97 protein-coding genes, 5 tRNA genes and 1 pseudogene are annotated in these 115,343 nt (G+C 39.8%); 42 read left to right on the forward strand and 61 right to left on the reverse strand.

Translation table 11 applies throughout. The features are described 5' to 3' along the window. Positions 1–127: 127 nt before the first annotated feature. The 5 genes from QQK02_RS03985 to QQK02_RS04005 all read right to left on the reverse strand — a co-directional run bounded on the left by QQK02_RS03985 (position 128) and on the right by QQK02_RS04005 (position 9,342). Positions 128–2,785 carry a TonB-dependent receptor domain-containing protein gene (locus tag QQK02_RS03985; RefSeq protein WP_284206661.1) on the reverse strand — a complete coding sequence of 886 codons (2,658 nt, stop codon included), beginning with the start codon at positions 2,783–2,785 and terminating at the stop codon, positions 128–130. Positions 2,786–2,968: 183 nt separating this feature from the next. Further along, a complete protein-coding gene (locus tag QQK02_RS03990; protein WP_284206662.1) occupies positions 2,969–5,800 on the reverse strand; it encodes a hypothetical protein in 2,832 nt (943 codons plus the stop codon). Positions 5,801–6,083: 283 nt separating this feature from the next. Then, entirely contained in the window at positions 6,084–6,533 is a 450-nt protein-coding gene (locus QQK02_RS03995; protein WP_284206663.1) for a hypothetical protein, read from the reverse strand. A 174-nt stretch (positions 6,534–6,707) separates the two neighbouring features. Beyond that, entirely contained in the window at positions 6,708–8,078 is a 1,371-nt protein-coding gene (locus QQK02_RS04000) for a sigma-54-dependent transcriptional regulator (protein ID WP_284206664.1), read from the reverse strand. Then, positions 8,065–9,342, reverse strand: coding sequence for an HD domain-containing phosphohydrolase (locus tag QQK02_RS04005; protein WP_284206665.1), 1,278 nt, complete (start codon positions 9,340–9,342; stop codon positions 8,065–8,067). The genes QQK02_RS04000 and QQK02_RS04005 overlap by 14 nt, the downstream gene beginning before the upstream one ends. A 109-nt stretch (positions 9,343–9,451) precedes the next feature. Between QQK02_RS04005 and QQK02_RS04010 the strand changes: the two genes are divergently transcribed. From QQK02_RS04010 to QQK02_RS04020, 3 genes and pseudogenes are all read left to right on the forward strand, one after another. After that, entirely contained in the window at positions 9,452–9,994 is a 543-nt protein-coding gene (locus QQK02_RS04010; protein ID WP_284206666.1) for a heme NO-binding domain-containing protein, read from the forward strand. Then, complete coding sequence (locus tag QQK02_RS04015) at positions 9,967–11,439, forward strand: sensor histidine kinase (RefSeq protein ID WP_284206667.1); 1,473 nt, start codon at positions 9,967–9,969, stop codon at positions 11,437–11,439. The genes QQK02_RS04010 and QQK02_RS04015 overlap by 28 nt, the downstream gene beginning before the upstream one ends. Before the next feature lie 76 nt (positions 11,440–11,515). After that, positions 11,516–12,049 (forward strand): annotated as a pseudogene (locus QQK02_RS04020) (chromophore lyase CpcT/CpeT). 398 nt (positions 12,050–12,447) lie between these two features. On the opposite strand, the gene QQK02_RS04025 reads toward QQK02_RS04020, so the two are convergent. Next, positions 12,448–13,272, reverse strand: coding sequence for a hypothetical protein (locus QQK02_RS04025; protein WP_284206668.1), 825 nt, complete (start codon positions 13,270–13,272; stop codon positions 12,448–12,450). A 289-nt stretch (positions 13,273–13,561) separates the two neighbouring features. On the opposite strand from QQK02_RS04025, the gene QQK02_RS04030 reads away from it, so the two are divergent. Both QQK02_RS04030 and QQK02_RS04035 read left to right on the forward strand, forming a co-directional pair. Then, complete coding sequence (locus tag QQK02_RS04030) at positions 13,562–14,398, forward strand: DUF1194 domain-containing protein (RefSeq protein WP_284206669.1); 837 nt, start codon at positions 13,562–13,564, stop codon at positions 14,396–14,398. Next, positions 14,385–14,831, forward strand: coding sequence for a hypothetical protein (locus QQK02_RS04035; protein WP_284206670.1), 447 nt, complete (start codon positions 14,385–14,387; stop codon positions 14,829–14,831). The genes QQK02_RS04030 and QQK02_RS04035 overlap by 14 nt, the downstream gene beginning before the upstream one ends. An 84-nt stretch (positions 14,832–14,915) precedes the next feature. On the opposite strand, the gene secF is transcribed toward QQK02_RS04035, so the two are convergent. The 5 genes from secF to queA are packed head-to-tail and all read right to left on the reverse strand — an operon-like array spanning position 14,916 to position 20,391. Beyond that, positions 14,916–15,863 carry a protein translocase subunit SecF gene (gene secF, locus QQK02_RS04040; RefSeq protein WP_284206671.1) on the reverse strand — a complete coding sequence of 316 codons (948 nt, stop codon included), beginning with the start codon at positions 15,861–15,863 and terminating at the stop codon, positions 14,916–14,918. 17 nt (positions 15,864–15,880) lie between these two features. Further along, positions 15,881–17,731, reverse strand: a complete 1,851-nt coding sequence (gene secD, locus QQK02_RS04045) for a protein translocase subunit SecD (protein ID WP_284206672.1) — start codon at positions 17,729–17,731, stop codon at positions 15,881–15,883. Positions 17,732–17,791: 60 nt separating this feature from the next. Beyond that, the gene (yajC, locus tag QQK02_RS04050; RefSeq protein WP_284206673.1) at positions 17,792–18,124 is read right to left on the reverse strand and encodes a preprotein translocase subunit YajC; all 333 of its coding nucleotides are present in this window, start codon (positions 18,122–18,124) and stop codon (positions 17,792–17,794) included. Between the two features lie 35 nt (positions 18,125–18,159). After that, on the reverse strand, positions 18,160–19,290 hold the full coding sequence (tgt, locus tag QQK02_RS04055; RefSeq protein WP_284206674.1) for a tRNA guanosine(34) transglycosylase Tgt: 1,131 nt from the start codon (positions 19,288–19,290) through the stop codon (positions 18,160–18,162). 45 nt (positions 19,291–19,335) lie between these two features. Further along, the gene (gene queA, locus QQK02_RS04060) at positions 19,336–20,391 is read right to left on the reverse strand and encodes a tRNA preQ1(34) S-adenosylmethionine ribosyltransferase-isomerase QueA (protein ID WP_284206675.1); all 1,056 of its coding nucleotides are present in this window, start codon (positions 20,389–20,391) and stop codon (positions 19,336–19,338) included. 259 nt (positions 20,392–20,650) lie between these two features. Here queA and aceK point away from each other — a divergent pair, with 259 nt between their 5' ends. From aceK to QQK02_RS04090, 6 genes are all read left to right on the forward strand, one after another. Continuing rightward, the gene (gene aceK, locus QQK02_RS04065; protein ID WP_284206676.1) at positions 20,651–22,381 is read left to right on the forward strand and encodes a bifunctional isocitrate dehydrogenase kinase/phosphatase; all 1,731 of its coding nucleotides are present in this window, start codon (positions 20,651–20,653) and stop codon (positions 22,379–22,381) included. 153 nt (positions 22,382–22,534) lie between these two features. Then, positions 22,535–22,611: transfer RNA gene (locus QQK02_RS04070), tRNA-Trp, on the forward strand. 70 nt (positions 22,612–22,681) lie between these two features. Further along, positions 22,682–23,041, forward strand: coding sequence for a DNA polymerase III subunit psi (locus QQK02_RS04075; RefSeq protein ID WP_284206677.1), 360 nt, complete (start codon positions 22,682–22,684; stop codon positions 23,039–23,041). Continuing rightward, a complete protein-coding gene (gene rimI / locus QQK02_RS04080; protein ID WP_284206678.1) occupies positions 23,038–23,484 on the forward strand; it encodes a ribosomal protein S18-alanine N-acetyltransferase in 447 nt (148 codons plus the stop codon). The genes QQK02_RS04075 and rimI overlap by 4 nt, the downstream gene beginning before the upstream one ends. Positions 23,485–23,665: 181 nt before the next feature. Then, positions 23,666–25,579, forward strand: coding sequence for a methyl-accepting chemotaxis protein (locus tag QQK02_RS04085; RefSeq protein ID WP_284206679.1), 1,914 nt, complete (start codon positions 23,666–23,668; stop codon positions 25,577–25,579). Between the two features lie 554 nt (positions 25,580–26,133). After that, positions 26,134–26,379 carry a hypothetical protein gene (locus QQK02_RS04090; protein WP_284206680.1) on the forward strand — a complete coding sequence of 82 codons (246 nt, stop codon included), beginning with the start codon at positions 26,134–26,136 and terminating at the stop codon, positions 26,377–26,379. 58 nt (positions 26,380–26,437) lie between these two features. Here the strand turns inward: QQK02_RS04090 and QQK02_RS04095 are convergent, their stop codons facing one another. The 3 genes from QQK02_RS04095 to QQK02_RS04105 form a co-directional block, all read right to left on the reverse strand. Further along, a complete protein-coding gene (locus QQK02_RS04095; protein ID WP_284206681.1) occupies positions 26,438–27,664 on the reverse strand; it encodes a M56 family metallopeptidase in 1,227 nt (408 codons plus the stop codon). Further along, the gene (locus QQK02_RS04100) at positions 27,657–28,031 is read right to left on the reverse strand and encodes a BlaI/MecI/CopY family transcriptional regulator (protein WP_284206682.1); all 375 of its coding nucleotides are present in this window, start codon (positions 28,029–28,031) and stop codon (positions 27,657–27,659) included. The genes QQK02_RS04095 and QQK02_RS04100 overlap by 8 nt, the downstream gene beginning before the upstream one ends. A gap of 83 nt (positions 28,032–28,114) precedes the next feature. After that, the gene (locus QQK02_RS04105; RefSeq protein ID WP_284206683.1) at positions 28,115–29,080 is read right to left on the reverse strand and encodes a sensor domain-containing diguanylate cyclase; all 966 of its coding nucleotides are present in this window, start codon (positions 29,078–29,080) and stop codon (positions 28,115–28,117) included. A 236-nt stretch (positions 29,081–29,316) separates the two neighbouring features. On the opposite strand from QQK02_RS04105, the gene prfC reads away from it, so the two are divergent. From prfC to QQK02_RS04125, 4 genes are all read left to right on the forward strand, one after another. Next, a complete protein-coding gene (prfC, locus tag QQK02_RS04110; RefSeq protein WP_284206684.1) occupies positions 29,317–30,897 on the forward strand; it encodes a peptide chain release factor 3 in 1,581 nt (526 codons plus the stop codon). A 204-nt stretch (positions 30,898–31,101) separates the two neighbouring features. Beyond that, positions 31,102–32,853: an arginine--tRNA ligase gene (gene argS, locus QQK02_RS04115; protein ID WP_284206685.1), complete on the forward strand. Its 1,752-nt coding sequence runs from the start codon at positions 31,102–31,104 to the stop codon at positions 32,851–32,853. 60 nt (positions 32,854–32,913) lie between these two features. After that, a complete protein-coding gene (locus QQK02_RS04120) occupies positions 32,914–33,693 on the forward strand; it encodes a TatD family hydrolase (RefSeq protein WP_284206686.1) in 780 nt (259 codons plus the stop codon). A gap of 134 nt (positions 33,694–33,827) precedes the next feature. Next, positions 33,828–33,974, forward strand: coding sequence for a hypothetical protein (locus QQK02_RS04125; RefSeq protein WP_284206687.1), 147 nt, complete (start codon positions 33,828–33,830; stop codon positions 33,972–33,974). Positions 33,975–34,130: 156 nt separating this feature from the next. On the opposite strand, the gene QQK02_RS04130 is transcribed toward QQK02_RS04125, so the two are convergent. Continuing rightward, positions 34,131–34,742 carry a hypothetical protein gene (locus QQK02_RS04130; RefSeq protein WP_284206688.1) on the reverse strand — a complete coding sequence of 204 codons (612 nt, stop codon included), beginning with the start codon at positions 34,740–34,742 and terminating at the stop codon, positions 34,131–34,133. A gap of 123 nt (positions 34,743–34,865) precedes the next feature. On the opposite strand from QQK02_RS04130, the gene serB reads away from it, so the two are divergent. Further along, a complete protein-coding gene (gene serB / locus QQK02_RS04135) occupies positions 34,866–35,924 on the forward strand; it encodes a phosphoserine phosphatase SerB (RefSeq protein ID WP_284206690.1) in 1,059 nt (352 codons plus the stop codon). On the opposite strand, the gene QQK02_RS04140 is transcribed toward serB, so the two are convergent. Next, on the reverse strand, positions 35,916–38,396 hold the full coding sequence (locus QQK02_RS04140) for a PilZ domain-containing protein (protein WP_284206691.1): 2,481 nt from the start codon (positions 38,394–38,396) through the stop codon (positions 35,916–35,918). The genes serB and QQK02_RS04140 overlap by 9 nt on opposite strands. A gap of 264 nt (positions 38,397–38,660) precedes the next feature. On the opposite strand from QQK02_RS04140, the gene radA reads away from it, so the two are divergent. The 4 genes from radA (at position 38,661) to arfB (ending at position 45,211) form a co-directional block, all read left to right on the forward strand. Next, positions 38,661–40,046, forward strand: a complete 1,386-nt coding sequence (gene radA, locus QQK02_RS04145; RefSeq protein WP_284206692.1) for a DNA repair protein RadA — start codon at positions 38,661–38,663, stop codon at positions 40,044–40,046. A 158-nt stretch (positions 40,047–40,204) separates the two neighbouring features. Then, a complete protein-coding gene (locus QQK02_RS04150; protein ID WP_284206693.1) occupies positions 40,205–42,463 on the forward strand; it encodes a S9 family peptidase in 2,259 nt (752 codons plus the stop codon). Between the two features lie 262 nt (positions 42,464–42,725). After that, complete coding sequence (locus tag QQK02_RS04155) at positions 42,726–44,732, forward strand: methyl-accepting chemotaxis protein (RefSeq protein WP_284206694.1); 2,007 nt, start codon at positions 42,726–42,728, stop codon at positions 44,730–44,732. A 71-nt stretch (positions 44,733–44,803) separates the two neighbouring features. Continuing rightward, positions 44,804–45,211, forward strand: a complete 408-nt coding sequence (arfB, locus tag QQK02_RS04160; RefSeq protein ID WP_284206695.1) for an alternative ribosome rescue aminoacyl-tRNA hydrolase ArfB — start codon at positions 44,804–44,806, stop codon at positions 45,209–45,211. A 7-nt stretch (positions 45,212–45,218) separates the two neighbouring features. Here the strand turns inward: arfB and QQK02_RS04165 are convergent, their stop codons facing one another. Next, on the reverse strand, positions 45,219–46,235 hold the full coding sequence (locus tag QQK02_RS04165) for a LacI family DNA-binding transcriptional regulator (protein ID WP_284206696.1): 1,017 nt from the start codon (positions 46,233–46,235) through the stop codon (positions 45,219–45,221). A 169-nt stretch (positions 46,236–46,404) separates the two neighbouring features. On the opposite strand from QQK02_RS04165, the gene pgi reads away from it, so the two are divergent. The 8 genes from pgi to nagP all read left to right on the forward strand — a co-directional run bounded on the left by pgi (position 46,405) and on the right by nagP (position 59,311). Continuing rightward, complete coding sequence (pgi, locus tag QQK02_RS04170) at positions 46,405–48,057, forward strand: glucose-6-phosphate isomerase (RefSeq protein ID WP_284206697.1); 1,653 nt, start codon at positions 46,405–46,407, stop codon at positions 48,055–48,057. Positions 48,058–48,339: 282 nt separating this feature from the next. Then, positions 48,340–50,997, forward strand: a complete 2,658-nt coding sequence (locus QQK02_RS04175; RefSeq protein ID WP_284206698.1) for a TonB-dependent receptor — start codon at positions 48,340–48,342, stop codon at positions 50,995–50,997. 71 nt (positions 50,998–51,068) lie between these two features. Further along, complete coding sequence (locus QQK02_RS04180; protein ID WP_284206700.1) at positions 51,069–52,103, forward strand: cupin-like domain-containing protein; 1,035 nt, start codon at positions 51,069–51,071, stop codon at positions 52,101–52,103. A gap of 9 nt (positions 52,104–52,112) precedes the next feature. Next, the gene (locus tag QQK02_RS04185) at positions 52,113–54,767 is read left to right on the forward strand and encodes a family 20 glycosylhydrolase (RefSeq protein WP_284206702.1); all 2,655 of its coding nucleotides are present in this window, start codon (positions 52,113–52,115) and stop codon (positions 54,765–54,767) included. Between the two features lie 183 nt (positions 54,768–54,950). Then, entirely contained in the window at positions 54,951–55,844 is an 894-nt protein-coding gene (gene nagK / locus QQK02_RS04190) for an N-acetylglucosamine kinase (RefSeq protein WP_284206703.1), read from the forward strand. 11 nt (positions 55,845–55,855) lie between these two features. After that, positions 55,856–56,854, forward strand: coding sequence for a glucosamine-6-phosphate deaminase NagB-II (gene nagB-II, locus QQK02_RS04195; protein ID WP_284206704.1), 999 nt, complete (start codon positions 55,856–55,858; stop codon positions 56,852–56,854). Continuing rightward, entirely contained in the window at positions 56,854–57,990 is a 1,137-nt protein-coding gene (nagA, locus tag QQK02_RS04200) for an N-acetylglucosamine-6-phosphate deacetylase (RefSeq protein WP_284206705.1), read from the forward strand. The genes nagB-II and nagA overlap by 1 nt, the downstream gene beginning before the upstream one ends. A 37-nt stretch (positions 57,991–58,027) precedes the next feature. Next, positions 58,028–59,311, forward strand: a complete 1,284-nt coding sequence (nagP, locus tag QQK02_RS04205) for an N-acetylglucosamine MFS transporter NagP (protein WP_284206706.1) — start codon at positions 58,028–58,030, stop codon at positions 59,309–59,311. A gap of 95 nt (positions 59,312–59,406) precedes the next feature. On the opposite strand, the gene QQK02_RS04210 is transcribed toward nagP, so the two are convergent. The 4 genes from QQK02_RS04210 to QQK02_RS04225 all read right to left on the reverse strand — a co-directional run bounded on the left by QQK02_RS04210 (position 59,407) and on the right by QQK02_RS04225 (position 66,614). After that, positions 59,407–60,786 (reverse strand): hypothetical protein, encoded by a 1,380-nt coding sequence (locus QQK02_RS04210; RefSeq protein ID WP_284206707.1) that lies wholly within the window; start codon positions 60,784–60,786, stop codon positions 59,407–59,409. Between the two features lie 170 nt (positions 60,787–60,956). Beyond that, positions 60,957–64,649 carry a methionine synthase gene (metH, locus tag QQK02_RS04215; RefSeq protein WP_284206708.1) on the reverse strand — a complete coding sequence of 1,231 codons (3,693 nt, stop codon included), beginning with the start codon at positions 64,647–64,649 and terminating at the stop codon, positions 60,957–60,959. A gap of 1 nt (position 64,650) precedes the next feature. Continuing rightward, the gene (gene metA, locus QQK02_RS04220) at positions 64,651–65,592 is read right to left on the reverse strand and encodes a homoserine O-acetyltransferase MetA (protein ID WP_284206709.1); all 942 of its coding nucleotides are present in this window, start codon (positions 65,590–65,592) and stop codon (positions 64,651–64,653) included. A 179-nt stretch (positions 65,593–65,771) separates the two neighbouring features. Beyond that, on the reverse strand, positions 65,772–66,614 hold the full coding sequence (locus tag QQK02_RS04225) for an HDOD domain-containing protein (protein ID WP_284206710.1): 843 nt from the start codon (positions 66,612–66,614) through the stop codon (positions 65,772–65,774). A gap of 222 nt (positions 66,615–66,836) precedes the next feature. Here QQK02_RS04225 and trhP point away from each other — a divergent pair, with 222 nt between their 5' ends. Both trhP and QQK02_RS04235 read left to right on the forward strand, forming a co-directional pair. Further along, complete coding sequence (gene trhP, locus QQK02_RS04230; RefSeq protein ID WP_284206711.1) at positions 66,837–68,189, forward strand: prephenate-dependent tRNA uridine(34) hydroxylase TrhP; 1,353 nt, start codon at positions 66,837–66,839, stop codon at positions 68,187–68,189. Between the two features lie 6 nt (positions 68,190–68,195). Beyond that, a complete protein-coding gene (locus QQK02_RS04235; protein ID WP_284206712.1) occupies positions 68,196–68,441 on the forward strand; it encodes a YfhL family 4Fe-4S dicluster ferredoxin in 246 nt (81 codons plus the stop codon). 68 nt (positions 68,442–68,509) lie between these two features. Here QQK02_RS04235 and QQK02_RS04240 read toward each other — a convergent pair whose 3' ends face one another. From QQK02_RS04240 to QQK02_RS04250, 3 genes are all read right to left on the reverse strand, one after another. Further along, positions 68,510–69,685: a mandelate racemase/muconate lactonizing enzyme family protein gene (locus tag QQK02_RS04240; RefSeq protein WP_284206713.1), complete on the reverse strand. Its 1,176-nt coding sequence runs from the start codon at positions 69,683–69,685 to the stop codon at positions 68,510–68,512. A 26-nt stretch (positions 69,686–69,711) separates the two neighbouring features. Further along, the gene (locus tag QQK02_RS04245) at positions 69,712–70,482 is read right to left on the reverse strand and encodes a class II aldolase/adducin family protein (RefSeq protein WP_284206714.1); all 771 of its coding nucleotides are present in this window, start codon (positions 70,480–70,482) and stop codon (positions 69,712–69,714) included. Between the two features lie 86 nt (positions 70,483–70,568). Next, positions 70,569–70,742: a hypothetical protein gene (locus QQK02_RS04250; RefSeq protein ID WP_284206715.1), complete on the reverse strand. Its 174-nt coding sequence runs from the start codon at positions 70,740–70,742 to the stop codon at positions 70,569–70,571. A 121-nt stretch (positions 70,743–70,863) separates the two neighbouring features. On the opposite strand from QQK02_RS04250, the gene QQK02_RS04255 reads away from it, so the two are divergent. The 5 genes from QQK02_RS04255 (at position 70,864) to QQK02_RS04275 (ending at position 74,471) form a co-directional block, all read left to right on the forward strand. Next, positions 70,864–72,087, forward strand: coding sequence for a threonine/serine exporter family protein (locus QQK02_RS04255; protein WP_284206716.1), 1,224 nt, complete (start codon positions 70,864–70,866; stop codon positions 72,085–72,087). An 11-nt stretch (positions 72,088–72,098) separates the two neighbouring features. After that, positions 72,099–72,722 (forward strand): TetR/AcrR family transcriptional regulator, encoded by a 624-nt coding sequence (locus QQK02_RS04260; protein WP_284206717.1) that lies wholly within the window; start codon positions 72,099–72,101, stop codon positions 72,720–72,722. A 160-nt stretch (positions 72,723–72,882) separates the two neighbouring features. Beyond that, positions 72,883–73,374, forward strand: a complete 492-nt coding sequence (locus QQK02_RS04265) for a DUF2878 domain-containing protein (RefSeq protein ID WP_284206718.1) — start codon at positions 72,883–72,885, stop codon at positions 73,372–73,374. Next, a complete protein-coding gene (locus tag QQK02_RS04270) occupies positions 73,346–73,915 on the forward strand; it encodes a chalcone isomerase family protein (RefSeq protein ID WP_284206719.1) in 570 nt (189 codons plus the stop codon). Before QQK02_RS04265 ends, QQK02_RS04270 begins: the two co-directional genes overlap by 29 nt. After that, positions 73,908–74,471 carry a DUF3833 domain-containing protein gene (locus tag QQK02_RS04275; RefSeq protein WP_284206720.1) on the forward strand — a complete coding sequence of 188 codons (564 nt, stop codon included), beginning with the start codon at positions 73,908–73,910 and terminating at the stop codon, positions 74,469–74,471. The genes QQK02_RS04270 and QQK02_RS04275 overlap by 8 nt, the downstream gene beginning before the upstream one ends. A gap of 44 nt (positions 74,472–74,515) precedes the next feature. Here QQK02_RS04275 and QQK02_RS04280 read toward each other — a convergent pair whose 3' ends face one another. The 5 genes from QQK02_RS04280 to rppH all read right to left on the reverse strand — a co-directional run bounded on the left by QQK02_RS04280 (position 74,516) and on the right by rppH (position 79,885). Then, positions 74,516–75,367, reverse strand: a complete 852-nt coding sequence (locus QQK02_RS04280) for a thymidylate synthase (RefSeq protein WP_284206721.1) — start codon at positions 75,365–75,367, stop codon at positions 74,516–74,518. A gap of 12 nt (positions 75,368–75,379) precedes the next feature. Further along, positions 75,380–76,186 carry a prolipoprotein diacylglyceryl transferase gene (gene lgt, locus QQK02_RS04285; protein WP_284206722.1) on the reverse strand — a complete coding sequence of 269 codons (807 nt, stop codon included), beginning with the start codon at positions 76,184–76,186 and terminating at the stop codon, positions 75,380–75,382. Between the two features lie 48 nt (positions 76,187–76,234). Next, the gene (locus QQK02_RS04290) at positions 76,235–77,035 is read right to left on the reverse strand and encodes a sulfite exporter TauE/SafE family protein (protein WP_284206723.1); all 801 of its coding nucleotides are present in this window, start codon (positions 77,033–77,035) and stop codon (positions 76,235–76,237) included. Between the two features lie 9 nt (positions 77,036–77,044). Then, positions 77,045–79,309 (reverse strand): phosphoenolpyruvate--protein phosphotransferase, encoded by a 2,265-nt coding sequence (gene ptsP / locus QQK02_RS04295; protein ID WP_284206724.1) that lies wholly within the window; start codon positions 79,307–79,309, stop codon positions 77,045–77,047. 69 nt (positions 79,310–79,378) lie between these two features. Next, positions 79,379–79,885 carry an RNA pyrophosphohydrolase gene (gene rppH / locus QQK02_RS04300; RefSeq protein ID WP_284206909.1) on the reverse strand — a complete coding sequence of 169 codons (507 nt, stop codon included), beginning with the start codon at positions 79,883–79,885 and terminating at the stop codon, positions 79,379–79,381. A gap of 135 nt (positions 79,886–80,020) precedes the next feature. On the opposite strand from rppH, the gene mutH reads away from it, so the two are divergent. Both mutH and QQK02_RS04310 read left to right on the forward strand, forming a co-directional pair. Next, positions 80,021–80,701: a DNA mismatch repair endonuclease MutH gene (gene mutH / locus QQK02_RS04305; RefSeq protein WP_284206725.1), complete on the forward strand. Its 681-nt coding sequence runs from the start codon at positions 80,021–80,023 to the stop codon at positions 80,699–80,701. 102 nt (positions 80,702–80,803) lie between these two features. Continuing rightward, positions 80,804–82,252, forward strand: coding sequence for a sensor domain-containing diguanylate cyclase (locus QQK02_RS04310; RefSeq protein ID WP_284206727.1), 1,449 nt, complete (start codon positions 80,804–80,806; stop codon positions 82,250–82,252). Between the two features lie 20 nt (positions 82,253–82,272). Here QQK02_RS04310 and QQK02_RS04315 read toward each other — a convergent pair whose 3' ends face one another. The 7 genes from QQK02_RS04315 to QQK02_RS04345 all read right to left on the reverse strand — a co-directional run bounded on the left by QQK02_RS04315 (position 82,273) and on the right by QQK02_RS04345 (position 88,762). Next, a complete protein-coding gene (locus QQK02_RS04315) occupies positions 82,273–83,163 on the reverse strand; it encodes a D-hexose-6-phosphate mutarotase (RefSeq protein WP_284206729.1) in 891 nt (296 codons plus the stop codon). Between the two features lie 139 nt (positions 83,164–83,302). Continuing rightward, entirely contained in the window at positions 83,303–84,538 is a 1,236-nt protein-coding gene (locus tag QQK02_RS04320) for an amidohydrolase family protein (protein ID WP_284206730.1), read from the reverse strand. A gap of 11 nt (positions 84,539–84,549) precedes the next feature. After that, positions 84,550–85,932, reverse strand: a complete 1,383-nt coding sequence (locus QQK02_RS04325) for an amidohydrolase (protein WP_284206731.1) — start codon at positions 85,930–85,932, stop codon at positions 84,550–84,552. Positions 85,933–86,115: 183 nt separating this feature from the next. Beyond that, positions 86,116–86,706: a protein-methionine-sulfoxide reductase heme-binding subunit MsrQ gene (gene msrQ, locus QQK02_RS04330; RefSeq protein WP_284206732.1), complete on the reverse strand. Its 591-nt coding sequence runs from the start codon at positions 86,704–86,706 to the stop codon at positions 86,116–86,118. Positions 86,707–86,725: 19 nt separating this feature from the next. Next, entirely contained in the window at positions 86,726–87,727 is a 1,002-nt protein-coding gene (gene msrP, locus QQK02_RS04335; RefSeq protein WP_284206733.1) for a protein-methionine-sulfoxide reductase catalytic subunit MsrP, read from the reverse strand. Between the two features lie 74 nt (positions 87,728–87,801). After that, positions 87,802–88,161: a glutaredoxin family protein gene (locus tag QQK02_RS04340; protein WP_284206734.1), complete on the reverse strand. Its 360-nt coding sequence runs from the start codon at positions 88,159–88,161 to the stop codon at positions 87,802–87,804. Positions 88,162–88,210: 49 nt separating this feature from the next. Beyond that, complete coding sequence (locus QQK02_RS04345; protein WP_284206735.1) at positions 88,211–88,762, reverse strand: DUF2058 domain-containing protein; 552 nt, start codon at positions 88,760–88,762, stop codon at positions 88,211–88,213. A 107-nt stretch (positions 88,763–88,869) separates the two neighbouring features. Here QQK02_RS04345 and QQK02_RS04350 point away from each other — a divergent pair, with 107 nt between their 5' ends. Further along, positions 88,870–89,118: a DUF2164 domain-containing protein gene (locus QQK02_RS04350; protein ID WP_284206736.1), complete on the forward strand. Its 249-nt coding sequence runs from the start codon at positions 88,870–88,872 to the stop codon at positions 89,116–89,118. Positions 89,119–89,157: 39 nt separating this feature from the next. Here QQK02_RS04350 and QQK02_RS04355 read toward each other — a convergent pair whose 3' ends face one another. From QQK02_RS04355 to rlmD, 4 genes are read right to left on the reverse strand one after another with little or no spacing between them, the layout of a single operon-like run. Beyond that, the gene (locus QQK02_RS04355; protein WP_284206737.1) at positions 89,158–89,586 is read right to left on the reverse strand and encodes a YbaN family protein; all 429 of its coding nucleotides are present in this window, start codon (positions 89,584–89,586) and stop codon (positions 89,158–89,160) included. 20 nt (positions 89,587–89,606) lie between these two features. Then, on the reverse strand, positions 89,607–90,434 hold the full coding sequence (gene mazG / locus QQK02_RS04360; protein ID WP_407705007.1) for a nucleoside triphosphate pyrophosphohydrolase: 828 nt from the start codon (positions 90,432–90,434) through the stop codon (positions 89,607–89,609). After that, entirely contained in the window at positions 90,431–92,617 is a 2,187-nt protein-coding gene (gene relA / locus QQK02_RS04365) for a GTP diphosphokinase (RefSeq protein WP_284206739.1), read from the reverse strand. The genes mazG and relA overlap by 4 nt, the downstream gene beginning before the upstream one ends. A gap of 33 nt (positions 92,618–92,650) precedes the next feature. After that, complete coding sequence (gene rlmD / locus QQK02_RS04370; protein WP_284206740.1) at positions 92,651–94,003, reverse strand: 23S rRNA (uracil(1939)-C(5))-methyltransferase RlmD; 1,353 nt, start codon at positions 94,001–94,003, stop codon at positions 92,651–92,653. 106 nt (positions 94,004–94,109) lie between these two features. Between rlmD and barA the strand changes: the two genes are divergently transcribed. Further along, positions 94,110–96,899 (forward strand): two-component sensor histidine kinase BarA, encoded by a 2,790-nt coding sequence (gene barA / locus QQK02_RS04375; RefSeq protein WP_284206741.1) that lies wholly within the window; start codon positions 94,110–94,112, stop codon positions 96,897–96,899. Here barA and QQK02_RS04380 read toward each other — a convergent pair. The 12 genes from QQK02_RS04380 to rpoE all read right to left on the reverse strand — a co-directional run bounded on the left by QQK02_RS04380 (position 96,896) and on the right by rpoE (position 106,286). Next, positions 96,896–97,153 (reverse strand): hypothetical protein, encoded by a 258-nt coding sequence (locus QQK02_RS04380; RefSeq protein WP_284206742.1) that lies wholly within the window; start codon positions 97,151–97,153, stop codon positions 96,896–96,898. The genes barA and QQK02_RS04380 overlap by 4 nt on opposite strands. Positions 97,154–97,272: 119 nt before the next feature. After that, the gene (gene acpS, locus QQK02_RS04385; protein ID WP_284206743.1) at positions 97,273–97,653 is read right to left on the reverse strand and encodes a holo-ACP synthase; all 381 of its coding nucleotides are present in this window, start codon (positions 97,651–97,653) and stop codon (positions 97,273–97,275) included. Between the two features lies 1 nt (position 97,654). Further along, positions 97,655–98,386, reverse strand: a complete 732-nt coding sequence (gene pdxJ, locus QQK02_RS04390; protein ID WP_284206744.1) for a pyridoxine 5'-phosphate synthase — start codon at positions 98,384–98,386, stop codon at positions 97,655–97,657. Next, positions 98,383–99,075, reverse strand: a complete 693-nt coding sequence (gene recO, locus QQK02_RS04395) for a DNA repair protein RecO (RefSeq protein ID WP_284206745.1) — start codon at positions 99,073–99,075, stop codon at positions 98,383–98,385. The genes pdxJ and recO overlap by 4 nt, the downstream gene beginning before the upstream one ends. A 6-nt stretch (positions 99,076–99,081) precedes the next feature. Beyond that, positions 99,082–99,993, reverse strand: a complete 912-nt coding sequence (era, locus tag QQK02_RS04400) for a GTPase Era (RefSeq protein ID WP_284206746.1) — start codon at positions 99,991–99,993, stop codon at positions 99,082–99,084. Next, a complete protein-coding gene (gene rnc, locus QQK02_RS04405) occupies positions 99,980–100,675 on the reverse strand; it encodes a ribonuclease III (protein WP_284206747.1) in 696 nt (231 codons plus the stop codon). The genes era and rnc overlap by 14 nt, the downstream gene beginning before the upstream one ends. Continuing rightward, positions 100,672–101,592: a signal peptidase I gene (gene lepB, locus QQK02_RS04410; RefSeq protein ID WP_284206748.1), complete on the reverse strand. Its 921-nt coding sequence runs from the start codon at positions 101,590–101,592 to the stop codon at positions 100,672–100,674. Before lepB ends, rnc begins: the two co-directional genes overlap by 4 nt. 9 nt (positions 101,593–101,601) lie before the next feature. Further along, positions 101,602–103,392 carry a translation elongation factor 4 gene (lepA, locus tag QQK02_RS04415; protein ID WP_284206749.1) on the reverse strand — a complete coding sequence of 597 codons (1,791 nt, stop codon included), beginning with the start codon at positions 103,390–103,392 and terminating at the stop codon, positions 101,602–101,604. 249 nt (positions 103,393–103,641) lie between these two features. Next, entirely contained in the window at positions 103,642–104,118 is a 477-nt protein-coding gene (locus tag QQK02_RS04420; RefSeq protein ID WP_284206750.1) for a SoxR reducing system RseC family protein, read from the reverse strand. Beyond that, the gene (locus tag QQK02_RS04425) at positions 104,115–105,074 is read right to left on the reverse strand and encodes a MucB/RseB C-terminal domain-containing protein (protein ID WP_284206751.1); all 960 of its coding nucleotides are present in this window, start codon (positions 105,072–105,074) and stop codon (positions 104,115–104,117) included. The genes QQK02_RS04420 and QQK02_RS04425 overlap by 4 nt, the downstream gene beginning before the upstream one ends. Next, positions 105,074–105,682: a sigma-E factor negative regulatory protein gene (locus QQK02_RS04430; RefSeq protein ID WP_284206752.1), complete on the reverse strand. Its 609-nt coding sequence runs from the start codon at positions 105,680–105,682 to the stop codon at positions 105,074–105,076. Before QQK02_RS04430 ends, QQK02_RS04425 begins: the two co-directional genes overlap by 1 nt. A gap of 22 nt (positions 105,683–105,704) precedes the next feature. After that, positions 105,705–106,286, reverse strand: a complete 582-nt coding sequence (rpoE, locus tag QQK02_RS04435) for an RNA polymerase sigma factor RpoE (protein ID WP_284206753.1) — start codon at positions 106,284–106,286, stop codon at positions 105,705–105,707. Positions 106,287–106,490: 204 nt separating this feature from the next. On the opposite strand from rpoE, the gene nadB reads away from it, so the two are divergent. After that, positions 106,491–108,086 (forward strand): L-aspartate oxidase, encoded by a 1,596-nt coding sequence (nadB, locus tag QQK02_RS04440; protein ID WP_284206754.1) that lies wholly within the window; start codon positions 106,491–106,493, stop codon positions 108,084–108,086. Here nadB and QQK02_RS04445 read toward each other — a convergent pair. Together QQK02_RS04445 and QQK02_RS04450 are read right to left on the reverse strand one after the other, a co-directional pair. Beyond that, a complete protein-coding gene (locus QQK02_RS04445; RefSeq protein WP_284206755.1) occupies positions 108,073–108,597 on the reverse strand; it encodes a protein YgfX in 525 nt (174 codons plus the stop codon). The genes nadB and QQK02_RS04445 overlap by 14 nt on opposite strands. Then, positions 108,554–108,808, reverse strand: a complete 255-nt coding sequence (locus tag QQK02_RS04450) for an FAD assembly factor SdhE (protein WP_284206756.1) — start codon at positions 108,806–108,808, stop codon at positions 108,554–108,556. Before QQK02_RS04450 ends, QQK02_RS04445 begins: the two co-directional genes overlap by 44 nt. A 138-nt stretch (positions 108,809–108,946) precedes the next feature. On the opposite strand from QQK02_RS04450, the gene ygfZ reads away from it, so the two are divergent. Together ygfZ and QQK02_RS04460 are read left to right on the forward strand one after the other, a co-directional pair. Next, entirely contained in the window at positions 108,947–109,900 is a 954-nt protein-coding gene (gene ygfZ / locus QQK02_RS04455; protein ID WP_284206757.1) for a tRNA-modifying protein YgfZ, read from the forward strand. A gap of 11 nt (positions 109,901–109,911) precedes the next feature. Further along, positions 109,912–110,400 carry an FKBP-type peptidyl-prolyl cis-trans isomerase gene (locus QQK02_RS04460; protein WP_284206758.1) on the forward strand — a complete coding sequence of 163 codons (489 nt, stop codon included), beginning with the start codon at positions 109,912–109,914 and terminating at the stop codon, positions 110,398–110,400. Positions 110,401–110,484: 84 nt separating this feature from the next. Here QQK02_RS04460 and QQK02_RS04465 read toward each other — a convergent pair whose 3' ends face one another. The 7 genes from QQK02_RS04465 to QQK02_RS04495 form a co-directional block, all read right to left on the reverse strand. Next, the gene (locus QQK02_RS04465) at positions 110,485–111,615 is read right to left on the reverse strand and encodes a sodium ion-translocating decarboxylase subunit beta (protein WP_284206759.1); all 1,131 of its coding nucleotides are present in this window, start codon (positions 111,613–111,615) and stop codon (positions 110,485–110,487) included. Positions 111,616–111,625: 10 nt separating this feature from the next. Further along, positions 111,626–113,407 (reverse strand): sodium-extruding oxaloacetate decarboxylase subunit alpha, encoded by a 1,782-nt coding sequence (gene oadA, locus QQK02_RS04470; RefSeq protein ID WP_284206760.1) that lies wholly within the window; start codon positions 113,405–113,407, stop codon positions 111,626–111,628. A 9-nt stretch (positions 113,408–113,416) separates the two neighbouring features. Continuing rightward, positions 113,417–113,680, reverse strand: coding sequence for an OadG family transporter subunit (locus tag QQK02_RS04475; RefSeq protein WP_284206762.1), 264 nt, complete (start codon positions 113,678–113,680; stop codon positions 113,417–113,419). Positions 113,681–114,356: 676 nt separating this feature from the next. After that, positions 114,357–114,433 (reverse strand) — tRNA-Arg (locus QQK02_RS04480). A gap of 329 nt (positions 114,434–114,762) precedes the next feature. After that, a tRNA-Arg gene (locus tag QQK02_RS04485) sits at positions 114,763–114,839 on the reverse strand. Positions 114,840–114,954: 115 nt separating this feature from the next. Further along, positions 114,955–115,031, reverse strand: a tRNA-Arg gene (locus tag QQK02_RS04490). A gap of 41 nt (positions 115,032–115,072) precedes the next feature. Beyond that, positions 115,073–115,164, reverse strand: a tRNA-Ser gene (locus QQK02_RS04495). Positions 115,165–115,343: the final 179 nt, after the last annotated feature.

Below are 115,343 nucleotides of genomic sequence, written 5' to 3' on the forward strand. Positions count from 1 at the left end.
CGGTATCTCATTCACAAGTGTTAAGGTTGCGGCCTGCGCCACTATGACTATTTAGCTGTGTTACAAGGACAAAAAAGCCACTGCTGTGAGTGGCTTTTTATTTTTGTCGCAGGTGAGCTAAGAAAAACTATTCAAAGTCCCACTTAAACTGAACATCGAAACCAATACCTTTGGTTTCTGATCTGAATAACGTATCAGAGAATTCAATTTCTTTTTTCTCATTAAGAATGTTTTGTACTTTAAACTTCAAGGTACTCGAGTACGTTGGGTAGTATGTATAAACTAAATCTAATGAATGAAATGGTTGTTCGTATTTGTCATCTTGGCCTTCAATACCAGGAATAATAATACGATCACCAAACACGTTATACGCTAAGGTTGCTGAGTGGTTACCATTTGGTGCATCAAAACCTAAATTAAGGTTTACCACATACTCAGAATGACCAGTCATGCGACGCGTTGTATTAGTAATCGCAGCTGAAACACCCGTTTGATCAACAACGCTTTGGGTATCAATGTTAATCTCAGAATCACTTAACGTTACGTTACCTGATAAGAAGAAGCTCTCAGCCCATTCACCAATACTGTCGCTTAAGAAATTGAAATCTTTCATGAAGTCAACTTCAACACCGTAAACTAAGCCGTCTTCAGCATTCGCCATAACGATTAATGGTGGACCATCTTGCGCAGGTGATTGAACAGACTCAATAGGGTTAATCATATCTTTGTAGAATAAGCCTACAGATAAGTTTTCACCTGTTTCCATGTACCACTCCCAGCGAAGGTCGTAGTTTTTCATGTCAGTAGTGTTCAAGCCAGGCGTACCACGAACTGGGTAACCGGTTAAAGGATCTAAGTAAGTTGTTGGTGCAACTTCACGTAAATCTGGACGAACCGTTGTTTGGCCATAAGAAAAACGGTACTGCATTTCAGCATTTGGAATAAAGGTTAATGCCAATGCTGGATACCAAGCGTCTTCCTGGAAAGCTAAATCGTCAAGGTTATCTGGTAAATCAAACTCACCCGTTGACGGTTTTAAACCGGCAACAACTTGTCTAAAGTCTTCATAACGAGCACCACCACTAATACGCCATTTGTTGTCAATAAACACATCAGCTTCTAAGTAGTATGCATCAATCATTTGAGCTGCGAAGTAATCGTCACCGTCAACCGACGTATCACGAATTACCGTTTCATTACCATTTAAGTCGGCGTTAAGAATGATGTCATCGGTTAAAATGTCATTCATTTTGTGACCCGTAAAGTCAACACCGTTAAATGCTAAGGTATTTACATCTATACGGCGCGCAAATGCTTGACGATTTTTTTCTACAAAATCACCACCGGCTTTAAGTTCAACTTCAGTGCGGTCGAACGTTAACGGTAAAGAAAAGTTATAACCGTAGTTTTCAACTTCATCGTCTAATGTTTGGAACGTATAACGAGAGGCAGTTGTTGCACGGCGCAATGAACTTTCATTTTCTATATCGAAAATACCATCTTCATTAGCATCAGCAACAATATAACGTGTTGAGATATTGCCTGGTGCTAAACGCTCTGAACGTGAGTCAGAGTATTTCCAATCAAGACCTAAGAAACCAAGTTCAGGGAAGTTATGGGTACCACGAATTTGGTTTGCGATCATTTCACGCTCTTCGTAAATCACTTCAGTATCACGAACACGCAAACCATCACTAATTAGCACGTTGTTGGTGTTACCTAGTTTGTCACGAATTTCATCAACAGTATCGTGTAAAATTAGGCTTGATAAATCTAAACGGTGGTTGTTTTGATATTCAAAACCCACGTTAAACATACCTGACCATCTTACGTTATGCTCAGTTGATTTTACTTCATCAAAACCGCGCACTAATGACCATGTATCGTCTTGGTTTAGACGAAAATCTTGACCTTCATATAGCTCGCTATATTGGTACTCGTTGTCATAAGATACTGCTGCTAAAAAACCAATGCGATGATCATCAAAATCAAAACGGTTTCCTAATGTGAAATCTAAACCGTAATCTAGGTCCACTTCATCGGCAACTGGATCGAAATCACGATTCATATCGGCTGCAATTTGACGGTTTTCATCTTGGCTGATGCTATCTAGGCCAGCATAGCTTGACCATAAATTTTGCAACGCCTGAGGCGCGGCACGTGTACCGTCGTCTAGACCTTTCCAATCATCATCACCACCAGCGTAGCTAAAGCCTTCGCCAAAGTTGTCAGTATTTCCACCTACGTTACCTTGTACATTAAAAACAAAGTCACTTGGGATGGTTTTAATACGAATATCAACGTTACCGCCACCAAAGTGTGCAGGCATTGACGGAGAATACGATTTTTGAACGGATAATGATTCAATAATCGATGATGGGAATAAATCTAATGGAATAACTGTACGTGTCGGATCTGGGCTTGGTACATAAGCACCATTTAACTGCGTACTTGAATAACGCTCACCTAAACCACGAACATAAATAAACTTGCCATCAACTAGCGTTAAGCCAGTAACACGACGTAGGGCCGCAGCTGCATCACTGTCACCAGTGCGAGAAATTTGTTCTGCACCTAAGATGTCTGCAACGAATGCTTGGTTTTTTCTTTCTTCAATTACGGCACTTGCAGTACCTTTTAATCGACTCGCTTTAACAACGACTTCTTCCATCGCAAGCTCTTCGTCTTGTTCTGCAGCGTTAACACTTGCAACAGAAACAGTAAGACCAGCTAGTATTGAGAGCGTTAAGCTAGACAAGCTAAAACGATTAATTACTTTTTTCATCTCTAACCTCGTTACTATGCATGATGATGTTGTTATCAAGAACGTTCATGTTCGCGTTCAATCTATGCATGGTAGTTGTGGACTGAATTACTTTTTAGGTTTTATTGAGTTGGTTCGCTTTAATTAACATTTGTTTTAAAGCATTAAGCCGCTACCGAGGTAGCGGCTTAATTAAGGTAGGTTTTATTCTAGACCTACTGTCCAACCTGCAGTCCAATCGTTGTCGGCTGTTACCGCACCGATGTGAGATGCATTATCGAAGAATGTGCTAGCACCGAAGTCGTATGCTTCAGTTGCATCAGTTGTATAAATACCACTTAACACATCTGCAATGTTTTCTTGCGTTGAGTTGTTCATCATCGCATTTAGTACCCAGTTACCTAGGTTGAAGTCTGCATCGCTAGAGTCAGCAGTGTTCTTGAAGTTCTCGTCACAAGCAAATACTGAGTTAGTAATTACAGTGTCTGTAGATACCGCTTGGTCAACTGTTAAGCCAGCTTCTAGTTCGAAACATTCGCCCATACCAGCGGCACCAGTTACTACAAAGTTGTGTAATTGTGCACGAGTACCTTCACGTAAGTAGATACCTTCTGAATCTTTATCAGCTGTATCAAAACCGTTACCGATAATTGTCATGTTAGCAATAGTAGGGTTTGATTGAGGATCTTTATCTGGTGTAGAACCATCGTTATCAGCTTCAATCGCACGGTTAGCTTCACCATCGTTATCAGCGTGCTTAACTAGTACGTATTGCATGTTACCGCGGTAACCGTTATCCCAATCAACTGAATCATCTTTGTTTGCAGTTAGAACAACGTACTTAGCGTTTACAGCACCACCGAAGAACTCAACACCGTCATCAGCATTTTCGTGTACTTGGATGTACTCAACAGTTGTTGCAGCGCCAACGCCACCAAATGTAATACCGTTTAACTCGTTATCTGGTGCGATTTCAAAACCTGCGTGCTTAACAACTACGTAACGTAAAGTACCAGAGTTATCGTTCCAGTCAGTACCACCAAATACAGCACCTTCTTCTACACCTTCAACTTGAAGTGCACAGTCACTGCCGTCTGTAGGACATTTGTTAGATGGAGCATTACCAAGTAGCACCATGCCACCCCATTGGCCAGAACCTGTTTCTTCGCCAGTTACATCTTGGTTAGACGTAAATGTAATTGGGTTAGCCGAAGTACCGTTTGCTTCAATTTTTGAATCACGACTTACTACTAGGTAGTCACCGCCTGAGCGACCAAAGATAGTTACGCCAGCGTCAATAGTTAATGTTGCTGAGTTTGCTTTGTCTTCACCAACAAATACTGGACCATTTAATGCGTAAATATTGTTTGCTGTTAATGTTACATCTGCAGTTAATGTACCTGAGATTTCACATGCTGATTGGCCAGCTACAGCTGTAATTGCTGTTGTACCAGTAGGACAACCTTCAATAGGTGCTTCAGCAGTTACTACACCACCACCGAAACCAAATGCCCAACCGTCACGCCAGTCGTCGCTACCATCGAATGCACCAACGTAATCAGCTGTGTCAAACCAACCGTCGATTGCTGCTGGATCTTGACCTGCACCAATTAGTGGAGAGTTTGCATCTGGTACACCGTTATTATCAATTTGAACTGATGTGCTAATTGAATTTGATTCTTCTGCTAGGAACCATGCTTCTAAATCAAGAAGTACTGAATCGTCAGCTGCTTTAGAATCTTTAAAGTTTTCGCCGTTTGAACAAGCTAATACAGAGTTTTCAAAAACGATTTTACCTGAAGTAGCGTTATCTACAGTAACAGAAGACGTTTCGCCACCTTCAAATTCTAAACACTCACCCATTTCTTCTGGGCCAGTAATTACAACGTTGTAGAACTTACCAGCAGTACCTTCACGTAAGTAGATACCTTCTGAATCTTTATCAGCAGTATCGAAGTTGTTACCCATAATTGTCATGTTAGCAATTGTCGGGTTTGATTGAGGTTCTTTGTCTGGCGTTGAACCATCGTTATCAGCTTCGATAGCGCGGTTAGCTTCACCAGCATTTACGTCATGTTGAATGAAAACATGTTGCAAGCGACCACGGTAACCATTGTCCCAGTCAACTGAGTCGTCTTTGTTACCCGTTAGTACTAAATGTTTAACATCTACCGCACCACCGAAGAATTCTACACCATCATCAGCATTAGCATGTACTTGAATGTACTCTACTTGTGTGCCAGAACCAACACCACCAAATGTTACACCATTTAATTCGTTGTCTGGTGCAATTTCATAACCTGCATACTTAACAACGACGTACTTTAAAATACCTGAGTCATCTTCCCAGTCAGTACCACCAAATACAGCACCTTCTTCTACACCTTCAACTTGAAGTGCGCATTCACTGCCATCTGTAGGACATTTGTTTGAAGGAGCGTTACCTAAAATAACTAAACCACCCCATTGACCAGCAGTCGTTTCTTCACCTTTCACATCTTGTAATGACGTAAAGATGATTGGATCTTGCGCTGTACCTTCAGCCATAATTTTTGCGCCACGGTGAACAACAACGTAGTCGCTACCAGAGTTACCAAAAACTACAGCACCTGGTTCAATTGTTAGGGTAATTGGGCTACCGTCTGCATTTGCATTTTGTTGCTGAGCAGGAGCACCTTGGCGAGATTCACTTGTTGTTGAACCTTCACCTACTTCTAAAGCACCGTCGATTGCATAAAAAACCGGCGTGCCTTCAGTGCTTGCTACTAACGTTGTGTTTTCAGTAATAGCACTTGAGATCGTTTGAACATAAACTTCTGTACCTAATACCGCGCTTACTTCAGCACTTAACGTAGTATTTGGCGTACCAGCTAAATCATCAGTAGGATTTGTTGGGTTAGTTGGCTCAGGGTTATTGATAATTGTATCACCAACTGAGTTATCTACTTCTGATGACAAATTGATGTCACCACCACAACCAGCAAGTATTAATGCACTAGAAACAGCACTTACTTTAAAAAGATCCATCATTTTCATGTTTATTATGCTCCGCAGCATGTCTAAGTTATTAAAAGTTACTAAACGTAATTTTTTGTTATTAAAAATTTTGACGTCATGCTACTGCGCAAAAATGACAGAAATGTTTTGGAAATGTTTATTTTTTATTTCAGCAAGTTTACAGAAAGATGACAGGGGTAGTTGAACGCAGGTGATGTAAAGGCTTGGTGGTATTACACTTTTATGACAGAAAAAAAATGCCGCTATTGAAGCGACATTTATTACGAATAAATTTTAAGCAAGCAAGTTAGCTTGGGGGTAATTACTTAGGTGCGTTGTAACGAGCGAATTTAGTTACGATAACACCATTACAATATAAGTCAGTTAGCGCACGACGGTTTACTTGTGCTACCGCTTCGATACCTTCGTTTAATGCAGTAATACATAAGTTAGATGCTTCATTGTTTTGCGCTGCAACAAACTTAACGACCTTTTGTGACGGTGATGTGTCAATAGCCTGTTGCTTTTGTGCTTTTATAGCAAAGACCTTAAGGCTCATTCCGTTACAAGTCATTGTTGCAAGTTCACGTTCGGCATTATCAAATACACCCATCGCTACTTTTTTAGCTTGACCGTAACCTTGTGTTGCAGCAACAACACATAAATTAGTTGCTTGTGAATCATCTAACGCAACAACTTTAACGTTTGATGACAATGCAAATGATTGACTACTAACAATTGACGCAACAACTAATGCAAATAACTTTTTCATAATGACCTCTAAAACAATTCAAATAACAGGGCTAACCACAAGATTTAGAGTAATTATACTAACCAAAAACCAATTGTAAAGATATTCCGTAATAAAATTACAAAACATTCTTAAAGAGGAATAAAATAGCGTTAAAAGCTACCACAGGAAATTAAATTACGTAATTAAATAACATCACCATTTTTGCATCTTACGGTAGATTGTTGAAGGGTTCACCTTCAGCAAGGCTGCGGCTTGCGAGATATTTCCATTGCATTTATCTATCGCTGATTCAATAGCTTTTCTTTCTACGTCAGCGAGCGGTACAACATTTTCATCATCATTTTCTATGAAAGTGCTTGAAGTTGACTCATTTTGATTGAAGCCGACATGTTGTTGCAAGATATTTTCAATCATCTCTCTTGTCATCTCAGTACCATCGTGCATGATACACGCACCATGAATTGTGTTTTCTAGCTGCCTCACATTACCGGGCCAGTGGTATTGCTTCATGAATGAGGTGGTTGATGAAGCAAAGTCTGTAAACTGCTTACCTTGTTCTTTACTAAATTTACTTAGAAAATAATTAGCCAAAATCGCGATGTCTTCACCACGCTCGCGTAATGGTGCGATTGATAAAGGAATAACATTAAGCCTGTAGAATAGATCTTCTCTAAATTCCCCAGCATTTACAGCGTCAGAAAGTTTTACCGAAGAAGCACTTACGATTTGCGTATCAAAGCTCACGCATACTGTTGAGCCTAAAGGCGTATACTCGCGCTCCTGCAATACTCTTAATAACTTCGCTTGAATTCCCAAAGGCAATGTAGTGATCTCATCCAAAAATACTGTGCCACCATCGGCTTGAGCAAAAATCCCCTGTGAATCTTTGACTGCTCCAGTATAAGCCCCCTTAACGGCACCAAATAGTTGAGCATCTATTAGTTGTTCAGAAAAGTTCGCACAATTAACAGCAATAAACGGGTGTTTAACTCTAGAGCTTGCTTTATGGCAAGCGTTAGCGACTAACTCTTTACCTGTTCCAGTTTCACCATGAACGAAAATTGGTACGTTGGCCCCCGCAGCCATTTTAATCTGCTGTTTTAACGTATGCATCACAGTGCTTTCACCGATGATATCACCCGCTACAGGTTTAGACGACGTTACCTTACTTTCGATACTGTGCTCTGCGTTGATCGCGTTTTCAACAGCAAAAACTAAATCAACATTCTTCCATGGTTTAGAAATAAACTTGTCAATAATACCTTCATTGAAGCTTTTAGAGACATCATCGAAGTCTTGATAAGCGCTAAGCATAATGCGAGTTGATTGCGGCGCTAGGTTTCTTACTTGTTTTAGTAAATCATGGCCATCAATATCTGGCATACGCTGATCAGAGATAATAAGCGCAATCTCATGTTCTTTTATAAAGTTTAATGCTTGTCTTGGTGACGTAAAGCTATGAACTTGGGCATTTACACGCATCAAACAACGGTTGATTGACGTACAAATTTCAGGTTCATCATCAACAATTACGACAATCGGTAACTCTTTAGCTTGACTCATTTACTTCCCTTACGTTTTGTTGACCTTCAACATAAATTATTAATTGTTGCTCAGAGGCATCCTGATACGCTTTTAGTTGTTCAATTTGCTTTAAAGCCAATTCCGTTTCTGCAGGTAATAGCTTTCGTTGATTAAGATCATAAACATCCTGTGTTAAACGCATGCCCTTGACTAGATCAGATACCAAAACAATGCGTTCAAAATTTTCGTCCCTCTGCGGTGATAATATCAGCTGATATAAGGCATTGATTACACGTCTATCAAACACAATGCCTGACATTTTGTTTATCACTATTTCAGCTTCAACATGATTAACCGGGCTATTTAAAATATCACCGCGTACCAATAGGTCATAATACAAAACAGTTGACAGAATTTTGCTACCTAGTGGAATATCCTCGTCAATTAACCCGTCAGGAAACCCTTGGCCGTCTACATGCTCAAATAGATGATGTAAAAGTTTTCCACTTGATTCCAGTAGTCGGGAACTAGATAAAATCTCACCACTGGTAACAGCAAAGGCCGCCCATTGTTTTTGCTGGAGCTGGGTCATTTGATACCAAGCCTTGTTGGCCAACTCTTCAGGAATGACGTGATACCCGATTTTATGATACAAGCCGGCCAAGTATATGTGTTGGCATTCTGCTGGAGTCAATCCTAAACGTTTACCAAGCAGTTTTGCTTGCTGTGCTACCCGTTCACTTTGTCTATCACCATCTTGGCAGAAAAAACTCACTAAATTAGCACCTAAATGCAAAAGCTCAACATTCATTTCTTTTAGTTCAGAAACCTGTTGATCTGACTTTTCATTCAGTAGCGAAATGGTTTGCTCTAACGTATTCAGCTTTTTGTGATCAATACTCAAGCGTTTTATTGTGTTGCGTGTTCTTGCATCTTTTTTAATGTCATCAACTAACAGATTAAGTTGTTCAATGAGTTTTTTGTTGTCCCAAGGCTTGGCGATATAACAAGATATTTTACCTTGGTTGATAGCTTCTTCCGCCAACGAAAGATCGGCATAGCCAGTTAATACAACACGTTTAGTCGGTTCGTGAAGCTGAGCAACTTTAGTCAAAAATTCTGCCCCCGTCATCTCAGGCATTCGCATATCACTTATCACTATATGGCTAGGGCACGCTTCAAAGTGCTTTATCGCTTCTCTTGGATCAGTAAAACCTTGTATATCAAACTTACCATGTAAAACTCTTTTAAGCGCATTAATGATTTCACTTTCATCATCAACTATCAAAACAGAAGGTAGCATCTAAACTCCATTTTATTACGTAAAAAATTAAAGACTTGCTTTAAACAACGTCAGCATTATAGTTAAAGATATAATGGATACACGTTATTAATCAATTAGAAGTATCAATATGAAAGGTGCAATCTTTACTGGTTTAGCAGAATTTGTTGAACAAGAACACTCATTAACTCTATGGCTAGAGGTCGTTGATAGTTGTACTTTGGCTTCTAAAGGCGAATATCTAACAACAGAAATTTATGACGATGAAGAGTTTTTTATGTTAGCTCACGCATTATCTGAAAAACTTGCTACACCAGCGCCCGACCTTTATCGGGGTTTTGGTGTGTACTTTTTTCCAACGTTAATGGGCATAGCAACTAAATACGCCTCGCATGTAGAAGATGTGTTTGATTTTATCATCATCGTAGATTCTGTAATTCATACCGAAGTTCAAAAAGCTGATCCATTAGCATATACACCTACATTGCTATACGATCGCCCTGACGATAACACCCTAGTCGTGCGTTACTTATCTAAAAGAAAGATGTGTCACTTTGCCGAAGGGCTTATTTTGGGTGCAGCTAAACATTTTAACCAAAAGGTCGAATTGTCACAAAGTCAATGCTTGTTAAAGGGAGACGATCATTGTCTGATCAGAATTCAAAAACGATAGATGACTATAAAAATGCGGTTCAATTACTGGAAAATGCATTACAAAGAGAACGAAATAGTAAAAAACTGCTAGAACAAAAACTTGATGAAAAAGCCCAACAACGGTTAGATGAAAATAAAGAATTTTTGAAAGCCTATCAAGAGGCTACATCAAGACAAATTCAACTTCAATTTTTGTCGATGTTAAACCAGGGCATGATTTCCGATAGGAGTCTCAAAGAAATGTTCGACTCTTATTGCCATAACTTGCAGCAACTACTTGAGCAATGCCCTGTTTTTCTTGCTTCTTTAACTAAACAAACAAGCTGGCAACTACAGCAGCTGCCGACCCCTTCATCAAGTTGGCAAAGGATAGATTTAACCACTCGATTAGAAGACGAGTTAACTCACCTTATTTCACATGATCAACAGCATTGGCACCGACAAGAGCTCAATGGAGAAGATCCATTCTCAACGTTATTTCATAATAGTACGATGTTGTTTTATGTGATTTCTATTTCTAAAAGCCAACAGCGCATTATCTTGCTTGATATTAATCACTATTGTTATAGCGATGACTTTAAGAATACCTTGAGAGTGTCTGGTCAAAGCTTCACTACAGCAATCAATAAAAGAATGACCGAAATAGAGCTCTCTTATAATAACCAGAAACTCAAGCATACATTATCGACGCTGAAGAAAACGCAGCAACAACTCGCACATAACGATAAAATGGCATCGCTCGGGCAACTTTCTGCTGGAATTGCCCATGAAATCAATAACCCAATCGGTTACGTCGCGAGTAATTTAGGTGTACTCACTGACTATTTTGAAATTTATAAAAATACCTTGAATGTGCTAAGCAACTCTTTAACCGACAAGGAGCAGGAAATAGATCCTCTTTTATCCTATGCGCTAGAAGATACCCCTCCACTTATTGAAGCATGTAAAACTGGCGTTGATCGTGTTGCCGCAATAGTAAACAGTTTGAAAACGTTTTCGAGAAAAGAACAAGATGAATTTGGTGAGGTTAACATTAATGATGCCATTAACTCAGCCATTGAAATTGTTTGGAATCAACTCAAGTATGAGCATCAACTTAATATGCAACTAACGCCAAAGCTACCAGTAATCCACGGTAACTTTGGTCAACTCCAACAAGTTTTTGTTAATCTTTTCGTCAACGCGTCGCACGCGATGTCTGAAAAAGGTGAGTTAACGGTTATGAGCCAAGTTATTGCTGATGAAATTGAAATTACCGTGAGTGATACCGGCTGTGGTATTGAACAAAAAAACATAAAAAGATTATTTGAACCGTTTTATACCACGAAAAAAGAAAATGAAGGGACAGGGTTAGGGTTAAGTGTTTCATATGCAATCATTGAGAAGCACGATGCAAATATTTCCGTTAACTCAGCACTTGATAAAGGAACAACCTTTACTTTAAGGTTTCCAATCCCAGACTAACAAGCCGAAAATAATAAGGACAATAATAAGGACAATAATAAAGCTTAAAGCCATTTTACTTGCCACCAACCTAGCAATGCCTTCAGCCTTTGTAACTAATCTAAATGAGTTAGCTGATTGGATGACAGGTTCTTTTAACAGCAATGCCCAATCGATTACGAATGAAAGCTATTATGATATTAACCTAGAAATGGTACAAATATGGCCAACTCGTGATGACGCTATGTGGCTTTACGTTGAACAGGCCGTATCAGCCAATTTAGACAAACCTTATCGTCAACGTGTATACAAGTTGGAGCAAATGCCACAAGGAACTTTTACCAGCACCGTTTACGAAATCCCCAATGCTAAAGAATATATTGGTGTTTGACGCTCTCCACAGCAACTTGACGGGCTAACCCCACAAGATTTAATTTTACGCCAAGGCTGTCACATTAATATCGACAAAAAGCAAATTGATAACGCGATTAAGTACTTAGGTTCAACTGATGAAAAACGCTGTTTGAGCAAACTACGTGGTGCAAATTATGCGACATCTCATGTTGATATCCAAAAAGGTGTTTTAACCAGTTGGGATCAAGGTTTTGATGTAAATGATAAGCAAGTTTGAGGGGCTATTGAGGGGCCTTACATCTTTGATAAAGTTAAAAATTACCCAGTAAAAAAATCTTAACGCCATTTAGGGGCTGTTGATCTTTCATTTTAGCCCCTGCTTTAGGCTAATCTTGGAGATAACAAGGCGAAAAGAGAGTAATGTAGTTGTTCTACCTTAACGATTTTCAACGATGTTAGGTTTAAAATTATCCAAAGCCCTTTGGATTGACTTGAAAAAGCGATATTCTTTGTTGCTTAAAGTGTATTTGGAACAACCAAACATTACTTTAAGCGCCGCGAATCTCATCTTTTTCAAGGCAACAGAGTTACAAACTGAAATATCAACAGACCCTAATACAAAACACTGGTGTATGAAAAAACCTGACTATTTGCCAGCTCGTTTTGCGTTGCTCGCTATAGTTTTGCCGTGATGCTATCAGGCTTGTAGATATGAAATATTGAGTGTCGACTCGTCGTTAAAGATTGCTGTCTTGGCGTTCTAAACGAAATAGCTACTTCAACATCATCGCCAGAAAAATCACTATTACGATCACAATAAAACACGGCACTAATTGGGTATAAACCTTTACCTAAATCGACATTGCCCGTTAAAATCTGCTCCTGTTCAAATTTAGTGACGATGTGCAACTTATGATCGATCACACGCTTCCTATTAATATCAATTCGCGCATAACAAGAGCCAATTTGACTCATTGAATCCCGAGCGTCCGAACCATTCCCCTTCAAATAAAATGCTGCCGCAACTTGCAACCGCCCAGCACTATGGCTTGGATACAAGCCATTTAATCGATACATGCTTTTATCAGACTGAGTGATGCCATAACGCTTGTGGCTAGCTAAAGAAAATTTAGTTTCGTTCATAACAAACGAGCCGATATCTGTCGCATGAAAAATTTGTTCTTTTTTATCTGGCACAGGGTATACACGGGTAATCCAACCAGGGTAAAGATCAGCATTTTCAACGGCCTTTGATAACACGTCATTACTATCTACATAATATGGATTCAGCGTCCTTAATATATCGAGCTCTTTACTTTGAGCACTGATTAACGCTTTATTTTTACTAATATCATCTTTAAGCAATGTTGTTTTATGCCACAAATGAATACAAGCAGCTGTAGAACTTGCGATCATTACTAATACAACACCCACCTTAATTAAGCTTTCTTTCATTGAAGACGTTTTTCTGTAGCGGTCTTTCCTATAATGTGTACTCATACTAAGCCCCTCGCATTGTCTACTTCATTATTGTTGCTAGTACTATTGCAATTGCAATTCGCTAGCCATTAACAATAAACCATAAAATTCAACAAGTTATAAAAAACACCTACTATAGATTTGAAACTTGCATTGCATTTTGCAAACCCTCCTAATGCAAATTGCAAATCTCATTCACTAAAAAACACCTGGAAATAACTTAAATTATTGTATTTAAATGAGTTTTTTAATATGGCGCATTGTTAGCATTGTCCAATTCACACAGCTGTGGAGAGTGAAGGAGTCAGTTATGACAAAGTTAGCAATTCCAATGGGGTTACTCGCACTAAGCATGGCTTTATCGCCAAGTGCAGACGCGATAACACCCGTCGATATAGAGTTATCTTTGCTAGTCGATATTTCAGGTAGCATCAATAACAACGAATACGATATGCAATTACAAGGTTATCAATCGGCTTTTGAAAGCGATAATTTGCAAAATGCCATTATCAACGGAACAGAAGGGAAAATTGCCGTCCAATTGATAATGTGGTCAGGGAGCTCTCAGCAACAAGTAATGATTGATTGGAGCTTGGTCGATTCGCAAGAGAGTGCTAACGCGCTTGCTCAAAGTATTGGCGATTTAGCGAGACCGTTTTCTGGGATGACAGCTATTGGTAGCGCGATAGATTTTGCCTCACCACTATTTGACCAGAATGATTATCAGGGCTATCAGCAAATCATCGATATATCAGGCGATGGCACCAATAACTCAGGTCTTAATGTCGCAACGGCTTCGGATAATGCAATAGAGAATGGGGTAGATACCATTAACGGGATTGTTATCACTAATAGCCAAAGTAACGGGATTGGGATTGGTATCACTAATAGCCAAAGTGTCGTTGATCAGTATACGAACGATGTGATTAATGGTGAAAGTCCGTTCCTACTCGTCGCTAACAATTTTAACGCATTTCAATCGGCAATTGAAAACAAAATAGTCGCTGAAATTGAAGGGAGCATACCTCCTGGCGCAATTGTCGTTGAAGTACCTGTCCCGAATAGTCACTTACTTTTTATTACGGCTTTTATCTGCCTATTTGCATCAAGAACGTTAAGCAAGGAGAAATACCATGAAACAGTTTAATAAAGCATTGACACGTCTAGTCATGGTTGGGCTAGGTAGTTTTGGCACTGTTCACGCTGCGGATTACAACTTAGAGTTTGGCCTAGTGCTTCACAACAATTACGGTGAGCCAGTAGGGTTTGAAAAAACAAACATGATTCCAAAAACTTACAATGGTGAACCTGCGCTGTATGGCCTTGTTGTGACCAACGAAGACAACAAAGTGTTTACCCTTAGCTCTGTCCACATTTTACCTCAATTGGAGCATGACAAGCCTAACAAGCTGATGGGGAAGATGATGCAAATTCAAAAACGCGGAGCGCTTTTCATGCGCACCGACAAAGAAGATAGTGCGGGTATTTACCATATGGAAGTTTACTTAAACAATGTTTTATATAAAACAATTACTTACCAAATAACTGAGCCTAGCGAGCAATTAGCAAGTTATCGATAACCTCACCGTGAGACAAGGATGTCGCCCATAAAAAAAGGGCAGAGTTATTTACACTCTGCCCTTTTTAATACGTTTAAGCCAAACCTAAGGCATCATTTCCTCTTGATCCGCACCTTCTTTTTCAATCACTTCAGGAATTAAGTCTTCTTTTGAAACACCTAATGTCAATGCAAGTGAGCTAGCGATGTAGATTGATGAATAAGTACCAATGAACACACCAAATAGTAACGCAGTTGCGAAACCATGGATTAACGCACCACCTTTAAAGAACAGAGCAAGAAGTACAATAATCGTCGTTAATGAGGTAATAAACGTACGACCTAGTGTTTGCGTCAATGAGATATTAATAATTTGGCCAGTTTCTTCATCGCGAACCTTTCTGAAGTTTTCACGAATACGGTCAGACACAACAATGGTATCGTTTAACGAGTAACCGATAACCGCAAGTAATGCAGCAAGTACCGTTAAATCAAACTCCAAACCTAACACTGAAAATAGACCAAGTGTTAACAATACATCATGGAATAAAGCGACCACAGCACCCACAGCAAAACGCCATTCAAAGCGGAATGATACATATACTAAGATACAGATAAGTACCGTTAGCATAGCTAAACCGCCCTGCTCTGCTAAGTTATCACCAACACTTGCGCCAACAAATTCAATTCGGCGCATATCAATATTTTGGCCAGTGCCTTCGCGTAAAACGCTTAATACTTGATCACCTAACGTTTCAGCTTTTACATCTTCACGAACACCTAAACGAATAACCACATCACGTGAGCTACCGTATAGTTGAACAACTGCGTCATCATAACCGTTGCTATCTAATACGCTTCGTAATTTCGTTAAATCAGCCGGCTGTTCAAAACCAACCTCAATTAATGTTCCGCCAGTAAAGTCTAAGCCAAAGTTAAGCTTATTGGTCGCTAAAGAAACTACACACATTAACATCACAAACACACTTAACATCAGTGCAGGTTTGCGAAAACGCATAAAGTCGATAGGCTTTTCAAAATTCATAATTTGCATAATAAAGTCCTTCGTCTTTAAATTGGTAGTTTCTCAAGGCGTCTACCGCCCCAAACACCATTTACAATGGTACGAGTTAATAAAATAGCGGTAAACATCGATGTGATAATACCGATAGATAACGTAACTGCGAAGCCTTTGATTGGGCCAGTACCAACAGCAAACAAAACAAACGCTGCAATCAAAGTCGTAATATTGGCATCAAGAATGGTTGAATAAGCGGCATCGTAACCTTGATGAATCGCTTGTTGGACTGATTTACCATTACGCAATTCTTCGCGAATACGCTCAAAAATAAGTACGTTTGCGTCGACGGCCATACCAACGGTTAATACAATACCCGCCATACCTGGTAACGTTAATGTTGCACCTGGGATCATCGACATAACACCAATAATCATAATAAGGTTAACGGTCAGTGCAACGTCAGCGACAATGCCGAATGCACGGTAGTAAATAACCATAAAGATACAAACCGCGATAAAGCCTATAACAATCGCTTGAAGACCTAACTGTACGTTTTCAGCACCTAGAGATGGTCCAACAGTACGTTCTTCAACAATTTGAATAGGTGCAATTAAGGCACCAGCACGAAGTAATAACGCTAAGTCATGTGCTTCAGCTTGGCTACCTGCACCCGTAATACGGAAGCTTTTGCCTAATCGAGCTTGAATAGTTGGTGCAGAAATAACTTCTTCAACTTTTTCAAAGATGGTATTGCCTTCTGCATCAACTCTACCTGTTGGCTTGTATTCAATAAATACAACCGCCATTGGCTTACCAATGTTGTTTTTGGTTGCGTTAGAGAATTTGCTACCACCTGGCGAATCAAGGGTAATGTTTACTTGCGGGCGTGAATATTCATCGAAGCCAGATTTAGCATCAACAATATGATCACCCGTTAACATAACGCGTTTCTTTAACAGAATTGGGCGATTAGTATCACGTTGATTTAATAGTTGAGAGCTTGCCGGTACACGACCACTTAAGGCTGCGTTCAAATCACCGTCAGTATCAACCATTCTAAATTCAATAGTCGCAGTTGCATTCAAAATTTTCTTAGCTTTTGCCGTATCTTGAATACCCGGTAATTCGATAACAATATGCTTTTGACCTTGACGTTGTACAAGCGGTTCTGCAACACCTAATTCATTTACACGGTTACGAATAATCGTAATGTTTTGCTGAAGCGCATATTCACGTGTTTCTTTTAATTTTTGCTCTGTCATGATCGCAGTAAGCGTTAAATCATCAGAGTTTTCGTCAAAAATAAAATCGCGGTAACGGCGAGATAGAAAGGTTTCTGCCGCGTCTAAATCTTCAGCATTTCTTAAGCGAATCTCAATGCCATTATCAGTGCGTTTAACACCTTTATAGCGAATTTTTTCGCCACGAAGGTCGGTACGAAAATCACCTACCATACCGTTTTCAGCTTTTAAGATGGCTTCGTTCATATTAACTTCCATTAAGAAGCTAACACCACCACTTAAATCTAAACCTAGTTTCATAGGCGCTCCGCCTACTGCAGCTAACCAATCAGGTGTTGCTGGCGTAAGGTTTAACGCAACTGAATATTCTTCACCAATTTTTTCATCAAGTAAGTCACGCGCTCTTAACTGATCTTCAGTATTCTTGAAACGAACCAATACTTGGTCTTTTTCAAATTCAGCGTTCATGTACTCAATTTGGTTTTCTTTAAGGGTACTTTCAACGTTTGCCTTCGTTGTCTCACTCGCTACAAAGCCACGTAAGCCTGAAATTTGTACCGCTGGGTCTTCACCATAAAGGTTTGGTGCAGCATATAGGGCACTGATGGCAACAATGAACAGCACCATCAAGGTTTTCCATAATGGATACTTGTTTAACACAATTTCATCCTAAAGTTATCTTTAATAAAGCAAAAAGCCGCAACAAGTGCGGCTATTTGACTACAAGCTTTTCATTGTGCCTTTTGGCAGTACTGCTGAAATAGCAGCTTTTTGTACTGTTACTTCAGTACCTTCAGCAATTGCAATCACAACAAAGTCTTTTTCATCAGAAACTTTTGCAATTTTACCTACTAAACCACCTTGTGTAAGCACTTCATCGCCTTTGCCTAATGCAGACATTAAGCTTTTATGCTCTTTAACACGTTTAGCTTGTGGGCGGTAAATCATAAAATAAAACACTAAACCAAACACAAGTAACATGATGATCATGTCCATACCGGCACCTGGAGCTGGCGCTGCTGCGGCGTGTGCTTTACTAATAAAAAAGTCCATAGTTTCCTCTTCTTATACTTCTATTAAACGTTAAATTATGTTTTCTCTTGACCTGCTAATGGCGGCACAGGCAAACCACGCAAGGCATAGAATTCTTCGACAAATCCGTCCAATTTACCTTGCTCTATCGCATCACGCAAACCTTTCATAACACGTTGATAAAAGCGTAGGTTATGAATGGTATTCAATTGTGATCCTAAAATTTCGTTACACTTATCTAAATGATGTAAATATGCACGAGAATAGTTCTTACAAGTGTAGCAATCACACTGCGGATCTAATGGGCCATTATCTGTTTTATGACGAGCATTGCGAATTTTCACCACACCGTCTGTCACAAATAAATGACCATTTCGTGCGTTTCTCGTTGGCATCACACAATCAAACATGTCGATACCACGACGCACGCCTTCCACTAGGTCTTCAGGCTTACCAACTCCCATTAGATATCGGGGTTTATTTTCCGGAATCAAGGGGGTTGTATGATCTAAAATGCGAATCATATCTTCTTTTGGTTCACCCACCGACAAACCACCAATGGCATAGCCATCAAATTCAATACTTTTTAGGCCTTTGGCAGAAATTTCACGCAAGTCTTCATACATACCACCTTGCACGATGCCAAATAACGCATTTTTATTGCCTTTATGAGCATCTTTAGAACGTTGAGCCCAACGCAGCGAAAGCTCCATTGAGTCTTTTGCTTCTTGGTGAGTTGCTGGATAAGGCGTACATTCATCAAATATCATCACAATATCTGAACCTAGTTTGCGCTGAACTTCCATTGATCGCTCGGGTGTCAGCATAATTTTTTCACCGTTGACAGGCGAGCTAAACTTTACGCCTTCTTCAGTGATTTTACGCATTTTCCCTAAACTAAATACTTGGAAACCACCTGAGTCAGTTAAGATAGGTTTATCCCAATTAATAAAGTCATGCAAATCGCCATGTTGTTCAATAATATCGGTACCTGGACGAAGCATTAAATGGAAGGTATTACCCAGAATAATTTCTGCGCCTATTTCTTCCACTTCTTCAGTTTTCATACCTTTAACTGTACCGTAAGTACCTACAGGCATAAACGCAGGGGTTTCTACCGTGCCGCGGTCAAATGTTAAACGACCACGACGTGCTTTACCGTCGGTAGTGATCAATTCATATTTCATGTTTCTTTCCTTAACCTACCAGCGAAACAGGCTGATGGTAATTGGCTACACTAATGATAGTGTTTTACGTGTTAAAAACATGGCATCGCCATAACTAAAGAAACGATATTCATTTGCTACCGCTTCCTTATAGGCCGCCATAATATGCTCGTAGCCTGAAAAGGCACTTACCAGCATTAATAAAGTTGATTCAGACAGGTGGAAGTTCGTGATTAAACCATCAACCAACTGCCAATTGTATCCTGGCGTAATAAAGATACTGGTGTCTTGGTAATAAGGTGCTAGCTCAGTACCTGCATCTAATGCGCTTTTTGCTGCACTTTCTAACGAACGAACTGACGTAGTGCCAACAGCAATAATGCGTCCACCTCGCGCTTTGGTTTGTTTGATTTGCTCAACAACTTGTTCGCTTACTTCCACATATTCAGCATGCATAACATGGTCTTTTACGTCGTCGACCTTTACAGTTTGAAACGTACCAGCGCCCACATGCAAAGTAACAAAGGCAAGCTCAACACCTTTAGCCTTAATTTTTTCTAGTAACTCATCATCAAAATGCAATCCTGCCGTTGGCGCAGCAACCGCGCCTGGTTTTTCATTGTAAACCGTTTGATAGCGTTCTTTGTCACTGTCTTCGTCAGGACGGTCAATGTATGGCGGCAACGGCATATGACCAATGCGCTCTAGAATGTTTAGTACATTTTCATCATGATTAAATTTCAGTTCAAAAAGCGCATCGTGACGTGCAACCATGGTGACATTCACTTCACCTTCTAAAATGATCTCTGAGCCAGGTTTGGGAGACTTACTGCAACGGACGTGCGCTAATACACTATGCTCATCTAAAATGCGTTCAACCAATACTTCAAGCTTTCCACCGCTCGCTTTTTGACCGAACATACGTGCAGGAATAACGCGCGTATTATTGAAAACCAATAAATCGCCAGGTGCTAAATGTGACAACACATCAGGGAATGTTTGATGTGAAATATCGCCGGTATTGCCATCTAACGCCATTAACCGGCTAGCCGTTCGTTGAGCTTTTGGATAACGAGCAATTAAATGTTCAGGTAAATCAAATGAAAAATCAGCTACACGCATTGGTTTTTTACTAGTTTTTTGACAAGTTAAAATCGTGCGCTAGTCTAGTGTTAGCAGTAGATAATAGCAAGATAAAAGTGTTACTTTTACGCAATAAACTGTCATGTAAAAAGCACCTATTTATTCACAAAAATCTAATCGACTAAATAACGTTTAATAAGTAACTGTTATACTTGCTATTCATTAAATAACTTTTCGCCTTGCTAAGCAGTTTAATAGGCTTTAGGTTGAATCTATAAACGGTTGATATCGAGTTGTTATGAATAATCTAGCCTACGCCATTGCCAAAACCATCCTTAATGGCTTTGAACGCCATATTTTTCTATTTACTGAAATAACCCGCAGCGCAAAGCAGCGATTTGAACAATGCCAATGGCAAGACGTGCATTTAGCCGCAAAACAGCGAACCGACTTTTACGATAAACGTGTTACCGAAACCCTCTTTACGCTAAAGCAGGACTTTGAAATAGAGCAGTTAGATTGCCAACTTTGGCAAAATGTAAAACTTGCTTATGTTGAAATGCTAGAAAAACACCCACAGCCTGATTTAGCTGAGAGTTTTTATAATTCAATTTTTTGTCATTTATTTGAGCGTAAATATTACAACAACGACTATATTTTTGTACAAACGACAGCCAGTAAAAGCCAACCAGTCGCAGCTGCACAGTTATACACGCGCTACTATCCTGACGAAAAAGGTTTAAAACAAACCATTTACGATATTTTAGCAAAGCCACAATTTGATATCGCATACGAAAACCTAACCAGAGACGTTGATATTTTAATTGAGCAATTTTATCAACAATCAAAGAAAACTCATTACACACCAAAACAAATGTCTTTCGATATTCTCGACTTTGTCTTTTATCGGAACAAAGGCGCTTACATTATCGGAAAAGTAAATTCGCCAGGTGGAGAAACGCCTTTTATTCTTGCCTTAGTTAATAATGAACATGGCGGCATTGTGTTAGATGCCATGTTAAGTGCCAGCGAGGAAATGGCAGTGATATTTGGTTTTGCTCGTGCGTACTTTTTTGTCGATTGCCAACACCCGTATGCACTTGTGGCATTTTTGAAAAAGCTGATCCCACATAAAACAAAAGCTGAACTCTATTCGGCTATTGGTTATCACAAACAGGGTAAAACACAGTTCTATCGCGATTTCCTTAATCATTTATCAAGTAGCGATGATCAGCTTATTTTGGCACCAGGTATTAAAGGCATGGTGATGTCTGTATTCACATTACCGTCCTACCCTTATGTATTTAAAATAATTAAAGATAAATTTTCGCCTTCAAAAAGCGTAACAAAAGCCGAAGTAAAAGAAAAATACCGTCTGGTAAAACTCCATGATCGTGTCGGCCGCATGGCAGACACCATGGAATATTCAGAAGTCGCTTTTCCAAAGTCTCGTTTTAGCCAAGAATTACTTGATGAACTATTAACGGTTGCACCTTCTATTGTTCGATTTGAAGATGATCTTGTCGTTATACAGCATATGTACATTGAACGCAGAATGACACCACTAAATCTTTTCTTAGCTGATGCAAATGAAAAAGAACAAGAAGACGCACTGTTTGGCTACGGGCAAGCAATAAAGCAACTGATTGCAGCTGACATCTTTCCAGGCGACATGCTATTAAAAAACTTTGGCGTAACACGCCATGGTCGCGTTATCTTTTACGATTATGATGAAATAACCTATATGGATGAAGTCTGCTTTAGAACAAAGCCAGAGCCAAAAACAGAAGAACAAATATATGCCTCAGAACCTTGGTATACGGTTAATCCTGGCGATGTTTTTCCAGAAGAATTAGCGATTTTTGCATTAGCCAACCCAACCTATAAAACATTATTTAAAAAACACCATGAAGATTTACTTTCCGCGCCTTATTGGCAACAAGCACAAAGTAACGTGGCAAACGGAGTTATTGAAGACGTATTCCCGTACCCGACAGAAATGCGTTTTTGCCACCATTACCTTAAGTAGTTAGAGGTAATACCGTATAAAAGCTTACTGGTGAAAAACAACGCAAAAAGACAGAAAAAACGATGGGAGTGGATATAAAATAAGCGAACGGTAAAAATTCGTAAATTTACTCTTTACCTTTTTAAAAGCATACGTATAATGCTCGCTTGTTGCAGGGGTATAGTTCCAATTGGTAGAACAGCGGTCTCCAAAACCGACGGTTGGGAGTTCGAATCTCTCTACCCCTGCCATTCTTCCTTCTTTGCATCCCTTATATATTTCGTTACTATAGAATTCCTTTTGTTTGATGCAGTAGCCTTAATGACAATTTCACAAAGACAATACGATATTTTAAACGAAATTGGCATAGACCTATGGCAAGCTAAAACGTCAACTAAGCAAAAACACGTTAGTTACGCTGAAATTTCAAAAATCGACTATGAACAACTTGTTCAAACGCAATTATTTCAAGATATCTTAATGGCAATGAATATTGATACAGACCAACACCAGCTGGTCTCTGGCCATATTGATTTAGGCTTAATTAACTGGCAATTTAGCCAAGAAAACACGTGTTATTATCAAGACCAATTGCTGGTAACACCCTCGCTAGATGATATTAAACAATCTAGTCAGTTGAAACGCCAGCTCTGGCAAACCATTAACGAACTTCGCACATGACACTAGCATTTACAGACCTTAATCAAGCTTCGGTAGAGGCTATTATGCCTATCGAACAAGCGTGTCACTCTCATCCATGGAATGAAAAGTTAATGCGCAGTTGTATTGGCGGACGCTACTTTGGCGCTGTCGCAAAACTAAACAATAAGATAATAGGCTTTTATATTGCTGATAATGTTGTCGGTGACTCTACCTTAATGGATATTTGTGTTGCACCTGAACAGCAAGGTAATGGATACGGAAAAGCGTTATTAAACCAATACCTTAGCCATGCAAAAAAACTCGACTGTTTAACACTATTTTTAGAAGTACGTTCAAGCAATATCAGTGCACAAATGCTCTATATCAATCACGGTTATGTAGAAACAGGGCGACGAACTGGCTATTACCCGAAAGCAATAGGTTACGAAGACGCAATCATAATGCGTAAAAATCTAGGTTAACTGCGGCAAGTAGTTAGATTTATTAACTATTGCCTAGCGTTAAAATTCACTTGAAAAATTACTATATCCTCCTAATATGCGCAGCCTACGCACATTTTGCTATCAATGATTATAATTTGTAGCAAGCGTTACGTTAAGTATTTGTTAAAATTATTGAACAACATTATGGCTCCCAGGTTTAATGATGAAAATCCTCTCTATCCGAAATAAAATTTTTATCTCTCTGATTAGTCTGGTATTGCTAACAGCCATACTTATCGGTACGTTTGGTCAACTTAGTGCTCGTTCCGTGGTTGAAGAACGTATGCTAGGCTCCGAAATTCCATCTACGGTGCAAAACGTTAGTGCTCAAATTAACAATGAAATATCTGAAATGTTGGTCATTTCAACTCAACTAGCCACTGATAGCTTTATTTTAGACTGGAACGAAAATGGCCGTTCTAAAGCCGGTGAAGCGCAATTAGTGCAAAAACTTAAAGACATTACACAAACCTTTGACTTAAGTGCAGCCTCATTTGCCGACAGACAATCAGCGATGTATTGGAACCAAGATGGTTTCTTACGCCAATTAAAAAATGACAATATTGATGGCTGGTTTTACGCATACCGTGACAGCGCTAAGCAGACGAGTGCTAGTTTATATCACTACCCTAATTCAAATAAAATTGATGTATTTATTAATTATCAACAGCTACAAGGTGCTGGCTTATCCGGTATCGCCAAGTCATTTGAAGCGATGGCAGAGCTCCTCAACTCGTTCAAAATAGAGGAAACAGGTTTTGTATATTTAGTTGACGGCAATGGCGTTATCCAACTTCATCGCAACAAATCACTCATCGGTAAGTCTATCAATGAGATATACAAAACTAATGTTGATAGCTTACTCAATCAAACTGACTTCAACTTAGCAGAAAGCCTATTTGAGCAGGATCTACTGGTAGCCTCAAGCCATATCGATAGTGCAAACTGGTTTGTTGTTGCCCAAGTACCACGTTCTGAAATATTCCACGCGATAGATGAAGCTCGCCAGCAAATCATGCTCACGATGCTTGTCATTATACTTATCGCTTTTGTACTGGCTTATTTCATTACAAACAGCATTACACAACCTATTGCACAACTTGCGACAATGTTCCAAGAATTAGGTCGAGGACAAGCAAACATTTCCCACAGACTGCCTGAAAAAGGCCAACAAGAAATGATTGCGGTAGCAAAAGGTTACAATCAATTTATTAGTAAATTAGCAGCTGTATTTGTTCAGGTAGAGGAAAATAGCCAAAAGCTGCACGATATTGCTGTAAAACTAAATAATGATGCAAATACAAGTATCAGCGGTTCAATTACTAGTGATGAAAATACTCAACATATCTCAACCGCGCTCAGCCAAATTGGTGAAACGGTATCTGAGATCGCGAAAAACGCGTTGGAAGCTTCAGATATCGCAACTAACATTCAAACAAATGAATCTCATGTCCAACAAGTTATTGAGCAAACAGATAATGACATTAGCAACCTTGCGGAAAAAATTAATGATATCGCTACAGTAATTAATTCGCTCACCGTAAATACTGAAACCATTGCCAATGCACTGTCAGCTATTGAGACTATTTCTGCTCAAACTAACTTACTGGCACTAAATGCAGCTATTGAAGCCGCTCGCGCTGGTGAACATGGCAGAGGTTTTTCTGTCGTTGCCGATGAAGTGCGAAACTTGGCGGCGCAAACAGCGACGTCAACAACACAAATACAGGGGATTATGGAAACCTTACGAGCTTCTTCGGCATCTGCCTCTTCTGAAATTGAGGGGGTTATCGAGCAATCTAAACACACCTCAGCATCAATTGAAAAAGCACGTCAAGATCTGTTAAAAAGTGTCGAGTTAACACATAAGATTACCAATACGTCTCACATTGTTGCGACGGCAACAGAAGAGCAATCTATTACCTTAACGGATATCAACGCCAATATGGATGAGTTTACGTCTACAGCAGTAGATAATCGTGAAATGGTACAGAAATATGCTGATGAAACTCAAACCTTACAAGGTCTTTCGCAAGATCTCGAAAAGTTGATGGCACAATTTAAGAAGCATTAACGTTCAATAGAGCACAAAGGGAAGCCTCCCTTTGTTCTTAATCAGCTTTTATTTGGTGCTACCACTATTTTATCATTATCACGCAAATAAATTACGGTGCCCTTTTCAATAGTCACAGAAGCCGCATCTATGACTGATGAATCAAAATAGCAGCCTTGGCTAAGTGATTTAACGTCATCTTACTATTTCTTGTAGTTAACTGTTCCTGCAATAACAACCGCTCTAAATTCCTGCGTTCCTGTTATCTACTAACCATTAAAACTGTCGGAAACCGTAATAATGAACACCTAATTTCCCTTTTCGCTACTGCCCCACAAAAGCGTTTCTTCCACATGAGGCTTGCTAGCGCTCATTGTTCGCCAAACCAAGCCTAATATTTTTAGAAATCATCGAATGGAAATTGATAGACAGGGAAGACGTTAATGTAAGTAAAAATGCTATTCATTCAAAATTAGTGATGAATTTACAAGGTTTAACAAACCATTACTATTTTACTAAAGATAATATAACGCCCCACTAATATGATTAAGCTACAATCAACATTGGAGTTAACCATGGGTTCTCACAAAACATACAGTAAAAATGCTTTTCAACAAAGCCATGTTGCAAGCGCTCGTTGGGTAGCAGAACAAGCGATTTTTAAACTAGCGGAGATTACCCCTCATAGTCAGGCAACTTGTGCTGCGATACTTTCAGAGCAACTTAATCAAGTAGCACCTAACGATAAAAAAACGCAGGAAAGCACCATAAGCCATGATGAACTCGCTGATATTTCCCGGCGTTTTAACAAATTTAGCTAAGCAAACAAGCATTTTGCAAAACACAGCCTTTCGCTCAACCAATAGGCTCCTACAACAACTAGTCGCGCGTCACCTTAATTTGCTCGACTTGTTTAAAGGCTAATTCAGACGATTTTGACAAGGCAAAATCTAATTGAACTAGCGCATTCTTCATACCCGCATTAGATGCTTGGTACTGCCACTGCTTCAATGCCACTTTAGCACTCTTATCAAAGACGCCCGCAGGGGTTGCTTTAATAACTGAAACATTATCAACATCACCTGATGACGTAATGTCAAACTTCAACACTACAGAGCCTTCTAACTTTTGCTCTACAGCAGCTTTTGGGTATTTAGGCTCAATACGCTTTATCGGCATAATGTGCTCAGCCTTTTTCCCTTGAACGGCCTGATTAGGGCCAGCAAAACTCATTGCTGACAAACTCATTAAAAAAGCGCCTATGACAACCAGTGATATTAACACTGAGCCTTTTGGGTTATCTTTTATAAACTGTATACGTTCAAACATCACGTTTTTATCTCCATATTCTTTAAAGGACAATTGAGCAAAACCAATAGGTACAGTTAATTGTGCTGCTGTGACTAAGGCTTTACTGTAGTTGATCCTGCAGTTTGTGTGTTTGCGCGCCAACACAGTTTCATCACAGGAAAGTTCTTGGTCACGGCGATAATAGCGAAAAGCTAACCATGCCAAGGGGTGAAACCACATTATTGCTAATAATATTAGCGCAAATGCATTCCAGACTAGGTCATTACGTTGATAATGACAGAGTTCGTGTTCAAGGATCAGGGTTTGCTGCTCCTTTGAAAAATGCTGATTAAATTCTTCAGGAATCACTAACATCGGTTTAATAAGGCCAATGAGCATAGGACTAAACACATCATCACTTTGCCTAATATGTAAGCCTTCAACCTTAAAACCTTCAATAGCAATGGGTTGCCATCGTTTTGCACGTTGAATTAGTACCAAGTGATTAATCAACAAATAGCCGACAAAAAGACAAAAACCAGTGAGCCACAAGTAAAAAGCCAAATCATAAATTGAATACCTATGTAACTGCTCATTAGCGACCACTAACACCTTTTGTACTTGTAATGAAGAATCCGGCGTTAATAGCCAGTTGGGAATATTGATGAGTGGTAAAATTAGAGATAGTGGCAAAAATAAATACAAGCGGTAGTACGTTTGGCTACCAACCAATGGTAATAGTAGTACCCTAGCAAGTACCAAAACGCTAGCAAGTACACTAAAGGGAATTATTGCTTCGATTAGCCAATCAATCATTCTCTTTCTCCCAAGAGCTGATCAATGCCTTTAATGACTCAACATCTTCCTTTTCTAGTTGATTATGCTTAGCAAAGCCCGCCACCAACGGCGACAACTTACCACTGAATAGTCGCTGAACTAGCGATGAGCTTTCTTGCTCTTGATAGCTCTCTCGTTCGATTAATGGGTAGTAAAGATATCGACGTTGTTCTTTTTCAAAGCCCAGGGCTTCTTTCTTCACGAGTCGATTAAGTAGTGTTTTAACGGTTTTTTCATGCCACTGACGTTCTTCATTTAAACGCTCAACAATTTCTGCAGCGCTAAGAGGGTGTTGTTGCCAAATAACGTTTAAAACTTCAAATTCTGCTTTACTGATTTCAATCATGCCTTCAACTATTACAAATGTAATCTTAAATTAAAGATTACACCTGTAATCAATAAAGTCAAGGAGATTATTCATCGGTAGAGTTACGTTTTGTCCTGTTGATGTTTATGCTCATACATATGCTGGTCTGCATCTTCAATCAAGGCTTCAATGCAATGGTGAACTTTTGAATTTAAACTAACAATGCCGTATGAAAACTCTATTTGATAAGGGGCTTGTGACCGCTTATTAAAGTCATCTAGTTTTTCTTGAAAGCGTTCTAAAATGAATTCAGCATCTTTTCGGCTAGTATTGGTAAAGAGCACGGCAAATTCATCGCCGCCCATGCGAGCAAAAATATCAGACTCTCGTAGTTCACGAGACAAAATACGGCTAAAAGTAATAAGAACGTTATCACCGACCAAATGACCATGGGTATCATTAATGACCTTAAACCGGTCTAAATCGAAATAAACGAGCGATAGTTCCAAATGATGGCGTTTGCACATTTGAAAACTAAAGTTTGACAAGGTATTGAAGCCACGTCGATTCGTGATACCAGTAAGTTCATCTAAAGTTGATGTTTGCACCGCTTCTAATTCACGCTCAGCTAACACAGCAAGATCTTCGAAAGCCTTGAGATCTTCGTCACTCAGCTTGCGTGGCTTATCGTCAATAATACAAAAGGTTCCCAAACGAGAACCATTAATACCTTTTAACGGGTATCCAGCATAAAACCGAATATTTGGATCTGCCGTCACAATAGGATTATTGGCAAAACGTTCGTCTTTGGTGGCGTCTTCGACAATTAAACAAGCGTCATACAAAATAGCGTGTCCACAAAAAGAAATGTCACGTCTAGTTTCACGAACAGGCAAGCCAAAACAAGATTTAAACCATTGGCGATTGTCATCAACTAAACTAACCAAAGCGATCGGCACGTTAAACAGACGCTTGGCCATGCGCGTCAGTCGGTCAAAACGTTCTTCGGGTTCAGTATCAAGAATTTTCAATGCGTGCAAAGTTTGCAATCGCTCTAATTCATTGTCTGGAAATTTTGGTGTAATCAATTTTCCCCCTGTCCGCTTTTTCTATGGTCACGAGCCCAGTATTAAGTATAGATGGAACTGACAAAAACGATGAAAGATTCGTCGTTTTTCTTGTGCAGTTTTTACGTTGACCATCACTAGGCCAATTGAAATAAAATAAATATAAAAAAGTTAGAGAATAATTACTGAATGACGCCAAGGTTTTAGGTATAATGTCGCGCTTTATTTTTTCGTATTCGCATTAACAGGTAACTAGCATGTCTGTACAACAGCAAGAAGTCGATCTCCGTCGTACCTTTGCCATTATCTCGCATCCAGATGCGGGTAAAACAACCATCACAGAAAAAGTTCTTTTATTTGGTCAAGCGCTTCAAAAAGCCGGTACTGTAAAAGGCAAAAAGTCAGGACAGCACGCAAAATCTGACTGGATGGAAATGGAAAAAGATCGTGGTATTTCTATCACCACCTCTGTCATGCAGTTTCCATATAACGATTGTTTAGTTAACTTGCTTGATACGCCAGGCCACGAAGACTTCTCAGAAGATACTTATCGTACATTAACTGCAGTAGATTCATGTTTAATGGTTATTGATACCGCCAAAGGTGTTGAGGATCGTACCATTAAACTTATGGAAGTAACGCGTTTGCGTGATACGCCAATCATTACCTTCATGAACAAAATGGACCGTGATACACGTGACCCAATGGAAGTCATGGATGAAGTAGAAGACGTACTTAAAATAAAGTGTGCACCGATTACTTGGCCAATAGGCATGGGTAAAGAATTTAAAGGTGTATATAACATTTTGACTGATGAAACCGTGTTATACCAAACAGGTCAAGGTCACACAATTCAAGAAAAACGCATTATTAAAGGGTTAGATAACCCTGAACTCGACACAGAAATCGGTCATTACGCTGACGACTTACGTGAGGAATTAGAGCTTGTTATTGGTGCTTCTCACGAATTTGACTTAGATGAGTTCTTAGCTGGTGATTTAACACCGGTGTTCTTCGGTACAGCATTAGGTAACTTTGGTGTAGACCATATGCTAGATGGTTTAACTAAATGGGCACCTACCCCATTACCTCGTCAAACGAATGGTCGCGATGTAAAAGCTACTGAAGAAAAATTCTCAGGGTTTGTTTTCAAAATTCAAGCAAACATGGATCCTAAACACCGTGATCGTATCGCTTTCATGCGTATTGTGTCTGGTAAGTATTCGAAAGGCATGAAAATGCGCCAGGTTCGTATTGGTAAAGATGTTAAAATTGCCGATGCGGTAACCTTTATGGCGGGTGATCGTGCAAACGTAGAAGAAGCTTTTGCTGGGGATATTATTGGTTTACATAACCACGGCAGTATTCAAATTGGTGACACCTTTACTCAAGGTGAAGAAATGAAATTTACCGGCATACCAAATTTCGCACCTGAAATGTTCCGCCGCATTCGTTTAAAAGACCCATTAAAAGCCAAACAATTACAAAAAGGCCTTATTCAGTTATCTGAAGAAGGTGCTGTACAAGTATTTAGGCCGTTTAACTCAAACGATATGATTGTTGGCGCCGTTGGTGTACTTCAATTTGAAGTTGTTGTTCAACGGTTAAAAACCGAATACAACGTAGATGCTATTTATGAAACGATTAGCGTGGCTACGGCGCGCTGGTGTACTTGTGATGACGAGCGTACTTTGGAACAATTCCAGAAGAAAGCCTATGATAATCTAGCTTTAGATGGCGGCGATAATTTAACGTATATTGCTCCAACGATGGTGAACTTAAGCTTAGCGCAAGAGCGCCATCCTGATATTAAGTTCCACCAAACTCGCGAACACTAAATTTCGTCGTAAAAATAATTTATGCTGCATTGTCGGCGTTATTTTTAAAAGTCACATAGGCAAGCTATGCTCCTATTAAAAATAACTTGGCGGCTTTGCCTAAATCCCTTTTACTTAGAAATTAAATTTTACTGTACAGAATTAAACGTCATTCCCGCGACGGCGGGAATCTCATGCGAAATAGCAAAGAGAATGTGATTAAAGATGAATATTAAACAACTATTATCAGACATCGTTTCAAAGGCCATGATCGATGCAGGCTTACCTGAAGGAACCAACCCAGCTGTAAGTCAATCAACTAAACCTCAGTTTGGCGATTATCAAGCAAACGGTGTAATGGGTGCTGCAAAAAAATTAAAAACAAATCCTAGAGAGTTAGCAACAAAAGTTGTTGATGCATTATCTCTTGAGCTTGTTGACAGTGGCATTGCTGAAAAAATTGAATTAGCAGGCCCAGGTTTTATTAACATTCATTTATCGAAACAATGGCTATCTCAGCAACTAGGCCAAGCAAGTAGTGACGAAAAGCTTGGTGTTAGTCAGCGTGAACAGCCTCTCAATGTTGTCGTTGACTATTCAGCGCCAAACCTTGCAAAAGAAATGCATGTTGGTCACTTGCGTTCAACGATTATCGGTGATGCAGTTGTTCGAGCGCTTGAGTTTAGAGGCGACAAAGTTATTCGTCAGAATCACATGGGTGATTGGGGTACGCAATTTGGCATGTTGCTAGCGCACCTAAGCGATAAACTAGAAGCTAATGAAGTTGCTGAAACTGCACTTGCAGATTTAGAAAACTTCTACCGTGAAGCCAAAATTCGCTTTGATGAAGAAGAAGGTTTTGCTGATCGTGCTCGTGAATATGTAGTAAGACTACAAGGTGGTGATGCCGATTGCTTGAAGCTATGGCAACAATTTATTGATATCTCTATTCATCACAGTGAAGAGATTTACAACAAGCTTAATGTGACGTTAACACGTGAAGATATCATGGGTGAAAGTGCCTACAACCCAGATTTACCCGTCGTTATTGATGAATTAATGGCGAAGAATATCGCCGTTGAAGATCAAGGCGCAAAAGTTGTTTTCATCGAAGAAATGGCAAACAAAGAAGGTGAACCTTCAGTATTCATCGTTCAGAAATCAGGTGGTGGATACTTATATGCAACCACCGACTTATCTGCGTGTCGCTATCGTAGTAATGATTTAAAAGCCGATCGCATTATTATTTTTACAGATGCTCGCCAAGCACTGCATTTCAAACAAGTAGAAATTGTAGCTCGCAAGGCTGGTTTCTTACCTGACAGTGTTATTTATGACCATTGCCCATTTGGTATGATGATGGGGGATGACGGCAAGCCATTTAAAACACGTACTGGTGGTACAATTAAGTTAGCCGACTTACTCGATGAAGCTGTTACTCGGGCTACTGATCTTATTAAAGATAAGAACCCAGAAATGCCTGCACAGCAGTTAGACGAAGTAGCTCGTAAAGTAGGTATTGGCGCAGTTAAATTTGCCGACCTATCTAAAAACCGTACCAGTGATTACATTTTTAACTGGAAAACAATGTTGAGCTTTGAGGGCGCTACCGCGCCATACTTGCAATACGCGTACTCACGTATTCAAAGTATCTTTACCAAAGCTGGCATTAATCAAAACCAGTTACCTACACAGGCAAGCATCGAAGCACCGCAAGAAAAAGCGCTTGCGCTTAAGCTATTGCAATTAGAAGAAGTATTAGATGCCGTTATTAGCGAAGGTACACCTAACTTACTTTGTAATTACCTATATGAGCTTGCAAGTTCATATATGAGTTTTTATGAAGCTTGCCCAATCTTAAAAGACGGCATTGACGAGCAAACCAAGCTTTCTCGCTTGGCACTATGTCAATCAATTGCTAACACGTTAAACAAAGGCTTAGATATCTTAGGTATTGAAGTCATGGAACGTATGTAATTTTGCGTTAATGCGTTCGAATTATTACACTAAGGCTATCAATCATTGATAGCCTTTTTTATGCGCTTTACAGACAGTCATTGCCACCTCGATTTTGATCCACTCAGTCATCAGCTACCCAACTTACTCTTAGCTTGCAGTGAAAGAAGCGTTAAACGAATTGTTGTGCCAGGAGTATCGCCTGATAATTGGCAACAGGTTTTGGCATTAAAAAGCACTAACCAGGTGACTATTTTTAAGGCCCTAGGCATTCATCCTTGGTATTTGAAAGGTTTAGATGAAAGCGTATTAGCTTGTCTGGAAAACTTAATAGTTAACAACCAAGATAAATTAGTGGCGGTAGGAGAAATAGGCATAGATGGCAAAATTGCAGAACAACAACATAACCTACCCCAACAAATTCAATTTTTTGATCGCCAATTAGCGATTGCTAGCAAACGTAAGTTACCGGCTATTATTCATCATAGAAAGTCCCACCCAATCATTGTTGAACGACTAAAGAGTCTTCGTTTTGAACAAGGAGGGATTATTCACGCATTTTCAGGTAGTTATCAACAAGCTAAGCACTACATTGATAGAGGTTTTAAGTTGGGAATTGGCGGAACGATTACCTATGAGCGCGCAGAGAAAACGCGTAAAACCGTCTCAAAATTACCGTTAAATAGCATGGTATTGGAAACAGATGCGCCCTCAATGCCTATTTTTTCACAAAAAGAGCCACACAATAGCCCTTTAAACATTCCACTAATTTTTAATTGTTTAACAAAGCTTCGCGCTGAATCCGCAGAACAACTCGCTTTTCAGTTAGAAAACAACATAACTTCAGCTTTCAATTTATGAAAACTTTAAGCATAAAAATCAACACGTTAAATTAAAAACACGTAATTACCGGTATATTTTGCAAACAAAACGGTTCATTTTTGAAAGTAAAGATGAAATAATACACACTCAATTACACGTAGTAGGGTTGGATTATGGCAACTTCAGAAGCAAATCAAACACAGTTTAATGAAAGCAACAACGAACAGAACACTTCATTAGAGCAGCAATTAGCTGACGCTAACAAGCAAATTGAAGAGCTAAGACTGCAAATCTCTTGGCTTGAGCGTTCATACGAATAATTGAGAACAGACCTATTCATTTGTTATTCTGCGAGTTCATATGAACTCGCTTTTTTTTTACGCGAAATAAAAAACAGAATCAAAAAGAAATATTACACAAGAAGCAACAAGCAAGTAACAACCGCTTATTTTACGATGCTATAACGGTATAGAAGCTCATTGATCTTTGTTTGTTTGGACACGAGCTACTCTTTTTTTCGACAAGCTACGCGCCAATAAAACACCGATAATTCCCGCCAAAATAAAGAGCAAACGTGATTGCTCAAAAAGATGATTAATCGAATTCGTCAATGGCATTTTTATATGTTCATCATGCAAACTGATGCCTACATAGCCTAACAATTGAGTTGTTCTTATTTCGCCGATGAAATGTGTCGCTTTTAGCTGTGCTTCATCAACGTTTTCAGTTAATTGCGTGTTCAATTCGTCACGAGTATTTGCTAGTGATGACTTAGCGATAACTTGCCCAGTAGGATCATAAAAGGTGACTTTCCTTATGAAGGCTTGTTGACTTACTTGCTCAGCCAGCCGAGATAACGCTTTACGATCCCCTTGCTCAAGTGTAATAGCGGCGCTATTAGACAATTGTTGCAACTGAAGTTGCCCTACTTGCTGGTAGTATTCGTGAATATTTTCAGCGCTTTTTTGACTACTAATAAAGTGGATATTCAAAACAACCAACATAAGCACAATGACTATAGTTAATTGCAGAATTTTATTATAAATCGTCGATAATTTAAGGTATAAAGGCAATTCGATTCGTTTCATAACATGAAAATTTTACACAGCTTAGCTTAACTATACTGGCTTAGCAGTAGTTTTAAAATGTAAACGTAATAAATAGTTTAATAAAAACAATACAGATTTATCACCTCAAGGTTGTATTTAATTATGTCGATGTCTCAATTTACGTTCGCTTCAATAGCCAATATGTCACTTGCTAACTTGATTAATATCGATGGATTAGCAGAGCTTCCAGCAACTTTTTGTTTTACAGAAACGTCAGTTATCGTGGCGCAGTCTGCATTGTCTGCGCAAGGACAAGGACAAGGTTGCGAATTATCGAACGATAGTACGAGCAATCAACAAGATTTACAGCTTGTTGTATTTTCAGATATCAACATTTCAACACTTCATCAATTATGCCAAGCGTGTGATCTGCAGGTTCTTTCCATTGCGACAGTAAATCACCGAGTCAATACCGTTAGTGTTCGTTTCGATGTCACTTCAGACGATATCGAGGTAAGCCGACAAAAATTGGCTAGTTTTAATATGGAAAAGAATATTGAAGCAGCGCTTGTTAAAGATGCACCAGTGCTAAATGAACCTGGCTTACTTGTCATGGATATGGACTCAACAGCAATTAAAATTGAATGCATTGACGAGATAGCAAAACTTGCAGGCGTAGGGGAGCAAGTTGCAAAAGTTACTGAGCAGGCAATGCAAGGCAAATTAGACTTTAAACAAAGTTTGTATCAACGTGTCGCAACACTTAATGGTGCTGATGAAGCCATACTTCAATCAGTATTAAATAAATTGCCTTTAATGGAAGGCCTTACTGAATTAGTAGCGGTTTTACGTCGTCATAACTGGCGACTGGCTATTGCGTCTGGTGGTTTTACTTATTTTGCCGATTACTTAAAGGAAACACTACCATTAGATGCTGCGTTTTCAAACACCTTAGAAATTATCGACGGTAAACTAACGGGTAACGTATTAGGTGACATTGTAGATGCAAATAAAAAGGCACAAGTACTCGTCTCACTTGCCAAAAAATATCAAATTGATGAAAGCCAAACCGTTGCCATCGGTGATGGCGCAAATGATTTAGTTATGATGGCACAGGCACAACTTGGTGTTGCTTGTCATGCCAAAAATATTGTAAAACAAAAAGCCCAAACAAGCATAAACAAAGCGCCATTACATACCCTCATTCATTGGCTAGCTTAATTTTTTTTTACTCGCTTGCTCAGCCACATACATTTGGTGTCTGAGCATGGCTTCTTTCGTTACATCAAACAGCTCAACAATGCCAGCAACACTCCATATTTCTTGTTCTAACTGCTTTCCGCGGTGAATAGCATAAGAACCAATATAACTTAATTCAGGATTTAGAAAATCCATATTCGGGCTATCTACACGTGATAACTTGGTTTGAATACAAAACAATTGACCACGTTTTAACGCTGTCGCGATAAACATATGACGTAATTTATCGGTACTTAGTTCAAGATCAAACTTGGTGATAACAGCCTTTTCTACAGATTTAACACTGGTATCTATCGATATGTATAACATGCCATGCTCAGGTAGATCTGACGATTGCAAACGCTTCAATGCTGTAGTCAACGCTTCAATCGCGCTCGTATGATTTAACAACGGGAATAGATTCACTTTCCTTGCTTGATCACTTAACCCACGACAAACAGAAATAAAGTTATCGTTCTCATTATTAGAAACCATCAATTCGGTTTTATAACGGCTACCACTTGTTTGGACCAATAAATTGGGTATAACTAGCGCACGAGAATAAATGTTAAGTAACGCTTTACTTAAACCAGGAATGGTTAACGTATGTTCATCAACTTCTAACTTATCTTTATTTTTGTTGATTAATAACTTAAAGAACGTTCGTCCGATATGCTGATGTTGCTCAACATACACTTTCAAGTTGATAATGTTTTTCTTTTTATTGATACGTACCACTTCGTACGGTAATGCACTTAAATCAAAGGCTTTAGTGACTTTTTGCAGGTTTGGGAATGTTAATTTGACAACATCACCACGCTTTAAGAACGCCTCTCTATCTAGTAGAAGCTTCAACCCAGACATTGAAAAATCTTCAGAATTACCTTGCCATGTTACACCATCGACTTCGACAACCGCTGGTGTTTTATATCTAAAACGAGGCTCTGCACGTTGGTTTAAAAAACTAATACCAACAGTGTCTACACGGTTGTTTTCAACATTTCGTTTATGGCCAAATGACCTTAATTTCTTCTTATCAATATCGCTGTAATGATAGTTTTTATACTCTTCTTTGACGCTTTTACAAGTTAAGTCTTGAGCAACAATGCAATAAGGAATGGTGTCAATTTCTTCATAAACATCGCCCGAAGGTTCATCCATCAAATACTTATCTTTAACTGCTAACGAATTTGACAAGGTTAAGGTTGCGTGTGCACCTTTTTTGTCGACATCAAACAATTTAATTTCAGTCACTGCAAATGACTCTTTAGACGCCGCAAAGCCGATAAACTTGCGCATAAAATCTTTGTCTTGCTCAAGTTGCTTGTTATCTGCCGTATAGAAAAACTGTTGACCGTTGTTTTCATGAATAAAACTGTAAACTAATAGACTTTGGCCTATTTTGGTCGCCATACGCAAGCGAGCAATTCGCTCTTGGGTTAGTAAGCAGTTAATCGTCGAAAACTGACGTTCATCTTGCCAATACTGATAAAGTGCTTGGTTATTATGGCCAGTTAACGCATAAGTAGGTTGATATTTGCCATCAACCGTTTGGATAAATATTGGCAACTCATTAATCTTAGGTAAGACATATTGCTGATAGCTGCGCGCCTTAATTGCTGCGATGGTGTTATCAAGGTTGATCTTATAACGACGTTTATTACCTTGAATAAAGCCTTTCAAAAACTGCCTAAAGCCGTCTTTTTCTTGGCCGTTTTGATAAACGCGATCAAGTCCTACGAGTTGCACTTTATCAATAACTTGTAGGTTTCTAATGGTGTAATCGAAGCTATTGTTTTTACCAAATTGAAATTCTTGTTCTAAGCCAACAAACTGTAAACTAATGATCTGGCCTATTTTCAAGTTTTGTTTTTCAGTAAGTCGTATTTTACAGCCATCAATGCTGATATCAGAGGTCGTTGATAACAACGTATTAGTAGAATCCACTTCAACTTTAACAGCTATCGCAAAGTTCATACGTTCTTCTTTACGATTATAATAAGGGCCTAAACCGACAACATCTGCAGGGTATTGTGTTTTATCAAAAACGCGATCAGCACTACCCATTTTACTGGTATCTGCTACTTGAGATTTTTCACGTTGGTAGATAACACGAAAATTATTATCAGTGTTTTTTACCGCTTCGTACACACCAAAGGTATATGCACCGTAGCTTGCAATACTTTCCTTAAACGTTTGAATGGCGACGTCATCAAGAAAATGTACCTTGCCGTCGTACTCAAACATTTTGCATTCGCCATCAACTAACCCTCGTAAATCAACTAAACGAGTACATGGTTGCGCTAAACGCTTGATTTCCATTTTCAATAAGAATCGATCACTCGTCGGCAGTTTTTTGGTCGCCGTATTATATTTGGCTTCAAAATCACCTTTAAACACTTGCCCACGGAATTGGTCAATGATGCGATTATATTTTGATAAGTCTTTTGACATTGCACCCTAAATTTCTAAACAAATGAAAACACTTTCATTAATAAATATCCTACAAACCTAAGAATAACAATAAGCAAATTACGTACCTAGTATATTTTAATAGCCCATAAACCATGTTTTTACATAGTTAATTCAAGTTTTACTGCGTTAAAAACAGCTAAACGCTCCGTTTCGGCAATTCTTTGACACCTCATTTGCATATTGAAAGTGAAAAAGCGACACTAGCGCCATAAATACTCTCACAATAATTTAGGTAATAGCCGAATGGCAAAAGCGGCAAAAATAGAGTTTGTATGTACCGATTGCGGTAAAAATTATACCCGTTGGCGTGGTCAGTGTGAATGTGGCGCGTGGAATACATTGGCTGAAATGAAAATCCCCGCCAATAGTAAGGCTTCAGGTAAAAAATCAGCAGCTGTAGCTGGTTACGCTGGTTTTTCAGGCGGTGGTTCTAAAAAGATTGACGAAATAGAGTCTTTAGAAGCCGAAAAACGTCCAACGACGATTGGCGAGCTTGATCGTGTGCTAAGTGGTGGTGTAACAACAGGCTCAGTGAATATTATTTCAGGTGATCCCGGCGCAGGTAAAACCACCTTACTCTCAGCGCTTGTAGCTCACATGTCTCAAGATACTGCCTCATTATATTGTACCGCTGAAGAGTCATTATCGCAGTTTAAGAATCGCGTACAGCGACTTAAGTTGGAATATAATTCAGACAACCTTTACCTGTTATCTGAAACCAGTGTAGAAGCTATTATTGAAGAGCTTGAAACCAATCAAATTAAATTTGCTGTTATTGACTCGATACAAGCTGTTGTTACAGAGAATGCCAATGGCACTCCAGGCTCTCCTTCACAAGTTAAGAGCGCCGCACAAGCTTTAACTCAGTATTGTAAACAAAATAACGTCACCATGTTTCTTATTGCCCACGTCAATAAAAACAATGAAATTGCAGGACCACAAACCTTAGTTCACATTGTAGATGCTTTGCTTCATATTGATACCAATGACGGTCAAGTGCGAACATTACGAGCAAATAAGAACCGTTTTGGCGATATCGATACTGTTGGTATTTTCAAAATGACAGAGCGTGGCATGATAAGTGTTGATAACCCTAGTGAGATTTTTCTTTCGGGTTCAACGACAAGTTCCCCTGGTTCAGCAATTACCTGTATTCGTAAAGGTAACCGTAACCTTTTACTTGAGATACAGTGCCTTACAACTGAAATAGAATCTGAGTTTCCACAACGTGTTTGTGTTGGTTTAAATATGAATCGTGTAAAAATGCTAACAGGTATTTTGCGCAAGCATACTAAAACGAAAATATTCCACGATACCTTCTTCAATATTGTTGGCGGATTGAAAATTGATGAATCTGAAACCTGTATCGATTTAGCGTTGGTTACCGCTTTGCTAAGCTCGTTAAATGATTTTGTCGTACCTCGTACAACGTGCATCATGGGTGAGCTGAGTTTAAATGGCGATGTGCGCCCAATTGATAGTGGTGTACCACGTGTAAAAGAAGCAGCTCAGCATGGCTTTGAACAAATTATTATTCCTCATCGAAATTATCATAAGTCGATGGAAACCGCTGGTGCCAAGATCATACCAGTGAAAACTATCCACCAATTACTTGAAATCATTCAGTAAAAAGAAAACCTAACTGCTCTAGTTAGCGCGATAAAAAGCGACGTTTCGTTAAGCAACAATTAAACCTAACGAAACGTCGCTTTGTTTGCTATTATTCGTCGAATTAGTAAAAACTAACAATCTTGATGTTGTTTAATCAATAAAGTTGGATACTCTCCATGAATCATGTATTAAAAAAATTGGCTATGGGTGTTGGCGCAGTAACACTTAGCCTTTCAGCAGTTGCTCAAACAGATGCAACCACTTCAGTAGAACAAGCCAAAGAGCTTACAATAGAGCGAATCTATTCTTCTCCGTCACTTAATGGCACGACGCCTAAGTCGTTACGTTTTTCACCTGATGGTGCACGTGTAACTTACTTGCAAGGTAAAAAAGAAGATTTATATCGCTACGATTTATGGGAATATAATATAGCGACTAGTGAGAATCGCTTGCTAGTGGATTCTAAAGATATTTTTGACGGTGTTGAAAACTTATCGGATGAAGAAAAAGCGCGTCGTGAACGCCAGCGAATTTATGGCTCTGGCATCATGGAATATAAATTTTCGAATGACGGCAAAGCATTATTATTCCCGCTAAACGGTGATCTTTACTATTACAACTTATCAGATAAAAAAGCGAAACGTTTAACAGAAACAGCTGCTTTTGAAACCGATGCTAAGTTTTCACCACAGGCAAATTATGTTTCATTTATTCGAGAGCAAAATATTTTTGCCATAGACATTGCTACCGGTAAAGAGCGCCAGCTAACGAAAACGGGTGGCGGTACGATTAAAAATGGCATGTCAGAATTTGTTGCGCAAGAAGAAATGGGCAGAATGACAGGCTATTGGTGGGCACCAGATGAACAGCATATTGCCTTTTTACATGTTGATGAGTCGCCAGTAAATATTGCAATTAGAAATGAAATATATGCAGAAGACATAAAACTTGTTGAGCAACGTTACCCTTACACAGGAACGCCAAATGTTAAAATTAAGCTTGCTACCGTCAATTTAAAAAGCGAAAGAATTCGTTTTATCGATATCGGTGAAGAAGAAGACATTTATATCCCGCGTGTAAATTGGTTACCTAATGGCCAAGCATTAACGTACCAATGGCAATCACGAGATCAGAAAACGCTTAAACTCAATATGTACACGTTGAAAAAGCGTCGACAAACAACCTTATTAACAGAGACTTCTAACCACTGGATCAACCTACACGACGATCTACAGTTCTTAAGTGACAGCAGACGTTTTATATGGGCATCTGAGCGCAATGGTTACAAACACCTATATTTGTACAACACGAAAGGTGAACAGCTTGCACAGCTTACTGATGGTAAGTGGGTAGTCGATAACCTAAACGCCGTTGATGAAAAAGATGGCTGGGTGTACTTTTCTGGTCGAGCAGATACGCCACTTGAACGTCATTTATATAAGGCGCCACTAGATGGTAAATCGCCAGAGCATGTCGTTCGTGTAACTAAACGAAACGGCTTTCACAGCATCGTGTTTTCAGGCAACCTAAAAACATATATTGATAAATTTTCGAATATCAATACGCCATCTCAAGTTAGCCTACACAAAATTAACGGCGAACATGTTACTTGGTTAGAAGAAAATAAAGTTGATACTAACCACCCTGTTGCACCTTACTACGATCAATTAGTGATGCCAGAATTTGGCACATTAAAATCGGACGATGAACAAGCGACCTTGTATTACAAACTTTATAAGCCTAAGCAATTAGTGCCTGGTAAGAAATACCCTGTTATTGTCAAAGTATATGGTGGTCCACATGCCCAACGTGTAACCAACAAATGGCAAGGTGCCGATATGATTCAATACATGGTGAATCAAGGCTACATTGTATTTCAACTTGATAACCGTGGCTCAAACTACCGTGGTACAGGCTTTGAATTCCCTATTTATGAAAACCTAGGTGATGTTGAAGTCACTGACCAAATTACCGGTGTAAAATTTTTACGCAGCCTTAATTATGTTGACCCACAACGTATAGGTATTTACGGACACTCATACGGTGGCTACATGGCATTGATGAGCATGTTTAAAGCAGGTGAATACTTTCAAGCCGGCGTTTCAGGAGCACCGGTAACAGACTGGCGTTTGTATGACACTCACTACACCGAGCGTTACTTAAATCACCCTGAGGCTAACCCAGATGGTTATGAATCAAGCAGTGTTTTCCCATACGCCGCAGGTTTAAATGGCCCACTTATGGTTTACCATGGCATGGCTGACGACAACGTACTGTTTACCAACACCACCAAGTTGATTAAAACGTTGCAAGATGAAAACAAAGTATTTGAGTTAATGACCTACCCGGGATCGAAGCACTCAATGCGAGGAAAGAAAGTCAAAGTTCATTTAAATAACACGATTATCGATTTCTTCAATCGTCATTTTAAATAAACGAATGAATAAAAAAGGCGGTCAGTTGACCGCCTTTTTTTTTTATTTAGACAAACGATAAATGAATTTATTTCGGTTATAAATTATTACTTTTTTATGACGATTATGTGTATGATGAATTGTCATATTTATGTGGCTGAATAATAAAAATAAACATCAGGCTACGTAAGCTGTTTTGAGTGTTTCCATTCAATTAATTGCTTCATTTTTTTTGCATTATTGCAAGGTATCCTGCTTGTTACTAAAACTTGGGATTTAATAGATGAAAAATAGACCGTCTGTGGTACGTAAAGTACTAGTTTCTATTTCTGGCATAATTGCCGTAATCGCGATTGCTGTTGCCTATTTTGTAACATCAGAGCGCGCTACAAGTGTTGAGCAAACTGTTACACAAGAAATTCGCCGTGCTACACAACAAGCTGGCTACGGAATCCATGAATTTTTTAGAGAGCGTTCACGCGTTGTAACATCGTTGCAAGGCAACCCATTCATTAACGATTGGTTTGCTAATTATTCTCAGCGAGGTTCTGCCATTGACAACGATTTACGCTACCAACAAATTGTTGCTCTCTTCAAATATGAATCTAAATTTGATCCGCAAATAAAATCAGTGTTTTATGCGCCTGCCGCAACGCATGAATACTTTGACATAAATGGTCGCTACAATGATCCTAACTACTTTACGAGTAAACGCCCTTGGTGGTTTGAAGCGCTAGATAAAGATCGTTTATTTATCACAAATCCAGAGATTGATGCAAACGATGGTTCTATCGTGACGTCAATTAAAACGACCGTCTATACGCCTTCTCGTCGCTTATTAGGTGTCTTAGGTATTGATATATTAGCCTCAGAAATCAAGAGTGGTTTAATCGATAAAATGCACTACCAAAATGAAGGTTTTGGCTTTTTATTTACCGCAGATGGTCGCATTATTTCCTTCCCTGATGACGCTAATGACATAGATATGAGTAAACTGCCGACCTTAGATCAAGTTGATAACTTACTCTCACATGCCGACGGTTTTAAAGCGTTACTAAATCAAAGTAAGCCACAAAAAGAATTACTCACTACAGTAAGTTTTAAAGGTGAAGAATACTTAGCCTTAATATCACCTATTATTGACGAGACTATGGCTCTGGATTGGCGTGTTGGCTTTATGGTGCCAATGCACGCAATCAATGATCCCGTAACGCAAACCACATATACTTCAATTGTGTCCGTTATTTTAGTTTTAGCATTAACGTCAGGCGTAATATTCATTACCGTACAGCGCTTGTTAACAAAGCCATTAAAACGCATTACAGTGGCAATGGATGACATAGCAACTGGTGATGGCGATTTAACCAAACGTATGGATATCAATACCAACGATGAGCTGGGTCAATTGAGTGAATCATTTAATACCTTTGTTGAAAACATTCAAAATATCATTACAACCTGTAATAGCACGACACAAAAAGTACTATCAGAGTCAGACGATGTAAGTCACTTAGTCGATGACTTTTCATCAACTGTTGGCGCACAGAAAGGCTATATTGAGCAAATTGCTACTGCCGCCACACAAATGACACAAACAATTCACGGCATTTCTGATAACGCACAAACCTCGTTAGATTACGCAACCCAAGCAGCGCAAGAGTCTCAGGAAGGTAAACAACTTGCCAACAACGCCAATATTTTAATGAATGACTTAGCTGAAGAAGTGAGCCGTTCTACCGATGTTGTTAATGATCTTCATAAAAACTCAGAATCTATTTCTGCAGTATTAGAAGTCATTAAAAACATCGCTGAGCAAACCAACTTGTTAGCACTTAACGCTGCGATTGAAGCTGCTCGTGCTGGTGAACAAGGCCGAGGCTTTGCCGTTGTTGCGGATGAGGTGAGAACATTGGCAAGCCGCACTCAAGACTCCACCGGCGATATTGAAAAAATCATTGTAAAATTACAAGAGTCTGCTGCTGGGGCAGTGGCTGCGATGAATATTGGCACAGAGAAAACGCATCAAGGTGTTACGGTTATTTCAAAAGTATCTGAAAAACTAACACAGATTAATGAAGCTGTTGCACTGATTGAAGAGCAATCTAACGAAGCTGCATCAACAATCAAAGAACAAGCATCGGCTTCAGATGAAATTACCCAACAAACCATCGCGGTTAACGAACTTGCCGATCAAGCAGTAACACAAACAACTGATATGGCGAGCAAAAGCCAATCACAAAAAGCAGTTACCCTAGAATTAACCGAGACAATCTCTCAGTTTAAGGTGTAATTAGTCCTATAAAGTTGTTAGGTGATAACGCTATAATACGTGTTTGTCACCTAGCCCTTTAACCTCACTCTATGAAGATATCTACTACTGTTGAACTAAACCTAGACGACGTTGAAACCTCAGCGATAAGAGCTCAAGGCGCAGGTGGCCAAAACGTCAATAAGGTTAGTTCAGCGATTCACCTTAGATTTGATATCAACAGCAGCTCTCTGCCAGATTTCTATAAAGAAAGGCTACTGACGCTAAAAGATAAACGCTTAACTAAAGACGGCATCATCGTAATAAAGGCACAGCAATTTCGCACCCAAGAAAAAAATAGGGACGATGCAATTAATCGCTTAATTGAATTAATTAAAAGCGTTAACTTTGTTCAAAAAGCACGAAAGCAAACAAAGCCTACTCGCTCATCTGTGCGAAAACGATTAGATAGCAAAAAGCAGCGCTCTCAAGTGAAAGCGATGCGTGGAAAAGTTAAATAACGTTAGATTAAGCTGATTGAGCAGTAGAATCTCTCACGACGAGCTCTGGTGTAAACTGCTCTACCATGACCTGTTGATTTTGCTTCTTAGTTTCAGCAATAAGCAAGTTTGCAGCATTTTCAGCGATCTGTGCCGTTGGTTGGTTAGCCGTTGTTAACTTAGGCCAAGTTTGACGTGAGAATGGGCTATTCTCAAAACCAGCAATAGAAAGTTGTTGTGGAATATCAATATTCATTAATCGCGCTGCAAATAGCGCCCCTGCTGCTATTTCATCGTTACATGAAAATATCGCTGTCGGTTTATTGGTTAGCGACATGAGCTGCTTAGCACCTTCTACACCTGATTCGAAAGAGTACTCGCCGTCGACTACTAAACTCTCTTCAACTTCCAGTCCATTAGCCTGCATTGCTTCTTGATAACCATTAAATCGCTCTGCACTTGAATTATGAGCCTTACCACCGGCAAGAAATGCGACACGTTTATGACCTAAACCAATAAGGTGCTCAGTTATATCAAAAGCGGCTTTATGGTCATTCACCATGACACAGGGTGACAGCTCATCCGGCGCTATTTCGCCTGACATAATGCGGACAACTTTGACATCAAGGTGTGCTAAATGCGCAACAAACTCAGGATTTTCTGAAAATGGTGGAGTTAACACTATGCCTGCGATACGCGACATTTTAACCATCAGTGTTATTTCATCGAGAATGTTTTTAGATTGCGCATTACAGGGATGAATAACCAACTCATAGCCTTTCGATTTACATGCCTTTAAAATACCGTTTTGCATGTCAATCACATAATAAGCGTTAGGGTTGTCATAGATAAAGGCAATAGAATATGACTTTGTACCCGCTAAATTTCGAGCAGCTAAATTAGGTTGATAGTCTAACGCAACAACAGATGCCATCACTTTTTCTTTCGTCGCCTCTCTAACAGACGGCTCATTATTCATCACACGCGAAACCGTTTTTATCGAAACGCCTGCATGCTTGGCAACATCATTGATTGTCGCTTTCATTAAAAATTTAAACCTTTTTCTATTTTTTGTTTTTCTAACGCTAGCGCTAGGTTATTGGCATTTATCAATAATCGCAACTGCCAAATACGATAATTATCTAACACCATCATTTGACAGCGCTGTCATTTTAACTTAATTTGCTTGTATCATTTACTTTTTGGCAACACATATGACATCAAGAACACAACTCACTAGTTGGCAACGCTTAACATCATTGGCCGACAAATATCAAAACCTTAATATCATGTCAGAGTTTCAAGATGACCCGAAGCGCTTTGATAAACATCATGTCGCCCTCGATAACCTTATGTTCGATTACTCTAAAAATCAATTCAACGACGAGATATTCAATGCTTTAGTCAACTATGCCAAAGAGTGCGACATTGAAAAAGCGCGTGATGATATGTTTTCAGGCGCAAAAATAAATCAAACAGAAAAGCGTGCGGTTTTGCACACTGCGCTTCGTAGCACAAGCACTGAACCTTTCTTAGTAGATGAAATTGATATTCGAGAGCAAATCAATGCCGAATTAGACAAAATCAAAAGTTTTGTCAAAGATATTCACCAAGGTGCGCACACAGGTTATTGCGGTAAAACAATTACTGACATCGTAAGTATTGGTGTAGGTGGCTCAAATCTGGGTCCAGAGATGGTTTGTAATGCACTAGAAAACTATGCACATGATACGTTGACTGTTCATTTTGTTTCTAATGTCGATGGTGAACAAATTTCTCAAATTCTAAAACGAGTAGATCCAACCTCCACACTTTTTATTGTTGCATCGAAAACCTTTACAACCTCTGAAACGATGACCAATGCAGCAACGGCTAAGCAGTGGTTACTCAACCATTATCAAAATGAACAAGCGATTGCTAAGCATTTTATCGCAGTGAGCAGCAATCTAGATAAAGTGGCTAGTTTTGGTATCGATCCGAACAACACCTTCGCAATGTGGGATTGGGTTGGCGGTCGATTTTCACTGTGGTCTGCTATCGCCTTGCCAATAGCCCTTTATTTAGGATTTGAAAATTTCCAGCGGATTTTGGCAGGGGGCGAAAATATAGATCAACATTTTGTGAGTGCACCACTCACGCAAAACATTCCAGTGATCATGGCGCTATTAAGCTTTTGGCACGCGACCTTCCTCAACCACCAAAGCCAAGTGATTTTGCCTTATGATCAAGCCCTAACCAAATTCCCTGCCTATTTGCAGCAAGCTGAAATGGAAAGTAACGGTAAGTCTGTATCAACAGACGGTACACCACTGCCCTACCCTACTGTTGCGGCATTATGGGGCGAAATCGGCATTAACGGTCAACACGCTTTCTACCAATATTTGCATCAAAGCGCTAATGTTGTGCCTGCTGACTTTATTGGCTCTATCCATAGCCATACTGCGCTTGATAATCATCACCAAATATTAATGGCGAATTTTTTCGCTCAAAGCCAAGGGCTAATGACTGGGGTAGATGAATCCCAAGTAAAAGCCCAACTCAAAGAAAAAGGGCTTAAGAATGAAGAAATCATTACTTTAACGCCACATAAAGTGCACGTCGGGAACAAACCAACAAATACTCTATTAGTGGATAAACTCACCCCGTTTGCTTTAGGGCAACTTGTCGCAATTTACGAGCATAAAATATTCACGCAAGGTGTATTACTCGATATTTACTCTTTCGATCAATGGGGTGTTGAGTTAGGAAAAGTACTTGCCAAAGACGTAGAAAAACAACTTGCTGAGCAAGAAATTGACAATAACCAAGACAGTTCCACGCAAGGTTTACTTAATTATTTCTTAAATAAACAGCGTCAAAACTGTTGATTAAAAAGACAAAACGAATAAAAACAGGACAAAAAACCTTTAAAAAACAAACAAAACAAAACCTAGGCACAAGTTAAAACCAAATATTTTTATTGATTTAAAACAGACAGTTAAACAAAAATATAACTTTTTTTTAATAATTCTGTAGCCAAAATATAATTTTATGTGTAAGGTTTATAGAAATTCGATGACAGCGTTGTCATAAAAAGACAGCGCTGTCATTGAGAATAAAGCGATAAACTAAAATAACATTCACAACAAAATGTGTGTAAGGGAAAGTCAATGTCATCTAAACACTTTAAAAAAGGCATCTTAGCAAGTTCAATTGCAATGGTGTTAACCGGTGCAACTGCACCAATGGCGATTGCTGATGAAGCAAAAGCAGAAACTGAAGTCATAGAAGTTCGTGGTATTCGTGGCTCACTTAAAGAAAACATCAACGCAAAACGTTACTCAGACTCTATCGTTGACGTTATTACCTCTGAAGACATTGGTAAGTTCCCTGATAAAAACGTTGCAGAAACACTTTCTCGCATCACAGGTGTTGCCGTTAGCCGTGAATTCGGTGAAGGTGAAAAAATTAGTATTCGTGGTGCCGGTCCAAAATACAACCGTACATTACTAAACGGTCAATCAGTAGGTACTGCTGACTGGTTTATCCTAGATGAAGCTAACCGTAGCTTTAACTACACCATGTTACCTTCTGTGATTGTTAAAAATTTAGAAGTATACAAATCACCAGAAGCTTCAACAGATGAAGGTTCTTTGGGTGGTACCGTAGTATTACGCACTCGCCGCCCTCTTGAATTAGATGCAAACACAGTGAGTTTATCGCTAGAAGGTCAATATTCAGAAACGTCAGGTGAAACAGACCCTCAACTTGCTGGTATGTACTCTTGGAAAAACGAAGAAGAAAACTTCGGCGTGATGATTTCCGCAGTAAGCCAACAACGTACTGTTGAACGTCAAGGTTTTGAAGTATTAGGTTGGATTGAAGACGAAGCCGATGATTACATTGTTCCACGTAACATTGGTGCTCCTCGCTTTTTACAAGACCGTGAGCGCGACACATTATTTGCTACCGTTCAATACGCACCAAGCGACCAGTTATTATTTACCTTCAACGCCCTTTCTTCAAAAATGGACGTTAACAACCAAAACGCTAACTTAATCAACTTTGCATTTGCAGATCGCGCTGAGATTATCGCCAACGCAACTAAAGTAGAGAACGGTGCTATTTTAGCGTCTAGCGCAGGTGGTAACTACGCATATAACTTTATTAATCGTGTATCTAGCACTGAAACAGAGCAGTTTCATTTAGACGTAGATTACGAAGGTGACAACTACACCTTAAACTTTGAAATTGGTACGACTGCTGCTGAAGGTGGTACGTACCGTGAAACATCATGGGAATACGTTGCTGTAGGTGCAGGTTACTCATATGACTTAACAGGTACACCAGATGTTGAAATTGGTGTTGACCCTTCAGACGGTAACAATTTTGCTGCTGGTTGGATTTGGGGTGGTGCTAAACCAACAACTGACGAAGAGACTTTCGCACAGTTAGATTTAGAATTCCCAATTGAAGTTGGCCCGTTTAGCGCATTAAAAACAGGTGTTAAATACCGTCAAGCTGAACGTACTCAAGGTCGTCACGCATACAGCTGGCACGCACCATTTACAGACGGCGGCGGCGCTGATTGGGATGTTTACTTAGGTCACATCTTTGAAACATGCCCAACATTAGCTGATTGTGGTTTAGATGCATTAGGCGCAGTAAATGTAGATGTTGCTGCAACAGGTAACATTACTGACCAAGTATCACATAACCGTGATCTAATGGAAGATATTGCATTTGGTAGCTTAAACGGTATTAATGCAGGCTATGCTATTCACGATAACTTACCAGAAATTTGGGAAGTTGAAGAAGACATCTTATCATTCTACGTACAAGGTGATTTCAGTGGTGAAGGTTACCGCGGTAACTTAGGTTTACGTTATGTAAGCACAGACCAAACATCTTACGGTTATGAGTATTCAGGTGAAACTTGGGGCTTAAATACAATCAATGGTGATTGGTTAACGCCTGAAACATTAAACTGGGTTAGTGAGTCAAACGACTACTCAGAAATGTTACCAAGCTTTAACATTGCTTTTGACTTAAACGATGAACAAATCTTACGTGTTGGTGCAGCACGCGTTATGGCTCGCCAAAACTGGGCTGACATTTCTTCATCAGAAACTTACGGCTCGTTAAACGGTGGTCAAGGTTCAGGTACTCGTGGTAACCCACAACTATCGCCTACTATCGCAAACCAGTTTGACGTATCTTGGGAATGGTACTACGCAGATGCTTCAGTACTATCTGTTGCCTACTTTGCCAAAGATATTAAATCACTTCGTACATCAACAGTTGTAACTGAAGACAGATATGACGAAGAAAATGAAGTTTGGGTTCCTGTAGACTTCACGCAACCAGGTAACGGCCTTGCAGGTACTATTGAAGGTATCGAATTTGGTTTACAACACGACTTCGGTGGTTACGGTGTTCAAGCGAACTACACATACACAGATTCTTCAGCTGAAGAAGAACGTGACCCAATGAAGCCTGGCTCAGGTTTAGTTGAAGGTACGTCTGACGATATGCTTAACTTAACAGCATATTACGAGAACGATACATTCGGTGCACGTGTTATGTATAACTACCGCAGTGAGTGGTACAAAGGCTTGCACTTCAACGGTGACGAACTATTCAATGATGCGTTTGGTCAATGGGATGCAAGTGCTTCTTGGAACTTCAACGAGTACTTAACCTTTACGCTAGAAGCAGTTAACTTCACAAACGAAGAAATTGTTGAGTACAATGGTAGTAAAGAACGTGTGATGTCTATTTATGAAAATGGTCGTCGCTACGTAGCAGGTGTACGTGTTAACTTCTAATACGTAACACTAAAAAAAGCCGAGCTTAGCTCGGCTTTTTATTCTTATCACCTATTGTTTGTCAGGTAATTATGAATCATCGCCCATTAAAACAAGTAGCTGTTTGGCATAATGTTGACCAAACCGTTTTTGAAACTCACATTCAACCACTTGCAGAGCCTGCAATATTGAAGGGTTTTGTAAAACAATGGCCACTTATTAAAAACAATGCGAACCAAGACAAACAGCAATTAATTAAAGATTTAGACGCCCTCTATATTGGCGGTGACGTGCAATACGCACAATTAGACAAATCAACTGCTAACGGACGCTACTTCTACAACAGTCAATTTAATGGTTTTAACTTTGAACGAAAGATAGCGAGCTTTGCTCACTTTTCCCAACAGTTATTATCAACACCAGTCTCAGCTAACAAGGCATTCGCGATTCAAAGTGCACCTGTACGTGACTATTTTCCAAACTTTGAGCAAGCACACAAACTCGGATTGTTTGATGATCTTGTTGCACCACGTTTTTGGTTAGGCAACCAATCGACGGTCGTGCCACATTATGATGACGCAGATAACATCGCATGTTCTGTGATTGGCAAAAGACGATTTACATTATTTCCACCAGATCAAATCAATAACTTATATGTTGGCCCGCTCAATTTCACTCCTGCTGGGGCACCAGTGAGTTTAGTTGATGTCAACCAGCCAGACTTTAACGCTTTTCCAAAGTTTAGCACTGCGTTAAATCATGCATTGGTTGCAGAGCTAGCGCCTGGTGACGCACTCTACATCCCTACCCTTTGGTGGCATAACGTAGAGGCATTAGACGACGTTAACATGTTGGTTAACTATTGGCAGGGTGGCTCAATTTCAAGTACGGAGAAGCCTGTAGCGATGGACACATTGTTAATGAGTCTGTTAACGCTAAAACACTTACCTGCACATAAACGCAAAGCTTGGCAGGCATTTTTTAACTACTATATTTTCGAATCTACGGCTGATAGCTTTGAGCATATCCCTTCTCATATTAAAGGGGTATTGGGCGATCTTAATGACACCCAAAAACAACAAATTTCACAATGGCTAACGAGCCAATTAAGCAATAAAAACTCATAGGTTTCCCTGATGAAAGCATTACTTCTCACCATGTCACTAACAAGTTCGCTGATACTTGGCGGTTGTTTTTCCCAGCAGAGCGAATCGCCAAGCTCGCTAACGAAAGCAACACAACAAGACATCGACAGCATCGCCAATCATTTAGATGTATCATTTGAGCTCATCACCAACCAGCCATCAGAGCATTGTGATCCTGAGCAAACTGATGGCAATTGTTTTACAGCAAGCTTATCGCTAACAGCAGGTGAACGAATCACGGCAAATAATTGGCAAATTTACTTTTCTCAAATCACACCTATACAGTCATCAGATAGCGATGAATTTATTATTGAGCACATTAATGGTGATATTCACCGTATAAGCCTAAAACCTAGTTATAAAGGTTTCGGTAAAGACGAAACAAAGAACATCACATTTTATGGTAGTTATTGGTCATTGTCGGAAACCGATGCAATGCCAAACTACATCATTAGTGCTCCTGAATTAAATGGCCAAGTGATAAGTAGCACAGTGGCGAAAATTGATAGCGAAACAGGTTTAGAAATACTGCCGCATGTTAAAACCTATACCGATAACCAACATCAATTTAAACGCACAACCGCTGATCAAACGACGTGGTTAACAAGTGAAAGTTTATTTGAAAGAAATCAATCTACTTTTGAGCAAGCCATTGACGAGCAGTACATTGCGCAAGCAATAATTCCAACACCTAAACAGGTGACACTATCTGCAGATCCTGCAAGTATACATATCAAAAAAGGTATTAAGGTAGACTTTGGTAATGTTGAGCCATCAGCGGTTAATGCAGCGCTAACACGTTTATCAAGTTTAGGAGTTGACCAACAAGAAAGTGGCTTACCCGTTGTTTTGTCAATATCAGCTAAACCTGAGCAGTTAACCGGCAGTTACCAACTGAATGCCACCACGGATCAAATAACGATTGTTGCTCAAGACGAGCAAGGCGTGTTTTATGGCTTGCAATCACTTGCTAGTTTAGTTGACTTATCAAGCGACACCATTCCGCAAATAGAAGTGGTTGATGAACCACTCTTTGAGTTTAGAGGTATGTTAGTTGATGTTGCGCGCAACTTTAAAAGTAAAGCATTCATCCTAAAATTACTTGATCAAATGTCGGCTTATAAAATGAATAAATTTCATTTTCATTTGGCTGATGATGAAGGTTGGCGTATTGAAATCCCAAGTTTGCCAGAACTAACCAATATAGGTGGAAAACGCTGTTTCGATATCACAGAGCAACAATGCTTAATGCCTCAACTTGGCGCAGGCATAGATGTTAACGCCCCAGTGAACGGCTACTATAGTGTTGCTGATTATCAAGAAATATTACGCTATGCGAGTGCACGTCATATCCAAGTGATCCCATCACTTGATATGCCTGGTCATTCTCGTGCAGCGGTAAAAGCAATGAACGCCCGCTTTGAAAAGTACAAGCAACAAGAGCAATTAAATAAAGCCAACGAATTCTTGCTTTACGAATCAAATGATCCGACAAAATATTCATCAGTCCAATACTACCAAGACAACACCATTAATGTTTGTTTAGATTCGGCTTATCATTTTGTTGAGCATTTAATGAAAGAAGTTCAGCAGATTCATGCTGATGCCGGACAGCCCTTAACGAGATACCACATAGGTGCTGACGAAACCGCTGGTGCTTGGGTGGAAAGCCCTGCTTGTAAAGCATTCCTAGCGACTAATGATCAAGGCATTGAAAAAGCAGATCAACTAGCAAGTTACTTTGTTGAACGCGTAGCCGTTATGATCGCAAAATTAGGTATTGAACCTGCAGCCTGGGCCGACGGTCTTGCTCATACCCGCACAGAAAAAATGCCATCGGTTGTTCAAGCCAATGCATGGGGACCACTTATGTGGAGCTCTCATAGTCAAAGTAATGATTTAGCCAACAGAAACTGGCAGGTGGTTGTGTCTTCACCCGATGCCTTGTACTTCGATTTTCCTTACGAGGCGGACCCAAAAGAGCATGGTTATTACTGGGCTTCAAGAGAGATAAACACAGAAAAAGTGTTCCAGTTTATGCCTGAAAACTTGCCAATTCACGCTGAGTTTTGGCGAGACCGTGAAAACCAACCTTATACCGCTGACGATACATTGCAACATGATGAAAATGGTAAAGTTATCAATAAACCATTAAACGAAGGTGTTAAATTTTACGGTGTGCAAGGTCAACTTTGGACGGAAAACACGCGAAGTGATGACATGGCAGAGCACAAAATATTTCCACGTTTATTAGCACTTGCCGAACGTGCTTGGTATAAGCCTGACTGGGCGGTTGATTACAACTACCAAGGTGCCAAGTATGATCAAGATTCAAACTATTTTACCCCAGCTCTAGAAGCACAGCGTAATGCGCAGTGGCTAAAGTTCTCACAAGTACTTGGCATGAAAGAGCTGCCTAAAGTTGAGCAGGCAGATATTGCCTATCGATTACCAACGGCTGGTGCAAAAATTATTGAAGATAAACTTCATTTAAATGTCGCGTTTAAAGGATTAAACATGCAATACAAAGACGCTAGCAACACTTGGACAACCTACCAAAATCCAGTGGCAGTTAGCGGTAAAGTTGAAGTTAGAACAATAAGTTACGACGGTATACGGGCCAGCAGAAGTTGGTCTGTCAACTAATTAGTCTAAGCCATATGGGCAGTGTCCCAATAAATAAAACGCGAATGTTTCGCACATGTTAAAAAAAATACAACAGAAGATTAAAATAACAAATGACAACGCTGTCATTTATGTTAAGATGATCATCAAGATTAAGATAATTATTGAATATATAGCTCGCATGGAGTTATTTAAGAGGTCAACATGCCGACAAACAATAAGACTTACTTCTTAGGGATTGATGGCGGCGGCAGTAAATGCAAAGCCATTATTGTTTCAGAAGATAACAAAGTAATCGGTTCTGGTATATCTGGTCCAGCTAACCCTATTCACGGTTTTGAGCAGGCAACTCATTCTATTACCGAATCAGCATTGCTCGCACTAAAAGATGCAGGTTTACAAGATGTGAAACTGTCTGACTTGATCGCAGGTGTCGGTTTAGCGGGTGTCAACTTGCCAATTTTATTTGACCAAATGTCGGCATGGGAACATCCCTTTAAAACCATGTACTTAACGACTGATTTATTAATTGCTTGTTTAGGAGCCCATCAAGGCGACGATGGCGCAGTGATGATTTCAGGCACTGGCTCTTGCGGCTTCAGTTATGTAGACCAAACGCCATTTATGGTGGGAGCTCATGGTTTTCCTCATGGCGATAAAGGCAGTGGTGCATGGATAGGGTTACAGGCAACAAAAAACGTATTGTTGTCTTTAGATGGCCTCATTGAACCAACAAGCCTAAATCAAGATGTTCTCGATCATACACAAGCTAAAAGCGCAGTAGAGTTAGTAGAAGCCATTGCTGGTAAACCTGCTACTTATTACGCAAAACTCGCCGGCTATGTTTTTAAACGCGCTAGTGAAGGTGATCAGGTAGCAAGCGCAATTATTGAAGAAGGCGCTCAATATTTAAGTCAGGTAGCCAAGCGCTTAGCCCAACAAAATCCACCTCGTCTGTCGATTATCGGTGGCTTATCAAGTTTCATTGTCCCTTGGCTTGAGGAAGAAGTACAAGCCAATTTATCTGAGCCTATTTACCCTCCCGAAATGGGCTCGGTTCTTTTTGCTAAGCAGCAACTCGCTAACGCTGCACACTAGAAGGTTTTAATATGTCTACCACATTAATGGAGCAAGAAGCGAAACAAACGCCTCAAGTTATCGAGCAGCAACTTGTTAAAAACCAAGCAATTGCAAAGTCAATTGCTGATAAACTAAATGCACTTGAACCAACCAATGTCATGATCATTGGTCGCGGATCATCGGATCATGCTGGTGTTTTTGGTAAATACCTTATTGAGATTGAAGCAGGTATCCCTGTAAGCTCAGCAGCACCGTCAGTATCAAGTGTCTATAACAAACAACTAAAGCTTAGCAAAAGCTTTGTTATTGTAATCTCTCAATCTGGCCGTAGCCCTGATATTTTGGCACAAGCACAAATGGCAAAAGATGCGGGGGCATATTGCGTAGCATTAGTAAACGATGAAAGCTCTCCATTAGGTGAAATCGTTGACGATGTGATGCCTTTGTCAGCAGGTGCTGAAATATCAGTGGCGGCGACAAAAAGCTATCTCGCAACCTTGTCGGCACTACTTCAGCTAACTGCATATTGGACCAATAACCAAACACTTATTGGTGCACTTGATACGTTGCCAAACGCACTACAAAACATGATTGATTCATCTCCTCAGTTGACGGCTGAATCTATTGAAAATGTTAAAAACCTTGTTGTACTAGGTCGAGGTTTAGGTTTTGCAGTATCCAAAGAAATGGCACTAAAACTTAAAGAAGTAGCAAGTATTCATGCTGAATCTTTTAGTAGCGCTGAGTTTTTACATGGCCCAGTAACGCTTGTTGAACAAGGGCTCGCCATTGTAAATTGCCAAGTAAATGACGAAAGTTTGCTTTCTCACCAAGAACAAATCACCGAAGTAAAACACCGTGGTGCCGATATTGTAGATATTAAGCAACTCGACGATAAAGTGCATCCTCGTATCGCACCTTTGGTTGTTTTACAAAGGTTTTATTTAGACGTAGCAAGTGTTGCCGTGTATCGTGGCTTTAATCCAGACGAGCCAAAAGGCTTGAAGAAAGTAACACGGACTTTGTAATGAACAAGACCAGCATTACCGTAGCCAGATTATTTGACGGCGAAATTTTTCACCACAATTGCCAAGTTGTTATTCACGACGGTCGAATTGCGAAAATCACACCTGTACCTGCTAATGTAGAGGTTGAATATAAAGGCCTGCTTGTGCCAGGATTTATTGATCTGCAGGTCAATGGCGGTGGCGGTGTTTTATTTAATACAACACCAACGTTAGCAGGCATTAGGCAGATGTTTAGCGCCCATGCAAAATTTGGTACTACGGCAATGCTGCCAACCTTTATTACCGATAATGTAGAGCAAATGGCATTGGCTGCAGAAGCTGTTAGCCAAGCGATTGCCGAAAACACCTTGGGTATACTCGGTATCCATTTTGAAGGTCCACACTTGTCCGTCGCTAAAAAGGGTGCACATAGTGCTGAGTTTATTCGAGAAATTAGTGATGCTGAGTGGCAAATATTGTCTCGAAAAGACTTGGGGCAAATCATTGTTACGCTAGCGCCTGAAAACGTGTCTGTTCAAGATATTAGCAAAATGGTCTCAATGGGTATTAAGGTTTGTTTAGGTCATACGAATGCAGGCTACCAAACAGCGCAGCGCGCTATTGATGCAGGCGCAAGTGGTTTTACCCATCTATACAATGCAATGTCACCAATGACATCACGTGAACCTGGTGTAGTTGGCTGTGCACTGCTTAACGATCAAACCTATAGCGGTATTATTGTTGATGGCCATCATGTTGAATACACGAGCTGTGAAATTGCCCTCAAGGCAAAGGCACCGGGCAGCGTGTTTTTAGTAACTGATGCCATGCCTCCGGTTGGAACTGACGATAATGAGTTTGCATTCTTTGACCGAACAGTGCATTTAAATGACGGTAAATTAACCTCTACAACAGGTGAATTAGCTGGCTCTGTGCTTGATATGGCGACCGCCGTCAAAAACACCTATCAACATGTCAACGTGAGCTTAGATGAAGCGGTTCGTATGGCAAGTTTATACCCAGCTAATTATATCAATCAAAACAAACAGCGCGGGCTAATTAAAGCCAACTACCACGCAGATTTCGTTTTACTCGACGACAATTTAGATGTGCAAAGTACTTGGGTAGCTGGCCAACAACTATATAAAAAACAATAACAAGAAAACCAACGATAACGATTATTGAGGAAGTATTATGACAACAAATGCAATTGCGCAAACCAAACAAAGCAGCGTGGTACCCATGACCATCGTCGCTGTATTGTTTTTTATTCTTGGCTTTGCAACATGGATAAATGGCTCATTAATGCCTTATTTAAAGCAAGTATTGGCATTATCCCCTTTTCAAGCATCATTAATTCTCTTTTCCTTTTATATCGCGGTAACGTTTACTGCTATTCCGTCTGCCTGGCTGATAAGAAAAGTTGGCTATAAAAAAGGCATGGCGTTAGGCATGGCAGGTATGATGGTAGCAGGTTTACTATTTATTCCTGCGGCTAAAACCCAAATTTTTGCGCTATTCTTATTTGCTCAACTAGTGATGGGTGCAGGACAAACCTTACTACAAACGGCTGTTAATCCTTATGTTGTGCGAATAGGCCCAGAAGAATCGGCAGCTGTGCGAGTCAGTATTATGGGTATCTTGAATAAAGGTGCTGGTGTTGTTGCGCCTATCGTATTTAGCGCGTTAATCCTAGATAGTTTCAAAAACACCGTAGGTACAGAATTAAGCCAAGATCAAATTGTGGAAATGGCTAACTCTTTAGTAACACCATATTTAGGCATGGCGATTTTTATCGGTATTTTAGCTTATGCTGTATTCAAATCTCCTTTGCCAGAATTATCACAAGAAGAAGAAACTCAAGAAAGTGGCTTGGTTAAACAAGCGTTGAAACATAAACCATTAGCATTAGGCGTGGTTGCCATTTTTGTTTATGTTGCCGTAGAAGTTATTGCCGCAGACACGATTGGTACCTTTGCATTATCGCTTGGTATTGAAAACTATGCAGTAATGACATCATATACAATGGTTTGTATGGTTTTAGGATATATCCTCGGTATTTTAACTATCCCTCGTTATATTTCTCAACCAGGCGCATTAACGATTTCAGCGATTCTAGGTATGTTACTTACCTTAGCAGTATGCTTAGGTGACAATGAGTCATTTGTTATTGCAAATGCGCTATTAGTACCATTTGGCGGCGCTATGCTACCAGATACCTTACTTTGTATTGCATTTTTAGGCTTAGCAAACGCTATTGTCTGGCCAGCAGTTTGGCCACTCGCGTTATCGGGCTTAGGAAAGTTAACTTCAACTGGCTCTGCCCTATTGGTGATGGGCATTGCTGGTGGCGCATTTGGGCCATTATTCTGGGGCTTATTAAGTAACACTTCGTTAGGCCAACAAGGCGGCTATATTGTTATGCTACCGTGTTACGCATTTATTTTGTACTACGCCGTCAAAGGTCACAAACAATAAACAGTCGATACAAACCTTTTTAGATATACCCTCACTCGTGGTGGTTTCCACAAGGCATAACATTCATTGTTATGCCTTTTTTTATCCGGTAACGATTAAAAATCTAGGCTCAAATATAGAATGAATGAACGCTTGGTCGCGTCAGCTACATCAAAGGTGTCATTGTCAGGGTATAAAGGTAACCCAACAATTTCTTCCACTGATCGAATATCAGCAAACCGTACTTGCCCATCGCCCCACTTATAGTAAGCGCCAACGGTAAAAGGCATGTCAAGCAATACACTTTCTAAAGAAAATGACACGCCAAGTAAATCAATATCTTCAACACGCTGAAAATCAATATCAGTATCTATTTTGGCATTTGAATTATCGGTAAATAAACCAAAAGCTAATGAGGACGTATTTGATATCGGGTACTTGAGGCCTAGTGAAAAATTACTAACCTGCGTTAAGTCGCGAGTGATCGGCGTTTGAATATCATCAACATAATATTCGTCATTGTCAACGTTGCTGTAAAAGTGCCAATCAAAGCTCAGCAATAACTTATCAAGCTGATAAGAAACACCAGTCGCTAAACGCCATGGATAGTCTTGTGCCTCATCATGGGACGCAGAAATACGAGATACTGGCGTAACAAAGTCTGGCAAAGGAACTTCGCTAGCCACCAAAATATTACTGGTTACTTCGTATTCTCGCGATAACGTAAAATCTTTAGATAGCTGAACACCAAACTGCCAGCCTTGCTGACGATATTGCATAGCGATTGACGGCTGTAAAATCCATAAGACATCATCAAATCGTCGACTCGCATCAAAACCATTAAGCAATACTTGGTCGCCAATCTGAGTTTGAATTTGCGAGCCCGAGCCCTGTACTGTTTGAAACTCACGGTATTCAATACTTAAGCTTGCACCATAGCTAAGAGCAGCATGGGGGCTATAAGCGGTGCCTAGTGTAAATTTATAAGCGCTATTATCAATATTGATATTTACATATTCGTTAACCGTTTGACTGATACTACTATCGGTACTTGGTCGCTGGTAAAACACATCTTGGTTTGAGCGTTCTTTGGAAAAATCTGTTGCTGCAATAGAGACACCGTAAGACCATTTCCCTTCTTTGATACTTAAGCCAAAAAAACCAGGAATAACTGAAAAAGCATCTCGATTAAAATCTTCACCATTGCTAAAGACTTGCTCAAAGTCAGTTTGCTCCCACGACAAGGTATTAATTGAGGCTGTTTTATCTCGTTTTACCCAACCTAGGCCCGCGACATTGTATTGCATAACAGAAAGATCATTTGATAATGCGGTATATGCGCCCCCTAGAGAAACCGCTTCACCACCAACAAGCAAATTATTATAGTGATATTCATCGGCCAATAGAGCACAGTGGTATCCACTCAACATAAGCGAGCTAACTAATAAGCTTCCAAATTTGAAACGTAACCGGTAATTTGAAGGTCGTTGAATCATAAAATTTCCATACTAGCCATGGGTTTCTTCAAGCCAAGACATCCGCTAGAACTCTCTTGTGAGTGTAGCAATTAATTATTTTTTCGCGAGATTTCTCAATAGGCTACAACTTTACAAATAAAATATGCATAAAAAAAGGAAGCCATTTCAGCTTCCTTCTTAGCAAGTTTCTACTCTGGCTCATAATCAAGGTTAGGCGACAACCATCGCTCGGCTTGCTCTACCGTTAACCCTTTACGCGCACCGTAGTCTATTACCTGATCTTTATTGATTTTTGCAACGGCGAAATACTTACTCTCTGGATGAGCAAAATACCAACCACTCACAGCAGCACCTGGCCACATTGCGAAGCTTGATGTTAGTTTCATGCCAATATTGTTTTCGACATCAAGTAACTGCCACAATAATCCTTTTTCGGTATGCTCTGGGCATGCAGGATAACCCGGCGCAGGACGAATACCTTGGTATTGTTCTCTGATCAGCGCTTCATTATCAAAACGCTCTTCAGGCGCATAACCCCAATGATGAATACGTACTTGCTCATGCAAATATTCAGCGCTCGCTTCAGCTAACCTATCCGCCACCGCTTTTAACAAAATACTATTATAGGTGTCATGTTGTACGTCTAATGCTTTTACGAGCTCATCTGCGCCAAACCCTGCTGACACAGCAAATGCTCCAACGTAGTCATCAACACCACTGTCTTTGGGCGCGATATAATCAGCCAAGCATCGATTATATTGACCTGCTGGCTTTTTAGATTGTTGACGTAAATGATGCAATTTCATGATTGGCTGCGTTTTTTCAAGATCTGCAAATAACGCTAAATCATCTTGTTGTCGGTAGGCAGGAAATAATCCAATAACCGCTTTTGCTTGCACTTTTTTATGATTAATTAAATCATCTAACATGGCATTGGCATCATTAAAAAGCTTAGTGGCTTCTTCACCAATTAACTCATGCTGTAGAATTTTTGGATACTTACCACTTAACTGCCATGTCATAAAGAATGGTGTCCAATCGATATAATTTCGAATGACATTTAAATCTAAATCATCAAACACAGTCACACCGAGTTTGTTCGGTTTTACAGGTATGTAATTGTCGAAATGAATGGGCGTCTGATTTTCCCGAGCGTGTTCAATTGGAATCAACGTTGAACGCGGGCCTTTTTTATAGTGTTGCTTTCTTACACGATCATACTCATCGTTTAATCGCTCAACAAACGCCGGCTTCAATTCATCGGAAAGGAGACTTGAAACAACAGACACTGAACGTGACGCGTTGGGCACATAAACGACAGGATGAGAATACTGGGGCTCAATCTTTACTGCCGTATGGGCTTTAGAGGTTGTCGCACCGCCAATTAATAACGGGAGATCAAAACCCTGTCGTTCCATCTCTTTTGCGACATGCACCATTTCATCAAGTGATGGCGTAATCAAACCTGACAAACCAATAATGTCGACCTTTTCTTCTTTGGCAACACGCAAGATCTCTTCACACGAAACCATCACGCCAAGGTCAATAATTTCGTAGTTATTACACTGCAAGACAACACCGACAATGTTTTTACCAATATCGTGTACATCTCCTTTTACGGTTGCTAGTAACACCTTACCATTCGACTTCGCTTGTGTTTTTTCAGCTTCAATATAAGGATTGAGATGCGCTACCGCTTGTTTCATGACTCGAGCTGATTTTACCACTTGAGGTAAGAACATTTCACCAGCACCGAACAAATCACCAACGACATTCATACCATCCATTAACGGCCCTTCAATAACATCAAGAGGTCTTGTCGCTTCTAACCTCGCTGATTCAGTATCTTCAACGATAAATTCGTTAATGCCTTTTACCAACGCATGCTCTAAGCGTTTATTCGTAGGCAATTCCCGCCATGACATATCAGCAGCAGAGCTTGCACCTGTTGCTTGGCCACGATAGGACTCAGCAACCTCAAGAAGGCGCTCAGTTGCAGCGTCATCACTGTTTTGAACAACGTCTTCAACGGCATTTAGAAGATCCTTTGGAATATCAGAATAAATAGCTAACTGGCCAGCATTAACAATCCCCATGTCCATGCCGTTTTTAATCGCGTGATAAAGAAAGACCGCATGAATAGCTTCACGAACAGGATTGTTGCCTCTAAATGAGAAGGATACATTCGAAACACCGCCTGAAATCATCGCATGCGGGAGCTTGTCTTTAATATCAGCAACCGCTTCAATAAAATCTACCGCGTAGTTATTGTGCTCTTCGATACCTGTTGCGACAGCAAATATATTAGGATCGAAAATAATGTCTTCTGGTGGAAAACCAATCTCATCAACTAATATCTTATAAGCTCGCTGACAGATATCGAATTTACGTTTACGAGTTTCCGCCTGCCCTTCTTCGTCGAAGGCCATGACAATAACCGCCGCACCATATCGTTTAATTAAGTTTGCCTGCTCTCTAAAGCTCGCTTCACCTTCTTTGAGGCTAATAGAGTTAACAATGCCCTTACCTTGAATACACTGTAAGCCCGCTTCTAAAATGTCCCACTTCGAAGAATCAAGCATGATAGGTACTTTAGCGATATCAGGCTCACCAGCAATTAAATTCAAAAAGCGAATCATTGCACCTTTTGAATCCAACATGCCTTCATCCATGTTGATATCAATGATTTGTGCACCATTTTCAACCTGTTGCAAAGCAACCGAAATGGCTTGATCGTAATTCTCTTCTTTAATTAACCGCTTAAAAATGGCGGAGCCTGTAACGTTAGTTCTTTCACCCACGTTAACGAATAAGCTATCTTTGTCGATAGTTAACGCTTCTAATCCAGATAAGCGACAGGCAACTGGGCGCGCTTCAATTTGTCTTGGTGCAATATTAGCTACCGTTTCAGCCATCCCTTTGATGTGTTCTGGCGTAGTACCACAACAACCACCAATAATATTTAAAAAGCCTGACTGTGCCCACTCTTGCACATGCTTATTCATGTCCTCTACAGTAAAGTCATATTCACCAAATGCGTTAGGTAAACCGGCGTTAGGATGGGCAGAAACCGCTGACTCACTAATGCGGCTTAATTCTTCTACATACTGCCTTAATTCAACCGGACCCAGTGCACAATTAAGGCCGAATGAGATAGGTTTAGCGTGGCGTAGTGAATTGTAGAATGCTTCGGTTGTTTGCCCTGATAATGTGCGCCCGGATGCATCAGTAATGGTGCCGGAAATCATCACAGGTAAACGAACACCTTCTTGTTCAAAAACCGCCTCTACAGCGAAAATAGCAGCTTTGGCATTCAAGGTATCAAATATCGTTTCAATCAGAATGATATCACTGCCGCCTTTAATAAGCGCTGTCGTCGACTCTATATAGGCTTGCTTTAACTCTTCAAAACTAACATTTCGAAAGGCTGGATCATTAACATCAGGAGAGATCGAACAAGTACGGTTAGTTGGCCCTAACACACCCGCAACAAATCGCGGTTTGTTCGGTGTTTTTTCATTAAATTCGTCTACCGCTTCACGGGCGATCTTAGCGGCTGCATAGTTAATTTCGTAGCTGATTTCTTCCATATCATAATCAGCCATCGCAATGGTCGTTGCATTGAAGGTATTTGTTTCAATGATGTCTGCGCCAGCTGCTAGATACTCTTTGTGAATGGTTTGGATGATCTGCGGCTGAGTAAGCACTAACAAATCATTATTACCCTTAACGTCGCTATGCCAGTCAGCAAAACGATCACCACGATAATCTTGCTCTTCAAGCTTATACGCTTGGATCATGGTCCCCATTGCACCATCAAGAATCAGAATATTATCTTTTAAAGCCTGTGTTAATTGATTAAACGATGCTAACTGCTGCACGTTATTCTCCTGTAATTGATGTCTGAATATGCTCAGCATCTAATTGGTATGGGGTGATTTGGTAAACATAATAATTGATCCAATTATTAAAGAGTAAACTGCCGTGACTGCGCCAACTGCTGCGCGGTTCATTATTTGGATCATCATGCTTAAAATAATTGAGTGGGAGTTTAGGTTCAAGCCCTGTGTTTAGATCTCGCTGATACTCTTGTGCAAGTGTGTCGGCATCGTATTCAGGGTGGCCTGTTACAAACACCTGACGTTTATCTTCACTAGCGACAAGATAAACACCTGCCACATCAGATTTAGCTAAAACATTTAGCTGCTCTATTGAACGGTAATCACGTTCTGCTACTTGAGCATAACGTGAGTGTGGCACCTTAAATTCATCATCAAAGCCTCTGGTTAAACGTTCGAGGGGATCTAAAACATCATGAAAATAAACACCAGAAAGCTTCTCCTCTCTAATTTCACGATCTAATCCATAGTGATGATATAGCGCTGCATGAGCAGCCCAACATAGGTACATAGTTGAAACAACATTGGTTTGTGCCCAATCAAATGCTTCACAAATTTTGTCCCAATAGCTCACATCTTCATAATTCACTAAACCCAGTGGCGCACCAGTAATTATCAAGCCATCGTATTGCTTATCTTTAACGTCATCAAACAATCGATAGAAAGATTCAAGGTGTGAAATAGGTGTATTTTTTGACGGATTTTTGTGAATACGAATCAAATCAACATTAATTTGTAACGGTGTATTAGATAACATACGTAAAATTTGAACTTCCGTTTCAATTTTGTTCGGCATTAAATTAAGAATCGCCACTTCCATCGGACGAATATCTTGATTAACGGCGCGATATTCTGACATCACAAAAATATTCTCGTTACCAAGAATATTTAATGCTGGCAGTTGATCTGGAATTTTAATGGGCATGTGTACTTACCTAGCTGACCTTTCTATTTAGAAGTTTTTACTTTTATACGTTTAGACGTCTAAAATAATAACTGAATAGCATTAAATAGCAAGTAGCTTTTGATATAAGTTAGCACCTTTCTAGAAGTAAAAAAGGCCTCAAATTGAGGCCTTTTTTACTGTTTAATTATTGAAGACTATTAAGAAAACATTGCTTTGACATTACCTACCATTTCATCAAACTCAGGCGTGTCCATAAAGCCTACATCTGGCATCACCCCTTTATCTACATAGCTTTTAAGCAACACAGAACATGTTGATTCTGATTTGAATATCCCCTTTTTAATTGCGCCAGCGCGAACGAAATCAAGGTAATCAGCTTCTTTAGGTAATACGGTTAAGTCACTCCAATCTCTAACAATTGAGGTAAAATCGTCACTAAATCCCCAAGCTTTAGTAACTTCAGCCCCTATCGGGCTAGAAAGTTTAACAATTGCTTGTTGTAAAAATGTCGGGTTTGCAAACACATCTGGGTGGTTTTCAGCTTCCGTTAAGATTGGTAAAACACCCACATTATGAATGAGTGCGGCGAGTGTAAGTGTATCTAATGCCAGTGATGAATGTTTATTTTCAGCCTTATAAAAAGTCATTAATGCAATCGCTACTGATGCAATTTCAATGGTTTTATCCCACGATTTTTTTAAGTACATGCTAATGATATCGTTATCAGAGATAAACACTTGTTCTAACGCCATCGCCGTGGCGATACTTTTAATTTGTCTAAGACCAATTCGAGTAACGGCTTGGTTCACCGTTTCAACCTTTACTGAGCGGCCCATAATGGCATTGTTAGCAACCTTTAATATCCCTAAAGATAAAGCAGGATCTTGGCTAATAATATCACTCATTGCATTGAGGTTTGCATCGGGATCGTCAGCGGCCTCTCTTACCTTAAGTGCTATTTTAGGTAATGTCGGTAAAACAAGTGCGTCTTGTTTAATTTTCTCAATCAGAATGATGTAGAGGGCATTTTCTGTTGCCATAGGAAGTCCTTAAAATTAGTACCTATTTACAAAATAGCACAAATTTGTGTTTTATCATGTAGTTCAAAGTAATCAATTAACTAAAGGTAAACTACTTATAAACAATGATTTTTGATATACATCAAGTAAAAATTGATTTAATTACCTGTTTACAATGTCTGTATTGATGCATACCTGAAACAAACGATAAAATAGCAGGATCTAAAGTAAGTTGGATTTTTGATGTTTTCTCCTGAATTACTATCACCTGCTGGTAGTTTAAAAAATATGCGATATGCCTTTGCATATGGCGCTGATGCTGTTTATGCCGGTCAACCAAGATATTCGTTACGTGTTAGAAACAACGAATTCAATTTGGAAAATTTACAAATTGGTATCAACGAAGCTCACCAGTTAGGCAAAAAGTTTTATGTTGTAACCAACATTGCTCCCCACAATAGTAAATTAAAAACCTTTATCAAAGATTTAAAACCTGTGGTAGATATGGGTCCTGACGCTCTAATTATGTCTGATCCAGGCTTAATTATGTTGGTGAAAGAACATTTTCCAGATATGCCAATTCACTTATCTGTGCAGGCCAATGCAATAAACTGGGCTACCGTAAAGTTTTGGTATCAACAGGGCGTAGAACGCGTCATTTTGTCACGTGAATTATCTGTTGATGAAATTGAAGAGATTCGTCAACAATGTCCAGAAGTAGAGCTTGAAGTTTTCGTACATGGCGCACTTTGTATGGCATATTCTGGTCGATGCCTGCTGTCTGGCTATATTAACAAACGCGATCCTAATCAAGGAACGTGCACCAACGCGTGTCGTTGGAAATATGACGTGCACGAAGCTAAAGAAACCGAAACAGGTGATGTCATTGCATTAGCTTCTCAGCCTAAACCTGAAATTTACACACCAAGCGACGAAATCGTTTTGTTACAAGAGCAAGGTAGACCGGGTGAATACATGCCGGCATTTGAAGATGAGCATGGTACGTACATCATGAATTCTAAAGACTTGCGTGCCGTTGAACTTGTTGAACGCTTAGTAAAAATCGGTGTCCACTCTTTGAAAATTGAAGGTCGCACAAAATCCTTTTACTACTGTGCTCGTACCGCACAGATTTATCGCCAGGCAATTAATGATGCCGTTGCCGGTCGTCCATTCAACGATAGACTTAACAGTGATTTAGAGCACTTAGCACATCGAGGTTATACTGAGGGGTTTTTACGTCGTCACCGCCATGGCGATACCCAAAACTACGAATATGGTTACTCAATCAGTAAAACCCAACAGTTTGTTGGTGAGGTGTTAGGCGTAAATGCCGAGAACGGATTAATTGATATTGACGTTAAAAATAAGTTCTTAGTGGGTGATGAGCTGCAACTGATGACACCTAACGGCAACCAAAGCTTTACCTTAACCCACATGGAAAATAAAAAAGGTGAAGTGATAAAAGATGCAAAAGGTTCAGGCCATAAAGTATCGCTTTCATTAGACACAGACCTTGATTTAAGCCATGGAATATTACTACGCTATTTAGAAGACGGTGAGAATACACGCAACCCGTTTTTACAGGCTAAATAAAAATTTATGGCATTAAAAATATTAGATTCCTGCATTAACTGCGACATGTGTGATCCTGAATGTCCTAATGAAGCAATCGCATTGGGAGAAAAGGTTTATGAAATTGATCCAGACAAATGTACAGAATGTGTTGGCCATTATGACGACCCTACCTGTGTATCGGTTTGTCCAATTGACTGTATCATAAAAGATCCAGATAACGTGGAAGATGAAGAACAGTTACTGGGTAAGTTTTTACTCATGCATGGCTAATAAATTAACCAATAAAATAAAAAAGGAGCGTAATGCTCCTTTTTTGTTGGTGTTCTACAAAGGCCCCGTTATTTAACGGTTAGATGAGGCGATCTTTTCACTACCTCATCATTTAACTCGATACCAATACCAGGCGCTTCACTGACTTCAAAAACGCCATTTTTAGGTTGCGGGTCTTGTATACATAACTCCCTATTCCAAGATTTAATAGCATAGGTGTGATGCTCATGAATTAAGAAGTTAGGAATTGCCGTTTCTAAATGAAGTGACGCTGCTGTAGCCACAGGACCACCACAAACATGGGCTTGAATACGAATGTCATAAACGTCGGCATAGTCACACACTTTCTTCGCTTCAGTAAAGCCACCACATAAGCCAACATCTGGCTGTAAGACATCGATCGATTGGTCTTCAAAATACGGTCTAACATCCCAACGATGATACAAGCGCTCACCGCCGGCAATCGGCACGCGTAAACTATCAGATACTTTCTTATGTACTTTTGAATTTAAGTAGTTAACAGGCTCTTCAAACATCATGCAGCCTACTTCTTCAATGACTTCACCCATTTGAATTGCTGAAGCCGCCCCCATTAATGAATGAGCTTCAAAAATGATATCAACATCTTCACCTACCGCGTCACGAATAGCGCGTAAACGGTCACCGAATAAACGCATTTGAGGCTTTGTGAAAAGTTTTGTTCGATCAAATGAAGACTCGCCATTTCCGTCATAAACAATTGGGTCAACTTTTACCGCATCATAGCCTTCAGCCATCGCTTTAAGCGCCGCTTGCGCATACTCTTCAGGTTCAATAAGTTTTTTACATTCTTTATCCCAGTCAAATTGCAACTGACTAGCATAGGTTCTTAATTTGTCGTTAACTTTACCACCAAGCAATTGGTATACTGGCACGCCGAGCGCTTTGCCTTTAATGTCCCACAAAGCAGTATCGATAGCACTCATCGCAGAATACAGTACCGGCCCGCCTCCTAAACCCCAAAAGCTTTCACGTAACATGCGTGACCATAGCATTTCAGTTTGGAAAGGATCTAAACCAATAAGCACCGCTTCAGCAATTTCTTTAATCATAGCTGCCGCTGCACTATGACCCCAGTCGTAAGCTAAGCCTGCCTCACCAACGCCACTGATCCCCTCATCGGTATGAATTCGAATAAAAACTGGGTTCCAAGGTGGACGCTCTGGACAATGAATATCAAAAATTTCTATATGAGTAACTTTCATTTTTATACCTAAAATTATTGGCTAACTTACTGAGCAAAACTCGGATCAGCTTTATAGACTTTGCGTAACATCGCTGGCCAAGACTTTTGACCGCCAGTTGCACCTGAATGAACAACATTTGCTTGCGCTTTAATGTTATCAACAATGGCTTGTTCAACCATGATAGGTTTCATGTCCGTTGACATGATTTGGAGTTGCACTTGGCAAGCACGTGTCAAATCATACATATGCATAAACGCGTCACCGATGGTTTGTCCTAACGTCATGCCGCCATGGTTTCTTAGTAGCATGAAATTTTTATCACCTAAATCAGCCTGCAGTCGTAGCTTCTCATCACTATTTACCGCTAGCCCTTCATAATCGTGGTAGCTCATCGATGCTAAGGCAAACATGGCATATTGGCTAAGTGGCAATAAGCCCTCTTCTAAACTTGCAACGGCAATGGTTTCATTGGTATGAAGATGCAGTACACACATCGCATCATGGCGAACTTGGTGCACAGCAGAATGAATGGTGAAGCCAGCAGGGTTAATCTCAAATGGGCTGTCGCTATCTAGAATATTTCCATGAATATCAATTTTTACTAAATTAGACGCCGTAATTTCATCAAACGCTAAACCAAACGCGTTAATCAGGTATTCATCTGTATCAGGAATACGTGCTGAAATATGCGTATAAATAAGATCGTCCCAGCCATGCATTGCCACCAAACGGTAACAAGCGGCTAAATCAACGCGTGTTTGCCACTCTGCTGATGATACTTTGTCTTTTAGAGAAGGTGCTGGAATTTCAAACATGACTGCTCTTGTGGTTTTAGATGTCTATATGGCTAACTCTACATGACTTATTGTTTTGAATAAAGCGAATTTACCTCCTATCTGGCTTACATCACATTTTTAATGAGGGCGGTAATTAACAAGATAAAAACTAACACGATAATAATTTTACTGTATTTCCCCTGTTGCTTTTCATCCATAGGCTTACCGTACTTCTCACCAAAAACAACCATTAACGCTACGCCGCCAAAGACGCAGGCCAAGATAATTAATAACGTCATAAATTCTCCTTACTTTATTTCCATTGATAAATAATTTATTAAGTTTCTTCGATAATTTACTGCTATTAAAGCATTTTTTAATTAAAATAAATGTGGATATTACTCACATATTATTAAAGTTATGCCAAAAGAAGCATCATTTAAACAAAAACGACGTTTTATCATACGTCTAGGAAAGGCGTTACATAAGTTTGGTACTAACTCATTCCGCAGTGAGGCTCATTTGCAGCACGTGTCGGATTTCCTTGAATTAAAAGCATGGTTCATTATTACGCCAACGTCATTAACCTTTGTTTTTTTAGATAATGATGATCAAGAGCATAACTTCCTTGTACGGGTAAAACCTAGTGAACTCGATCTTGGTTCTTTAGCGCGCACGGATCAATTGGTTGATGAACTTATATCGGGCCAACGTAGTTTAGATGAGTCCCTTGAACGTTTAGAAGAAATAGCAGAAAAGCCCAACCCGTATAGTCGTTTTACCTCATTTATCGCCTTTGGTGCATCATCAGGCGCGTTTGCAATGTTAATGCATACCAGTTGGAACGACGTACTTTGGTCAACCTTGCTCGGCTTAGTTGTTGCCCTCTTAATATTTTGGTCAGAGCGATCGAATCGCGTTTCTGAAATGTTAGAGCCATTATCTGCCGTAGTATGTGCGTTAACGGCGAGTGCTATTGCTTCAGTAGACCCTCATATCAATGTACCACTTGTCGTATTGTCTTCAATTATTGTATTTATTCCTGGATTGTCATTAACCCTTGGGTTATCGGAACTATCTGCACGCCATTTATTATCAGGTACAGCCCGCATCATGGATGCGATTATGACGCTATTTAAACTCTACTTTGGTGCGTTCTTGGGTATGTCAGTAGGCGGGTTGCTTTGGCAGCCACTAACCTTTGAAGCGTCTAGGCCTTTAGAAAGCTGGACCGCCTGGCTTGCTGTACTCATCTTATCGATTACCCTAGCTATTTTATTTAGACTGCGCGGGAGAGATGCACCTTGGGCAATTTTAGCCGGCTTTGTTGCTTTTGGTACAAGTTTATGGGCAAGTAGTTACCTAGGATATGCATTGGGTGCGTTTGCCGGAGCATTTGCACTGGGTGTTTATAGTAATTTATTCTCAAGAGTAATGAATTTACCGTCAAGTATAGTATTGTTACTTGGTCTGGTTGTATTGGTACCTGGTAGTAAAGTATTTATTGGCTTAAATACCGCAATATCAGGCAAAGAAATGTTGCATGTTCCTGATATAGGATCTCAAACATTCTTAATTTTTATGTCGTTAGTAGCTGGCCTTATATTTTCTAATGTCGCTGTACGTTCAAGAAAAAGCTTATAAAAAGGTAAAATATGGCGCCAACTGAAACTAATAAAAAAACAAAATATCATCATGGTGATTTGCGCCAAGCATTGATTGCATCAGCAACAAACATGGTTGAAAGCGAAGGTGTGAATGGACTATCACTAAGAAAACTTGCCGAAAAGGTTAACGTTTCAAGAACCGCGGCCTATCATCATTTTAAAGATAAACATGATTTACTCTGTGCAATAGCGGCCCAAGGGTTTGCCCAATGGCAAGCAATGGCTGAAGTTATTTCTAAAGATGACAGTTTGTCATCACGTGAAAAGTTTAAACAATTCTTTTTAAAGTATATTCAATTTGCAATTAATAACGCCGCTATTTATGAGCTGATGTTTGGTCACCAACTATGGCAAAGCGAAGGCGATAATAGCGCATTAAAAGATGTGTCTTACCCCTGTTTTCAATACCAAGTTGAAATGACTCGATTGTGGCAACAACAAGGTATTTTTCCTTCGTCTGAAAACCCAACTAGGCTTGCCCAAGTGACATGGGCAACAATGCATGGCTTGGCTAAATTATATATCGACGGTATCTATACACAAAGCTCAACGATTGAAGATATGTGTGATACCGCGATAAACCTATTGGTGATTAACAAACCGGCGAACTAACCTGCGATAAATATTGCCAAGTTAGCAACGCTTGGTCATCTTGTACCCCATCAATTTTCGGCGAACTTTGATTTAATCACCAAAAGTTTGCCTCGTAACTAAACCATTCTAGAAATTGCCACGTATAACCACATACTTATTTCTGACTTTGCTCGTTGATATGTGGTTACTCAATAACCTCGCTTTTAATGCCATCTGGTTTGCTGCCATTTTTTTTCAAAACCTGGCGCTTCCTTTTGGCGTTTTTTTTATTGCACTTCATTGCTGGTACTTTAATCAGCAGCGTGAAATTTTTGTTGTAATTTATGTGTTGTTAATTGGGATTTTTGTTGACACATTGTTGATGCAGCTAGGCGTATTTATATTCGAAGGCCAACAATACACAATTCCTTTTTGGTTAATGCTTATTTGGGCTGCTTTTGGCGCAACGATAAATCATAGCTTGGCATTTTTGAAAAAGAACAAGCAGTTGGCTTTCATTGTTGGCGCTATCTTTCCACCACTAAGTTATTTTGCAGGAGAGAAATTCGGGGTTGTTACTTTCGGCTATTCGACAACATCAACCACCTTGCTGCTTGCCATTATTTGGGCACCTTTACTCTATCATCTAACGCAGGTTTCATATGAAAAAAAGTATTTTGCTGACGCTTAACCGGTTAATGATGACTGTCATCGTAGCAATGAGTTTATTTTCGACAAATTCGATGGCTAATTCGGGCACACTGATAGAAAACCAAACTGATTTAGAAACAGTATCTGGCCATTTTAAAGATGTGGGTCAGGCAAAATTTAGAGTACTGTTTTTCAATATTTATCAAAGTCGTTTAGCCAGTGAAAGTGGCGAGTTCGATAAACAGACTGCCTATGTATTTGAAATCACATATTTAAGGGACATTACTCAGTCAGACCTCATTGAGCGAACAATTGAGCAGTGGCAGCATTTGGGGATTGATGAGCGTCAATACCAAGCTTATTTACCTAAACTACAAGCCTTGTGGCCTAATATCAAAAAAGGTGATCAACTCGCATTATTCGTTGAAAATAACCAGGCTCAGTTCTTCTATAATCAAGCCTTTATAGGCGAAGTAAATAACGGAACTTTTGCCGACGACTTTTTGGCAATTTGGCTGAGTGAAAAAACCAGTCAACCTAAGTTAAGGCAGCAACTATTAGGTATGCACAGTAATGGATAAATTAACTAAACTGATTTTTAGCATGATGCTCTGTTTTACTTTATTGGGCTGCCAAGCGAAACTAAATGATTATGACAACACAGATCCAATATTACGCTTTGAAGACTATTTTAACGGGCCAATCACAGCTTGGGGCCTAGTGCAGGATTACAGCAATAAAGTGACAAGAAGATTTTGTGTCGAAATGGTTGGTACATGGCAGGGTAATAAAGGCGTATTGGCAGAAACCTTCTATTTCGATGATGGTGAAGTGAGTTATCGAAATTGGCAGCTAACAAAGCAAGCAAACAATCAGTACACGGGTAATGCTGAAGACGTGATTGGTGAAGCTAACGGGGCAACCAATGGCTTTGCGGGGCAATGGCAATATACGCTCTCTCTTGATATCGACGACAGCATATATCATTTCACTTTAGACGATTGGCTTTATCAGATTGACCAACACCGTGCATTCAATCGAGCAAAAATGAAGAAATTTGGTATTGAAGTAGCTGAACTCACGCTATTTTTTGATAAACAAACACCACTACGAAAATGTACTAAAAAAGGCGCTTAAAGCGCCTTTTTTCTATTCTCAAGCATTAACCTGTTAAGTAAATACTAGACAGCAAAAGGGTATTTTATTGGGTCGTGACATTGATAGCCAACCACGTCAAAATCATCCGTTGTGACCCAGCTTTCAATATCTTCAAGAGATTGAATTTTTGGATTAATCTTAAGTTGTGGCGCAGGGAATGGTTCACGCTTCAATTGCACGTCACGCATTAAATCAAGCTGGTTTTCATAAATATGTGCATTAATAATTTTATGATAAGCCTTACCCGGTTTATGACCGGTGATTTGCGCCATTAAAGCAAGTAACACAAAACATTGAATTTGATTGAAATTCAACCCCAACGGCACGTCACAGCTGCGTTGCGTACTATTTAAATATAAGGTACCACCTAACAATGAAAACTGGTGTGAATGCATACATGGACGCAAACAGCCTAACTCAAACTCACCTGGGTTATAGAAGGTAACAATTTCCCCTCTATCATCAATACCTTTTGATAAGTTATCGACAACCTTTTTAAGCTGATCTAATGTGCTACCGTCAGGGCGTTGCCAAGAGCGACCTTGAACACCGTAAACACGGCCCATGTCATCATCGCCTTTACGCGCTGGATTGTTCAGCCATGCGTCGTTTTGATTTGCATTAGCATCCCACGTTTTGCAGCCTATCTCGCGAAATTGAGCAGCATTGTCATAGCCACGTAAGTAACCTAAAAGTTCAGCAATCGCCGCTTTATAAAAGCTTTTGCGCGTTGTAATAAGTGGAAACTGATTGTTCGCAACGTCATATTCAAGATCGGCATTAATAACCGTTAAACATTTTATGCCAGTGCGCTTATTTTCAACCCATTCGCCTTCATCAACAATGCGCTGACATAAATCTAAATACTGTTTCATAACGCCTTAACCTTATCTTTTTGCTTGAACCTGGCGGTTTGAGCCGTAAATAATAATGAATAATCCAACAATTACCATAGGTAAACTTAATATTTGGCCCATTGAAATGTATTCAAAAAAGTAACCTAAATGATCATCGGGCTCTCTAAATAGCTCGACAAACATTCTGAAGATGCCGTAGCCAATCAAGAAGAGACCTGACAGTAACCCCACTGGTTGTTTCTTCTTACTCAAAAAGTATAAAACACCGAACAAAACTACACCTTCTAACGCAAACTCATAAAGTTGAGAAGGATGACGCGGCAACTGGTCAGGATCCGTTGGGAAGACAACAGCCCATGGTACATCGGTTGGTCGGCCCCAAAGTTCAGAGTTGATAAAGTTACCTAAACGCCCCATACCAAGACCAATTGGCACCAGTGGCGCAACAAAGTCACCAACGGCAAGAAAGTGTTTACCCTCTTTTCGCGCAAAAATAAAAATAGCAGTAATGACACCTAGTAAACCACCGTGGAACGACATTCCACCTTGCCAAATTTTAAAAAGATAAAGCGGATCTGCGACAAACAAATCAAACTGATAAAACAGGACATAACCTACGCGCCCACCTAAGATTACCCCAAGAAAGCCATAAAAGAGTAAATCGCTAACCTGCTCTCTCGTCCATAAACCTTCGCTACGATCCGCTGCTTTATTGGCTAAATACATAGCGGCAATAAAACCAATAAGATACATCAAACCATACCAACGAATGGCTAAAGGCCCGATCGAAAAAATAACCGGATCAATATTAGGAAACTGCAAATACTGCGTTGTCATAAAAATTCCACAATTTATATAATTATCATCAATTTATAAGGTTATTAATTACGAAGACACTAACATTTCAATAGCGACTAAAATTAAGAAACCTGCAAATAGTTTTTTCAACGTTCTCACTGGGAGTTTTGTTGCCAATTTAACACCAACTGGCGCAAACAAAAATGACGTCAATGTTATGCCTAGCAATGCTGGTAAGTAAATATAACCTACACTCCAAGGCGGTAAATTAGTTTGGTTTAACCCTGTAAAGATGAAACCCAACGAGCCAAATAATGCCACCATTAATCCGCATGCTGTGGCAGTGCCAATTGCCTGCCTAACCTGAATGCTTAGATAACTTAATGTTGGTATTAATATAACACCACCGGAAATGCCCATTAAGCTTGCTATTACCCCCGTGCCAACACCTATGGTATTCACTTTCCATTGTTTTGGGTACGCTTTAGTGCGTTCCACTTTTATCGATATAAGCATATACGCTGCTAATATCATCACAGCGGCTGCAAAAAATGAGGTGAGTGTTTTGGCTGGCAATAAATCAGCGATAAAAGAGCCCGCTAATGCACCAATACTAACGGCAACCATCAAAGGTTTAGCAATATGCCAAGGAATATTTCCATTTTTATGATGAGCAAATGCTGCTGACGAAGAGGTTACCACAATAGCGGCTAGCGATGTTGCCAACGCGATAGGCATGACGAGTTCAGACTCAATACCAAATAACGGCAACAAATAAACCAGTGCAGGAACAATGATTAGCCCGCCACCAATACCTAGTAAGCCAGCCATAAAACCGACAGACATACCCAGTACAGCACAAACCAATATAATGGTTAACGTTAACATGTGTTGATACTACATTCCTGCTCGAACAAAACCACCTAAACCGATGGACTCCAATTGCTCATTTAAATAATTTTTAATTTCTTTTGCGTTATCTAACGTTAAAACATGACCAAGCATATTCTTAGCCTGTGCTATCGATAGATGACGAATAATCCATTTTATACGCCCTACATTATGCGGGTTCATACTTAACTTATCAAAACCCATTGCGACAAGTAAGACAGCACCTGCAGCATCACCAGCCAGTTCACCACATAAACTTAAAGGAACTAAGGATGCTTGAGACTGTTTCGCAATTTCATTTAACGCACGAATTACCGATGGGTGATACGCATCATATAAATGTGCAACACGCGCGTTATTTCTATCCACAGCGAGTAAGTATTGTGTTAAATCATTACTACCAACAGAGAAGAAGTCGACTTTTGAAGCCAATTCTTTCATAAGGAAGATAGCACTTGGCACTTCGATCATTATACCAATTTTAGGTTTCAAAATATTTTCATTTAGTTCTTGGCATAACTCAAAATAAGCTTGGTTAATTAAGCGAACTGCTTCATCAACTTCAGCTACCGAAGCAATCATAGGCAACATGATTTCTAGGTTTCCACAGCCGACATTTGCTCTAATCATTGCGCGCACTTGTAGCAAGAATAATTCTGGATGATCGATAGATATTCTTATACCGCGCCAACCTAGAAATGGGTTGTCTTCTTTAATTGGAAAATAAGGTAGCGATTTGTCACCGCCAATATCAAGTGTTCGCATGGTTACCGATTGGCGTTCAAATGAAGACAGCACATTATAGTACCAAATCGACTGTTCCTGCTCCGATGGGAAACTTCGGCTTTCCATAAATGGAATTTCCGTTCGATAAAGTCCTATCCCTGTTGCACCAGCGCGTTTAGAGTGCTCAAAGCCTGAACTCAACCCAGCGTTCAACTGCAATTCGACCTTACGACCATCGGTAGTAACGGCGGGGAGGTGCTCAACGGCTTTAACCTTCTCAATTAACGCAATTTCTTCATTAACTAAATGTCTATACTCATTGAGCAAACTGTCTTCAGGATTAATAAACAATTCACCCGAATAGCCATCTACAATCGCATCAAGGTTATTAAAACTTGTTAAGTTGGTATTGTTTAAGCCCATAATTGCAGGAACACCAAGCGCTCGAGCTAAAATGGCGGCATGTGAGTTATTCGAACCTGAAAGTGAAACAACCCCTTCTAAACCTTTATGCTGGAAATCAGCAAGCATTGACGCGGTCACTTCCTCAGCCACCAAAATAAATGTTTCAGGTAACGGTTCTTGACGATTATCTTGTTGTTGCAGGTTTTGCAAAATACGGTTCGCTAAGTCTCGTATATCACTGGCACGCTCGCGAACATATTCATCTTCTAACGATTCAAATTGTATAACATAAGCATCAATTACAATTTTCAACGCACTTTGAGCACACCAACCCTGCTCTATTGTTGTATGAATTTCTTGCCCTAACTGCTCGCTTTCAAGCAAGTGTTTATACATTTCAAAAATATCAACACTGGTATCCGTGACAACGCCATGAAGCTGTTCAGTGATATCAATAAACTCTTGACGTGTTTTACGAATAGCTTGCTTAAGTAATTCGATTTGGCCTTTACTATCGTCACTTTTATGCAATGACAAATTGCGTAAATCAGCTTTTGGCTGACAAACGAACACAGGCGCTATTGCCACACCTGGAGAACCTGCGACGCCTTGAATATAAGGCCTAACTTGGTGTTGATTATCATGGCGAGACGACCAGCCACGATTTTTAGCGTTGGCTAATGATGCGGCCAATTGCGCAGACAAGGTCACCAAAAATGACTCTTCAGTTTCAGTAAAGTGTCGAGCTTGTTTTTGTTGAATTGAAATAACACCAAGTACTTGACCTTGGTGAATAATAGGCGTACCTAAAAAAGCGTTTAGGTCATCTTCTTCAACTTCTGGCGCTACCTTAAAGTGGGGGTGGTTGCGAGCGTCAGCTAAATTAAGTGGTTCTTCGCGCAAACCAACTAAACCAATAAGCCCTTCTGAAAAGCCCACGCGTGTTTGACCGAGAGATTGTTTGGCGAGGCCGTCAGAGGCAACCAATAGAAAATGTTGTTTTTGGTAGTCAGCTAAATGGACAGAACAACAATCTGTTTTCATGACTCGTTTCACTTCAGACGTCATACGATCAAGGGCTTTGTCTAGCTCGAAAGCTTGACTAAACTCTAGCACGATTCGTCTTAAGTTGGTTAACATAGTGTCCTTGAGTCAACAATAGAAAAAACAAACCGCTACTCAAAAAGAAGCGGTTTGATACATAGTAAACTACCCTCTTCTCTTACGCCTGTCATGACGATGAAAAGGTAAAGCTACAGGGGCAAATTCTTTCATGACTTTTCGATAAACTTCGCGTTTAAATGACACCACCTGCCTTACTGGGTACCAATAGCTTACCCAGCGGAAGTCATCAAATTCAGGATGCCCTGAATGTAATAAGTTAACGGCGCTATCTGGGCTGGTTAATTTTAATAAAAACCATTTTTGCTTTTGCCCGATACAAACCGGTTTACTGTCATGTCGAATTAATCGTTTTGGTAATTTATACCTCAGCCAATGTTTTGTGGAAGCAACAATTTTCACGTGTTCGGGTTTTAAACCAACTTCTTCGTATAATTCCCGATACATGGTTTGCTCAGCACTTTCTCCATCATCAACGCCACCTTGTGGAAATTGCCATGAATGCTGACCATATCTTCTTGCCCAAAAAACCTGTCCCCTGTCATTGATAATTACTATGCCGACATTGGCTCTATAGCCATCAGCATCTATCACAGGAACTCCTGAATAAATATTTAATTTATGCTTTGATTCTTCCACAATCTGTCGTTTCGAGCAAATGAATACTGACATTATTTTCCCTACTGTGTAAAAATAACCACGTAGCGTACAAAAATTAATAAAAACGGCATGAAACCAAAGGCTAACCCCCCTTTACATGAACAAGAGTTGCTTGAACGAGCACACCAACTAGCTGGTTTGTCATTAGGCGATATCGCCAATGACGCCGAAATAGCAGTACCAACAAGTCTCCGCAAAGAAAAAGGTTGGATAGGCCTTCTACTCGAGCACGTCTTAGGTGCTACAGCAGGTACTCAGGCGAAACCTGACTTTGATGAGCTAGGTATCGAATTAAAGACGATTCCCATTGATTTTACCGGTAAGCCTTTAGAAACAACCTTTGTCAGCGTTGCGCCGTTAATGGGCTTAGTTGGCGCGACATGGCAAACGAGCCACGTTTGTCACAAGCTTGCTAGAGTATTATGGGTACCTATCGTCAGTGAGAAACACCTTGCCATTAAGGATCGTATAGTGGCAACACCATTTATTTGGTCTCCGTCAGAAGAACAAGCTTCTTTATTAGCAAACGATTGGCAAGAATTGACAGATATGATTGTCTTGGGAGAAGTAGAAAAAATATCAGGAAAATACGGACAAGTACTGCAACTAAGGCCTAAAGCAGCAAATAGCCAAGCGAAAACCAAAGCATTTGATAAAGATGGCAATCTTTTTATGACCTTACCGAGAGGCTTTTATTTAAAAACCCAGTTTACGCACGAGCTAATAAAACAGCATTTACGTACAAATTAACTAAAATAAAAATTGCATATTGCGACTATAGAAAATAAGCTTATTCAATAAGTGGACATTGATTAGCACTTAATTGAAGTATTAGGGTTTTTAGAAAAACACATGAGACTTACCGATAAGTTTGATCGCTATATTACCGCTATCTTTTTTGCGACTATTTTTACTGTTATCGCAACGTCTTATTTCACCTTTAAAACAGTTATTTCTACCTATAATAAGCAACAGCAAGAAGCGACAATCCCTTTATTTTCCTGGATAAACTCTGAAGTCATTAGCCCACTGACGTTATCTAAATATATGGCTCAAGATCCTTTATTGATTGAGCTTGTCGAGCAAGAGACATTAAACAAAGCAATGCTTAACAAATTTCTGGAAGTTGTATCGCTCGAAGGTAAATTACGCTCATTCATTGCCATAGAGAAACACGGTATGATGATGGATTCAGATGGCTTAACGTTGGATTTTAGCCATCAAGACGCTGAATGGTACCAACGCATTAAACGTCTTGATAGTAATTACATTGCCGATATTGGTGACTCTGAAAACCCAACGCTTTTCTATGATGTAAAAATGTTTAATGATCAGCAAAACTTTATCGGCTTTACCGGTGTCGGTGTTGATCTTGATTTGTTTGCCAGTAAGCTATCTGATTTTAAAAATCGATTTGGTTTTGAAGTTTACTTTATTGATAAGGCCGGTCACATTACGTTATCTACCAATAGTCTAATGAAAACAGAAAGCCACCACCGACGTGACGAGCTTGTTCATATAGAGACATTTCCTTGGTATCAAAGTTATCAAAACAGTATGTCGAGTAATGTTAATGAATTTACTTACAACGCTGATAAAGAAATATTTACCGTTACCCATCTAGACATTGAAGAGCTTAGTTGGAAAGTCTTCGTTGTAGCACCGTCTGCAACTAGCCAAAAAACCTTTTGGTTAATACTCCTTAGTCGCTTTGGAATTTTTTTGCTCGTTGCTATGATCTTCTATTTCGCCTTTTTCTCCGTTTTAGAATTATTTAAAAAGGATATTGTTGCAGATGCAAATATTGATAACTTAACGGGTTTACCAAATCGCACATATGTAGAATGGAAATTCGAAAAACTATTAGATGAGTACAATGAACTTACCGTGGTTGTTGGAGATATTGACCACTTTAAATCAATTAATGACAATCACGGTCATTTGATTGGTGATAATATATTGAAACGCATAGCAAAATTATTGAGTGCTGATTTGCGTGATAAAGACATTGTTGCACGTTGGGGCGGTGAAGAGTTCTTAATGCTACTACCTGATACCTCACTTGAACAATCTGAGGAAATTTGTGAACGATTAAGACGTAACATTTCAGCATCGCGTTTTTATGGCAAAAGTAAAACAGATCCAATAAAAGTTACGATGAGTTTTGGTATTAGCCTTGAGCATTGTCAAAAACTAACATTCAGCGACTTTATCGAAAATGCCGATCAAGCCCTATACCTTGCTAAATCTAACGGGAGAGATCGCGTAGAAACCTTTAAAAGACCAAATAACCACGCGTGATTCAAGCTTACGCTTGCTTGCTAGATCGCTTGAATGGCTATTTTCTGACTTACTTCATAAGACTGACCAGCGGCTAAGGTTAACGGCTTGGTAAAGCCTGCCTCTAAGCAAACAAAATGCTGTTCGCCTCGCGGATGAATATCACTCATCGAGCTAGCTACCTCTTGTCCTGGGTTCCATAACACCCAATCTTGTGTTCCCTTCGTTGAAATAACGAGTTTTCGGTTGAAACCATAATCGAGCAAGGCTAATGCTTCATTACTTTTGTAAACTCTATCTTTTGGACCTCGACAATCAATTAAGCGCGTACACCTCTCACTGTCGGTAAGTTTGTCGTAATAAGGAATATTTGTTAAGTTTGGCACACATGCTTGCTCAGGCTGACTAACGTGAAAATAACTATGTAACGCGCCACTGTGTTCAAAAGCCTGCTCACCTAGATTATCTATTTTCAATGTTTGCTTAAATACGTCACCAAAAAATAAGGTTTGTGTCAGCTTAAAGCGATAAGGCCAAGTTTTAGCTAAGCTTTCACCAGCGAAGGTCAAAATCAAGCTAACACCATCATCATTCGATGATACATCTGCTAATTGCCAAATACTCGTGCGGGTAAATCCGTGATTAACTTCACCCACCTTAGGGCCAAACCAAGGCCAACATAAAGGGATTCCGCCACGAATTGCACTGCCTTGCGCGTATTTCGTCGCTTCAGAAAGCCAAAATACTTCACGTTGACTCGTTGGCTGCCAACTTAATACATGGCCAGCATATAAAGAGACAATGGCTTTACAACGAGAATGGATTATTTCTATTGTATCGATGCCTTCGGATAAGGAAATTTGGTTAATTTGACAGTTATCTTGATTTACTAATGATTGAGTTGTTTGAGCAGTGTTAGTCATGTTAGTCATGTTCAATACTATTTTCTTTTACTTTACCGTTTCTCAATGCTGTAAGAAAGCCTAAAAGTATTCTGCAACGCTTTAACCCACTTGTTATTTCCCATAAAAAAAGCCACATAGTGTGGCTTTATAAAAAAACGAAATTAACTTACTTCGTATAAGCTCTTGGCATATCGCTAGTTGCCATATAACGATCTCTCAACTTATCAGAGCGTGATTGCGTTGACACTTCTTTGCCATCAATCCAAATTTTATCCACCTTAGTACTTAATTCAAATGGATCAGCGCTCCACAGCACTAAATCAGCTGTTTTACCAACAGCGATCTCACCGGTGTTTAAGCCAAAGACTTCAGCAACATTTGATGTAATTGCTTCAAGTGCTTGCTCGCGTGATAAACCATTTGCAATGGCATTACCTGCATTAAAGCGCAACTGATACATATTGTGAGTGTCACCCCCAGATGTCATCACAACTTTTACACCTGCCTCAGTTAATTTAGCGGCATTGTCTAAAGAGGTATTCAACGCGTCAAAACTAGACGGTAAGTTATCTAAGGCATTGATGATTACTGGAACCTCAGCCTTTGCTAACTGCTCAGCTACTACAACCGCATCAGCAGCACTGCTAATCGCAATGTTTAAGCCAAATTGCTCTTTCAATTTAATGATATTTAGCAATTCGCTCGCGCGATCAGCATAAACAACCATTAACTTCTCGCCTGATAAAAGTGCTTCAAGCACTTTCTCATCACGCTTTAATTCGCTTTCTTTCTTGTCATCTTTTTTAGCCTTAGCCATTTTGTCTTGAAAGTCAGAAAGTTTATTCATCAGTTTTTGTAAATTAGTTGCACGAGAACCTTTGCTCTCAGCTCCTAGCTCCAAATAAACGGCATTGTTAGCAACACGCACGCTATCAAAGCCGCCAGATAAATCGGCATGGAAGATTTGACCTTTAAACATGTTGTCACCACCGCGAGGTGATACCATGCTTGAAGTAATACCACCTTTACGGGTATAGGCGATAACCGTAGATTTAGGATTGAACGCTAGACTTGGGTCAAAGGTAATGTCGGCACTTTTAGCGCCAGCATCACGGCTACGAGATACCGCGCCGACCTCAACCAAGCCTAAGTTATTCATGGCATTGATAATACCAGGCGTTAAGTTTTTACCTTCGGCATCAATAACTGTATCTGCTGATACGCTTTCTGGGTTAATTGCCGTGATTTTTCCGCCTTCAACGATTACGGTAGCGTTTTGTAAAACACCCTGCTCACCCGCTGTATGAACCGTTGCATTGGTAATTGCTAAGCTTTGAGCATTAACCCATGTAGAAGTCGCTGCAAGTGCTAACGTTAGTAGTGATGATTTAAATAATTTCATGATGCAGCTCCTTATTCTTGACCTAGTAGAAAATCACTTTTCGCTTGATACTTGTCATCAAAACGATCGTAAACTTTCGCGCCATCAACAAATACTTGTTCAGCTTGTGCATAAACGCTAAACGGACTTTGATTCCAAAGTACAACGTCTGCGTTTTTACCAACTTCTAAACTACCCGTTGTTTTCTCAACACCAAGCGATTTAGCTGCGTTATAAGTAATCCATGTGATTGCGTCTTCTTCTTTCAAGCTAAAGCCATTCTCATTGGCACGGAACATAATCTTACCGGCTTCTTGGTTCAAGCGTTGAATTGTTGAAGATGAATCAGAGTGAACAATTGCACATGAATTAGGCTTGCCGTCTACGATTGCAACGTTTTCTTGCACCATATCGTATGCTTCCATTTTAAAGCCCCACCAATCTGGCCACATTGCTGCACAGTTACCATTTTCAGCAAGTAAATCTGCAATTTTATATCCTTCAATGGCATGGTGGAAGGTACCCGAGTGGTAATTAAACTCTTTACCAAGGTCAATCATCATTGCCATTTCTTCAGCTTTATAACAATGGTTATGAATCATGATATCGCCATCTAAAACACCCATTAAGGTATCTAATTCAATATCACGGGTTGGCGCTGTTGGGTTTTTACCTGCATCATAATCAGCATTGTACTTATCCCAAGCACGCTTATATTCAGCGGCTTCAGCAAAAGCCATGCGATAACCTGCCATATTACCCATACGTGTTGAAGGCGCTACTTTTCTGCTACCGTAAACACGCTTAGGGTTTTCACCACAAGCCATTTTCAAACCATAAGGCGCTTCTGGAAATTTCATTCCCTGCATCGTATGACTAGGCACGTTTCGTAACGTTACACCACGACCACCAAATAAGTTGGCTGAGCCGGGTAAAATTTGAAGGGTTGTAATACCACCAGCTCGCGCGGCTTCAAAGCCTGGATCTTGCGGCCAAATGCCATGTTCAGCCCATACTTCTGAAGTATTAGGCCCTGTCATCTCATTACCATCTGAATGAGACTCAACGCTTGGGCTTGGGTAAACACCTAAGTGAGAGTGTACGTCGATAATACCAGGTGTTATCCACTTACCTGTTGCATCAACTTCTGTTGCATTGCTTTTTGAAAGGTTTTGGCCAATTTCAGCGATCTTACCGTCAACTAATAAAACATCGCTATTTTCAAGGCGCTCACCTGTGCCAGTTAAAACAGTGGCATTTTTTAATAATGTTGCGCTTGACGGTAACGCTTTATAAGAACTTGGAAATGGGTTTTTATTGATGCTGACCCTAGGGTCTTGTTTTTCTGACTGCATACAGGCAGTAAGTGCTAGTGACATACCAGCAACTAATAACGTTGGTACAAATTTTTGCATTATTGAGGTCCCATGGTTGTTTCTGCAATTATGCGAACAACTTCATCGTTAGAATAGTTAGTTTATAGAACTTGCACACAGACCTTATATCTATTTTAAAAAAACAACAATAGTAAATTCGAACGCTAGATTAATTTATCGACAAGTTGATGATTTTTCACGATACAACGTTTCAAAAAGCCACTATTTAGTGAAAATTTTATGTATGCGATCTTTTCTTAGCCACAATAAAACAAACGTTATAACTATGTATAACCCTGGCTCAATTAACTCTGACTTTACTGACCAATAAAAGTGAATAGCAACAAGCGTCACAATAATATAATTACCATAATGAAGTTTCTGCCAACGGCTTTTCATTTTTCGTTTGATTACGCCTATTGAAGTAACAGCCATGGGTACTAACCACAAAAAGGCCAACATACCGATTGTGATGTAAGGGCGCTCTAGAATTTCTTTGATAATTAATTGCCATTCAAATTGCAAATCAAAGGCAATAAAACTTAACAGATGACATGAAGCATAGGTAAAGGCATAAAGTCCTAACAACCTCCTAACCTGCATTAAATAGCCAAGTTTGAAGCGTTGTGCAATTGGTGTGACGGTTAATGTAATTAACAATAAATTAAAGGCACCTATGCCAGTAAAATGGATAATCGCCTTAACAGGATCACCACCAAGTTGATCGCCTATCGCTAGGTAATATTGACTGATCAATAAACCAAGGGCAATAACATGAATAACACTCTTAATCAGGAAAATTTTTTTTGACACCGTCACACGACTACCACGCTTAATAATACTTGTTTAAATCCATACCTTTGTACATGTGAGCTACTTCTTCACCATAGCCATTATACATTTGCGTATCAATACGGTTTTGCGCGAATAAGCCACCAGAGGTAATACGACGTTCACGTGCTTGGCTCCATCTTGGGTGAGCAACAGTAGGGTTAACATTGGCGTAAAAGCCATATTCATGTGGTGCAAGTATATTCCATGTTGTTGGCGGCATCTGGTCAGTCAGTTTAATAGAAACAATTGACTTGATGCTCTTAAAGCCATACTTCCATGGCACAACTAACCTTATCGGCGCGCCATTTTGTGGTGGTAGCGTTTTACCATACAAACCGACACTTAAAAAACTTAACTCATTCATCGCTTCATCTAAACGCAGGCCTTCTTTATATGGGTAATCAATGCCGCCGCCAAGTCGTCGATTAGACTGACCAGACATTTGTTTAGGATCATAAAGTGTTTCAAAAGCAACGTACTTCGCTTTACTGTTTGGTTGAGCTTGTTTGATTAACGAAGCTAATGAAAAGCCAATCCAAGGAATCACCATTGACCAGGTTTCAACACAGCGTAACCGATAAATCCGCTCTTCAAGCGTAAAGCGTTTGAATAGATCGTCGTAATCTAATGTCAGTGGCTTTTCAACTTCACCGGAGATTGTTAATTGCCATGGATTTACGTTAAATGATTGAGATAGTTCTGCAGGTTGATTTTTTTGTGCGCCAAATTCATAGAAGTTGTTATGGCTAATCACCTTTTGTTCAGGGGTTAGCTTATCTAAGCCTGGCGTTGCTTTTTCAAACGCCAAAGATCGTAATTTAGCTGTTTGTTTTTCATCACCAAACCAATCAACGGCTGCATTAGCTTTAACAGGAGCTAACAAACTTGACGCACCAACAAAACCAAGCGACTTTAGTAATGTGCGACGTTGTTGATAGATTTTTTCATCAGTAACCTGATGCTCTTGCAGTTGAGATTTTTTTGATGACTTGATCAGCATATAAGGCCCTAACATTAATGAACTTAATTATTAAGACCTTATACGAATGGAATAACTTTCCTGATTAGAAAAATTTAAGAAAAGTTTTTATTGAGGTAAGCGATAATGTCATTAGATTCATACAGCCAAGTTGCGTCGCCATTATCATTTTCAATTTTTAAGCAAGGTACTTTCCGTTTGCCGCCTTCAGCTACGAGCTCATCTAGATTTGATTGCTGGTGAATATTGCGTAATTCAATGTTTAAACCTTGTCTTTTCATTGCTCGTCTTACTTTGACGCAAAATGGGCATGCAGCTAGCTGGTATAAACTTAAATGCTCAGTCGCTTTGTCTAAATCAGCTTGCTCTTGAGCACTGCGCTTAGGCTTGCTTGGTGAAAAAATAAAATCAAAGAATAAAATGATGCGGCCAATTAGCCAACGAATAACTTTCATTAATACTGCCTTAAGTTAGTAGTGGTGATTTAACATGTGAGTGAAATAATTACCACATTAAATCGTCTGGAATCTGGAAGTCTGCATAAGGATCATCTTCATCTACTTGCTCATCTACTTGACGATCGTTTTTCAACAGCACAACACTTTCATCAATGGTAGCTAGCTTGTCAGCAGTTTCTGACGTCACAACATAAGATGTTTCATCTAAACCACAAACGGCAAGACGCCCTTTCACTAATGCTTGATGAACTTGCTCATTTACATGTAGCTTTTTCACTTTTGTGCCAAAGGTGTAGTTGTACTCAAGATCGCCGACGATATCTGATAACGAGTGATGAGTGAGTATCTGCAGAACACGTTGATGCTGCTCTTTTTGCGCGAGCTCAGCTTTTCTTTGCTCATTCAGCGCTTTATCCTTCGCTTGCTTCTCAGCTTGTTGCTTTGCTAAGTCTTGTTTGACCTGCTCTTGCAAACTTTCTTGTACTTGCGCACCGCTGCGTTTTTGCTTATTTTTTTTACGTTTATCGCTGTTGGCTTGACGTGCTTTTTGTTTTGTCGTGAGGCCGGCTTTGAGTAATTGATCTTGTAAAGAAGGCATACGGGTACCACTTAAATAGTTAATTAGTGCGATTTTAACAAGGTTCGATACAATGAGCGAGCTTTGATCTTAGCATTTAACACGGCAACACCAGAAAAGGAAACCGCATGGATTTATTATCACTTTCACCGATTCAAAAAGAACGATTAATAGGACAATTTCAAAACTATTTTAACGATGAATTGTCAATGGACTTGGGGCAATTTGATGTTGAGTTTTTATTAAGCTTTATCGAAAAAAACCTCGGTAGCGCATACTACAATAAAGGACTAAACGACGCCCAAGCATTGATGTTAGCCAAAGTAGAGATCTTAACTGAGTCAGTCGTAGAGCTGGAAAGGCCTTGTGCAATCTAGCAATGAGAAAGTTGTCGACGCTCGCTCGATATTTAATTCTTAGCCGTTAGTCTCTGGTTTTGATGTTGGCTTAGTTTCTGTATTTGCCACGTCTTCGCTTAACGGTAGCTTAGCTAAAAAGTAAATCGGCCAACTAACTAGCGAAACAACTAATAGTTTGAGATACCACGCTTGAAGAATATAAAAGGACCAGCCACAGGTAACGATGATTGAAAAGATCGCGATACGCTTTGCTCTGCGGGGAATACTTCTCGTTGTTTGCCAATGATAAATAAGCGGTCCAAAGGTAGGGTTGTTCAACAACCATTGATGCAGACGTGGCGAGGACTTTGCAAAACAGGCTCCGGCAACAATCAAAAATGGCGTGGTGGGTAAAATAGGTAAAAATACGCCAAGTGTTGCGAGTACGACAAACGCTAGCCCTAAAAGAGTATAAAGCCAGCGAGGCAGTTTGATATTCTTCAACATAAAATTCCGGCTTATAACAGCTAGTTTTTAGCTATTTCAGCTTGTTTAACTTGCTGCCAAAAAGCCTCGAGTTCCTCTAAGTTGAAATCTTGAACCTGAGCATCTTTTTGCTGTGCTAGGTGTTCAACTTGCTCAAAACGTTTAGAAAACTTTTGATTTGCGGCGCGCAATAAACTTTCAGGATCTTGTTTGGCGTGGCGGCATAAATTAACAACCGCGAACATCAAATCACCTAACTCTTGATTTAAAGGTTCACCGCCAGTTTTTAACTCCGCTTTAACTTCAGCAACTTCTTCTTCAACTTTGGCAAAGACATCGTCAATGTTATGCCAATCAAAACCAACGTGGGCACAACGTTTTTGAATTTTATTTGCTTGAGATAATGCAGGTAAACTTTTCGGAATATCAGCAAGAATACTTAATTGTTGTGTATTATTTTTTTGCGCTCGCTCTTTTGCTTTTTCGTTTTCCCAATTTGCTTTTATTTGAGCATCAGTGGTTGACTCACTGTCGCTAAACACATGAGGATGGCGCCTAATCAATTTTTCACAGACGTTTTCAATCACACCATCAAAACTCAACACCTGCTGCTCTTCACCCAGTTGGCTATAAAAAATCACCTGAAACAGCAAATCACCAAGTTCTTTTTCCAACTCGACAAAGTCTTCAAGTGCTATTGCGTCAGCAACTTCGTAAGCTTCTTCAATGGTATGAGGCACTATGGTGGCAAAAGTTTGTTTAATATCCCACGGGCAACCTGTAGCAGGGTCACGCAATTGCGCCATTATCCAACGCAGTTTTTCAATAGACGCAGGTGCTGAAATCATATTTTCGTGTCTAACCTTCACAGACGAATAACCTCTGATACATCATCAAGTTGTAAAATTTTATTAGTTAATCTGGTCAACATTTCAGCGTTAGAAATTTCCATTGTTATACTCATACGTGAATGTTGTTTGTTTTTATCTGTTTGACTTTGCATCCCTAAAATACTGATGCGTTCATTAGCAATTAAGGTTGAAACATCTCGGAGTAAGCCAGAGCGATCGCCGGAAATAATCGCAATAGTTACCTGATAAGTCGACTTAACATCATCACCCCATTGCACTTCTACGCCACGTTCTGGGTTTTGTTGAAGTGAATTGGCAAGTTGCTCGCAGTCTTTTCGATGCACTGAAATACCGCGACCTTGGGTAATAAAGCCTTCTATTTCATCACCAGGCACAGGTTGGCAACACTTGGCCATATGGGTTAACAAATTACCAACCCCGGATACAGTTATCGCGTTATCTGCGCTTTTTGTTTGACCACTTTCGCGCACTAAACTCTGAAGATCTATTTCTTCTTCAGGTTGTGACTTTTTAATCAAGTGTTGCAGGTGGTTCATTACCTGCTGCAAGCGCACATTGCCCGTACCTAACGCAGCGTATAAGTCATCAACAGTTGTAAGGTTAAACTTATCAAGTATTTCTGTTAGTTGCGTCAAAGGAACATGAGTTTTACTGGACTCAGCTTCAAGTACTTCTTTACCGTGTGCAATATTTTTATCACGATCAAGTAACCTAAAGAAATGCTGCACCTTCGCTCGTGAACGACCTGAATGCAAATACCCTAAATTAGGGTTCAACCAATCGCGACTTGGATTAGGCGTTTTTGACGTTAATATTTCAACTTGATCACCGGTTTGCAATTGGTAAGTAAACGGGACAATACGACCTGAAACTTTGGCACCTATGCAACAGTGACCTACATTGGTGTGAATGTAATAAGCAAAATCAAGTGGTGTTGAGCCAACAGGTAGGTCAATAACATCACCATTTGGAGTGAAGGCATAAATCCGATCTTCAAATACCTGTGAGCGCAATTCATCAAGCATATTACCGCTTTCTGATACGTCTTCTTTCCATTGCAAGATTTTGCGTAACCAGTTTACTTTTTCGTCGAAACCGGTTGTCTTGCCACTTGCACTGCCCTCTTTATATTTCCAGTGTGCCGCTACACCTAGTTCAGCATCTTGATGCATTGATTCAGTTCTAATCTGTACTTCTACAGGCTTGCCTTCTGGCCCTAAAACTACCGTATGAATTGACTGATAACCGTTAGGTTTTGGTGTTGCCACATAGTCATCAAACTCACTTGGTAAATGTTTCCAGCTTGTATGAACGGCACCCAGAGCTCCATAACAATCTTGCAATTCATCGACTATGACACGAACGGCGCGCACATCGAATAATTGTTCAAAGTCTAACGACTTTTTCTTCATCTTTTTCCAGATGCTATAAATGTGTTTAGGCCTTCCGTATACCGTGCCTTTTACCTGCATTTTTTCTAATTGCTCTTGCAGGTTATTCACAAAGTCTGCCATATACCGTTCACGTTCTAACCTTTTACCGTCAAGCATCTTAGCAATTTTCATATAGGTTTGAGGGTGTAGGTAGCGAAAGGAAATATCTTCAAGTTCCCACTTTAATTGACCGATCCCTAAACGGTTGGCAAGTGGCGCATAGATATTGGCCGTTTCTTTGGCTGCCAGAACACGGGTTTCTTCGTCAGCATTTTTAACAATACGCAAGTAACATAAGCGTTCAGCTAGTTTGATCACAACCGCTCGAACATCATCTACCATGGCAAGCAACATTTTTCGAATATTATCTATTTGGTTAATTGAAACCTGACTTGAATGGCCTTGTTGCAATGCCTTGATCGCATCCATTTGTTCAACCCCGTGAACAAGGCCGAAAACGCTTTTGCTAAACCGCTCTTGGGCTTGCTCCAAGGTTAACGATTTATATTCGACAAGCGGATAGATAAAAGCAGCACATAAAGAGTCCTTATCTAAATTTAACTCTGATAAAATTTCAACCATTTCAAGGGATTTACTGAGGCTTTCTTTACTTTGATCAAAGTCGCCTTGAATTGTTTGCCATAAGCTTTCTAACGCCTGTTTTTTAGCATCACTCAGGTCTAGCTGCCCTAGCCATTGCTCAAAACTATGTTCAGACATTAAATGTGACTTTCGAACTGAAACCATCAGTACTTCCTTTACTACTAAATACTCGAAAAATTAAGATTGAATGCGTTGGAACAATACCATAGTTTCAACGTGCTTTGTTTGACCAAACATTTCCATGATGGCTATTTTAGCAAGACGGTAACCTTGCGATAACAGTACAACACTATCTCGGGCTAAGGTAGCCGGATCACAACTCACATAGACAATGTCGCTTGCATTAAATTGTGACAATTGCTGACATGCTTCCAAGGCACCAGCCCTAGCTGGGTCTACTAATATTTTAGTATATTTTTGCGATAGCCAGTTTGCTGATTGCCATTTTGTATTTAAATTGGCTTGGTAAAAAGATGCATTGGTCAACTGGTTAAATTGGGCATTGGCTTGGGCTTTTTTTACCATCTCATCAACACCTTCAATTCCTACAACCTGTTCAACTCTTTTGGCAATAGGTAAACTAAAATTACCCAGGCCACAATATAAATCCAACACCCTATCTGTGTTAGACAAGTTGAGCCAAATTAATGCTTGTTCAATCATCGCTTCATTGACTTGCTCATTAACTTGAATGAAATTATTCGCCTCGAAAGAAATATCTACGTTCTTATCTATCTGATAACCTAAAGAAATAATTGGTGTTAAACTTTCGAGCTCGGTATCTGCGCCTTTATCAAAAATCACTTGAATATGTCCATCAACCTGACGTGCCTGAACAAACTCATGCCATAAGGCCTTTATTTTGTCATTAAGCTTTTTAAGTTGTCGGATAACGATTGTGATCAAAGGTTTGTGTTTGCGGTAAGTATAAATTAATTCAATATGACCTATTGATTGCGCTGGCAATTGATTAACTGTTTTAGTTAACGGTTCTAATAAATCTGACAAGGGCTTTAACAAGACTTGGCACTGACTTATTTGAGTAACGTTATTCGTACCTTTTTCTCTAAAGCCTAATATGGCTTTGCCTTGACGATTGTATTGCACCCCAATGCGAGCTTTACGTCGATATTGCCAGACGTCTTTTACAACGGGCGTTTGCCATGGCAGATCATCAATTTTTTGTCGTGAGAATAATTCGCTAACTTTTTCTTGTTTTATATTGATATGCTGATGCTTATCAATGTGTTGCAGATCGCAGCCACCACAACGACCAAAGTACTTACAGTGCGGATCTATCCTATTTTTGCTGGCAGTGACGACCTTAATAAGTTTGCCTTGGCAAAACTTACTGCTTTGCTCAATAATTTTAGCAACCACTTGTTCGTTAGGAAGTGCACCATCAACAAATATCGGCTTTTTCTGATAACGAGCTACACCTCGCCCATTAAAATCAAGACGTTCAATATCAAGTGTTAGCAACTTACCTTTCAATGAGTTGCTCGTTTTTGGTTTAAAAATTTGAACCATGGTTTCTTTAAACAACCTGCTTACATGTAATTTTTTTTGGTCTACATGGCGAACTATGCCATGATATAGCGAAGAAGGGACAATTTTACACTAAACACGGCATTAGATGCAGAAAATAAGCCTAAAAGATTGGGTCATTTTAATCACCATTTTACCGACGACATTAATTGGCTTAGGATTAGCCGGTTACTTTACCGCCAGTCGTCATGCTCAATTAAATGAATTCCTCATTAGCCAATCGACAAACATCATTGAGCCGATAGCTATTGCTTCGACTATCCCTTTGAACTCTCGTAATCGAGAACATATAAGATTATTGTTAAGTTTCACCCATCGTAATCATTCTGAGTTAGTTAAAAGTATCGCGTTGTTTACTAGCGACAATCAAGTATTTGCCACCAGTTCATATAATGGCGACACTAATATAATGCGCGTGCCTGCCGGCTATGATCTTCCTCAAAAAACAACTTATGAGGAAATAGATGAAGAACTGATTTTTCGCACACCAATTATGTTAGAAATTGAACCGGAAGACAGTTTTAGTGCCCCTCAACAAATCATTGGTTATTTATCGATGCAAGTTGATAAGAAAGCCATCAAATTTGATCAACAGCAAGAAATGATTATCGCGTTTTTACTAGTGATTCTCGGCTCTATTATAAGCGCAATTTCATCCTTTAGATTGATAGGTAAAGTGACTCGACCATTAGGCTCAATGGTGCAAGCGGTTGATCGTATTCGTGAAGGTAAATTAGAAAGCAGGGTCAGTGGACAACTTATTGGTGAACTGAACTTTCTAAAAAATGGTATTAACGCGATGGCGCAATCTTTAGGTGATTACCACTTAGAAATGCAGCGCTCGATTGACCAAGCAACCCTTGATTTGAGAGAGTCGCTTGAGCAGTTTGAAATTCAAAACGTTCAACTCGATATTGCTAAGCGAAAAGCACAAGATGCTAACCGTGTTAAGTCAGAGTTCTTAGCAAATATGAGTCATGAATTACGTACACCATTAAACGGTGTTATTGGCTTTACCCGTCAGGTATTGAAAACGCCGTTAAGTGAAACACAACGTGACTACCTGCATACCATTGAACGCTCTGCTAATAATTTACTTGCCATTATCAATGATATTTTAGATTTCTCTAAACTTGATGCCGGTAAGATGGTGATAGAAAACATTCCTTTTGCACTGCGCGAATCTGTTGAAGAGTCAATTGCACTGCTTGCACCAAGTGCTCACAAAAAGAATATTGAACTGTCGTTACGTATTAGTAAAAATTTACCAGATTCACTGATCGGTGATGCAATGCGTATCAAACAGGTCTTAACCAATTTAGTTAACAACGCAATTAAGTTCACTGACGAAGGTTCTATCACAATCGATGTTGATAGTGAACATATCGACAACGATAGCGTCATCGTTAAAGTGCTGGTAAAAGATACCGGTATTGGTATGAGTGCTGAGCAACAAAAATCACTATTTGAGGCCTTTAGCCAAGCCGATAAGAGTATTACTCGGCTCTATGGTGGAACTGGGTTAGGCCTGGTCATTTCTCAACGTCTAGCTCATGAAATGCACGGCGATATTGGTTTACATTCAGAACCGGAAATAGGCTCTTCATTTTGGTTTACTTTCAAAGTCGACTTGAATCATATCCAACTCAATACGCTATCAAATCAATCAAGTTTAAAAGATAAGTCAATTTTGTATTTTGAGTCTCATGCTCATAGTCGAAATGCCGTCGCTGAAATGCTTGTTGCGACCCAAATGAAAGTAACTGCTGTATCTACGTTACAAGAGTTCGATATGCTAATGAAAGAACTTCAGTTCGACTATGGCTTAATTGCAGGTGACGCTAGCCCAGGCGCATTAAACCAGCTAAAAGAAACAGTACAGCTTACCTGTCAGCATATCCCTTCGGTTCATGTCGCTATCAATAGTACATCGCCAAGCTTACAAGAGATCATTATCGCCTCTGGTGCGAAAAGCTGTTTAGCAAAACCGTTAATTGGCCTGCGACTCATTAAGGCACTTCAAGAAAAATCTGCCGATTTAAGCCAACAACAGTCGGTTAATCAAGTTATCGTGCCGATTAAAGTGCTCGCTGTAGATGACAATGAAGCGAATTTAAAACTAATAAAGGCCTTATTATCTGAGCAAGTTCAAGAGGTCGTTACAGCAAGTAATGGTGAAGAAGCTCTCGCGTTATGTAAGCAAGAAAAGTATGCATTAATCTTTATGGATATCCAGATGCCTAAAATGGATGGCATAACCGCATTACAACATATTAAAGCAGATACCTTTAATGATAAAACACCTATCGTTGCGGTAACCGCGCATGCATTAAGTGACGAACGTGATCGATTACTAAAAGAAGGCTTTAACTCATACATGACAAAGCCAATTGATGAAACCATGTTAAGACATACCATTTATGAGTATTGTGACTTTAATATGTTTGTTAGTCGTCAATCAAAAGAAAAAAATGAAGCGGTTGAAACGATAAAACCTACTGCAACAAAAGTCATTGATTGGTCATTGGCACTTCAACGTTCGGCTAACAACGAAGCATTAGCGAAAGATATGTTATCAGGGTTAGTCAATAGCCTACCTGAAACACAAACACAATTATTTGAAGCTATCACCTGCCACGATGCCAACCAAGCCCAAACGCTCATACATAAATTAAACGGTGCGTGCTGCTATTCGGGCGTGCCAAACTTAGCCCAGTGTGTGCATGAAATTGAAACACAATTAAAACGTGGTGCGAGCTTGGAAAATTTAGAACCAAATTTCTTGGAATTAACCGATCATATAGAGATTTTAATTGAACAGGCAAAGCCGTTCTTAGCGCCAGAATTGGCTATTGATACAGAAGAAAGAAAACGTTAACGAATAATGATGTCAGGAGATGAGTTAATTTCGCCGTCTTCAGTGATTACTGCAACACCACCATTACACATTAAGACCGCAATACTGCGTCCATTTTCATTACGTACAAACGACAGTTCGTAACCAAATTTCCCTAAGCTACTGGCGGAGAATTTTTGGGCAAGCGATAGTCTATTCCACCACACCGACTGATGAGGGGGCTCTGACCGACGCTCATCAAACACACCATTATCTACCCGATTTTGAGCCTGCATATACCACCTCTTTACGACAACACCCTGTTACCAGTATAGACATAAAGTATATTTTTTGCGCAGTTTAATCTAGCTTTAATTAGACTTTTTCTTAGCTAGCGTTAAATTCAGTGGATAACTTAGTGACTTAACACAACAAATGCAGTCACTATATGTTTTTCATCAGCAATAGAAACATGCCAATGGTTAGCGCCTAATTCTTTCGCCTTTTGCAGCGCGACGTCACTTAATGAGATAACAGGTGCGCCTGCTTCGGTATTTGATATTTCAAAATGTTGAAAGGAAACGCCTTTGGCTATGCCGGTTGCTAATGCTTTAGAAGCGGCTTCTTTCGCCGCCCAGCGCTTAGCAAGAAATTGACTAGGCTGAGCGTGCGAATGATAGATTGATAGTTCTGTTGGTGTTAATACTCGAAGGGCAAGTTTATCACGCACAGGTAACGTCATTGACGCAATACGTTCGCTATCAATAATGTCTGTACCAATACCAACAACAGACATATTAAGCTCGTGCTTCAATCATTAAGCGCTTCATGTCTCGTACTGCTGTATCTAAGCCATCAATAGCGGCGCGAGCAATAATGGCGTGACCAATATTTAGCTCAATGATATCTTTAATCGCAGCAATAGGTTTTACATTAAAATAATGCAAGCCATGTCCCGCGTTTACCTTTATACCCAAGGAAGTTGCGTACTCAACACCTTCGCTAATACGTGCTAATTCTTCAGCTTGTTTGTCTTCACACGTTTCATCGGCGTAATGTCCAGTATGAATTTCAATATAAGGAGCACCGGATTTTGCAGCCGCTTCTATTTGCTTTTTATCGGCATCGATGAATAAGCTCGTTTGAATCCCGTTTTCAGATAATAACTTAACTGCTGCAGTAATACGCTCTTGTTGACTCACAACGTCAAGACCACCTTCTGTCGTGAGCTCTTCGCGCTTTTCTGGCACTAAGCAAACAAATGCCGGTTTAACATCACAAGCGATCGCAAGCATCTCGTCGGTCACTGCCATCTCTAAATTCATTCGTGTTTGAATAGTTTGCGCCATCACATAAACGTCGCGATCTTGAATATGTCGGCGATCTTCACGTAAATGGATAGTAATACCATCAGCGCCGGCATGCTCTGCTACACTAGCTGCATGGGCAGGATCTGGATAAGTTGTACCACGCGCTTGCCTTAAGGTTGCGATGTGGTCTACGTTTACACCTAAAAAAATCTCTTTCATGTTTTCTTTTCTCTTGCGATAAAAAGTTCGCGGCTCTTTAATGGTTTATATCCTAATAAATGATTTAACATTTGTCTCATTAAACGTTTATGGGTATTCAATACATTAGGATCATTAATATTTTCTTGTGCAATCGCTAATAAATGCTGTTTTTCAAAAATAGGAGATTTACTGTCACTTGAGGCTTCAACAAAACCTTGTTCAACATTGAATTGAAACAGCTCGCCCCTATTATTTTCTAACGCACTAAAATCGAATGATACGCCTAACTCTTCAATTAATTGCATCTCAAAATAACGCAATACAGGTTCAATTTGAACTGCTTCATTTAGCTGATTAATGACCTGCTTATAACTAAAAAATAATCCATCACAGGGTATATTTTCAGGTAACAGTTTCACCAACAGCTCATTGAGATATAAACCGCTATACAATGAATTCCCTGCCAGCATTATCGGTTGGTGACAACTTTCAAGCTGAGATGCTTTCTTCAACGAATGTTTGCCGGAGAGTTGCAACGAAAATAAGGAGAACGGTTGCAAAATGCCTTTTTTGTTGGCTTTGAGTGAGTGACCGGATGAAATCACGGCACTCACTTTTCCATCGTATTGCGTTAATAGATCAATGATGAGTTGATGTTCTTTAAAAGGACGACTGTGCAATAAAAATGCTTGCTGTGTCTCATTCATCAACTATTAACCTGAGTAATCGTCGCCATAACCTAAGCTACGTAAAGCTCGCTCATCATCTGCCCAACCAGATTTCACTTTGACCCAGGTTTCTAGGAAAATCTTACGATCAAACAACTCTTGCATATCACGTCGTGCTTCTTGCCCGATAGTTTTTAGCTTTTCGCCTTTGTTACCAATAATCATACGTTTTTGGCTATTTCGCTCTACCAACACTAATGCATTGATATGTAAAATGCCTTTTTCATCGACTTTAAATTGTTCAATTTCAACGGTCGTTGAGTATGGCAACTCATCACCTGTAAAGCGCATTAACTTTTCGCGCATGATTTCTGACGCCATAAATCGACTTGAACGATCGGTAATGTAATCTTCAGGGAACCACCAATCGCCTTCAGGCAAGGCGGCAAAACATTGCGCTTTGATCGCGTCTATATTTTCACTTTTCTTCGCTGAAATCGGGATAATTTCTTTAAAATCGTACTTACTCGCTAACTTTTGCAAGTGAGGCAATAACGCTTCTTTATCTTGCACGTTATCTGTTTTATTAACGGCTAAAATTGTTGGTACGTTAGTGTTTTTGATTTTTTGTAAAACAAGCTCATCATCCGCGGTCCAGTGCGTACCTTCAACTAAAAAGATGACGAGTTCAACTTCAGCAATAGAACTACTTGCCGCGCGATTCATCAAGCGATTGATAGCGCGCTTCTCATCAACATGCAAACCCGGCGTATCAACCAAAACAGCTTGATAGTGATCTTCCGTCAAAATACCTAATATACGATGGCGCGTAGTTTGAGGTTTACGAGAGGTAATACTCACTTTTTGGCCAAGCAAGTTATTGAGTAGCGTTGACTTACCCACATTTGGGCGGCCAACAATAGCTATTAAGCCACAACGAGGGTTATGATTTGTCATTTTGAATTCTCTCTAATACCTGTTGTGCTGCCGCTTGTTCTGCTTTGCGTCGACTTGTGCCATTGGTGATCACTTCGTCAGCTAGCATTTGGGTTGTACATTTTACCGTAAAGGTTTGATTGTGTGACTTGCCTTGAATATCTATCACTTCGTATTGTGGTAAAGGGATTTTCTTACCTTGCAGTAATTCCTGCAATCGCGTTTTAGGATCTTTTTGAACACCCGGTTTAATTGTGCTTAGGTGAGTTGCAAACCATGACAAAATAAGGGTTCTAGCAGCATCAATGCCTGCATCTAAATACACGGCGCCAATGATTGCTTCAATTGCATCTTCAAGAATAGATTCTCTGCGGTGGCCACCACTTTTCATCTCGCCAGGTCCTAACACAAGGTAGTCACCTAAGTTAAAGTCTTGGGCAAGCTTAGCTAAAGTAACACCGCGCACGATACTAGAACGCATGCGGGTCAGATCACCTTCACTATGCTTAGGAAATTGTTGGAAAAGTGCTTCAGCAATGACAAAGCCTAAAATAGAGTCGCCTAAAAACTCAAGGCGTTCATTATGAACGCCCTTGGCACTTCGGTGAGTTAACGCTTGAAAAAGTAAATCAGGATTATTGAACTTATATCCTATTTTCTCAGTCAAGCGATTCGCTGCTAATGGGTTTGTTTTGATGTTCAACCAATACCACCTAATCTATCAAAACGTATTCCTGTCGGGATCCATGTTGGTAAGAAATCTTCTTCGGTGCGTTCAAAGTCAAAACTCATCCAAATAAAGACCGCTTTACCTACCAAGTTTTCTTCAGGTACAAAGCCCCAAAATCGTCCATCTAGCGAGTTGTCACGGTTGTCACCTATGGCAAAGTAATGCCCTTTGGGAACAACAAACTCATCTGGTTGAGTACCAGTTTGTTGATAGTAATTAGGTACACGCTCGCGTAAATTCTCATTCACTAATATTTCATGCTTGACGTCACCTAATTGTTCAGCATAACGGGTTAATTCACTAAATCCGTCTGAATAAAAACCTCGTTCAACGAACTTAAGCGGCGCTTGTTCAAAGTTAGGACACTCAGTATCTTGCGCCTGGCAGGCCTTTTTAATGTAAAGCACTTTGTCGCGGTAGATGATACGGTCACCCGGTAAACCGACGACTCGTTTAATATAGTCTAAGTTAGGATTCACTGGATACTTAAACACAACAACATCACCACGTTGTGGTAAGTTATTTTCATAAAACTTATTTCGCGCTACCGGATCACGTAAACCATACTCAAATTTATTGACGAGAATGAAGTCTCCGTCGAGTAATGTCGGCATCATTGAATCTGATGGGATTTGAAATGGTTCATATAAAAATGAACGCAAAATCATGACAAACGCAATGACCGGAAATATTTGCACAGAGGTATCAACAAAACCACTGGGTGCTAATATTCCGTCTTTAACTTCTTCAGGCAAGCTACCTTTACATTGTGACTCAGCGTCTTCGAGCTTCACCAAACGTTGAGGTGCTAAATAAAATTTGTTTAATAACCAAACAATACCTGTAAAAAAGGTAATTGCGACTAAAAATATTGAAAAATAAGCAGCCATAAACTCTCTTTAGTTATCCATCTTAAGTACAGCTAAAAACGCTTCTTGAGGCACTTCCACATTGCCTAACTGTTTCATGCGTTTCTTACCATCTTTCTGTTTCTGTAAAAGTTTCTTCTTACGTGAAATATCACCACCATAACACTTTGCGGTTACGTTCTTACGCATCTGTTTTACCGTAGTACGCGCAATAACGTTATTACCAATTGCTGCTTGAATAGCAATATCAAACATTTGACGGTGAATTAACTCTTTTAATTTCTCTACTAAGCTTCGACCACGAGCAACAGAGTTAGTTCTATGTGTGATCATTGCAAGCGCGTCAACTCGGTCACCGTTAATCATTACATCAACGCGCACCATGTCTGCTGCTTGGAAACGAATAAAGTGATAATCAAGCGATGCATAACCACGAGAAGTTGATTTCAATTTATCAAAGAAATCCATCACTACTTCAGCCATTGGGATTTCATAGGTAACAGCGACTTGATTACCGTGATATACGATATCTTTCTGCATACCACGCTTTTCAATACATAACGTAATGACGTTACCTAAGTGTTCTTGTGGTACAAGAATATTTGCTTGCACGATAGGCTCACGAATTTCTTCAATATTATTAATTGGAGGCAATTCACTTGGGTTATCAATCATAAGGCTTGTACCGTCAGTACAGGCTACTTCATAGTTTACTGTTGGCGCCGTTGTGATTAAATCAAGGTCATATTCACGTGCTAGGCGTTCTTGAATAATTTCCATGTGGAGCATACCCAGGAAACCAATACGGAAGCCGAAACCTAATGCTGATGAGTTTTCTGGTTCGAAGAATAACGAAGCATCATTTAAGCTAAGTTTGTTCAGTGCATCACGGAAGTTCTCATAATCGTCTGAACTAATTGGGAAAATACCAGCATAAACCTGTGGCTGAACCTTTTTAAAACCTGGTAAAGCGTCAGTTGCTTCCTTCTTCGAGATAGTGATGGTATCGCCCACTGGCGCACCGTGAATCTCTTTAATACCAGCGATAATAAAGCCAACTTCACCAGTTTTTAGAACACCAGTTTCCGTTTGTTTCGGTGTAAATATACCCACTTTATCGATAATATGAGTTTGTCCTGTAGACATTACTACCATCTTATCACCTTTGCGTACTTCGCCATTCATAACACGAACGAGAGAGACAACGCCTTGGTAGTTATCGAACCATGAGTCGATAATCAATGCTTGCAAATTAGCATCTGGGTCACCTTCTGGTGCAGGAATATTTTCAACAATACATTCGAGCACATCTTCGATGCCAATCCCTGTTTTAGCCGAACAAGGAACGGCACCTGTCGCATCAATACCAATAATGTCTTCAATTTCTTCACATACGCGATCAGGATCGGCTTGTGGCAAATCAATTTTATTTAAAATCGGTAGTACTTCGAGATCCATTTCAATTGCGGTATAGCAGTTCGCAACGGTTTGCGCTTCAACACCTTGACCGGCATCGACGACTAATAAGGCACCTTCACATGATGCTAAAGAACGTGAAACTTCATAAGAGAAGTCAACGTGACCAGGCGTATCGATAAAGTTTAACTGGTAAGTTTCACCGTCTTTAGCTTTGTAGTCTAAGGTAACACTTTGCGCTTTAATGGTAATGCCACGCTCACGTTCCAAGTCCATTGAGTCAAGAACTTGTGCTTCCATTTCACGTGCTGTTAAGCCGCCACAATGTTGAATCAAACGATCAGATAAAGTTGATTTACCGTGATCGATATGGGCGATGATTGAAAAGTTTCTAATATGCTTCATTTATTTAACTTTCTAACTTATGTTGTAGCGATAACTCTATTGCAAATTAAGTTATCGACGGGCGAGAGTATGTTACTCACACCGAGAATCCGGATAATGGTTGCGAATTATAAACAAAAATAGAGGGCTATTCTTCTTTTTTCGAAAGGATAAGTGTTTTTATTGACCAAAAAATGTAAATAGCTTTGTCTAAAGCGACTATTTATAATAAATCAGGTGAAATTGAGAGGAAAATGAGGCGGAATCTTCTTAAAGCTGTATTTGCTGAACAACACCTGCCTCTATTTTTTCAACTAAGTATGGCGTTAAACTTTGTTGATTGTTTTGCTTGTTCTCTAATCGTTGTGCCAAACGATATCCTAAATAACCACCGAAAAGACCAAATGCAATTGAAAAAAGTTCATGGCTTTGCGCTGCAATCGTTGTTTGACCTATACCTGAAAACGTAATTAAAAAGAGTAATGGCAAACCGTATACGCGGGCTAAACTAGCCAGTAATTTATCTTGCGGGATTGCGATCTTGACTTTATCGCCAATAGACAGTGCGGATGAAAAATTTCGTGTAGATAAACGTAGGGAAAGACTTTTTTGAGGGAAAGCTTTCGCCACTTGACCGCTGCCGCAGTTATCTACCTGTTGGCAACTAGAACAGGTAGATTTAATTTCACTTGTTACGTCAACCCATTCGTTACCTATTTGGTTGACGGTGGCAACTTCTGTGATCACTGTGGGCTCTGCACTTTAAACTGAACTGATTCAGCCATTAATTGAGCGGTTGCTGCAGGTATTTTACCAACGACACTGACTTCAAAACCATTACGTACCTGATTATAGACTAACGTTGCGCCATCACGCACATATTCTGGCGCACTTTGCTTAGCATTACTTTGCGTCACATAAACAGAAACATCGACAAGACCATCGCTAAACAACATAAATTCAGCCGGTTGTTTCGTCAGGCTAATTCGATGGCGATTAACACGTTTACGTTCAAACCCTTGTGGTAACCAGTTCACACGCCAGTTTAGTTCTAATTCACTATTGGCACTTGGAATATCAACAACATTAGGTAATGTCATCTCACCAATTTGCGTCAGTTGACTAGGCATATTTTCAGGTAATTCAAGATAGGTAAATTGCACTTGCTCTAACAATTGCCCTTTCGCCGTTAAGACAGCGAGTTTCAATAACATACCCGACTCTTCATCTAACCAAACCCAGTGTCCTAATCTATGAGGGTCTTTAGAAACAATACGAATAAGCTGTGCAGCACGACCAAGTATACGAGAACGACCAACCGAGACAAAGTCGTAGTAGTCACTTAACTCGTCAATATTGCCTGACAAAATTGCTGGAATAGGGCCTGAAATTTGATTAGTAACAAGCGAGTACGCCGGTAAACCAGGCTCAATATAACTGACAATTTCCCCCTTACGAAGAATATCCTTTCGAGGACCATTTAGCAGCGACAATATTTCTAACTGCTCACCTTGCTCATTGATACCATGAGCCCAGTGGTAGGGTTCTGCTTGATTATTTTTGACGACAACAAATGCTGTTGAGAAGTGACGTTGATTAAGGGTTTCAGAAAGGCGGTTCAACCAGACACTAGCGTCCTGGTTTTCATTTGCTATTGAGCCAAATGAGCTCAATAGCAAACAGCAAGCTAACACATACTTCATTAATGATTTTCTACTTCGTCTTCTTTATCTTGTTCAGATAACTGTTTAGTTTGTTGTGTTTGAGATAATAACTTAATTTGTTGCTGATGATCAGCAAGTAATGCTTGGAAACGTCTTTGTTGTTCAACGTAAGCTTGTTTCTGAGACACACTAGGTTGGCTAACGTTGTAACTTACAGGACTTGTAATACCAGAAATCGGTTGAGTTTGAGCAACTTGGCTAGGTGAAAATGGTTCGTTCTGAGACACGTTTTGTTGAACACCTAAAATCATTAAACCTGCGGCAGAAGCGGCAATAGCGACTTGGCCAACGGGCTTCACAAACTGAACTAAATTTGATTTGATTTTTTCAGAGAACGACTGAGTAGCTTTAGGCGCTAACACAGTAGGTTCTTGAGCAATAGCGGCAGCAATGCTTTGTGAAACATCAATCAACGGCTCTTGCGATGTTTCATTACGAATGGCATCACCAGTAAGGTGATACTGCGTCCAAGTATCAGACAATGTTTCATCAGCTAAGATTGCATCTAACTGCGCTTCAATATCGTCGATATTATCAAGCTCGTTATCTACAATTGCCGACATTGTCTCAAACTTATTTTCACTCATAAATTTTACCTTATTCTCTTTATTAACGTCGAAGTAACGGTCTAATTTGTTTATCTACAGCTTCACGTGCTCTAAAAATTCTAGATCTAACCGTGCCTACTGGACAATCCATTTCAATCGCTATCTCTTCATAGCTTAAACCATCTAGTTCACGTAATTTAATTGCAACTCGCAAATCTTCTGGTAATTTTTCAATCGTACGAAATAACACTTCTTGTATTTCGTCCGTCAATAATAGCTTTTCTGGTGAAGCACTTTCTCTTAACACATCTGAGCTATCGTAAACTTCCGCGTCTGCCACATCGATATCGGCAGGGCTTGTCGGTTTTCTACTGTTTGCTACTAAATGGTTTTTCGCACAGTTAACCGCTATACGATAAAGCCATGTGTAAAACGCACTATCACCTCTAAAGTTCGGTAACGCACGATACGCTTTAATAAAGGCCTCTTGCACTATATCCGCGACATCGCTTTGGTTCTTAACATAACGAGAAACTAAACTAGCAACCTTATTTTGATACTTGGTTACAAGTAAGTTAAACGCATTTTTGTCACCACGTTGTACCTTTTCAACCAACAATTGGTCAACGTTCTGTTCGCTCATCTGAGCCTGTTCTCCCACATACTACTAATTTGTTTAAAAGTTGGCTCAAAGCAAACGCACAAGTTAGGACTATGATAATTATAGAAAGTTCGAAAAAATTTAATAATTTTTTATATTTTGTATTAATCGCTATTAATTCTATGCCTTTTTACATGAATTAACGGTAAAATAATTCTTATTATAGTACCCGAATTTCTTTGATATATGAATCAACAACATAATTGTGACGTATTAATTATCGGTAGTGGCGCTGCCGGTCTGTCACTTGCCCTACATTTAGCAAAACATGCTGACGTCATTATCTTAAGCAAAGGCCCTGTAACAGAAGGCTCTACTTATTATGCTCAAGGCGGTATTGCAGCTGTTTTTGACGAAAATGATTCCGTTGAGTCACATGTTGAAGACACGTTAATCGCTGGTGCAGGCATTTGTAACAAAGAAGCGGTTGAATTTACGGCAAGAAATGCAAAAGATTGCATGGAATGGTTAATTAACCAAGGTGTAGATTTTGATCATGAATTAGATGAAGACGGCGAAAAACGCTATCACCTTACCCGCGAAGGTGGTCATTCTCACCGTCGCATTCTTCATTCAGCTGATACTACAGGTAAAGCAATTCAAACGACACTTGTTGAACGAGTTAAAGCCCACACTCGTATTCGTGTTTTTGAACGATTCAACGCAATTGATTTAATTACCGAAAGTCAAAATGACAGCAAAGCATGTATCGGCGCTTACATCTGGAATCGTAATAGCGAAAAAGTGGAAAGTATTCACGCTAAAAAAATTATTTTAGCGACGGGTGGTGCAAGCAAAGTTTATCAGTACACCTCAAACCCTGATGTTGCCAGTGGCGATGGCATTGCAATGGCTTGGCGAGCAGGCTGTCGTGTTGCCAACATGGAGTTTAACCAATTTCACCCTACTTGCTTATTTCATCCCAAAGCCGGTACGTTTTTATTAACTGAAGCTCTTCGTGGTGAAGGTGCGATCCTACGTCGCCCAGATGGCAGTCGTTTTATGCCGGAGTTTGACGAGCGTGCTGAATTAGCACCACGCGATATTGTGGCTCGTGCCATTGATTTTGAAATGAAGCGTTTAGGTGCTGACTGCATGTTTTTAGATATTAGTCATAAAAGTGCTGACTTTATTCAACAGCATTTTCCTAATATTTATGAAAAGACCCGTGCGCTTGGTATGGACATGACCAAAGAGCCCTTACCTGTTGTTCCTGCAGCCCATTATACCTGTGGCGGCGTAATGATTGATAAGCATGGTAAAACAGATATCGATAACCTATATGCAATTGGTGAGGTTTCTTATACTGGTTTACATGGCGCAAATCGCATGGCAAGCAATTCATTGTTGGAATGTTTAGTGTACGCAAGAGCGGCAGCACTTGATATTGAGTCATCAATCAACCATCAGAGTAAGTATAAAAAACTACCAAAATGGGATGAATCTCGAGTAACAGATTCTGACGAAGAAGTCGTTATTCAGCATAACTGGCATGAACTACGTTTATTTATGTGGGACTATGTCGGCATTGTTAGAACGACAAAACGCTTACAACGCGCATTGCACCGCGTTGAGTTACTACAGCGAGAAATCGACGAGTACTACACCAACTTTAAAGTTAGCAACAACTTACTTGAGCTTCGAAATTTAGTACAAGTAGCAGAACTAATTATCCGTTCAGCGATGCAACGTAAAGAAAGTAGAGGGCTTCATTACACACTCGACTTCCCTAACTTAGAAGAAGATGCAACCGAAACAGTCATTTCACCTAAACAACATTAGCTTGCTGTATTTGTTTAACGATTCGCGTTAAACGTCGATAGTCATCATCGCTCACACTATCTTTAAAGACAAACCATGCCACTTTGTGGTTGGTTTGTTTGTCTTGTACCAAAAATAACACACCCCACCAATAAATTAAGCTATCAGCCAACACCTGATGTTTTCTCATACCGGCATCTTCTTTTTTGAGGCTGCCAACGAGCACTTGCGTTAACTCGCCTGTTGCTGATATTACAAATGCTTGATTAATCAACGATGGATATAACCATTGAGATTTTAAATGGCAGAAAACGTAAAGCTTTAGGAAAAGGTGATATTGATAGGTAATGTGAAACAAAAACCAGCATAAAAAATAACCGAAAATGAAAAACGGTAAGGTCTGCGCTGTAGTGCTAACCGCTACTATCAAGCCATAGAGTAAATGTAAGGCAACGAGTAGCGGAATCTTTGAATAGGTAATTGATATATTATGCTTTTCTAGCGCACATGAGGATATGTTTAACCATGTCATTTAATGCTGCATCCTTACAGATTTGGTGCCCCATAAACCAAGCGAACAGGTCGGGATCATCACACTCTAATAATCGCTCAAATGTTAATTTTTGCTCATCTGATAAATCATCAAAAGAATTATCAACAAATGGTAAAAACAAAACATCAAGCTCTAACATGCCACGACGACAGGCCCAACGTAACCTCGCCTTATTGTTACTTAACGACATAAGTATCCTTTGAAATATGTAACAATTTAAAAATTGATTCAATTCTATCAATTTAATTAGAAAAAAACTTGTTCAAGCTTGTTTTTTTTCACTTTACCCTCACTCTATAGGTATTAAAGTAAAGCATAAGTGAAAGCTATGACAAAAGCGTTACCTACATTAGAGCAATTGCCTGATATCTTTAGCCTAAATCTAAACCAAATGGCTGCTATAAGCTTAATTGGTGAAGAAAATAGTCACTACTTGCAAGGGCAAGTCACTTGTGACGTATTATCACTCGACGAAGCCAAGTTGCTTAACGGTGCACATTGTAACGCTAAAGGTAAAGTGTTTAGCGTTTTTAGGCTCTTTAACTATCAAGATAAGCATCTACTATTGCAGCCAAAAGCAACACTTGATGTCTCGCTAAAAGAATTACAAAAGTTTGGCGTATTTGCCAAAGTAGAAATCAGCCAAGAAGACACACTTAACTTTTACGCATTATGTGGTAAACAAAGTGGCGATGAAATTGCGAAAATGGTAGCTGCTGTACCTGATAACCTAACCCCTGTTATTACAGAAAATGGTATCTGTGTTATATACATTGGCGGAAGCATCCCTCGCTATATTATTGCTACCACTAAAAGTTTTGATGACGTTATACCAAGTGAAATTGAAGCGCTTGATGAAAAGGTTTGGGAGTTATTGGAAATCAATGATGGTTTTCCACACTTAGATACTCAGCATACTGATCAGTATGTACCTCAAATGTTAAACCTTCAGGCGATTGGCGCGATTAGTTTTAATAAAGGTTGTTACTTAGGCCAAGAAACAGTTGCTCGTATGCAATACCTTGGCAAAAACAAGCGAGCGCTTTTTTCATTAAGCGCTCAGTCAAGCGACCAGCTTGACACAATTACCAGTGTAGAGCAGAAATTAGGTGAGAACTGGCGAAAAGCCGGTGATGTTTTAGCTTATTATCAAGCTGACAGTGGCGACGTATTTGTTCAAGCGGTATTAGCGAGTGATATTGAAAATGACACTTCGTTAAGAGCTAAGGAAGTTGATTCGCTGATTTGCCAAATTAAACCTTTACCTTATTCATTAACTTAAAAGAGAAACCTATGAAAATTGAACAAAATAAAGTTGTGATTATGCATTACGCGGTATCTGACAGCGAAGATACATTAATCGACAGCTCATACGATCACAGCCCTTTAGCGATCATTCAAGGCACAGGTTACTTAATTCCTGGCTTAGAAAAAGCATTAGATGGGCATGAAGCAAAAGACACTTTTGAGGTTTCAGTTGCCGCTGCTGATGCATATGGTGAGCGCTTTGATGACTTAGTTCAAACAGTTTCTCGTGAGTTGATGCAAGGCATTGAAGATCTTGAAGTAGGCTCACAATTGCGTGCGTCTACCGATCAAGGTGAACAAACGGTTATTGTTGTTGACGTCACTGACGAAGAAATTACCGTAGACGGTAATCACCCTTTAGCGGGTCTTGACTTGAAGTTTGATGTTGAGATTTTAGAAGTGCGTGATGCGACTGAAGAAGAATTAGCTCACGGTCATGTGCATAATGAAGAAGGTTGTGGGCACGAACATTAATTCGTCTTTTAACACAGCTTAATCAAAAAAGCCCGATGCATAATACATCGGGCTTTTTGTTTACATGAATTAAGCGTTCAACAACTAACCCACTAAGGCAAGCAATATACCAGCAGCAACTGCTGAACCAAGCACACCTGCTACATTTGGCCCCATCGCATGCATCAATAAAAAGTTATGTGGATTAGCCTCTAATCCAACCTTGTTTGCCACTCGAGCAGCCATAGGCACCGCAGAAACACCAGCCGCACCAATCAATGGATTAATGGGTTGCTTAGACAATTTATTCATTACTTTAGCCATCAGTACACCTGAAGCCGTACCGATTGAAAATGCCACCGCACCTAAACCTAAAATACCTAAGGTTTCAACATTTAAGAACTTGTCAGCTTGAAGCTTTGAACCAACACCTAATCCTAAGAAAATAGTCACGATATTGATCAATTCGTTCTGTGCCGTTGAACTTAAACGATCAACAACACCACATTCGCGCATGAGGTTACCTAAACAGAACATACCAACGAGTGGTGTAGCCGCTGGCAAGAAGAAAATCGACATCATCAGTACACCTAGTGGGAATACTATTTTTTCGACTTTCGTTACATGACGAAGTTGTGCCATTTCAATCTTACGCTCTTCTACATTGGTAAACGCTTTCATAATTGGCGGCTGAATGATTGGCACTAACGCCATATATGAGTATGCGGCAACAGCAATGGCACCTAAAAGCTCAGGCGCTAATTTAGAGGCAAGAAATATCGCTGTCGGACCATCTGCGCCACCAATAATTGCGATTGCAGAAGCATCTTGCAAACTAAATTCAAAGCCTGGTATTGCGTTCAATGCAATAGCACCAAACAACGTAGCAAAGATACCAAATTGAGCCGCGGCGCCTAGAAATAACATTTTAGGGTTAGCGATCAATGGCCCAAAGTCGGTCATTGCGCCAACACCCATGAAAATTAGTAACGGGAATATTCCCGTATCGATACCAGCGTAATAGACATAGTGCAACAAGCCACCAACTTCAGAGAAACCTGCAAGTGGGACGTTTGTTAAAATTGCACCAAAACCTATTGGTAACAATAATAATGGTTCAAAGTTTTTTGCGATAGCTAAGTAAAGTAATCCAAAACCAACCAACATCATGATGACTTGATCAGTTTCAAAGTTTGCTAAGCCTGTCGACATCCATAAGGTATGTAACTGCTCCATAATGCTTCCCTTATGCCAAGCTTAATAATGCATCACCAACGGCAACACTGTCGCCTTCTTTGGTGTGAACGGCGACAATTTGCCCATCAGTTGCGGCACGAACTTCCGTTTCCATTTTCATTGCTTCCATAATAATCACAACATCACCCGCACTGACTCGCTCACCTTCACTCACGAGCACTTTAAAAATGTTACCCGCTAATGGCGCATTAAGTGTTTCCTCTGCTGAAACGGACGCAGACTGTTTCATCGCCTCATCACCAGCAGCTTTTGGTGTTATATTCTCAATTGTGCCACCTGCAGCAACAACAACGTCAAATACTTTTCCATCAACACTTACTGCATAACTTTCTTGCGCTTGTGCTTTCGAAGCGGGCGCTGATGAAGCTTGCACTACATCTTCTTTCGTTGGTACCGGCTCAAAAGCATCTGGATTATTTCTATTTTCTAAAAACTTAAGACCTATTTGTGGGAATAGCGCATAAGTTAACACGTCATCAATTTTCTCATCAGCTAACTGAATTGATTTCTCTGCTGCTAACTGGTCAAGTTCTTGGGTTAACGTATCTAATTCAGGAGAAAGCAAATCAGCAGGACGACAAGTCACAACTTCCTTACCCTCTAAAACGCGCTCTTGAAGCTCTTTATTCACGTCAGCAGGTGTAGAGCCATATTCACCTTTTAAAACGCCTGACGTTTCTTTGGTGATTGATTTGTAACGCTCGCCTGTTAATACATTTAAAACAGATTGTGTACCGACAATTTGTGAGGTCGGTGTGACAAGTGGAATAAAACCTAAATCTTCACGAACACGTGGAATTTCTTTTAATACTTCATCAAGCTTATCAGCTGCGCCTTGCTCTTTAAGTTGGCTTTCCATGTTTGTTAGCATGCCACCAGGTACTTGCGCTAATAAAATGCGCGCATCTACACCTTTCAGGCTACCTTCAAATTTCGCATATTTTTCACGAACATCTCTAAAGTATGCGGCAACTTCAGCAAGTTTAACCATATCTAAACCCGTATCGCGATCTGTACCTTCTACAGCAGATACGATTGTTTCAGTTGGCGAGTGGCCATAAGTCATGCTCATTGACGAAATTGAAGTATCGATAACATCAACATCTGCATCAATTGCTTTGATATGCGTTCCGACACTTAAGCCTGTAGTTGCATGACAGTGCAAAGATATAGGCAATTGCACAGTCTCTTTTAAACGAGTAACAAGTTCTTGGGCTGCATAAGGCTTTAATAAACCAGCCATATCTTTAATACACAGAGAGTGAGCTCCCATGTCTTCAAGTTTCTTTGCCATTTCCAACCACGTATCAAGTGTATGTACAGGGCTTTCTGTGAAACTTAATGTACCTTGAGCATGTGCGCCAACTTTTACAGCCGCCTTAATTGCAGTGTCAAGATTACGAGTGTCATTCATCGCATCAAAAATACGAAATACATCGATGCCATTAACGTGTGCGCGTTCAACAAACTTTTCTACAACATCATCGGCATAATGACGGTAACCTAAAATATTTTGACCACGAAACAGCATTTGTTGTTTTGTGTTTGGCATTGCTTGTTTTAATGCACGAATGCGTTCCCAAGGATCTTCTCCTAAATAACGAATACATGAATCAAATGTTGCACCGCCCCATGATTCAATAGACCAAAACCCAATTTCATCCAACTTCGGAGCAATAGGTAACATGTCCTCTAAACGAAGGCGTGTTGCCAGTAATGATTGGTGACCGTCTCTCAAGACTACCTCTGTAATACCAAGTGGCTTAGTCATGATATGCTCCTACTCTTTATTATGTTTTTGGCGAAAGTTTGAGACAGCAGCGCTTATTGCAGCAACTACGTTGGGCTGAATACCCTCAACTTTAGCTGTTTTAGTTAGTTTTTTAGGTTTATGCGTTGGTTGAGGATCTGGAAACTTTTTTGATAACGGTACTAAAACGGTATTTATGAACACAACCAATATGCCCAAAAACGCAAAAACGAAGACCATACCGGCGATCATCAAGGTGCCCGCCTCGATAAACTGTTGATTTACTGATTCCATAATCGACTCTTAACCTATTTTTTAAGAAATAGAATAATCACTCCAATAATGAAAATGCAAGAAAGTTTTTACATTTTAGCAAAAAAAAAATCTGTCAAGGTCTAAAAAGGATTTTTTAATAATTATTTCGTATTAACTCTAATAATTATGCACAAAGCTATAGAAATAAAGCGATTAAAGAGCATAGGGGTGCATAGTTATTCATTGACGTGAACGTAAACGCCACGTTTAAAGTGTTGTAAATTTACCACCAATAGAAATTTATAGAACAGCTATTTCGCGCAAATGAATAATATAAAAGGCTAAATAAAGCGTTTAACGCAAATCCTTTAAACAAGTATGTTATTCAAATTGGTGAATGTGAGAAGTAACTAACGTCGATATGACAACCGCCCAGTCCCTAGTTCCTAGCTCCTAGCTCCTAGCCATTTAATACTAGACAAGCTATCCAGCGAAGCTATGCACTTACAAAGAAATTTAAGATTACAGATACGAAAAAGCCGACATATAGTCGGCTTTTTTTCAAAAGTGACGATTGCTATAGGAGTCGAACCTGCGACCGCCTGGTTCGTAGCCATTAGATACTAGACAAGCTATCCAGCGAAGCTATGCACTTACAAAGAAATTTAAGATTACAGATACGAAAAAGCCGACATATAGTCGGCTTTTTCAAAAGTGGCGGACGCGGCAGGAGTCGAACCTGCGACCGCCTGGTTCGTAGCCAGGTACTCTATCCAGCTGAGCTACGCGTCCGCAATAACCTTTCTTTTATATCCTAGTTCCGGATAACGAACCTTGTTCGCAGCCATCGTTACCTGATATTCCTATCCAGCAACACTACGTGTTCGCAATAACCTTTCTTTTATATCCTAGTTCCGGATAACGAACCTTGTTCGTAGCCATTGTTACATGATACTCCTATCCAGCAACACTACGTGTTCGTAATAACCTTTCTTTTATATCCTAGTTCCGGATAGCTATTTTATATCTTAGCAAAGATAACCACTTTTATATCTTGGCAGATAACTTCAACTTACGTTGAAAATAAAAAAGCTGACTAAAAGTCAGCTTCCTTGTAATAGTGGCGGACGCGGCAGGAGTCGAACCTGCGACCGCCTGGTTCGTAGCCAGGTACTCTATCCAGCTGAGCTACGCGTCCGCAATAACCTTTCTTTTATATCCTAGTTCCGGATAACGAACCTTGTTCGTGTATATTAACTTATTTATTCAGCCTTAATACTAGCTGTTTTCTCGTATTTAACCACTTAAGAAAGTGGCGGACGCGGCAGGAGTCGAACCTGCGACCGCCTGGTTCGTAGCCAGGTACTCTATCCAGCTGAGCTACGCGTCCGTAATACGATCTAAAATACGTTTCATTACTTTAAAAAGTAATGGCGGTGAGGGAGGGATTCGAACCCTCGATAGGGTATAACGCCTATACTCCCTTAGCAGGGGAGCGCCTTCAGCCTCTCGGCCACCTCACCAACGTGCGGTGAATAATAAGGGATAAAAAAAATATGTCAAACGCTTTTTTTACTTTTCTTTCCGTTTGCAGATAATTCAAACAACTCGGGCGATTTTCATACGTTATCGCGCGAAATAGTAGGTGCTTTTGCTAGTGAAAAGTTAAATTTCAGGCATAAAAAAGCCGATATAAATATCG

Source organism: Thalassotalea eurytherma, assembly GCF_030161415.1.
Classification (GTDB): Bacteria; Pseudomonadota; Gammaproteobacteria; order Enterobacterales; family Alteromonadaceae; genus Thalassotalea_G; species Thalassotalea_G eurytherma.

Excerpts from the sequence above, each read along its gene's own strand:
- QQK02_RS03985 (WP_284206661.1), bottom strand. The coding sequence starts at position 2,785 with ATGAAAAAAGTAATTAATCGTTTTAGCTTGTCTAGCTTAACGCTCTCA.
- QQK02_RS03990 (WP_284206662.1), bottom strand. The coding sequence starts at position 5,800 with ATGAAAATGATGGATCTTTTTAAAGTAAGTGCTGTTTCTAGTGCATTA.
- QQK02_RS03995 (WP_284206663.1), bottom strand. The coding sequence starts at position 6,533 with ATGAAAAAGTTATTTGCATTAGTTGTTGCGTCAATTGTTAGTAGTCAA.
- QQK02_RS04000 (WP_284206664.1), bottom strand. The coding sequence starts at position 8,078 with ATGAGTCAAGCTAAAGAGTTACCGATTGTCGTAATTGTTGATGATGAA.
- QQK02_RS04005 (WP_284206665.1), bottom strand. The coding sequence starts at position 9,342 with ATGCTACCTTCTGTTTTGATAGTTGATGATGAAAGTGAAATCATTAAT.
- QQK02_RS04010 (WP_284206666.1), top strand. The coding sequence starts at position 9,452 with ATGAAAGGTGCAATCTTTACTGGTTTAGCAGAATTTGTTGAACAAGAA.
- QQK02_RS04025 (WP_284206668.1), bottom strand. The coding sequence starts at position 13,272 with ATGAGTACACATTATAGGAAAGACCGCTACAGAAAAACGTCTTCAATG.
- QQK02_RS04030 (WP_284206669.1), top strand. The coding sequence starts at position 13,562 with ATGACAAAGTTAGCAATTCCAATGGGGTTACTCGCACTAAGCATGGCT.
- QQK02_RS04035 (WP_284206670.1), top strand. The coding sequence starts at position 14,385 with ATGAAACAGTTTAATAAAGCATTGACACGTCTAGTCATGGTTGGGCTA.
- secF (WP_284206671.1), bottom strand. The coding sequence starts at position 15,863 with ATGCAAATTATGAATTTTGAAAAGCCTATCGACTTTATGCGTTTTCGC.
- yajC (WP_284206673.1), bottom strand. The coding sequence starts at position 18,124 with ATGGACTTTTTTATTAGTAAAGCACACGCCGCAGCAGCGCCAGCTCCA.
- tgt (WP_284206674.1), bottom strand. The coding sequence starts at position 19,290 with ATGAAATATGAATTGATCACTACCGACGGTAAAGCACGTCGTGGTCGT.
- queA (WP_284206675.1), bottom strand. The coding sequence starts at position 20,391 with ATGCGTGTAGCTGATTTTTCATTTGATTTACCTGAACATTTAATTGCT.
- aceK (WP_284206676.1), top strand. The coding sequence starts at position 20,651 with ATGAATAATCTAGCCTACGCCATTGCCAAAACCATCCTTAATGGCTTT.
- QQK02_RS04075 (WP_284206677.1), top strand. The coding sequence starts at position 22,682 with ATGACAATTTCACAAAGACAATACGATATTTTAAACGAAATTGGCATA.
- rimI (WP_284206678.1), top strand. The coding sequence starts at position 23,038 with ATGACACTAGCATTTACAGACCTTAATCAAGCTTCGGTAGAGGCTATT.
- QQK02_RS04085 (WP_284206679.1), top strand. The coding sequence starts at position 23,666 with ATGATGAAAATCCTCTCTATCCGAAATAAAATTTTTATCTCTCTGATT.
- QQK02_RS04090 (WP_284206680.1), top strand. The coding sequence starts at position 26,134 with ATGGGTTCTCACAAAACATACAGTAAAAATGCTTTTCAACAAAGCCAT.
- QQK02_RS04095 (WP_284206681.1), bottom strand. The coding sequence starts at position 27,664 with ATGATTGATTGGCTAATCGAAGCAATAATTCCCTTTAGTGTACTTGCT.
- QQK02_RS04100 (WP_284206682.1), bottom strand. The coding sequence starts at position 28,031 with ATGATTGAAATCAGTAAAGCAGAATTTGAAGTTTTAAACGTTATTTGG.
- prfC (WP_284206684.1), top strand. The coding sequence starts at position 29,317 with ATGTCTGTACAACAGCAAGAAGTCGATCTCCGTCGTACCTTTGCCATT.
- argS (WP_284206685.1), top strand. The coding sequence starts at position 31,102 with ATGAATATTAAACAACTATTATCAGACATCGTTTCAAAGGCCATGATC.
- QQK02_RS04120 (WP_284206686.1), top strand. The coding sequence starts at position 32,914 with ATGCGCTTTACAGACAGTCATTGCCACCTCGATTTTGATCCACTCAGT.
- QQK02_RS04125 (WP_284206687.1), top strand. The coding sequence starts at position 33,828 with ATGGCAACTTCAGAAGCAAATCAAACACAGTTTAATGAAAGCAACAAC.
- QQK02_RS04130 (WP_284206688.1), bottom strand. The coding sequence starts at position 34,742 with ATGAAACGAATCGAATTGCCTTTATACCTTAAATTATCGACGATTTAT.
- serB (WP_284206690.1), top strand. The coding sequence starts at position 34,866 with ATGTCGATGTCTCAATTTACGTTCGCTTCAATAGCCAATATGTCACTT.
- QQK02_RS04140 (WP_284206691.1), bottom strand. The coding sequence starts at position 38,396 with ATGTCAAAAGACTTATCAAAATATAATCGCATCATTGACCAATTCCGT.
- radA (WP_284206692.1), top strand. The coding sequence starts at position 38,661 with ATGGCAAAAGCGGCAAAAATAGAGTTTGTATGTACCGATTGCGGTAAA.
- QQK02_RS04150 (WP_284206693.1), top strand. The coding sequence starts at position 40,205 with ATGAATCATGTATTAAAAAAATTGGCTATGGGTGTTGGCGCAGTAACA.
- QQK02_RS04155 (WP_284206694.1), top strand. The coding sequence starts at position 42,726 with ATGAAAAATAGACCGTCTGTGGTACGTAAAGTACTAGTTTCTATTTCT.
- arfB (WP_284206695.1), top strand. The coding sequence starts at position 44,804 with ATGAAGATATCTACTACTGTTGAACTAAACCTAGACGACGTTGAAACC.
- QQK02_RS04165 (WP_284206696.1), bottom strand. The coding sequence starts at position 46,235 with ATGAAAGCGACAATCAATGATGTTGCCAAGCATGCAGGCGTTTCGATA.
- pgi (WP_284206697.1), top strand. The coding sequence starts at position 46,405 with ATGACATCAAGAACACAACTCACTAGTTGGCAACGCTTAACATCATTG.
- QQK02_RS04175 (WP_284206698.1), top strand. The coding sequence starts at position 48,340 with ATGTCATCTAAACACTTTAAAAAAGGCATCTTAGCAAGTTCAATTGCA.
- QQK02_RS04180 (WP_284206700.1), top strand. The coding sequence starts at position 51,069 with ATGAATCATCGCCCATTAAAACAAGTAGCTGTTTGGCATAATGTTGAC.
- QQK02_RS04185 (WP_284206702.1), top strand. The coding sequence starts at position 52,113 with ATGAAAGCATTACTTCTCACCATGTCACTAACAAGTTCGCTGATACTT.
- nagK (WP_284206703.1), top strand. The coding sequence starts at position 54,951 with ATGCCGACAAACAATAAGACTTACTTCTTAGGGATTGATGGCGGCGGC.
- nagB-II (WP_284206704.1), top strand. The coding sequence starts at position 55,856 with ATGTCTACCACATTAATGGAGCAAGAAGCGAAACAAACGCCTCAAGTT.
- nagA (WP_284206705.1), top strand. The coding sequence starts at position 56,854 with ATGAACAAGACCAGCATTACCGTAGCCAGATTATTTGACGGCGAAATT.
- nagP (WP_284206706.1), top strand. The coding sequence starts at position 58,028 with ATGACAACAAATGCAATTGCGCAAACCAAACAAAGCAGCGTGGTACCC.
- QQK02_RS04210 (WP_284206707.1), bottom strand. The coding sequence starts at position 60,786 with ATGATTCAACGACCTTCAAATTACCGGTTACGTTTCAAATTTGGAAGC.
- metA (WP_284206709.1), bottom strand. The coding sequence starts at position 65,592 with ATGCCCATTAAAATTCCAGATCAACTGCCAGCATTAAATATTCTTGGT.
- QQK02_RS04225 (WP_284206710.1), bottom strand. The coding sequence starts at position 66,614 with ATGGCAACAGAAAATGCCCTCTACATCATTCTGATTGAGAAAATTAAA.
- trhP (WP_284206711.1), top strand. The coding sequence starts at position 66,837 with ATGTTTTCTCCTGAATTACTATCACCTGCTGGTAGTTTAAAAAATATG.
- QQK02_RS04235 (WP_284206712.1), top strand. The coding sequence starts at position 68,196 with ATGGCATTAAAAATATTAGATTCCTGCATTAACTGCGACATGTGTGAT.
- QQK02_RS04240 (WP_284206713.1), bottom strand. The coding sequence starts at position 69,685 with ATGAAAGTTACTCATATAGAAATTTTTGATATTCATTGTCCAGAGCGT.
- QQK02_RS04245 (WP_284206714.1), bottom strand. The coding sequence starts at position 70,482 with ATGTTTGAAATTCCAGCACCTTCTCTAAAAGACAAAGTATCATCAGCA.
- QQK02_RS04250 (WP_284206715.1), bottom strand. The coding sequence starts at position 70,742 with ATGACGTTATTAATTATCTTGGCCTGCGTCTTTGGCGGCGTAGCGTTA.
- QQK02_RS04255 (WP_284206716.1), top strand. The coding sequence starts at position 70,864 with ATGCCAAAAGAAGCATCATTTAAACAAAAACGACGTTTTATCATACGT.
- QQK02_RS04260 (WP_284206717.1), top strand. The coding sequence starts at position 72,099 with ATGGCGCCAACTGAAACTAATAAAAAAACAAAATATCATCATGGTGAT.
- QQK02_RS04265 (WP_284206718.1), top strand. The coding sequence starts at position 72,883 with ATGTGGTTACTCAATAACCTCGCTTTTAATGCCATCTGGTTTGCTGCC.
- QQK02_RS04270 (WP_284206719.1), top strand. The coding sequence starts at position 73,346 with ATGAAAAAAAGTATTTTGCTGACGCTTAACCGGTTAATGATGACTGTC.
- QQK02_RS04275 (WP_284206720.1), top strand. The coding sequence starts at position 73,908 with ATGGATAAATTAACTAAACTGATTTTTAGCATGATGCTCTGTTTTACT.
- QQK02_RS04280 (WP_284206721.1), bottom strand. The coding sequence starts at position 75,367 with ATGAAACAGTATTTAGATTTATGTCAGCGCATTGTTGATGAAGGCGAA.
- lgt (WP_284206722.1), bottom strand. The coding sequence starts at position 76,186 with ATGACAACGCAGTATTTGCAGTTTCCTAATATTGATCCGGTTATTTTT.
- QQK02_RS04290 (WP_284206723.1), bottom strand. The coding sequence starts at position 77,035 with ATGTTAACGTTAACCATTATATTGGTTTGTGCTGTACTGGGTATGTCT.
- ptsP (WP_284206724.1), bottom strand. The coding sequence starts at position 79,309 with ATGTTAACCAACTTAAGACGAATCGTGCTAGAGTTTAGTCAAGCTTTC.
- mutH (WP_284206725.1), top strand. The coding sequence starts at position 80,021 with ATGAAACCAAAGGCTAACCCCCCTTTACATGAACAAGAGTTGCTTGAA.
- QQK02_RS04310 (WP_284206727.1), top strand. The coding sequence starts at position 80,804 with ATGAGACTTACCGATAAGTTTGATCGCTATATTACCGCTATCTTTTTT.
- QQK02_RS04315 (WP_284206729.1), bottom strand. The coding sequence starts at position 83,163 with ATGACTAACATGACTAACACTGCTCAAACAACTCAATCATTAGTAAAT.
- QQK02_RS04320 (WP_284206730.1), bottom strand. The coding sequence starts at position 84,538 with ATGAAATTATTTAAATCATCACTACTAACGTTAGCACTTGCAGCGACT.
- QQK02_RS04325 (WP_284206731.1), bottom strand. The coding sequence starts at position 85,932 with ATGCAAAAATTTGTACCAACGTTATTAGTTGCTGGTATGTCACTAGCA.
- msrP (WP_284206733.1), bottom strand. The coding sequence starts at position 87,727 with ATGCTGATCAAGTCATCAAAAAAATCTCAACTGCAAGAGCATCAGGTT.
- QQK02_RS04340 (WP_284206734.1), bottom strand. The coding sequence starts at position 88,161 with ATGAAAGTTATTCGTTGGCTAATTGGCCGCATCATTTTATTCTTTGAT.
- QQK02_RS04345 (WP_284206735.1), bottom strand. The coding sequence starts at position 88,762 with ATGCCTTCTTTACAAGATCAATTACTCAAAGCCGGCCTCACGACAAAA.
- QQK02_RS04350 (WP_284206736.1), top strand. The coding sequence starts at position 88,870 with ATGGATTTATTATCACTTTCACCGATTCAAAAAGAACGATTAATAGGA.
- QQK02_RS04355 (WP_284206737.1), bottom strand. The coding sequence starts at position 89,586 with ATGTTGAAGAATATCAAACTGCCTCGCTGGCTTTATACTCTTTTAGGG.
- relA (WP_284206739.1), bottom strand. The coding sequence starts at position 92,617 with ATGGTTTCAGTTCGAAAGTCACATTTAATGTCTGAACATAGTTTTGAG.
- rlmD (WP_284206740.1), bottom strand. The coding sequence starts at position 94,003 with ATGGTTCAAATTTTTAAACCAAAAACGAGCAACTCATTGAAAGGTAAG.
- barA (WP_284206741.1), top strand. The coding sequence starts at position 94,110 with ATGCAGAAAATAAGCCTAAAAGATTGGGTCATTTTAATCACCATTTTA.
- QQK02_RS04380 (WP_284206742.1), bottom strand. The coding sequence starts at position 97,153 with ATGCAGGCTCAAAATCGGGTAGATAATGGTGTGTTTGATGAGCGTCGG.
- acpS (WP_284206743.1), bottom strand. The coding sequence starts at position 97,653 with ATGTCTGTTGTTGGTATTGGTACAGACATTATTGATAGCGAACGTATT.
- pdxJ (WP_284206744.1), bottom strand. The coding sequence starts at position 98,386 with ATGAAAGAGATTTTTTTAGGTGTAAACGTAGACCACATCGCAACCTTA.
- recO (WP_284206745.1), bottom strand. The coding sequence starts at position 99,075 with ATGAATGAGACACAGCAAGCATTTTTATTGCACAGTCGTCCTTTTAAA.
- era (WP_284206746.1), bottom strand. The coding sequence starts at position 99,993 with ATGACAAATCATAACCCTCGTTGTGGCTTAATAGCTATTGTTGGCCGC.
- lepB (WP_284206748.1), bottom strand. The coding sequence starts at position 101,592 with ATGGCTGCTTATTTTTCAATATTTTTAGTCGCAATTACCTTTTTTACA.
- lepA (WP_284206749.1), bottom strand. The coding sequence starts at position 103,392 with ATGAAGCATATTAGAAACTTTTCAATCATCGCCCATATCGATCACGGT.
- QQK02_RS04425 (WP_284206751.1), bottom strand. The coding sequence starts at position 105,074 with ATGAAGTATGTGTTAGCTTGCTGTTTGCTATTGAGCTCATTTGGCTCA.
- QQK02_RS04430 (WP_284206752.1), bottom strand. The coding sequence starts at position 105,682 with ATGAGTGAAAATAAGTTTGAGACAATGTCGGCAATTGTAGATAACGAG.
- rpoE (WP_284206753.1), bottom strand. The coding sequence starts at position 106,286 with ATGAGCGAACAGAACGTTGACCAATTGTTGGTTGAAAAGGTACAACGT.
- nadB (WP_284206754.1), top strand. The coding sequence starts at position 106,491 with ATGAATCAACAACATAATTGTGACGTATTAATTATCGGTAGTGGCGCT.
- QQK02_RS04445 (WP_284206755.1), bottom strand. The coding sequence starts at position 108,597 with ATGACATGGTTAAACATATCCTCATGTGCGCTAGAAAAGCATAATATA.
- QQK02_RS04450 (WP_284206756.1), bottom strand. The coding sequence starts at position 108,808 with ATGTCGTTAAGTAACAATAAGGCGAGGTTACGTTGGGCCTGTCGTCGT.
- ygfZ (WP_284206757.1), top strand. The coding sequence starts at position 108,947 with ATGACAAAAGCGTTACCTACATTAGAGCAATTGCCTGATATCTTTAGC.
- QQK02_RS04460 (WP_284206758.1), top strand. The coding sequence starts at position 109,912 with ATGAAAATTGAACAAAATAAAGTTGTGATTATGCATTACGCGGTATCT.
- QQK02_RS04465 (WP_284206759.1), bottom strand. The coding sequence starts at position 111,615 with ATGGAGCAGTTACATACCTTATGGATGTCGACAGGCTTAGCAAACTTT.
- oadA (WP_284206760.1), bottom strand. The coding sequence starts at position 113,407 with ATGACTAAGCCACTTGGTATTACAGAGGTAGTCTTGAGAGACGGTCAC.
- QQK02_RS04475 (WP_284206762.1), bottom strand. The coding sequence starts at position 113,680 with ATGGAATCAGTAAATCAACAGTTTATCGAGGCGGGCACCTTGATGATC.